This is a genomic window from Lacibacter luteus (assembly GCF_004118265.1).
GTDB lineage: Bacteria > Bacteroidota > Bacteroidia > Chitinophagales > Chitinophagaceae > Lacibacter > Lacibacter luteus.
Genome location: NZ_SDHW01000001.1, coordinates 1,326,098 through 1,441,440, shown reverse-complemented (window position 1 = coordinate 1,441,440; position 115,343 = coordinate 1,326,098). Strand labels below are relative to the sequence as shown.

At 40.1% G+C, this 115,343-nt stretch carries 92 protein-coding genes and 7 tRNA genes (2 of these 99 running past the window's edge); 70 read left to right on the top strand and 29 right to left on the bottom strand.

Going from position 1 to position 115,343, the window contains the following annotated elements; genetic code table 11:
- From ESA94_RS05650 to ESA94_RS05635, 4 genes are all read left to right on the top strand, one after another.
- Nucleotides 1-151, top strand: partial view of a SusD/RagB family nutrient-binding outer membrane lipoprotein gene (locus tag ESA94_RS05650; RefSeq protein ID WP_129129858.1) — the end only. 1,286 nt of this gene lie to the left of the window's left edge; the window shows 151 of its 1,437 coding nt (coding positions 1,287-1,437); its start codon lies off the left edge, out of view; its stop codon occupies nucleotides 149-151.
- A gap of 111 nt (nucleotides 152-262) precedes the next feature.
- Entirely contained in the window at nucleotides 263-1,237 is a 975-nt protein-coding gene (locus tag ESA94_RS05645; RefSeq protein ID WP_129129857.1) for an acetyl-CoA carboxylase carboxyltransferase subunit alpha, read from the top strand.
- A 44-nt stretch (nucleotides 1,238-1,281) separates the two neighbouring features.
- Nucleotides 1,282-2,169 (top strand): 4-hydroxy-tetrahydrodipicolinate synthase, encoded by an 888-nt coding sequence (gene dapA / locus ESA94_RS05640; protein WP_129129856.1) that lies wholly within the window; start codon nucleotides 1,282-1,284, stop codon nucleotides 2,167-2,169.
- A 19-nt stretch (nucleotides 2,170-2,188) separates the two neighbouring features.
- Nucleotides 2,189-3,331: an alpha/beta hydrolase gene (locus ESA94_RS05635; RefSeq protein ID WP_129129855.1), complete on the top strand. Its 1,143-nt coding sequence runs from the start codon at nucleotides 2,189-2,191 to the stop codon at nucleotides 3,329-3,331.
- 5 nt (nucleotides 3,332-3,336) lie between these two features.
- Here ESA94_RS05635 and ESA94_RS05630 read toward each other — a convergent pair whose 3' ends face one another.
- The gene (locus ESA94_RS05630; protein WP_129129854.1) at nucleotides 3,337-4,239 is read right to left on the bottom strand and encodes a ribonuclease Z; all 903 of its coding nucleotides are present in this window, start codon (nucleotides 4,237-4,239) and stop codon (nucleotides 3,337-3,339) included.
- 39 nt (nucleotides 4,240-4,278) lie between these two features.
- Nucleotides 4,279-4,653 (bottom strand): STAS domain-containing protein, encoded by a 375-nt coding sequence (locus ESA94_RS05625; RefSeq protein WP_129129853.1) that lies wholly within the window; start codon nucleotides 4,651-4,653, stop codon nucleotides 4,279-4,281.
- Nucleotides 4,654-4,736: 83 nt separating this feature from the next.
- Between ESA94_RS05625 and ESA94_RS05620 the strand changes: the two genes are divergently transcribed.
- The 6 genes from ESA94_RS05620 (at nucleotide 4,737) to ESA94_RS05595 (ending at nucleotide 19,790) form a co-directional block, all read left to right on the top strand.
- Nucleotides 4,737-7,277: an ATP-dependent Clp protease ATP-binding subunit gene (locus ESA94_RS05620; RefSeq protein ID WP_129129852.1), complete on the top strand. Its 2,541-nt coding sequence runs from the start codon at nucleotides 4,737-4,739 to the stop codon at nucleotides 7,275-7,277.
- A 506-nt stretch (nucleotides 7,278-7,783) separates the two neighbouring features.
- On the top strand, nucleotides 7,784-14,140 hold the full coding sequence (locus tag ESA94_RS05615) for an SdrD B-like domain-containing protein (protein ID WP_129129851.1): 6,357 nt from the start codon (nucleotides 7,784-7,786) through the stop codon (nucleotides 14,138-14,140).
- A 50-nt stretch (nucleotides 14,141-14,190) separates the two neighbouring features.
- Nucleotides 14,191-15,669 carry a T9SS type A sorting domain-containing protein gene (locus ESA94_RS05610; protein WP_129129850.1) on the top strand — a complete coding sequence of 493 codons (1,479 nt, stop codon included), beginning with the start codon at nucleotides 14,191-14,193 and terminating at the stop codon, nucleotides 15,667-15,669.
- A gap of 72 nt (nucleotides 15,670-15,741) precedes the next feature.
- Entirely contained in the window at nucleotides 15,742-16,434 is a 693-nt protein-coding gene (cmk, locus tag ESA94_RS05605; RefSeq protein ID WP_129129849.1) for a (d)CMP kinase, read from the top strand.
- 293 nt (nucleotides 16,435-16,727) lie between these two features.
- Nucleotides 16,728-17,858, top strand: a complete 1,131-nt coding sequence (locus tag ESA94_RS05600) for a T9SS type A sorting domain-containing protein (protein WP_129129848.1) — start codon at nucleotides 16,728-16,730, stop codon at nucleotides 17,856-17,858.
- A gap of 342 nt (nucleotides 17,859-18,200) precedes the next feature.
- Entirely contained in the window at nucleotides 18,201-19,790 is a 1,590-nt protein-coding gene (locus ESA94_RS05595) for a T9SS type A sorting domain-containing protein (protein WP_129129847.1), read from the top strand.
- Nucleotides 19,791-20,105: 315 nt separating this feature from the next.
- Here the strand turns inward: ESA94_RS05595 and ESA94_RS05590 are convergent, their stop codons facing one another.
- Nucleotides 20,106-21,353, bottom strand: a complete 1,248-nt coding sequence (locus ESA94_RS05590; RefSeq protein ID WP_240670993.1) for a 4-hydroxy-3-methylbut-2-enyl diphosphate reductase — start codon at nucleotides 21,351-21,353, stop codon at nucleotides 20,106-20,108.
- A 106-nt stretch (nucleotides 21,354-21,459) separates the two neighbouring features.
- Here ESA94_RS05590 and ESA94_RS05585 point away from each other — a divergent pair, with 106 nt between their 5' ends.
- Nucleotides 21,460-22,743: an alpha-amylase family glycosyl hydrolase gene (locus ESA94_RS05585; protein ID WP_129129846.1), complete on the top strand. Its 1,284-nt coding sequence runs from the start codon at nucleotides 21,460-21,462 to the stop codon at nucleotides 22,741-22,743.
- A gap of 50 nt (nucleotides 22,744-22,793) precedes the next feature.
- Here ESA94_RS05585 and ESA94_RS05580 read toward each other — a convergent pair whose 3' ends face one another.
- The 6 genes from ESA94_RS05580 to ESA94_RS05555 all read right to left on the bottom strand — a co-directional run bounded on the left by ESA94_RS05580 (nucleotide 22,794) and on the right by ESA94_RS05555 (nucleotide 28,280).
- The gene (locus ESA94_RS05580; protein WP_129129845.1) at nucleotides 22,794-24,299 is read right to left on the bottom strand and encodes a trypsin-like peptidase domain-containing protein; all 1,506 of its coding nucleotides are present in this window, start codon (nucleotides 24,297-24,299) and stop codon (nucleotides 22,794-22,796) included.
- 273 nt (nucleotides 24,300-24,572) lie between these two features.
- A complete protein-coding gene (locus ESA94_RS05575; RefSeq protein ID WP_129129844.1) occupies nucleotides 24,573-25,991 on the bottom strand; it encodes a Glu/Leu/Phe/Val family dehydrogenase in 1,419 nt (472 codons plus the stop codon).
- A gap of 32 nt (nucleotides 25,992-26,023) precedes the next feature.
- Complete coding sequence (locus tag ESA94_RS05570) at nucleotides 26,024-26,251, bottom strand: CcmD family protein (RefSeq protein WP_129129843.1); 228 nt, start codon at nucleotides 26,249-26,251, stop codon at nucleotides 26,024-26,026.
- Nucleotides 26,251-26,943, bottom strand: coding sequence for a cytochrome c biogenesis protein CcsA (gene ccsA / locus ESA94_RS05565; protein WP_129129842.1), 693 nt, complete (start codon nucleotides 26,941-26,943; stop codon nucleotides 26,251-26,253). Before ccsA ends, ESA94_RS05570 begins: the two co-directional genes overlap by 1 nt.
- Before the next feature lie 74 nt (nucleotides 26,944-27,017).
- Nucleotides 27,018-27,680 (bottom strand): heme exporter protein CcmB, encoded by a 663-nt coding sequence (locus ESA94_RS05560; protein WP_129129841.1) that lies wholly within the window; start codon nucleotides 27,678-27,680, stop codon nucleotides 27,018-27,020.
- Between the two features lie 30 nt (nucleotides 27,681-27,710).
- On the bottom strand, nucleotides 27,711-28,280 hold the full coding sequence (locus ESA94_RS05555) for a thymidine kinase (RefSeq protein WP_129129840.1): 570 nt from the start codon (nucleotides 28,278-28,280) through the stop codon (nucleotides 27,711-27,713).
- 72 nt (nucleotides 28,281-28,352) lie between these two features.
- On the opposite strand from ESA94_RS05555, the gene ESA94_RS05550 reads away from it, so the two are divergent.
- Nucleotides 28,353-29,183, top strand: coding sequence for a hypothetical protein (locus tag ESA94_RS05550; RefSeq protein WP_129129839.1), 831 nt, complete (start codon nucleotides 28,353-28,355; stop codon nucleotides 29,181-29,183).
- Here ESA94_RS05550 and ESA94_RS05545 read toward each other — a convergent pair.
- Both ESA94_RS05545 and ESA94_RS05540 read right to left on the bottom strand, forming a co-directional pair.
- Complete coding sequence (locus ESA94_RS05545) at nucleotides 29,153-30,400, bottom strand: 3-deoxy-D-manno-octulosonic acid transferase (RefSeq protein WP_129129838.1); 1,248 nt, start codon at nucleotides 30,398-30,400, stop codon at nucleotides 29,153-29,155. The two genes, ESA94_RS05550 and ESA94_RS05545, sit on opposite strands and share 31 nt — an antisense overlap.
- 85 nt (nucleotides 30,401-30,485) lie before the next feature.
- Nucleotides 30,486-32,117, bottom strand: a complete 1,632-nt coding sequence (locus ESA94_RS05540) for an SBBP repeat-containing protein (protein ID WP_164972658.1) — start codon at nucleotides 32,115-32,117, stop codon at nucleotides 30,486-30,488.
- A gap of 262 nt (nucleotides 32,118-32,379) precedes the next feature.
- On the opposite strand from ESA94_RS05540, the gene ESA94_RS05535 reads away from it, so the two are divergent.
- The 7 genes from ESA94_RS05535 to rfbD all read left to right on the top strand — a co-directional run bounded on the left by ESA94_RS05535 (nucleotide 32,380) and on the right by rfbD (nucleotide 39,807).
- Nucleotides 32,380-33,531 (top strand): DegT/DnrJ/EryC1/StrS family aminotransferase, encoded by a 1,152-nt coding sequence (locus ESA94_RS05535; protein ID WP_129129836.1) that lies wholly within the window; start codon nucleotides 32,380-32,382, stop codon nucleotides 33,529-33,531.
- Nucleotides 33,532-33,543: 12 nt separating this feature from the next.
- Entirely contained in the window at nucleotides 33,544-34,854 is a 1,311-nt protein-coding gene (locus ESA94_RS05530; protein WP_129129835.1) for a UDP-glucose dehydrogenase family protein, read from the top strand.
- A gap of 31 nt (nucleotides 34,855-34,885) precedes the next feature.
- Complete coding sequence (locus ESA94_RS05525; RefSeq protein ID WP_129129834.1) at nucleotides 34,886-35,869, top strand: UDP-glucuronic acid decarboxylase family protein; 984 nt, start codon at nucleotides 34,886-34,888, stop codon at nucleotides 35,867-35,869.
- A gap of 67 nt (nucleotides 35,870-35,936) precedes the next feature.
- On the top strand, nucleotides 35,937-37,226 hold the full coding sequence (locus ESA94_RS05520) for a nucleotide sugar dehydrogenase (RefSeq protein ID WP_129129833.1): 1,290 nt from the start codon (nucleotides 35,937-35,939) through the stop codon (nucleotides 37,224-37,226).
- Nucleotides 37,226-38,290, top strand: coding sequence for a dTDP-glucose 4,6-dehydratase (gene rfbB, locus ESA94_RS05515; RefSeq protein WP_129129832.1), 1,065 nt, complete (start codon nucleotides 37,226-37,228; stop codon nucleotides 38,288-38,290). The genes ESA94_RS05520 and rfbB overlap by 1 nt, the downstream gene beginning before the upstream one ends.
- Nucleotides 38,291-38,373: 83 nt before the next feature.
- On the top strand, nucleotides 38,374-38,928 hold the full coding sequence (rfbC, locus tag ESA94_RS05510) for a dTDP-4-dehydrorhamnose 3,5-epimerase (RefSeq protein WP_129129831.1): 555 nt from the start codon (nucleotides 38,374-38,376) through the stop codon (nucleotides 38,926-38,928).
- A 9-nt stretch (nucleotides 38,929-38,937) separates the two neighbouring features.
- Nucleotides 38,938-39,807, top strand: a complete 870-nt coding sequence (gene rfbD, locus ESA94_RS05505) for a dTDP-4-dehydrorhamnose reductase (RefSeq protein WP_129129830.1) — start codon at nucleotides 38,938-38,940, stop codon at nucleotides 39,805-39,807.
- A 56-nt stretch (nucleotides 39,808-39,863) separates the two neighbouring features.
- On the opposite strand, the gene ESA94_RS05500 is transcribed toward rfbD, so the two are convergent.
- Nucleotides 39,864-39,934, bottom strand: a tRNA-Gln gene (locus tag ESA94_RS05500).
- A 157-nt stretch (nucleotides 39,935-40,091) separates the two neighbouring features.
- Here ESA94_RS05500 and ESA94_RS05495 point away from each other — a divergent pair.
- Nucleotides 40,092-40,754, top strand: coding sequence for an SGNH/GDSL hydrolase family protein (locus ESA94_RS05495; RefSeq protein WP_129129829.1), 663 nt, complete (start codon nucleotides 40,092-40,094; stop codon nucleotides 40,752-40,754).
- On the opposite strand, the gene tyrS is transcribed toward ESA94_RS05495, so the two are convergent.
- Nucleotides 40,751-42,028 carry a tyrosine--tRNA ligase gene (tyrS, locus tag ESA94_RS05490; RefSeq protein ID WP_129129828.1) on the bottom strand — a complete coding sequence of 426 codons (1,278 nt, stop codon included), beginning with the start codon at nucleotides 42,026-42,028 and terminating at the stop codon, nucleotides 40,751-40,753. The genes ESA94_RS05495 and tyrS overlap by 4 nt on opposite strands.
- Nucleotides 42,029-42,250: 222 nt before the next feature.
- Between tyrS and ESA94_RS05485 the strand changes: the two genes are divergently transcribed.
- From ESA94_RS05485 to ESA94_RS05470, 4 genes are all read left to right on the top strand, one after another.
- A complete protein-coding gene (locus tag ESA94_RS05485; RefSeq protein WP_129129827.1) occupies nucleotides 42,251-43,375 on the top strand; it encodes a putative type IX sorting system protein PorV2 in 1,125 nt (374 codons plus the stop codon).
- The gene (porU2, locus tag ESA94_RS05480) at nucleotides 43,375-48,441 is read left to right on the top strand and encodes a putative type IX secretion system sortase PorU2 (protein WP_129129826.1); all 5,067 of its coding nucleotides are present in this window, start codon (nucleotides 43,375-43,377) and stop codon (nucleotides 48,439-48,441) included. Before ESA94_RS05485 ends, porU2 begins: the two co-directional genes overlap by 1 nt.
- 156 nt (nucleotides 48,442-48,597) lie before the next feature.
- Nucleotides 48,598-50,028, top strand: a complete 1,431-nt coding sequence (locus ESA94_RS05475; RefSeq protein WP_129129825.1) for a hypothetical protein — start codon at nucleotides 48,598-48,600, stop codon at nucleotides 50,026-50,028.
- A gap of 194 nt (nucleotides 50,029-50,222) precedes the next feature.
- The gene (locus tag ESA94_RS05470) at nucleotides 50,223-51,377 is read left to right on the top strand and encodes a hypothetical protein (RefSeq protein ID WP_129129824.1); all 1,155 of its coding nucleotides are present in this window, start codon (nucleotides 50,223-50,225) and stop codon (nucleotides 51,375-51,377) included.
- On the opposite strand, the gene ESA94_RS05465 is transcribed toward ESA94_RS05470, so the two are convergent.
- Nucleotides 51,374-52,495: a hypothetical protein gene (locus ESA94_RS05465; protein ID WP_129129823.1), complete on the bottom strand. Its 1,122-nt coding sequence runs from the start codon at nucleotides 52,493-52,495 to the stop codon at nucleotides 51,374-51,376. The two genes, ESA94_RS05470 and ESA94_RS05465, sit on opposite strands and share 4 nt — an antisense overlap.
- 10 nt (nucleotides 52,496-52,505) lie before the next feature.
- Nucleotides 52,506-54,392 (bottom strand): YfhO family protein, encoded by a 1,887-nt coding sequence (locus ESA94_RS05460; RefSeq protein ID WP_129129822.1) that lies wholly within the window; start codon nucleotides 54,390-54,392, stop codon nucleotides 52,506-52,508.
- Between the two features lie 321 nt (nucleotides 54,393-54,713).
- On the opposite strand from ESA94_RS05460, the gene ESA94_RS05455 reads away from it, so the two are divergent.
- Together ESA94_RS05455 and ESA94_RS05450 are read left to right on the top strand one after the other, a co-directional pair.
- On the top strand, nucleotides 54,714-55,598 hold the full coding sequence (locus ESA94_RS05455) for a ChbG/HpnK family deacetylase (RefSeq protein WP_129129821.1): 885 nt from the start codon (nucleotides 54,714-54,716) through the stop codon (nucleotides 55,596-55,598).
- A complete protein-coding gene (locus ESA94_RS05450) occupies nucleotides 55,573-56,532 on the top strand; it encodes a GNAT family N-acetyltransferase (RefSeq protein WP_129129820.1) in 960 nt (319 codons plus the stop codon). The genes ESA94_RS05455 and ESA94_RS05450 overlap by 26 nt, the downstream gene beginning before the upstream one ends.
- On the opposite strand, the gene ESA94_RS05445 is transcribed toward ESA94_RS05450, so the two are convergent.
- Both ESA94_RS05445 and ESA94_RS05440 read right to left on the bottom strand, forming a co-directional pair.
- Nucleotides 56,529-57,446 (bottom strand): glycosyltransferase family 2 protein, encoded by a 918-nt coding sequence (locus tag ESA94_RS05445; protein WP_129129819.1) that lies wholly within the window; start codon nucleotides 57,444-57,446, stop codon nucleotides 56,529-56,531. The genes ESA94_RS05450 and ESA94_RS05445 overlap by 4 nt on opposite strands.
- 89 nt (nucleotides 57,447-57,535) lie before the next feature.
- Nucleotides 57,536-58,171 carry a riboflavin synthase gene (locus ESA94_RS05440; RefSeq protein ID WP_240670992.1) on the bottom strand — a complete coding sequence of 212 codons (636 nt, stop codon included), beginning with the start codon at nucleotides 58,169-58,171 and terminating at the stop codon, nucleotides 57,536-57,538.
- Between the two features lie 145 nt (nucleotides 58,172-58,316).
- Here ESA94_RS05440 and rpsU point away from each other — a divergent pair, with 145 nt between their 5' ends.
- The 25 genes from rpsU to ESA94_RS05315 all read left to right on the top strand — a co-directional run bounded on the left by rpsU (nucleotide 58,317) and on the right by ESA94_RS05315 (nucleotide 83,275).
- Nucleotides 58,317-58,514, top strand: coding sequence for a 30S ribosomal protein S21 (gene rpsU, locus ESA94_RS05435; protein ID WP_129129818.1), 198 nt, complete (start codon nucleotides 58,317-58,319; stop codon nucleotides 58,512-58,514).
- Nucleotides 58,515-58,581: 67 nt separating this feature from the next.
- Nucleotides 58,582-59,487, top strand: a complete 906-nt coding sequence (locus tag ESA94_RS05430; RefSeq protein WP_129129817.1) for a tyrosine-type recombinase/integrase — start codon at nucleotides 58,582-58,584, stop codon at nucleotides 59,485-59,487.
- 198 nt (nucleotides 59,488-59,685) lie between these two features.
- Nucleotides 59,686-59,988, top strand: coding sequence for an HPF/RaiA family ribosome-associated protein (locus ESA94_RS05425; RefSeq protein ID WP_129129816.1), 303 nt, complete (start codon nucleotides 59,686-59,688; stop codon nucleotides 59,986-59,988).
- Between the two features lie 272 nt (nucleotides 59,989-60,260).
- Nucleotides 60,261-60,333, top strand: a tRNA-Thr gene (locus ESA94_RS05420).
- Between the two features lie 9 nt (nucleotides 60,334-60,342).
- A tRNA-Tyr gene (locus tag ESA94_RS05415) sits at nucleotides 60,343-60,425 on the top strand.
- Between the two features lie 125 nt (nucleotides 60,426-60,550).
- Nucleotides 60,551-60,626, top strand: a tRNA-Gly gene (locus ESA94_RS05410).
- A 51-nt stretch (nucleotides 60,627-60,677) separates the two neighbouring features.
- Nucleotides 60,678-60,749 (top strand) — tRNA-Thr (locus ESA94_RS05405).
- Nucleotides 60,750-60,896: 147 nt separating this feature from the next.
- Nucleotides 60,897-62,084, top strand: coding sequence for an elongation factor Tu (gene tuf, locus ESA94_RS05400; RefSeq protein ID WP_129129815.1), 1,188 nt, complete (start codon nucleotides 60,897-60,899; stop codon nucleotides 62,082-62,084).
- 92 nt (nucleotides 62,085-62,176) lie between these two features.
- Nucleotides 62,177-62,247 (top strand) — tRNA-Trp (locus ESA94_RS05395).
- Nucleotides 62,248-62,342: 95 nt separating this feature from the next.
- Nucleotides 62,343-62,540: a preprotein translocase subunit SecE gene (gene secE, locus ESA94_RS05390; protein ID WP_129129814.1), complete on the top strand. Its 198-nt coding sequence runs from the start codon at nucleotides 62,343-62,345 to the stop codon at nucleotides 62,538-62,540.
- A gap of 3 nt (nucleotides 62,541-62,543) precedes the next feature.
- The gene (nusG, locus tag ESA94_RS05385; RefSeq protein ID WP_129129813.1) at nucleotides 62,544-63,110 is read left to right on the top strand and encodes a transcription termination/antitermination protein NusG; all 567 of its coding nucleotides are present in this window, start codon (nucleotides 62,544-62,546) and stop codon (nucleotides 63,108-63,110) included.
- Nucleotides 63,111-63,275: 165 nt separating this feature from the next.
- Nucleotides 63,276-63,728 carry a hypothetical protein gene (locus ESA94_RS21580; protein ID WP_205755909.1) on the top strand — a complete coding sequence of 151 codons (453 nt, stop codon included), beginning with the start codon at nucleotides 63,276-63,278 and terminating at the stop codon, nucleotides 63,726-63,728.
- 241 nt (nucleotides 63,729-63,969) lie between these two features.
- A complete protein-coding gene (rplK, locus tag ESA94_RS05375) occupies nucleotides 63,970-64,413 on the top strand; it encodes a 50S ribosomal protein L11 (protein ID WP_129129812.1) in 444 nt (147 codons plus the stop codon).
- A 25-nt stretch (nucleotides 64,414-64,438) separates the two neighbouring features.
- On the top strand, nucleotides 64,439-65,131 hold the full coding sequence (gene rplA / locus ESA94_RS05370; RefSeq protein WP_129129811.1) for a 50S ribosomal protein L1: 693 nt from the start codon (nucleotides 64,439-64,441) through the stop codon (nucleotides 65,129-65,131).
- A 28-nt stretch (nucleotides 65,132-65,159) separates the two neighbouring features.
- Complete coding sequence (rplJ, locus tag ESA94_RS05365; RefSeq protein ID WP_129129810.1) at nucleotides 65,160-65,687, top strand: 50S ribosomal protein L10; 528 nt, start codon at nucleotides 65,160-65,162, stop codon at nucleotides 65,685-65,687.
- Between the two features lie 146 nt (nucleotides 65,688-65,833).
- The gene (gene rplL / locus ESA94_RS05360; RefSeq protein WP_129129809.1) at nucleotides 65,834-66,208 is read left to right on the top strand and encodes a 50S ribosomal protein L7/L12; all 375 of its coding nucleotides are present in this window, start codon (nucleotides 65,834-65,836) and stop codon (nucleotides 66,206-66,208) included.
- A gap of 119 nt (nucleotides 66,209-66,327) precedes the next feature.
- Nucleotides 66,328-68,370 carry a T9SS type B sorting domain-containing protein gene (locus ESA94_RS05355; protein WP_129129808.1) on the top strand — a complete coding sequence of 681 codons (2,043 nt, stop codon included), beginning with the start codon at nucleotides 66,328-66,330 and terminating at the stop codon, nucleotides 68,368-68,370.
- Nucleotides 68,371-68,493: 123 nt separating this feature from the next.
- On the top strand, nucleotides 68,494-70,002 hold the full coding sequence (locus ESA94_RS05350) for a sulfatase family protein (protein WP_129129807.1): 1,509 nt from the start codon (nucleotides 68,494-68,496) through the stop codon (nucleotides 70,000-70,002).
- Nucleotides 70,003-70,230: 228 nt separating this feature from the next.
- Nucleotides 70,231-74,043, top strand: a complete 3,813-nt coding sequence (gene rpoB, locus ESA94_RS05345; RefSeq protein ID WP_129129806.1) for a DNA-directed RNA polymerase subunit beta — start codon at nucleotides 70,231-70,233, stop codon at nucleotides 74,041-74,043.
- Nucleotides 74,044-74,186: 143 nt separating this feature from the next.
- The gene (gene rpoC, locus ESA94_RS05340; protein ID WP_129129805.1) at nucleotides 74,187-78,473 is read left to right on the top strand and encodes a DNA-directed RNA polymerase subunit beta'; all 4,287 of its coding nucleotides are present in this window, start codon (nucleotides 74,187-74,189) and stop codon (nucleotides 78,471-78,473) included.
- A gap of 184 nt (nucleotides 78,474-78,657) precedes the next feature.
- The gene (locus ESA94_RS05335; RefSeq protein WP_129129804.1) at nucleotides 78,658-79,275 is read left to right on the top strand and encodes an OmpH family outer membrane protein; all 618 of its coding nucleotides are present in this window, start codon (nucleotides 78,658-78,660) and stop codon (nucleotides 79,273-79,275) included.
- 59 nt (nucleotides 79,276-79,334) lie between these two features.
- Nucleotides 79,335-80,768: an APC family permease gene (locus ESA94_RS05330; RefSeq protein ID WP_129129803.1), complete on the top strand. Its 1,434-nt coding sequence runs from the start codon at nucleotides 79,335-79,337 to the stop codon at nucleotides 80,766-80,768.
- 1 nt (nucleotide 80,769) lies between these two features.
- The gene (locus ESA94_RS05325; protein WP_129129802.1) at nucleotides 80,770-81,765 is read left to right on the top strand and encodes a bifunctional heptose 7-phosphate kinase/heptose 1-phosphate adenyltransferase; all 996 of its coding nucleotides are present in this window, start codon (nucleotides 80,770-80,772) and stop codon (nucleotides 81,763-81,765) included.
- A gap of 46 nt (nucleotides 81,766-81,811) precedes the next feature.
- Nucleotides 81,812-82,477, top strand: coding sequence for a 2-C-methyl-D-erythritol 4-phosphate cytidylyltransferase (locus tag ESA94_RS05320; protein ID WP_129129801.1), 666 nt, complete (start codon nucleotides 81,812-81,814; stop codon nucleotides 82,475-82,477).
- Nucleotides 82,478-82,498: 21 nt separating this feature from the next.
- Nucleotides 82,499-83,275: a hypothetical protein gene (locus ESA94_RS05315; RefSeq protein WP_129129800.1), complete on the top strand. Its 777-nt coding sequence runs from the start codon at nucleotides 82,499-82,501 to the stop codon at nucleotides 83,273-83,275.
- A 19-nt stretch (nucleotides 83,276-83,294) separates the two neighbouring features.
- Here the strand turns inward: ESA94_RS05315 and ESA94_RS05310 are convergent, their stop codons facing one another.
- From ESA94_RS05310 to ESA94_RS05290, 5 genes are read right to left on the bottom strand one after another with little or no spacing between them, the layout of a single operon-like run.
- Entirely contained in the window at nucleotides 83,295-84,212 is a 918-nt protein-coding gene (locus ESA94_RS05310; protein ID WP_129129799.1) for a GNAT family N-acetyltransferase, read from the bottom strand.
- Complete coding sequence (locus ESA94_RS05305; RefSeq protein WP_129129798.1) at nucleotides 84,212-87,064, bottom strand: M1 family metallopeptidase; 2,853 nt, start codon at nucleotides 87,062-87,064, stop codon at nucleotides 84,212-84,214. Before ESA94_RS05305 ends, ESA94_RS05310 begins: the two co-directional genes overlap by 1 nt.
- A 42-nt stretch (nucleotides 87,065-87,106) precedes the next feature.
- Complete coding sequence (locus tag ESA94_RS05300; protein ID WP_129129797.1) at nucleotides 87,107-88,681, bottom strand: M1 family metallopeptidase; 1,575 nt, start codon at nucleotides 88,679-88,681, stop codon at nucleotides 87,107-87,109.
- 12 nt (nucleotides 88,682-88,693) lie between these two features.
- A complete protein-coding gene (locus ESA94_RS05295) occupies nucleotides 88,694-90,109 on the bottom strand; it encodes a sugar transferase (RefSeq protein ID WP_129129796.1) in 1,416 nt (471 codons plus the stop codon).
- 5 nt (nucleotides 90,110-90,114) lie between these two features.
- Nucleotides 90,115-91,083, bottom strand: a complete 969-nt coding sequence (locus tag ESA94_RS05290; RefSeq protein WP_129129795.1) for a Gfo/Idh/MocA family protein — start codon at nucleotides 91,081-91,083, stop codon at nucleotides 90,115-90,117.
- A 173-nt stretch (nucleotides 91,084-91,256) separates the two neighbouring features.
- On the opposite strand from ESA94_RS05290, the gene ESA94_RS05285 reads away from it, so the two are divergent.
- From ESA94_RS05285 to ESA94_RS05215, 15 genes are all read left to right on the top strand, one after another.
- Nucleotides 91,257-91,330 (top strand) — tRNA-Asp (locus tag ESA94_RS05285).
- 107 nt (nucleotides 91,331-91,437) lie between these two features.
- Complete coding sequence (locus tag ESA94_RS05280; protein ID WP_129129794.1) at nucleotides 91,438-91,752, top strand: DUF3467 domain-containing protein; 315 nt, start codon at nucleotides 91,438-91,440, stop codon at nucleotides 91,750-91,752.
- A 98-nt stretch (nucleotides 91,753-91,850) separates the two neighbouring features.
- Nucleotides 91,851-92,945 carry an Ldh family oxidoreductase gene (locus ESA94_RS05275; protein WP_129129793.1) on the top strand — a complete coding sequence of 365 codons (1,095 nt, stop codon included), beginning with the start codon at nucleotides 91,851-91,853 and terminating at the stop codon, nucleotides 92,943-92,945.
- Between the two features lie 205 nt (nucleotides 92,946-93,150).
- Nucleotides 93,151-94,473, top strand: coding sequence for an aspartate kinase (locus ESA94_RS05270; protein ID WP_129129792.1), 1,323 nt, complete (start codon nucleotides 93,151-93,153; stop codon nucleotides 94,471-94,473).
- 58 nt (nucleotides 94,474-94,531) lie between these two features.
- A complete protein-coding gene (locus ESA94_RS05265; RefSeq protein ID WP_129129791.1) occupies nucleotides 94,532-95,377 on the top strand; it encodes a hypothetical protein in 846 nt (281 codons plus the stop codon).
- Nucleotides 95,378-95,521: 144 nt separating this feature from the next.
- On the top strand, nucleotides 95,522-96,415 hold the full coding sequence (locus ESA94_RS05260; RefSeq protein ID WP_129129790.1) for a hypothetical protein: 894 nt from the start codon (nucleotides 95,522-95,524) through the stop codon (nucleotides 96,413-96,415).
- Between the two features lie 81 nt (nucleotides 96,416-96,496).
- A complete protein-coding gene (locus tag ESA94_RS05255) occupies nucleotides 96,497-97,360 on the top strand; it encodes a hypothetical protein (protein WP_129129789.1) in 864 nt (287 codons plus the stop codon).
- 132 nt (nucleotides 97,361-97,492) lie between these two features.
- Entirely contained in the window at nucleotides 97,493-98,314 is an 822-nt protein-coding gene (locus ESA94_RS05250; protein ID WP_129129788.1) for a hypothetical protein, read from the top strand.
- 44 nt (nucleotides 98,315-98,358) lie between these two features.
- Nucleotides 98,359-99,588: a proline dehydrogenase family protein gene (locus tag ESA94_RS05245; RefSeq protein ID WP_129129787.1), complete on the top strand. Its 1,230-nt coding sequence runs from the start codon at nucleotides 98,359-98,361 to the stop codon at nucleotides 99,586-99,588.
- Nucleotides 99,589-99,660: 72 nt separating this feature from the next.
- A complete protein-coding gene (locus ESA94_RS05240; RefSeq protein WP_129129786.1) occupies nucleotides 99,661-100,455 on the top strand; it encodes a thymidylate synthase in 795 nt (264 codons plus the stop codon).
- Nucleotides 100,456-100,613: 158 nt separating this feature from the next.
- Nucleotides 100,614-101,132 carry a dihydrofolate reductase gene (locus ESA94_RS05235; protein ID WP_129129785.1) on the top strand — a complete coding sequence of 173 codons (519 nt, stop codon included), beginning with the start codon at nucleotides 100,614-100,616 and terminating at the stop codon, nucleotides 101,130-101,132.
- A gap of 4 nt (nucleotides 101,133-101,136) precedes the next feature.
- A complete protein-coding gene (locus tag ESA94_RS05230) occupies nucleotides 101,137-102,042 on the top strand; it encodes a hypothetical protein (protein WP_129129784.1) in 906 nt (301 codons plus the stop codon).
- A gap of 7 nt (nucleotides 102,043-102,049) precedes the next feature.
- Nucleotides 102,050-102,850 (top strand): O-methyltransferase, encoded by an 801-nt coding sequence (locus ESA94_RS05225; protein WP_129129783.1) that lies wholly within the window; start codon nucleotides 102,050-102,052, stop codon nucleotides 102,848-102,850.
- A gap of 4 nt (nucleotides 102,851-102,854) precedes the next feature.
- Nucleotides 102,855-103,376, top strand: a complete 522-nt coding sequence (locus tag ESA94_RS05220) for a hypothetical protein (RefSeq protein ID WP_129129782.1) — start codon at nucleotides 102,855-102,857, stop codon at nucleotides 103,374-103,376.
- Nucleotides 103,339-104,739: a methyltransferase RsmF C-terminal domain-like protein gene (locus tag ESA94_RS05215; protein WP_129129781.1), complete on the top strand. Its 1,401-nt coding sequence runs from the start codon at nucleotides 103,339-103,341 to the stop codon at nucleotides 104,737-104,739. The genes ESA94_RS05220 and ESA94_RS05215 overlap by 38 nt, the downstream gene beginning before the upstream one ends.
- Nucleotides 104,740-104,824: 85 nt before the next feature.
- Here ESA94_RS05215 and ESA94_RS05210 read toward each other — a convergent pair whose 3' ends face one another.
- From ESA94_RS05210 to ESA94_RS05200, 3 genes are all read right to left on the bottom strand, one after another.
- Nucleotides 104,825-106,468, bottom strand: coding sequence for an ABC1 kinase family protein (locus ESA94_RS05210; RefSeq protein ID WP_129129780.1), 1,644 nt, complete (start codon nucleotides 106,466-106,468; stop codon nucleotides 104,825-104,827).
- Nucleotides 106,469-106,655: 187 nt separating this feature from the next.
- Complete coding sequence (locus ESA94_RS05205; protein WP_129129779.1) at nucleotides 106,656-106,943, bottom strand: YtxH domain-containing protein; 288 nt, start codon at nucleotides 106,941-106,943, stop codon at nucleotides 106,656-106,658.
- Nucleotides 106,944-107,157: 214 nt separating this feature from the next.
- The gene (locus ESA94_RS05200) at nucleotides 107,158-107,793 is read right to left on the bottom strand and encodes a ribonuclease H1 domain-containing protein (protein ID WP_129129778.1); all 636 of its coding nucleotides are present in this window, start codon (nucleotides 107,791-107,793) and stop codon (nucleotides 107,158-107,160) included.
- A 172-nt stretch (nucleotides 107,794-107,965) separates the two neighbouring features.
- On the opposite strand from ESA94_RS05200, the gene ESA94_RS05195 reads away from it, so the two are divergent.
- Together ESA94_RS05195 and ESA94_RS05190 are read left to right on the top strand one after the other, a co-directional pair.
- A complete protein-coding gene (locus tag ESA94_RS05195) occupies nucleotides 107,966-108,964 on the top strand; it encodes a LysM peptidoglycan-binding domain-containing protein (RefSeq protein WP_129129777.1) in 999 nt (332 codons plus the stop codon).
- Nucleotides 108,965-109,209: 245 nt separating this feature from the next.
- The gene (locus ESA94_RS05190; RefSeq protein WP_129129776.1) at nucleotides 109,210-109,650 is read left to right on the top strand and encodes a hypothetical protein; all 441 of its coding nucleotides are present in this window, start codon (nucleotides 109,210-109,212) and stop codon (nucleotides 109,648-109,650) included.
- A gap of 63 nt (nucleotides 109,651-109,713) precedes the next feature.
- Here the strand turns inward: ESA94_RS05190 and ESA94_RS05185 are convergent, their stop codons facing one another.
- The 4 genes from ESA94_RS05185 to ESA94_RS05170 form a co-directional block, all read right to left on the bottom strand.
- Nucleotides 109,714-110,724, bottom strand: a complete 1,011-nt coding sequence (locus ESA94_RS05185; protein WP_240670991.1) for a methionyl-tRNA formyltransferase — start codon at nucleotides 110,722-110,724, stop codon at nucleotides 109,714-109,716.
- Between the two features lie 82 nt (nucleotides 110,725-110,806).
- Nucleotides 110,807-111,298: a hypothetical protein gene (locus tag ESA94_RS05180; protein ID WP_129129775.1), complete on the bottom strand. Its 492-nt coding sequence runs from the start codon at nucleotides 111,296-111,298 to the stop codon at nucleotides 110,807-110,809.
- 107 nt (nucleotides 111,299-111,405) lie between these two features.
- A complete protein-coding gene (locus tag ESA94_RS05175; protein ID WP_129129774.1) occupies nucleotides 111,406-112,236 on the bottom strand; it encodes a ParA family protein in 831 nt (276 codons plus the stop codon).
- Nucleotides 112,237-112,261: 25 nt separating this feature from the next.
- A complete protein-coding gene (locus tag ESA94_RS05170; RefSeq protein WP_129129773.1) occupies nucleotides 112,262-112,939 on the bottom strand; it encodes a metal-dependent hydrolase in 678 nt (225 codons plus the stop codon).
- A 185-nt stretch (nucleotides 112,940-113,124) separates the two neighbouring features.
- Here ESA94_RS05170 and ESA94_RS05165 point away from each other — a divergent pair, with 185 nt between their 5' ends.
- Complete coding sequence (locus ESA94_RS05165; RefSeq protein ID WP_129129772.1) at nucleotides 113,125-114,381, top strand: metallophosphoesterase; 1,257 nt, start codon at nucleotides 113,125-113,127, stop codon at nucleotides 114,379-114,381.
- Nucleotides 114,382-114,441: 60 nt separating this feature from the next.
- On the top strand, nucleotides 114,442-115,343 hold the 5' portion of the coding sequence (locus ESA94_RS05160; protein WP_129129771.1) for a hypothetical protein. It continues 127 nt past the right edge of the window; only the first 902 of its 1,029 coding nucleotides appear in the window; it begins with the start codon at nucleotides 114,442-114,444; its stop codon lies beyond the right edge, outside the window.

Sequence of the window (115,343 nt, the reverse complement as noted above, 5' to 3'; positions counted from 1 at the left end):
ATTAACTCCTGCTCCGGGTTCTGGCAAGCAGGTTCCACGCCGTATTCCTTACGGTCCAAACGAACCTTTGTATAATCCAACTAACTATGCTGCTGCTGCTGCGGGTTATTCAAATAACTCTCAGGACGCTAAAGTTTGGTGGGATAAATAATCTATTTAAACCAGATATTTTTATAGAAAGGTCGCCTCTGCTCAGGGGCGACCTTTTTTCATTAATATTGCAGCCCGAACTTGTAATTTAGCAATCTAACTTTTCATACATATGCCATCACTAGAAAACCGTCAGTTTATAGAATTGGAAAAGCCGATCAAGGAATTGGTGGATGAATTGAAAGATTTCCGTCAACGTGCAGAAAAGAATTCGAAAGTTGATTATACAGTAACAATCGATCAGCTTGAAAAAAGTATAGTTGAGAAAAGAGAAGATATTACAAAAGAGCTTACCAGTTGGCAAAAAGTACAATTAAGCCGCCATCCAGATCGTCCATACACACTAAAGTACATCGATAAAATGTGTACGAACTTCGTTGAAATTTTTGGCGATAGAGGAGTGAAAGACGACAAGGCAATGGTTGGTGGGTTTGCCCAACTCGAAGGCGAAACAGTAATGCTTATTGGTCAGCAAAAAGGGATCAACACAAAAATGCGTCAGCTGCGTAATTTTGGTATGGCCAATCCCGAGGGTTACCGCAAAGCACTTCGTTTAATGAAGCTGGCAGAGAAATTCAATAAGCCTGTTATTACATTAATTGATACGCCCGGTGCATATCCCGGTCTCGAAGCAGAAGAAAGAGGACAGGGTGAAGCTATTGCAAGAAATATTTACGAAATGATGCGCCTGAAAGTGCCTGTGATTTGTGTGGTTATAGGGGAAGGTGCAAGTGGTGGGGCTTTAGGTATTGGTGTAGGTGATAAAGTATTGATGCTGGAAAATACCTGGTATACGGTTATTTCTCCCGAAAGCTGCAGCTCTATTTTGTGGCGTAGTTGGGAAAAAAAGGAAATTGCAGCAGAACAATTAAAGTTAACTCCTGATCATATGCATAAGTTTGGGCTGGTGGATGGTATTGTACCTGAACCTGCCGGCGGTGCACATTGGGATTATGATTTGGCTGCGCAATTACTGAAGAAAGAACTGGTGCCCTTATTGCAGGAGTTAAAAGCAATCGATCCGGAAACACGCATTAAAAACCGTATTGAACGATACAGTAAAATGGGCTTCTGGGACGAGATCTAAATTTCGAATTCAACTTAAAACTATAACTACTTTTTTTCCGGTTTATGAACTATAGAGAATTGCTGAGAGGTACAGGTGTAGCATTGGTAACTCCATTTAAGCAAAACATGGAAATTGATTTTCCTGCGCTTGAACGTGTAATAAATTATGTAATTGAAAACAGTGCAGAGTATGTAGTAACATTGGGTACTACCGGCGAAACGCCAACCTTGAGCAAGGACGAGAAGATAGAACTGATCCTTTTTACTTACAGCATTGTTGCAGACAGAGTGCCTGTAGTTGTAGGCATTGGCGGCAACAATACTTTGTCCCTTATAAAAGATCTGGAGACTTTTCCTTTACATAAGGCAGCAGCTGTGCTGAGTGCGAGCCCTTACTACAATAAGCCATCACAGGAAGGTATTTACCAGCATTATAAAGCATTGGCAGAAGTATCTCCAAAGCCAATCATTCTCTATAATGTTCCCGGTCGTACCGGCCGTAATATGTCGGCGCAAACAACATTGCGTTTAGCCCGTGATTTTAAAAACATCATTGGCATTAAAGAAGCCAGTGGCGATTTAACACAGGCAATGCAGATCTTAAAAGATAAGCCTGCCGACTTCCTCGTGCTTAGTGGCGATGACAACCTGGCCTTACCACAAATGGCTTGCGGTATGGATGGCATTATTAGTGTAATTGCCAACTGTATGCCGAAGCAGTTTGCCGAAATGGTACGTCTTTCTTTACAAAACAATTTTGCAGCTGCTAAACTGTTGAACGATCAGATGCTGGAAGCATATGATCTGTTGTTTGCAGAAAATAACCCCGCTGGTGTTAAAGCATTTTTGGCTGAAATGGGCTTGATTGAAAATCATCTCCGTTTGCCTGTTGTGCCCTTAAGCGAAGGACTGCATAAGGCTGTTACAGATTATTTGCAGCGTCTTAAGTAAGAATCGTATCTTCTGAAGTATGAAACATTGGCTTCAGAAAATTTTCCTGTTTATTTATTTTTCCACGGCAGTAATATGCGTTGGTAAAGCCCAGTACATTGTAAATTTTGAAATTGATAATGTGCCGGCTAAACATGTGCACGACACTTTGTACCTCGCTGGTAATTTCAACGATTGGAATCCCGGTTCCATTCACTTTCAGCTTACAAAAACTTCCGATGGAAAATTTGTAAAGCAGATCAAAATTCCATCTGCAGGTTTTCTTGAATATAAAATTACCCGTGGTGCATGGAGCAGGGTAGAATGTGCTGCTGACGGAGCCTCTATCGGTAACCGGATCATCAAAATATCTTCCGATACAACTATCTACATAAATGTTGCTGCCTGGGCCGATGATATGCCGCAGCGGCCGCCGGTATCAACCAGAACAAAAAATGTATTTGTGCTGGACACGGCTTTTTATATTCCGCAGCTTAACAAAAAACGCAGAGTTTGGATCTATCTGCCCGAAGAATACGCCTTGTCTAAAAAAGTATATCCTGTTTTGTATATGCAGGATGGGCAAAATTTATTTGATGCACTTACTTCCGCATATGGAGAATGGGGGGTGGATGAGTTACTCGATACTGTCCCCGATCGCAGACAATGGATCATCGTAGGTATTGATCATGGCAACGATAAACGTTTAACAGAGTATAATCCTTTCGATTCGAAGTATGGAAAAGGAGAAGGCGATGCTTATGCCGATTTTCTTGCATTAACGCTTAAGCCTTACATTGATAAACGTTTCAGAACTAAAACTGATGCTGCAAATACTGCTGTTGCCGGAAGTTCAATGGGTGGATTGATTTCCTTTTATACGGCGTATAAATATCCTTCTGTATTTGCAAAAGCAGGCGTATTTTCTCCCGCTTTTTGGTTGGCACCTGAACTGTTTTCAAAGGTTGAAACAAAGCCTGCGGCAAGTAGCTTCTTTTACTTTGTTAGCGGGGATATGGAAGGAGGTGAAATGGTGAAAGATATGCAGCGGATGCATAACCTGTTACTGCAGAAAGGAGGCAGTAAATTAAAGCTGACGGTAATTAAGAACGGCAGGCATAACGAAGCGTTCTGGCAGGCACAAATGCCCGATTTTATCCGTTGGCTAAATCAGGTTAAATAACGGGCTTAAACCAAGTAGGTGGTTCCTTCTCTTGCAATTTCAGTAGCAGCGAAAACCTCCTGTGCTTCTCTTTCAAACTGACCGATATCTTCAAACTTAGCAGAGAAATGACCGATTAGCAATCGACTGTTATTTGCCAGTAATGCGATGGTTGCAGCCTGTTTGCTGGTAGAGTGATGGCGTTCAGTTGCTTTTTCAGCAAGCACAGCCGGGTAAGTTGTTTCATGATAAATCATGTCAACATCTTTTATTATTGGCACCAGCTCTTCATCATAGACTGTATCTGCGCAAAATGCATAGCTTTTAGCTTTTGTATTGGCATCTGTAAGTAAATCATTTTTTATAACTGTACCATCTGCTGCAACATAATCTTCTCCTTTTTGTAAAGATGGAAACAAAGCTGTATCGATATCGTATGGAGCAAGCTTGTCCATATTTATTTTCCGTGGTTGTTTTTTCTCCCGAACAAGAAAGCCCCAACATTCAATACGATGTTTGGTTGGAAAACATTCAACGGTATAATTCTTTGCATCTAAGAGCAAACCTGCTTCTTCAATTGCATGAAACGTAAATTGAAAGGGAAGGCTTGTGTTGGATATCTGAAACTGCAGCTCAATAATTTCTTTTAAAGGAGCTGGTCCGTAAACGCTTAGCGGCTGAATTCTTCCTAACAATGCAAGACTGCTTAACAAACCAATTAAGCCAAAATAATGATCGCCATGCAAGTGCGAAATAAAGATGTGGTTAATGCGGCTGCGTTTTATTTTGAAGTTCATGATCTGTATTTGGCTGCCTTCGCCGCAGTCGAACATAATCAGATCGTCGCTGGTAGTAACAATTTGCGAGGTAGGATGTCTTCCGTATGCAGGTATAGCCGAGTTATTGCCAAGTATGGTTACAGCGAGCATGAATTCAGTTGGTTTAGGTTACTTAAACAATGATACAGTTTATTCTTCTTCAAAAAGGTCTCTCTCAATTTCCTCCATTTGCACAATGTCCCATGCTTCACTTTCAGTTGGGGTAAAATTCAACAGATCAAGCAATTCGGCCGCTTCAAAAAACGACTCAACATCGGGTGTCATTTCACAAACAACAAATGAAGTTTCATTGTCGTAAAAATCCTGCTGACAGTTTACAATTGCCTGCGCAACTGAACTGTCAATACTTGTAACTTCTTTCAGGCTTAGTACAACATTCTTTATATCCTTTTCACGACAGGAAAGCAACAATTGGCTGAATTCTTCTGTCATATTTTCCGAAAGGGTCGGTTCACCCGGTGTAATGACGTGGAATTTTTCCTTGGTATCAATTTTGACAATCATAGTATTATTAACAGATAGTGTGTAACTTATCGTAAACTTCAGTCAAAATTATTCGTTATAATTGTAAAAACCGAATATCCGCTATGGATCATAATTTTTCAACACAGGTAAAGGAAATCATTTCGTTCAGCAGGGAAGAAGCGTTACGGCTTGGAAATGATTTTATAGGTACCGAGCATCTCGTTTTAGGGATGATACGGGAAGGAGAAAACACTGCCATCAAAGTATTAAAAAATCTACAGGTCGATCTATATGAATTGCGAAAGGAAATTGAGCTTGCAGTAAAGGATAAAACCGGCAAGAACATCGCAAACATCAACAGTCTTCCTTTAACAAAGCAGGCCGAGAAAGTAATACGTGTTACTGTACTCGAAGCAAAAGCATTAAAGAGTCCGCAGGTTGAAACAGAACACCTGATGCTCTCCATTTTAAAAAACAAAGAAAACATCGCAACGCAGATTTTGAACCAGTTCGAAATTGATTACGATATTTTCAGAAACGAATTAGGTATGGTAAAATCAAACGATCCAAGAGCAGAATACGATGATCCGGGAGAAGAAGATTTTGACGATGAAAAATCGAAGTACTCTCAATCTCGTTCAAAACAACCGGCAGGTGCAAAAAGTAAAACGCCTGTACTTGACAATTTCGGCAGAGATATTACACGTTTGGCAGAGAATGGTGCATTAGATCCTATCGTTGGTCGTGAAGATGAAATTGAACGTGTATCGCAGATCTTATCACGCCGTAAAAAGAACAATCCTATTTTAATTGGCGAACCTGGTGTTGGTAAAACCGCCATTGTTGAAGGGTTGGCATTACGCATTGTGCAACGCAAAGTTTCACGTGTGTTATACGATAAGCGTGTTGTGTCGCTTGATCTTGCAGCTTTAGTGGCTGGCACAAAATATCGTGGTCAGTTTGAAGAACGTATGAAAGCAATCATGAATGAACTCGAGAAGAACAGAGATGTAATTCTTTTCATCGATGAAATTCATACAATTGTTGGGGCTGGCGGCGCAAGCGGTTCGCTTGATGCTTCCAATATTTTCAAACCGGCTTTATCAAGAGGAGAGTTGCAATGTATTGGCGCCTCAACACTTGATGAATACAGAATGTACATTGAAAAGGATGGTGCATTAGACCGTCGTTTCCAGAAAGTAATTGTTGATCCGCCAAGTATTGATGAAACAATTCAGATACTTCACAACATCAAACCGAAGTATGAAGAGTTTCACAATGTTGCATACAATGATGAAGCCATCAATGCATGTGTGAAGCTTAGCGATCGTTATATGACCGATCGTTTATTGCCCGACAAAGCAATTGATGTGTTGGATGAAGTGGGTGCACGTGTTCATCTGAAAAATATTAATGTACCACAGGAAATACTTGACCTGGAGAAAAAGATTGAAGACATTAAGCAGGAAAAGAACAAAGTGGTAAAAAGCCAGCGTTTTGAAGAAGCCGCTTCGTTACGAGATACAGAAAAGCGTTTGGGTGAAGAATTGGAAAAAGCAAAGGCGAAATGGGAAGAAGAGAGCAAGCATAAGCGTTATCCTATAGACGAAGAAGCTATTGCTGAGGTGGTGAGTATGATGACGGGAATTCCTGTTAAGCGCATGGTGCAGGCCGAAACAGAGAAGCTGCGTAAAATGGCAGATGATCTGCAAGGTGCAGTTATTGGTCAGGATGAAGCCATTAGCAAAGTGGTAAAAGCTATACAGCGTAATCGTGTTGGTTTAAAAGATCCGAAGAAGCCGATTGGCACATTCATCTTCCTTGGACCTACCGGTGTTGGTAAAACAGAATTGGCAAGAGCTTTAGCCCGCTATATGTTCGATAGTGAAGATGCATTGATCCGCATTGACATGAGTGAGTATATGGAGAAATTTACAGTGAGCCGTTTAATTGGTGCACCTCCCGGCTATGTTGGTTACGAAGAAGGCGGCCAGTTAACAGAACGTGTTCGTCGTAAGCCATACTCTGTAGTATTGCTCGATGAAATTGAAAAAGCACATCCGGATATTTATAATATTCTGTTGCAGGTTTTAGACGACGGACAACTTACCGACGGTCTTGGTCGTAAAGTAGATTTCAAGAATACACTCATCATCATGACCTCAAATATTGGTGTTCGCCAGTTGAAAGATTTTGGCGAAGGTGTAGGTTTTGCAACTGCAACACGTATTCAGAATGCAGAAGAGAACAGCAAAGCGGTTATTGAAAAGGCGTTGAAGAAAACATTCTCTCCTGAGTTTCTCAATCGTATAGATGATGTGATGATCTTTAATTCACTTACAAAAGAAAATATCTTCCGCATTATCGACATTCTGATGAAAGGAGTAAGTGTACGGTTGAAAAATCTTGGATTCTCACTTGAACTTACAACCGAAGCAAAAGAATTTGTTGCAGACAAAGGATATGATTCGCAGTTTGGTGCACGCCCGTTGCATAGAGCTATTCAAAAATATCTCGAAGATCCTTTAGCAGAAGAAATTCTTAACATGAATATTAAAGAAGGAGATGTTGTTATTGCCGATCTGGATAAGGAGAAACAATTGATCAAGTTTTCCTTCAAAGAGAAGAGTAAAAAATCGGTAAAGTCCTCAGACAATAACTAAAAAATAGAGGTTCATTTTCAAAGCCTGAATGCATTATGCATTCAGGCTTTTTTTTTGTTTAAGAAAAACAGAACGCTGCTCTTTCGTATTTAAACAAGAAGTGTGAACCGAAATAATTGCGGTTAACATGTAGTAAATCAACGACATATGTTAGCGTAGTTTTACCCGATTTTTTAAAAAAATAAGTGTTTTTGCTAGTATTATTTACAAGTTTAAATAGCTTCGTGTTCTAAATAATCAGATCCGTATTTATCCTTCGAATATCCACCCTATGCTTTCATAATAGCACTTATCGTAAAAAAAGCAAGTATATCTTCTGTTACGCAGAAGTGATTATCCTTTCTTTTTAACCGTAGTAAACACAGGTGATTTTGCCGGCAAATTTTGTAATGAGAATTGCCGTAAGGATTCCTTTGTGATTATTAAAATCAGAGTTGTTTCTATTAAACAGCCCAGGTATCCTATTGTAAATCCGTAAACTCTATTAGTAATCAAATTACGAAAACATGAAGCAATTTTTACCCTACAAACGGAACTGCATGGGTGCCGCTATTAAGAATTTGCATCTGCTTTTTACACTTTCCATTGCTTTGTTTGTAAGTACAAATGTTGCGAATGCACAATGTACCTGCACAGGCAATATTGTTGTTAATCCAAGTTTTGAAAGTGGAACAACAGGATGGAGCTGGTCTGGCGGAAGTTTTAACGCCGGTACCGGAGCAATTGCATGCGGATCAAAATCTGGCGACTTTCAAATCTCAAATACATCCAGCAATTGGGTGTCTCAAACAATTGGTACAGATTTGGCTCCCGGAACAAAAATTAATGCAAGTGTGTATGCAGGTACACACAACAATTCCTACTATCATCAAGTGGCTATCGACTTCTTTGATGCTAACTGGAATTGGATTTCAAATTCAAAAGTGGAAGTAAATAAAGTGCTTTCTACAAGCCCGGTTGGCCCTCAATTATATACCTGGAGCGGAACTGTTCCGGTTGGTACAAAATACACGAATGTAAGTTTTAGTGGTAATGGCGATTGGATCAAGACCGATCAGTGGTGTGTTACTTTAACTCCTCCTGCAGGTGGTTCTATTGGTGATCGTGTTTGGCTTGATGCTGATGGTGATGGTTTACAGGATGCAAGTGAAACAAGTGGTATTGCCGGTGTAACTGTTCAATTAAAAAATTCTTTAGGATCAGTAATTGCAACCACTACTACAAACGCAAGTGGTAATTACTTATTTACCGGCTTAGCTGCTGGTAACTATACAGTAGTATTTCCAACTTCAATCAGTGGTGCGGTAGTTACTCCTCAAAATGTTGGTCTTGATGACAATGTTGATAGTGATGCAAGCCAAACAACCGGAGCAACTTCAACTATAACACTTGCAACTAATCAAAATATCACAAACGTAGATGCAGGTTATTGCCCTACAACGCTTTCTTTAGGTAACCGTGTTTGGTACGATACCAATAACGATGGAATTAATTCCAACGAAAACGGTATTCCTAATTTAACGGTGTATTTATATAAGGATGATAACAATGACAATGTAGCCGATGCTGCTGCAATTGCAACAGCAGTTACAGATGCAAACGGTTATTACATGTTCTCAAATCTTGCACCTGGTAATTACATTGTGGGTGCTGTTACACCTGCCGGTTATATGAGCAGTTTAGTAAACGGCGGCGATCCTGATGATAATAACAATTCGGATGATAATGGTGAAGTTACAGTTGGTGCAGAAACGAGAGGTTTGGCTATTACACTTGTAGCAGGTACAGAACCTTTGGTAGATGGTAACACAAACAGCAACAGTAATATCACTTACGATTTTGGGTTCCTTCCCGATTGTAATTGCACAAGCAGTAGTTCTAATCTGTTAATTAACGGAAGCTTTGAAAATGGTACAACAGGTTGGTCTGCATCCGGCGGTTCTGTATCGAGCGGTACAGGTTATGTTGCCTGTGGAGCTGCTAACGGATTTAATTCATGGAGTAGCGGCACATCACGTGTTTGGCAAGATGTTGCTGTAGCTGCAGGTTCTACAGTTGTTTTCAAAGGTTTTGCAGGAGTTCATACTGCCGGTTTAACCTGCAGTCCTAAACTGAGTTTAATTTTCTATAACTCTTCTAACACAGTTATTTCTCAAAACGATGTAGTTGTTACAAGAGACGTTGATAAATATTTCGGTCAGTTAGAGCAGTACAGCATTACAGCTGTTGCTCCTGCCGGTACAGTAAAGGTTAGAGTACAAAGTGCTATTACCTGTAACTATATGAAGCTCGATGCATTGTGCTTAACTGCTACTGCTCCGCTTGCTTTGGGTGATCGTGTTTTCTTTGATTTAAATGATAATGGTACCCGTGATGGAAGTGAAACAGGTTTAGCTGGCGTAACTGTTAAGTTATATGCAGATAACAATAACGACAACATTGCAGACGGTGCAGCATTGCAAACTACAACAACAGATGCAAACGGGTTTTACCGTTTTAGTAATCTTACAGCCGGTAATTACATTGTAGGTGTAGTGGTACCTGCAGGTTACAGAAGCAGCACTCTTACCGGTGTTGATCCTGATAACAACGTAGATCTTGATGATAATGGAAACAATACATTGATCAGTGGTGAAATACGTGGTAATGCTGTTACATTATCTGCAGGAAGCGAACCACAAGAGTCTGGTAATTTCAATAACACTTACGATTTTGGGTTTACCGGTACTGGTTCAATTGGTGATTTTGTTTGGAACGATTTAAATGCAAACGGTATTCAGGATGCAGGCGAGCCGGGCTTAAGCGGTGTAACTGTTACATTAACTTACCCGGGTGGTACAACTGTAACTGCAACTACCGATGCAAACGGTGCATACCAGTTTAACAATCTTCCTCCCGGTACTTACAGCATAAGCTTCAGCACACCTTCAGGCTATATTGCCGGTTCTGCAAATCAAGGTGCAGATGATGCTAAAGACAGCGATCCTGTTAGCGGAACTGTTAGCGGTATTGTATTAACTGCCGGTCAGAATAATACAACTATCGATGCCGGATTTGTAAATAATCAATTGGTACTCGGAAATTTTGTTTGGTACGATAAAGATAATGATGGTGTACAGGATGCAGGTGAACCTGGTATTGCTGGCGTAACCGTAAATCTGTACAAAGATGCTAATGGCGATAATATTGCTGATGGTGCTGCAGTTGCTACAACAACAACGAATGCAAGCGGCCTGTATAGCTTTACAGGTTTAACAGCGGGCAATTATATTGTTGGCGTTGTATTGCCTTCGGGTTATGCGGCTTCGGCTGTTTCGTCAGCAACTCCTAACAACGATGTAAATACAGATAACAATGGTGTAACCACAGCTTCTGGCGAAGTAAGAAGTAACTATATTACTTTAAGTACTGCGGGTGAACCAACTACTGATGGTGATGATGCAAATGGTAACCTTACTTTGGATTTTGGTTTAAGAGGTACTGCATCAATAGGTGATTATGTTTGGAACGATTTAAATGGTAATGGTATTCAAAATACAGGCGAACCTGGTTTAAGTGGTGTAACGGTTACATTAACTTATCCTGATGGAACTACTGTAACTACAACAACAGATGGTTCAGGTGCGTACTTGTTTGCAAATCTTGCTCCGGGTACTTATTCTGTAGCTTTTGCAACACCAAATGGTTCAATTGCATCGCCATCTAATGCAGGTGCTGATGATACAAAAGACAGCGATCCGGTAAGTGGTGTAGTTAGCGGTATTACTTTAACCGCCGGACAAACAAATACTACAATTGATGCCGGTTTCCAATCGAATGGATTAAACCTTGGAAACTTTGTTTGGTACGATAGAAATAATAATGGTGTGCAGGATGCAGGTGAACCTGGTATTGCAGGTGCTACTGTTAAACTGTATGCTGATGCAAATCTCGATAACATTGCAGATGGTGCTGCTTTGCAAACAACAACAACTGATGCAAATGGTATCTATAGCTTTACAGGTTTAACACCGGGCAACTATATTGCAGGTGTGGTGTTGCCTGCTGGCTACGCAGCATCAAGTGTATCTTCATCAACTCCTAATAACGATGTTAATACCGATAATAACGGTGTTACAACAACTTCAGGTGAAGTAAGAAGTAACTACATCACATTAATCACTGCGTCAGAGCCTACTACAGATGGTGATGGCTCAAACGGTAACCTTACTTTAGATTTTGGTTTAAAAGGTACTGGTTCAATTGGTGATTTTGTTTGGAATGATTTGAATGGCGATGGTATCCAAAATGCAGGCGAACCTGGTTTAAGTGCTGTAACGGTTACATTAACTTATCCCGGTGGTGCAACTGCAACAACAACTACCGATGCTAATGGTGCGTACCAATTTACAAACCTGGCACCTGGTACATACAGTGTAAGCTTCACTACACCTTCCGGTTATATTGCAGCTCCTGCAAACCAAGGCGCAGATGATGCTAAAGACAGCGATCCTGTTAGTGGAACTGTTGCAGGCATCGTATTAACAGCAGGTCAAACAAATACCACTATTGATGCGGGTTTTGTAAGCAATCAATTGACACTTGGAAATTTTGTTTGGTACGATAAGGATAATGATGGTGTACAGGATGCAGGCGAGCTTGGTATTGCAGCTGTAACCGTAAATCTTTACAAAGATGCTAATGGCGATAATGTAGCTGATGGTGCAGCAGTTGCAACTACAACTACAAATGCAAGTGGTATTTACAACTTCAGTGGTTTAACTCCGGGTAATTACATTGCCGGTGTAGTATTACCTGCAGGTTATGCTCCTTCAAGCGTATCGTCTACAACTCCTAACAACGATATCAATACAGATAACAACGGCGTTACAACAGCTGCCGGTGAAGTAAGAAGCAATTACATTACTTTAACAACAGCAGGTGAACCAACAACAGATGGTGATGGTTCAAATGGTAACTTAACCTTAGACTTTGGTTTAAGAGGTACAGCTTCAATTGGTGATTTTGTATGGAACGACTTAAATGGCGATGGTATTCAAACTGCAGGCGAACCTGGCATTGCAGGTGTAACGGTTACACTTACTACAGCTGGCGGAACTGTGCTTGAAACAACAACTACCAATGCAAGCGGCTTCTATCAATTCAGCAACTTGTTACCCGGTACTTATAACGTAGTGTTTGCAACACCAACTGGCTTTGTTGCCTCGGCTGCAAATGCAGGTGCAGATGATACAAAAGACAGCGATCCGGTTAGCGGCACTGTAACAGGTGTGGTGTTGAATGCAGATGAAAATGATAATACTGTTGATGCCGGTTTCCAGTCGAACCAATTGAAAGTAGGTAACTACGTTTGGTACGATAAAAATAACAATGGCTTCCAGGATGCAGATGAAACAGGTATTGCAGGTGTAAGCGTTAAATTATACGTTGATGCTGATGCAAACAATATACCTGATGCAGCTGCAATTGCATCAACAACAACAGATGCAAATGGATTGTACAGTTTCTCAGGGTTAACACCTGGCAACTATATCGTTGGTATTACAGCTCCATCTGGTTATGCAATGGCATTTACTACTTTAAGTAGCTTGTTACCAAATAACGATAACAATACAGATAACAACGGTATCACCATTATCGGAACCGAAATTACCAGCAACTACATCACCTTAATTACAAACAGCGAACCTGTTACAGACGGTGATGGAAACAATGGTAACCTTACTTTAGACTTTGGTCTTAAAGGCACAGGCTCAATTGGAGATTTAGTTTGGGACGATCTTAATGCAAATGGTAAACAAGACGCAGGCGAACCTGGTATTGCAGGTGTAACGGTTACATTAACTTACCCTGGTGGTTCTACAACTTCTGTTATAACAGATGCAACAGGTACGTACCTCTTCAGCAATCTTGCTCCCGGTTCTTACAGTGTAAGTTTCGATAAGCCACTTGGTTATATTGAAACTACAGCAAACCAAGTTGCAGATGATACAAAAGACAGCGATGTAATTAGCGGTTCTGTTTCTAATGTAACGCTTACAGCAGGTCAAACAAACTTTACTGTAGATGCAGGTTATTACAAACCGGCAAGTATTGGAGATTTTGTTTGGAACGATTTAAATGCAAACGGTATTCAGGATGCAGGTGAGCCTGGTATTGCAGGCGCAACTGTAAACCTTACAGGTACAGATGCAACAGGTGCAGCAGTAAATCTTACTGTTAGTACAGAAGCAGACGGCTCTTATAGCTTCAGCAGCTTGTTACCAGGTACATATAATGTATCGTTTGTTACACCTGCCGGTTATGTAACTGCAACTTCAAATGCAGGTGCAGATGATACAAAAGACAGCGATCCTGTTAGTGGGGCAGTTAATGGAATTACACTCATCTCCGGACAAAATAACGCAACTGTAGATGCTGGTTTCATTCAACAAACACCAATCGTACTCAGCGGCCATGTATTTTACGATGACAATGGTATGAGTGATGGATTTGTAAACGGAACATCAGTTATCCCTTCAGGAATAAATGCAGTGTTATATGATCCGCTTACAAATACTGTTGTTGCTGTACAACCGGTTCCCGGTTACGGACAACCTGGCGCAGGAACGTTCAGCTTTAATGTGTTAACGTACAGTACGTATCGTGTGCTTATTACAACTGCTAATCCTGCCGTAGGATCACAAGCTCCTGTAACATCAGTATTGCCGGCTTCTTTCCGCTCAACAGGCGAAACAATAGGAACAGCAGCAGGTAATGACGGTACGATCGATGGCAAATCAAGCATCATTAATACAACCAATCAAAATATTATCGAGGTAAACTTCGCTATCAAGCGTGTTGTACTTATCGTAGTTGATTAAAAATATCCAGCGAGAAACCAGAATCAACATTAACAACTAAAACAAAAAAGATGAAACCACTTTTAAAAATTTTCACGCTGGCATTATTAATTTCAAGTGCCACTTTCGTTAAAGCGCAACAATTCGTAGGCTTTTACAATACGGCATTTTCAGGCAGCCCGGCCGTACCTGCTTACACTGTTGGCCCTTTTGCAATGAAAACTTCAACTGGCGCCAACCCTAATACAGGTGCATTATCTGTAACTGCTGCATATAGCGATCAACAGTTTGGTAACAATGCTGGCGGTCTTACAGGTTTTGATGATAAAGGTTTGATGTTCGGCATCAGCAATAACAATAGTGATAAAATTCCAACTCCAGCATCAGTATTTGTGCAAATGGCAAATGTTGGTTCTCCCGTTGGCTCGTATTATTCTGCACTCGAAACAACTATTGGCACAGGCTTAAGTACATTTAATAACTATGCTTTCAATATGTTCGCCAGCGCAGAGGGCATTAGCGGTACTACAAATGGCCGTTACTATATGGGTAAAGTAACATTTACATTTTCTCGTCCTGTAGCTAATCCTATCATTCATGTAACAGGTTTAGGTGGATTTTTAAGTATCAATGAGCCACCATACCCAACACTTCCTTTTGCTGTTGATATGGAACTTGAAAATGCTGATTATACATTGCAACGTTTGTCGGGTACCAGCCGCACACAACTTGATGCGGCTACTAAGAAAATTTATAACAGCTTCGATTATCAAACCGACTATGTGCAGAACGGACGTACTCCTGAAGGCGGTAACTACGCAGGTACAGGTAGCTTTAAAATTAACGGTGTGAATGTTTTTAGCGTAACCTTCCGTCTCTATCTAAGAGGTATGGTAGCTGGCCAGGTTTGGACTTCAAATTCATCTTACGCAAATAGCGTTTATAATGGCGATCGTTTTAATGTAAGCTTTACATTGCCAACACAACCAGAAAGTCCATTGCCTGTTTCAGGTGTTAATCTGAAGGCTGCTTTAAGCGGGAATGATGTGGCATTAACATGGAAAACATACACTGAAGCAGATTCAAAAGAGTTTGAAATTGAAAGAAGTACTGATGGTGCAAACTTTACAAAGATTGCAACAAAGGCTGCAGCCGGTAACAGCGCTTCAGAATTAAGCTATGCACATACTGATGCAGCAATGACACAGCGTGTTTATTTCTATCGTTTAAAAATGATTGATGTTGATGGTTCTTATAAATACAGTAATGTAGCAGTAGTACGTAAGGCTGCCGGTAATATTTCTATTAAAGCTTTCCCGAATCCATTTACATCTCAGTTAAATATCGAGTTTAGCAAAGCAAAAGGTTCGTATGTGGTAAGTTTAATTAACCAGGCTGGTCAGGAAGTACGTTCTGTACGTTCTGTAGTTGAAAACGATGTACAATATGTTACAATTGCAAGAGGTGCATTAACTGCAGGTTCTTATGCAGTACGAATTACAAATATTGCAACTGGTGAAGTGAAAGTTGAAAAAGTAATGATTCAGTAAGAAAGGTTCTATTAGTGGTAAAATACAGAAAGTCTTCCCCTAAAAAGGAAGACTTTCTTATTTTGCAGCTTCATGGGAACTGAAAAAATAAATATTGCAATAGACGGATTTTCATCGTGTGGCAAAAGCACTCTGGCTAAACAGTTGGCCAAAAAGCTTAATTATACATACATCGATAGCGGAGCCATGTATCGGGCTATTACGCTTTATTTTTTACGGAACCATATTGATTGGACCGATGAAGATGAAATAGGAGATGCTCTGAAAAATATTAATCTCAGTTTTCAGCCAAACTCCAAAACAGGAGATTCTGAAATATACCTTAACGATGAGAATATAGAATACGTTATTCGTGATCTTGTAATTGCTGAAAAAGTAAGCGAAGTAGCAGCAATTAGACCAGTACGTGAATTTGCTGTAAAGCAACAGCAGGAAATGGGAAAATTAAAAGGAGTGGTAATGGATGGAAGAGATATTGGAACAACCGTTTTTCCTGATGCTGAATTGAAAATTTTTATGACGGCAGATATTACTGTAAGAGTTGAACGAAGGTTTCAAGAACTATATGCCAAAAATCCAAACATCACTATTGAAGAGGTAAAAGCAAATCTTGAAATGCGTGATTATATTGATTCTCACCGGGAGCACAGTCCATTACGAAAAGCCGCAGATGCACTGGTTATTGATAACACAAATCTAACCCCTAGCGAACAGTTAATCAAGGTATTAGAAGAGTGCAAAATGGCGGTCAAAAAAAGTGTTTAGCGACCCCGGAACAAATTATTTTTAAAAAAAATTTGTTTTTTCAAATCTGAAATATACTTTTACAGCGTAATCCATCCCCACGGAAAACCCCTTAAATCCCTTCATCCTGCTAACCCTATCCAATTTTCCCAATTACCGTTATTAAATTTTCTGGTTATACTGTCCATCTTCCTGTGATGAGCTTTTCAGCATTGCTGAACAGTAATCACTATATCCTCTATTGAATTGCTTTTTCAAAAGGTTTCCTTGTCCTTTGAACCGCCGATCTATTTTTTTACCTCTAAACCTTTTTTATGAAAAAGTTTTTACTCATTGCTCTTGTATCTGCATTTGCTTTTGTATCAAATGCTCAAATTATTGAAAGTTTTAATGGCGGCACTTTGCCTGCAGGATGGGATGTAGCTCAAGGTATGAGCACAAGCCCTTACAACAATCCTGATAGTGCTTGTAAAGCTGATTATGGTTTGTTAACTCCGGGTGTAGGTGGTAACAACCCTGCTAAAGTATTAACTGCTCCTGTTTTATATGGAGCTGCATCCTCTTTCATTAACGCAGGATTTACCATTTATATTTTTGATTCAAACCTTAAGTGTGAATCAAAAAAGGATCTTCCTTGCGTAACTTACGTACAGGTGTATCTTGTAAAAGAATCATGGACTAGTGCGTCTATTCCACCTGCAAGTGAAATTTACAGTCAAAGTCAGGTGCAAATTGTACAAGCTAATACAGCTAATATTCTCGTTGTACCATCAGGTAATGTTCCAGTTGGACAAAAATATCGTGTGTTATATGATTTCAGCGTGGCTGCAAACTGTAATCAAAATGGCACAAAATATATCCTTGATTTGTTTAAAGTAATTACGACAATAGGTGGTCCTCTTCCTGTAACACTTACAGGTTTCGAAGCTGCTCAAAAAAGCGGTAAAGTAACACTTACTTGGAATACGCTTATGGAGCTTAACAACGATGGTTTCGAAATTGAGCGTCGTATTGGAACTGGCTCATATCAAAAAATTGCGTTTGTTGATTCGAAAGCTCCTGGTGGTAATGGCGCTGCTTATTCTTATTCATTTGATGATAATACAGCTTTACCTAAAGGTGTTACTTATTATCGCTTAAAGCAAATTGATTTGGATGGCAATGCATCATACAGCGAAATTAGAGCTGTAAGATCTGCGAACGGAACGCTCTTACTTTCTGTTTATCCAAACCCAAGCCGTGGTACAACAAATGTTGCAATACCGGCTGGTACAGGAATGGTTGATGTTACATTAACCGACTTTACAGGTAAATCATTACAGCAATGGACTGGTGTTAATACATCTAATTTGCAATTAACAAATCTTAAGCCTGGTATGTATACACTTCGTGTAAGTGTTCGTGCAACCGGCGAAACAATCACAGAAAGAATTGCTGTGCAATAAAATCGGGACAGGAAAAACCAGATAAGATCAAAACAAAGAGAGCCTCACGAAAGTGGGGCTCTCTGTTTTGTAAAAAATAATATCGATTGCTTGCATTTGTAAAATATCATTTTTAGTTTTACTCTATCATTCGCTATTCTCCATCCTAAGAACACCGAAGTCCTTTACCACTGATTTTGCCAATTACATTTTGGAAATGCTTATCAGAAGCATAATTGACTTGCCAGAACCTTTGAATAGTCTGAGCTATTCAGACTTGTATTACACCTATATCCATTGAATAACTTTTTCTACAAGTGTCCTGCGAAACACCTCTGTTTTTTTAACCTCAAAAATATTTGTATGAAAAAGTTTTTACAATGCATTACAGTTTTACTAATTGTATTAAATGAAAACAGCTTCGCACAATGCGATGTTCAAAACCCAACGACTTCAGATCTGCGTACAACACAAAATGGAGCAAATTGCGAAGTATTAGTTGACGTAATATTTGATTTGCAAACGAATTCAGGAAACAAGTTTACGTTCTTTCATGTTTGGGCTGAAGGACAGTTTCCGCAGACAATTGTGAATAACGTTTACGGCATTACATGTGGTGTTACTAACACGCAAACTCCTGCAAAAGACCCTCCAACAAAAACCGGAGGAAATGCAGCTACAATGTTGACGAATGCCTTCATAAACTTCGGGTTTAATATCGATCTCGTTTCAAGTACTCCGGCAACTACAGGTATTTTCACTAGCTATGGTCCAGACAATACCGTTGTTCTAAATTATACTTCAGGCGATCCATCGAATCCAACGTTAATTTCTAAGACAACTTCTCCTTTAGGCGGAGGGTATGTTCGTGTAACTATTCAGAATTTGAAATTTACTATTCCCAATTATCTGTGCGGAAGTAATTTGTTGGCAGTAAAGTCATTTGTTTGGGCAAGTAATAGCAATGCATCAAATTCAAAAGCACAATGTTATTTCTGCGGTAACAGACAAGTGTATAATGATCCTGCAATTTCAGGTACTGTAAATTGTACTAATCCCAGAACATACAATGTGTTCATCGATTCTAAATATGAAGATCCGATTGGAACTGCAGCGCCAATTACAGGTACTTATAAAGTATTCATTGATGATAACAGAAATGGCTTAGTTGATCCTATCGAAGAGTCGACTTTGATGGTGACTAATACAACAAGTTTCACAACTTCTACAGCAGGAGCTCCTTCAGGGTTTACAAGCAGATATGCAGCGTTTAATCAATCATATGGAGTTGTATTAGCACCCGGTGATGAAAAAACTACAGATCCGCTTATAGTACGTGTAACTGTAACAACAGCCGGATATTCCGGAAGTATAGAAGGCTCATTGTTTAATGCTTGCGCTACCTTACCTGTTTCTTTAAAAGCATTTAATGCAACACAACGAAATGGTAAAGCTTCATTAACATGGGAAACAGACATGGAAAATAACAATGATGGTTTTGAAATTGAAAAACGTTCTGCAGGCAATAGCCAGTTTGTGAAAATTGGTTTTGTTGATTCGAAAGCTGCTTCCGGAACAGGTGGTGCATTTAGTTACAGCTTTGATGACCTTACAGTCTTGGCAAAAGGTGTAACCTATTACAGACTTAAACAGATAGACTTGGATGGTCGTGCGACTTACAGCGACGTAAAAGCCGTAAGAACCGGCAATGGAATATTAACGATCTCAGTCTATCCAAACCCAAGCAGAGGCATGGTTAATGTAACAATACCTGAAAGTAATAACTTAATGGATGTTTCTGTTGACGATTATACTGGTAAGTCAATTCAACGCTGGTCGGGTATTAAAGTACAGAATATGCAAATTAATAACCTCAAGCCTGGTGTTTATATGCTTCGTTTTAATTTCCGTGAATCCGGAGAAACAATTACACAGCGTATAGTTGTGCAATAAACTGTTTGGACAGAAAAACCAGATAGAACCGAAGAGAAAGCGTGCCTCCATTGGAGGCACGCTTGTTTTATGAAGAAAGTCGTTGTATAAGCATATTCCGATAACAGCCATGTTTTATAAAGAATGTACCCCTTATGTTTAATGTTTAATGAAAATGAAATACATCAAAAGGGTTCTATTTGTTTCTACAGTTTGCACCGGTAATTTGTTTAGTTAGGTGTTAGTTTAAAGAGCTTGGTTTAAGTATGGCAAAGATTGTGGTTGAATAAACAGCCAGAAGTAAAAAGCGAAAGGAGCCAATCGGCTCCTTTCGCTTTATGCGTATTTTTTTTTCATATTATCAAATTCTTCACGTGCATTCAGTATTTCTGCAAGTTTATCCATTACATCTTCAACAAGTGAATCGGGACAGGACGCTCCGCTGCTTACCATGATCTTTACCGGACGTTTTGCCGGTAGGAAATCTTTTGTAACATATTCCTGCTTGTTATGAAAATTGAAATGCATGATTTCTGTTGCAGACAAAATTTTGTCGGTGCTGTTAATAAAGTACACAGGAAGTTTTTCTTCGCATAACTCAACAAGATGAGTTGTGTTAGAGCTGTTGTAACCGCCAACAATAATTGCAAGATCGGCTTCAGTTTCCAACATGCCTGATACTGCTGTCTGGTTATCGTTTGTTGCATAACAAAGCGTATCTCTTGTGTCGGCAAAACGTTCGCCGATTGTTTCAGCAGTAAGATTGTAGTAATTGGTAATTAAATCTTTGAAATATTCTGCAATAGCCTGGGTATCGCTTGCGAGTTGTGTTGTTTGGTTTACCACGCCGAAACGTTGCAGGTCTTTTGCAATATCAAAGCCTTCAGAATAATGTCCTTTAAATTCATCGTAAAACAAATGCGCATCTTTTTCCCCCGTAATATATTTTCCGAGCGCAATTGTTTCCTGCATATCGTTTACAATTACAGTTGGGGTGTGCGAACTTGCATGTGAAAAAGTTGCTCTTGTTTCTTCGTGTTTTGGTTTACCGTGTATAACAATGGAGTAACCTTTTGCAGCGATCTGTTCACTACGGTTCCATACTTTTTCTACAAACGGGCAGGTCGTGTTATACTTCTCCGTTTTAATTCCTTTGTTGTTCAGCATAGCTTCAATGTCGAGTGTGGTGCCAAATGCAGGAATAATCACTACATCATCACTTGTAATACTATCAAAAGGAATCAGCTGTTTACCATAAGTATCCTGAAGAAACTGCACGCCTCTTTCAATTAGTGTTGCATTTACCTGCGGGTTGTGAATCATTTCACTCAATAAAAAAATACGTTTGCCGGGATTTTCATCAATCGTTTTAAATGCAATCTCAATTGCGTTTTCAACACCATAACAAAAACCAAAATGACGGGCCAGGTAAAACTGCACATCTCCAAGATCGAGCAGTGTAGGCGTAAAATCCTTCTTCAGTTTGTCATCCTGTTTACGTTTATTTTTTATTGCTGTGATAAATGAACTGCGGTAAATATTCGGTACTTCAAACTTCTTCATGGTAGTGTATAACTGTTGCAAAGGTACAAGGTTTACTGCCATGGAAACACCGCCGAAAAGAAGCCAATACGCCTGCTGCCGCCATTTGCAGATTGGTTCGTATTATTGGGGTTGAATTATGACCACTATGGCTGCTGAATTTAAACCTGCGGAATGGGTTCATTCATCGAATATTTATGAGGTGAACCTGCGGCAATATACCAAGGAAGGAACCTTTGCTTCGTTTGCAAAACATTTAACACGTTTGAAAGATATGGGTGTGGAGATTATCTGGTTTATGCCGGTAACGCCCATCTCCGTGAAGAACCGTAAAGGAACATTGGGCAGTTACTACGCCTGTTCCAGTTACGTAGATACCAATCCGGAGTTTGGAACTGTTGCAGAATTTAAAGCACTTGTTCAGCAAATCCATTCATTGGGTATGAAAGTGATCATCGATTGGGTAGCGAACCATACCGGTTGGGATCATGAATGGACGATCAGTAACCCAGACTATTATACACAGGATCACCAGGGAAATTTTAAACCTCCTGTTGAAAATTGGGAAGATGTTATTCATCTCAATTTTTACAATCCTGCTTTACGCAAAGCAATGATTGATGCCATGAAGTTTTGGGTCAGCGAATGCGGCATTGATGGTTTCCGTTGCGATATGGCCATGCTTGTGCCGGTTGATTTCTGGGCTGAATCAAGAAGAGCCCTGGATAAGCTACGTCCTTTGTTTTGGCTGGGCGAATTTGATCAATGGAACGATGAGCCTTTTGCACATGTGTTTGATGTAAGTTATACCTGGCATTGGATGCACATCAGCGAAGAATTTTATAAGCACAGGAAAAAAGTTGTTGAGCTAGATAAAGCGTTAGAAGGATACAGGCATCGAAATCCTTCAACACACCTGCAATCGTTCTTTACGAGTAATCATGATGAAAACAGCTGGAACGGAAGTGAATATGAAAAATATGGTAAGATGGCATTACCATTAGCTGTATTCAGTTGTACATGGAGTGGGGTGCCGTTAATTTATAGCGGACAGGAATTGCCAAACAACAAGCGCCTGCAGTTTTTTGATAAGGATGAAATAGAATGGACAGACAAACCAAAGCTGCATACGTTTTATCAGAAGCTGTTACACCTGCGTAAAGAATATGCTGTGTTTGCCGGGAAGAATAATGCTGCCATTACATGGCGGATTGCAACAACAGAACCCGACTATGTGTTTTGTTTTGTTCGGAAAAATGGTGAAGCAGAGTTGTTAGTGTTGCTTAATTTTTCGGACAAGCCCGTACAGCTTGTTTTACATGATATGCGTGTACGTGGAAACTTTACCGAACTGTTTTCGGAGAAAACTTACAATAGCGCCGATGAATTTACGCTTGACAAATGGGGTTATCTTGTTTTACAAAAAGCATAAAAAAAAGTCCCCGTTTTTAACGGGGACTTTTTAGTTGATAATTATCTCTTTCAGGGTTCGTTTCTTAAATCGTTAATTGCATATTGGTAAACACCTTCGTAGCCGGGATAGATCCCTTCTACGATAACACTGTTGCCTGCACTTTCAATAATTCTTGTAAGTTCATCAACCGACTTCACGGTTTTGCCACCTGCACGAACAATGATAAAGCCTTTTTTAATTGTTGTTTGTTCGGCTATTAAACCATCGCTTAATGTTTTTACAACAACACCACCTTCAACACCATATTCTTTTGCTTTTTTAGCATCGAGTGTTTCCAGCTCAACACCTAATTTATCTAATGCAGAAGTTTTTACGATCTCTGTATTACCACTGCTGTTTTTAAGTGTAAGGGCTGCTGTTTGTTCTTTGCCGTTGCGGATAAACGTAACATTTAATTTTTGTCCGGGGCGGTAGCTTGCAACTGTACCTGTTAATTCGTACCAGGTTGATACCGCTTTGTTATCGAGCTTAATAATTTTATCACCTTTCTTTAAACCTGCATCAGCAGCTGCGCTGTTACTCATTACTTCGCCAATAACAACACCATCGCCCTCTTTAATTTGCGAATCAGTGTCTTCATCTGCATTTGCTTCCGGACGAATACCAAGGAATGCACGTTGTACTGTTCCGAACTTAATCAAATCATCCACTACTTTCTTTACAATGTTTACAGGAATAGCGTATGAATAACCGGCGTATGTTCCGGTAGGAGATGCAATTGCAGCGTTAATACCAATCAGCTGCCCACTTGTATTAACCAATGCCCCACCACTGTTACCCTGGTTAACCGCAGCATCAGTTTGAATAAAGCTTTCAACCACGTTTGCGTTACGGCCGGCATTACGTTGGTTAATACCAAGGAAACGATACTTGGCACTCACAATACCCGCAGTAACGGTAGTTTCAAGTGTTAACGGATAACCAACTGCCAATACCCATTGGCCAAGCTTTACTTCATCAGAATTACCATACAACAGGTAAGGGAATCCTGATCCATCAATTTTAATAACAGCCAGATCGGTATTTGCATCCGTAGCAACTACTTTGGCCTTGTATTGTTTTTTTGTATTGAGTGTAACGGTTACTTCATCTGCACCATCAACCACGTGGTTGTTGGTAACAATGTAACCATCGGCCGAAATAAATACACCACTGCCACTCGCCATTTGCGGACGTGTGTTTTGAGGACTGCCAAAAAACTGATCGAACAGATCATCGCCAAACATATCGCCAAAAGGATTGCTGCGGCGACGTTGTGTATTGTTTGTTTGTGTAGGATTTGTTTTGGTTTTAATGTGCACTACGGCTGCTACTGTGGAATTAGCTGCTGCTTCAAAATCTACCGGGCCGGGTGTTCCGCCACCATCAAACAAGCCTGCGTAGTTTGCAGGAATTTCGCCCTGGCTTTTGCTTACAGAACCGTTTCTGCTGCTCAGTTTTGCATAGAGGAAAACACTTGAGAGCGCAGTAACTGCACTAACAAGTACGGTTACGAGAATGTGTTTTGCTTTCATCTTTATCTTCTTTTTTTAATGTTCAAAATATCAAAGGCTGTGCCTTTCTGTTTGTAAAATAACGAAGCTGCCATCATTTCAGACCTACCATGAAGCCACATTTAACAAACAGTTATGAAGACCTTCGTAGTTCTCCTAAAGTTACAGTTTCTCTTAAAAATAACTGTCATAGAAATAACAGCAGCTCTGTTCTTTGGACTTATTCATTACGTGGTGAATAAAAAAATCCCGCCATTGTATTGGCGGGATTTGTATTGCGAAAGATTGATTCTGTTATGGGAAAATACCCAGCTCTGCGTAGCTGATAGCTACTTTGTTAATTGCAACAACATAAGCTGCAGTGCGCATATCAGGAATAGCAGGATTTTGTTTCCAGCAATCCATTACTTCGTTTACTGCAGTAATCATTGTTTCTTCCAAACCACTGTACACTAAGTCAACTTCGTCTGGTCCGTGTGTAATAGCATCACGGTGTTCTTTCTTTACTTTTTTACCGCTCAGGAATTCCATCTGGCCAAGAATGTTTGTGTTCATATTCTCGGTAAAACGTTTTTCCAAACGACCGTAACGAACGTGACTGAGGTTTTTTAACCATTCGAAATAAGAAACAGTTACACCACCGGCATTTAAAAACATATCGGGTACAACCAACACGCCATTTGCAACAAAAATTTCATCGGCTTCAGGAGTTAACGGACCGTTTGCAGCTTCTCCAATGATTTTTGTTTTTACACGTGGTGCATTATCTGCATTAATTACGTTTTCCAATGCTGCAGGAATTAAAATGTCGCATTCCAATTCCAATGCATCTGTATTTTTTTCGCAGTTGGTAGCTCCGGGGAAGTTGAGGATAGATTTTGTTTCTACACGATGTTTAAACACAGCGTCAACATCCAAACCATCATAATTGTAAATGCTTCCTTCATATTCTGCAAGCGCAACAATTTTAGCACCTGCCTGTTGGAAGAATTTTGCGGAATGGAAACCTACGTTACCCAAACCTTGTACAATTACACGCTTGCCTTCCAAACCTGTTGTAAGTCCAAGCTTGCTCATCACATCTTCCATGTTACATACTTCACGTATGCCATAGAAAACACCAAGACCTGTAGCTTCACGACGGCCTCTTACACCACCTTGCGAAACAGGCTTACCTGTAACACAACCTGCAGCATCAATTTCGCCGGGGCGTAATGAACTGTAGGTATCAACGATCCACGCCATTTCACGTTCGCCTGTTCCGTAATCAGGAGCAGGAACATCAATGCCGGGTCCGATGAAGTTTTTCTTCACTAATTCTGCTGTGTAGCGGCGTGTAATTTTTTCAAGTTCGTAAGCCGAGCGTTTGCGTGGACTTATTTTGATACCACCTTTCGCACCACCAAACGGAACGTTTACAATTGCACACTTATAGGTCATAAGTGCTGCAAGTGCCATTACTTCGTCCTGGTTTACTTCCATAGAAAAGCGGATACCGCCTTTACAAGGTGTTTTGTGTTGAGAGTGTTGTACACGGTAAGCTTCCACTACTTCAATGGAACCATCGTCCATTTTAACAGGGAAACGCATTTGATACACACTGTTACATTGTTTGATCTGTTCAAGGATACCCTTATCCCATTTTGTAAAAGCTGCGGCTTTATCGAAGCTCTGTTCTACTGCACCGAAAAAGCTGTAATTCGTAGTTGACATACAATCGTTTTTAAAATGAATATAGCAATCGTTTAGTCTCTTGATTGTTTTTCGAGTTTCGACAGTTTGCGGTCGATACGGATAACATAACCAATAAGACCAAATAAGATAATTAAACACACTGCAACCACAACATATATCTTTCCATTGCTACGCATAGCATCTGCCATTTCGGGCTGCTCCGCCTGAGCAGCAGCAGAAGATGCAAAAAGCAAAATGTTTGTTGCTAAAAGCAGGAAAGCGAGGAATAGTTTCTTCATTATAAGAGTGATTTATCGGACAAAAGTTTTATTCTGATTTTGATCGTAGAAATCCAAACAGCTAATAAAGTCCAGCCAAGTACTGCAGGGTAAAAAACCATACGCAAACGGCTGTCGATATCATTAAAATTTAAAGCAGGATTTCCACTTTCGCTGCCGGGTGCACCTGGGTGCAAACTGCCTACCAAACGGGGAATGATCCATATGGTTGGAAACAACATGGCAAATGCAAAAATGTTGTACACTGCTGTTACTCGTGCACGTTTATCGATATCGGTAAAACTTCCACGTAAAACAAAATAGGCACAGTAGATAAGGATGGCAATACCGGCACCTAAAAGTTTCGGCTCTTTTAAAATGTTACTGAGCGATTGTCCCTGATCGGTGACCCATGTATAATTAGCCCATACCGCACCGGTAGCATAACCAAGCAACCCCATAAAAGTGCCGGTGCCAGCAAATGCAGATGCGAAAACATCGTTCCGGTATTTTTGCGTACGCAGGTATTTAATACTGTACACAAGGCTTACGCAAAACAGAATCATCATGGTAAACCACATGCTTACATGAAAATAAAGATTGCGTATAGATTCGTTGAGAATGAAGAGCCGTGGTACATCCATTAAAAAGCCACCAACAATGGTGTAAACAAGTAAAACAACGGCAGTTATCTTCCACCAGGATTTATGCATATAATCAGCTTTAAAAAACAAACACAAACATTTGTTTTGCCTGCTTAAAGTGCGGCAAAGTTAGTGGTTGACCTCTAATCTTTCCATAAAAACGGAAACAAAATCATACACAAAGCCAGCACAAGAACATCGAGACCGCCTAATAAAAGCACCATTTGCAATACGGCTCCGTCTTTAAACATTTCGCCAAAAGCGGCCTTTGAAATACGTATCAGCAGCAATAATTGAGGAATGATGATGGGGAAACCCATGATGACCATAATGGCTGCATTCTGATTTGCTCTTGAGGCGATAGCAGCCAGTAAAGTAAATACCAGGCTCATACTTACACCACCTAAAATGGTAATGCCGGTAAACTGAAGCGCATGTAAAAAAGGGGCACCAAGAAAAAAGCCAAACGTAAGCAGGCTCAGCAAACTCATTACAAGCATCAGCAAAACATTGTAAAAAAGTTTTGCAAGAATAAACTCCTGCGGGCTTGCAATGGAATAATAGTACAGCATGCGGCCACGGCTTTCCTGCAAAAAACTTTTAGCTACTGCATTAATGCTGATGAAGAGCATGTTTACCCAAAACAAGGCATTCCACACCGATGCATCGGGTTCGTTTACTGCAAGAAAAAGAATATATACGGTACAGGCTATGTAAAGAAGAATGCCGTAAAATGTGTACTGCTGTCTTATTTCGAGCAGCAGATCTTTTTTGAACAGGGTTGCTATTTTTTGTGCTGATATCAATACGTAAGCTTAAAACAGTAGATAATAATTTTAGTTGTGCTGATGATAGCAATGCCTGCAGCGGGGTTCGTACTTATCTTTTTCACCCAACACTACCTGTGCTCCTTCGCTTGAAGTGCGGTACGAGTAGTTGGCAATATTACCACACACTACACAAATGGCGTGCAGCTTGGTAATATAATCAGCAACAGCAAGGAGGTTGGGCATTTGTCCGAAAGGTTGTGCTTTATAATCCATATCAAGTCCGGCAACAATAACCCTTGCTCCACGTAAAGCCAACTGTTCGCATACATTGGTGATTTCTGCATCAAAAAACTGGGCTTCATCAATACCCACTACTTCCACATCCTGCGCCAGCAACAATATCTTTTGTGAATTATCGATAGGAGTGGATTGAATAGCATTTTCATCGTGCGATACAATCTTCACATCATCATAACGTACATCCACAGCCGGTTTAAAAATCTCCACTTTTAAATTGGCAATGCGTGCACGCTTTAAACGGCGGATAAGCTCTTCTGTTTTTCCACTGAACATGGAGCCGCAGATCACTTCAATCCAGCCACGACGATCGCCTTTTATATTTGGTTCAATAAACATTATCAATATTTTATGCTAAACTGTTGTAACTTAACAGCAAATTTCCAATACCGCCAAAAGTAAGCACTATTCATGGAACGTATTGTTTCTCTCGTTGAACAATTACAGCAAGCACTCCAGCGTAATGCGGATGCAGCCCAGATGTTGGTACTCACAAACATGTTGAGGGCCGAGTTAGAACAATCTTTGCAACAAACAAAACAATCAGCCGGGTCGAACCGTGTTGCAGTGGTATTACCTGCTGCAAGAATATCGACTGCAGTTGCTGAAACAAAAGTTGAAGCAGCCCCAGCTACAGCAACGAAACTGGTACCACCCGCAATAGTGAAGATTGAAGAAAAACCTGCCGAAAAAATTGTAGAAGTGCTGCAGATAGATGAAGAGGAAATTGAGGCCGAACTGGAAGAGATTCGCCAGAAAGCCGAATTTGCTAAAAAGGTGGAAGCTCAACAACACCAGCAGAAACCTGTTTTACTGTTTGATGAAGAGCCTGAGGTTCCAACACTTATTCATCAGCCCAATTACGAAGAGCCCAAACCGGCTCCTGCACCCACACCTGCTGCTGGTAAAGATTTAAATGAAGTAATGAACGGGAAACAGCTCTCGTTGAATGATCAGCTGGGAAATAATCAAGCAGAAATTGTACATAAGCTAAGTGAATCGAATGCGATAAAAGATCTTAAAAAAGCGATAGGCATTAATGATCGCTTTGTGTTTATTAATGAACTCTTCCGTGGCGATGAAGCCATGTACGAACGCAGCATAAAAACCATCAATAATTTTTCCATCTATCCTGAAGCACAGTACTGGATGGAACGTGAACTGAAAATTAAACTGGGTTGGGATGATACCCGTCCGGCTGTTCAGGAATTTTATGCATTGGTGAAAAGACGTTTCTCCTGAAGCCATTTAAGTATGGCCGCCGTTGCTCCTGCATTTTCCTTTACATAGTTTTCTGCAATTGTTGAAGCTGCTGAAATATCCATTTGTCCCATTACGTCTATTAACTCTTTTGTATTGCTGATGGTAGAACTTCCACCAAGCTTTTTCAGATCAACACTTTCTTGAAACTTTTCGAAGTTGGGTCCGGTGATGACGGGCTTGCCATACACGGCAGCTTCTAAGATATTATGATGGCCGCTTTTATTGAAGCCTCCGCCAACATAACAAACAGTTGCGTATTTGTAGAGGCGAGAGAGGTAGCCGATGTTGTCAATTATAAGACAGTTATGAGTCATGGGTTGAGGGTTATGAGTAGATAGTTCTGAGAATGTAATTGAGTTTGTGAAGAGTGTTTTTAGTCGACTGATATTTTCGGCCTTTATCTCGTGTGGTGCAATGATGAGTTTGTACCGATTGTTACTCTTCATCCATTCAGCAAGGATAGTTTCATCTTCTGCCCATGTACTGCCTGCAACGATTATGGGATCAGTTCCGCAAAATGCATCGGCAATTTCAACGGGTTGCCATTGTTCAGCCAAAGCAATTACCCGATCGAAACGTGTATCTCCCGCAACAGTTGTTTTACCAGCTAAACCAATACCATCTAATAATTCTTTTGAAGCAGCATTTTGTACAAACAGGTGAGAAAAATTTTGCAGCATGTTTCGATGGAAACTTCCCCACCATTGAAAGAAAGGCTGCGACGGACGAAATATCCCTGAAACTAATATTGTTTCGATGTTTCTGCTTTTCAGCTCTGCCAGGTAATAATGCCAGAACTCATACTTTACAAAAACGGCTAAGTCTGGCTGAATAAGATCAAGAAATTGTTTTGCGTTTGAAGCTCCATCCATCGGCAGGTACATTACATGATCGGCACCGTTATAATTCTTTCGTATTTCGTAACCCGAAGGAGAAAAGAAGGTGAGCAGGATTTTGGAATTTGGATTTTGGGTTTTGATTTCTTCCAGTATTGGTCTTCCTTGTTCAAATTCCCCCAGGGAGGCACAATGCATCCAAACAATAGAGTTGCCGGGTTCTGTTTTCCAGTTTGAACTCAGTTGTTGTTGCCAGTTTTTCCTGCCTTCTACCCATTTTTTGGCTTTGCTGTTACGGGTGGCGGCAATGCTAATGAATGCTCGATATAGAAAAAGAAAAAGTTGATAATAAGCGATCACGCTAAAACTTGATTTGTGTGTTATTACACAAAGGTCTTAGTTTCTTTTAATTAAAGTGAGGATTTTATCTGAAAGCTTTTTTGTTTTAATTCTTAATTATTTTAATACGTGCTTTGTATTTTTTTTCGGCTACAACTTCTACAATATATAAACCTGCCGGGGCATCAATATTTAACTCTAATAAATTGGTTGATCCATATTTCTTTGTAGCTATTGTTTGTCCGTTTAGATTATTAATGCGAACCGATACATCATTATATCTTTTACCCAAATTTATTTGCAGGTTGCCATAAGTTGGATTGGGTAGAATATTTATTTTACTATCGAAATTTGCTTCAATTATTCCTGTTGTGGTTTGTGTAAACTTGAGAATAAATCCATCAGCCAATCCATTTGAAACAAGATTTTGGGTTGTTCCTCCCCAATTGAAATTAGAGGTGGCGTCGAAATGGCCTGCAGTATAAAAGTTGCCTGATCCATCCAAAGTTATTGCCCATCCATAGTCGTTTCCAGCTCCGCCAATGTGCATTGCCCAAACAAACTCACCGTTGGTTGTAAGTTTACTGATAAAACCATCAATTGCTCCAGATGATTGAAGATTATATACTCCTGTTCCTGGATTGAAATCAGCTATATATTGAAATATGCCGGTTGTATAGACATTGCCCTGTGCATCTACTACAACGGATGTACCATAGTCTTCAATTTGACAGCCTCCTAGTTGTTTTGCCCAAACAAAATTGCCGTCGTTGTTTAGCTTAACCAAAAACCCATCATTTAATCCACCAGCCCTGATTGTTGTATTGCCAGCTCCCGGATCAAAGTCTGTAGCACCTTTAAATGTTCCGGTTATGTATGCATTTCCATTAGCGTCGGCCGCAATAGAATTTGCAACACTGTAATCAAATGCGCCTGTAGTAAATTGCTTCACCCAAACAAAATTTCCAGTAGAGCTAAGTTTTAAAATGAAACCTTCAGAATCGCCATAGGTATTTAAATAAGCAGTTCCTTCGCCCGGATCGTAATCACAATTTAAGCCACGGAAAGTACCTGTGGTGTAAACAAATCCAGAGGCATCTACCGTAATTGAATTACCCATATCAGTATAAATGCCCCCCATTTTTTTTGCCCAATCAAAACTTCCATCTGCCTTTAGTTTTAAAACAAAAGCATCGATATAGTCTGCGGTAAGATTAAACACAGAAGGACTTGGATTGAAATCAACAGTTCCCTTAAAGCTGCCAGTTACATAAACATCCCCGGACGAACTTGTAGCTATACCCAATCCACGATCTTCTTCAGTTGATCCGCCGTAAGAACTTGCCCAGACAAAATCACCATTGCTGCTTAGTTTAACGACAAATATATCCCAACTTCCTACGGGTGTAAGTAAATAATCATTTGGTCCGGGATCAAAATCGGCGGTTCCATTATATGCTCCTGTTATAACAACATTTCCTGAAGCGTCGATTGCGAGACTTCTGCCACCTTCACGTCCTGCGCCACCTAATTTCTTTGCCCATATCAGATTTCCTGCAGCATTTAGTTTCGTTACAAAAATCTCTTCTTGACCTGCAGAAGTTAAGTTAAATACTCCTGGTCCGGGATCGAAGTCTGCAGTACCATTAAAAGCACCACTACTGTAAATATTCCCTGAAGCATCTACAGCAATTGCATATACCGCATCGTTAGAAGTGCCACCAAATTGCTTTGCCATATCAAAGGTTTGTGTAAAACCAGGGTTGGAGTTCAACAAAAGGATGCTAATTGTCAATAGGATCTTATTCATGGTTTTGAAAAGTTTCATAGTTAATTTCATTGGTGAATAGCTTAATTAATTGCTAAGATAAAACCAAATGCTGTTTCAGTCAATTTGAAATGCTTTATTAGCAGCTACAATTGGTCAAATCTTACACGGAATTAGGAACGCCAAACGCCTTTTTTGCCGTACTTTCGCCACCGTTTAAACAAGCTTATTTATGCGACCTATACAGATGGTTGATCTCAAGCAGCAATACCTTGCAATTAAGCAGGAAGTGGATGTTGCTATTTTAGATGTTCTCGACAGTACAGCTTTTATCGGAGGCAAACCCATTCAGGATTTGGCGGCTGGTCTTAACGATTATCTGGGTGTAAAACATACCATTCCCTGTGCTAACGGAACCGATGCATTGCAGATTGCCATGATGGCTTTGGGATTGCAACCCGGCGATGAAGTGATCACGGCTTCCTTTACCTACATTGCTACGGTGGAAGTAGTGGCTTTGCTCCGTCTGAAACCGGTGTTTGTTGAAGTTGATCCGAAAACATTCTGTATCGATCCGGAAGCGATCCGTAAAGCAATCACCCCAAAAACAAAAGCAATCGTTCCGGTTCATCTTTATGGCCACACAGCCAATATGGATGAGATCATGAAAATTGCATCCGAACATAATCTTTATGTTATCGAAGACAATGCTCAGGCAATTGGTGCAGATTACACTTTTCCTGATGGTACTAAAAAGAAAACAGGTTCAATCGGTACAATTGGATGTACTTCTTTCTTCCCCTCGAAGAATTTAGGTTGCTATGGCGATGGCGGTGCAATGTTCACCAACGATGATGCATTGGCTGAACAATTGAAGATGGTGGCGAATCATGGACAAAAAGTGCGTTACTATCACGAAGTGGTTGGTTGCAACTCACGTTTAGATACAGTGCAAGCTGCGGTATTAAAGATCAAGCTTAAAAAGTTAGATGAATACATTGCTGCACGTCGCAAGGCTGCTGATTATTACGATGCTGCATTTGCAGGTCATGCAAATATTGCAACGCCTTATCGTGCGCCTTACAGTAATCATGTGTTTCACCAATACACATTAACGCTGGATGGTTTTGAAAACGTAGCCGAAATAAGAAATGGATTGAATGCTTATTTAGCTGAGCAAAAAATTCCATCTATGATCTATTACCCGGTGCCGGCTCACCGTCAACAAATGTTTGCATCTTTTGGTGGTGCAGATTTTAATTTGCCCATTACCGATTGGTTGACCGATCGTGTTATATCATTACCAATGCACACAGAACTGGAAGAAGAACAATTGCAGTTCATCAGCAGTCATGTTTTAACTTATCTCAACTCCAAAAAATAAAGAAAGCAACAAATGAAAATCGCAGTCGTAGGAACAGGTTATGTAGGTCTCGTAACAGGAACTTGTTTTGCAGAAACAGGCAACCAGGTAACATGTGTTGATATTGATAAAAGCAAAGTAGAAAAATTATCGAACGGGCAGATCACCATTTATGAACCCGGTTTGGAAAAAATATTTCTCCGCAACTTAAAAGAAGATCGTTTGCATTTTACAACCAACCTTGCGGAAGGTGTAAAAGATACAACTATCATATTTCTTGCGTTGCCAACACCTCCCGGTGAAGATGGCAGTGCTGATCTGAAATACATTTTAGGTGTAGCTGATGATCTTGGAAAAATTCTTACTGACTATAAAGTTATCGTTGATAAGAGTACAGTGCCTGTTGGTACTGCTGATAAAGTGCAGGCTGCCATTGCAAAAAACTTCAAAGGTGAATTTGCTGTGGTGAGTAACCCTGAGTTTTTGCGTGAAGGTGTAGCAGTAGACGATTTTATGAAACCTGATCGTGTGGTTGTTGGTACAAGCGATGATCGTGCAAAAAAGATCATGACCGATCTGTATGCACCCTTTGTGCGCAGTGGTAACCCGGTAATTTTTATGGATGAGAAAAGTGCTGAACTGACGAAATATGCAGCGAACTCTTTTTTAGCAGTGAAGATCTCTTTCATGAATGAAATTGCCCGTTTATGCGAACGCCTTGGTGCCGATGTGGATATGGTGCGTAAAGGAATTGGCAGTGATGAGCGTATTGGCAAGCGTTTTCTCTTCCCTGGTATTGGTTATGGCGGAAGTTGTTTCCCGAAAGATGTACAGGCATTGGTGAAGTCATCAAGCGAAGTGAGTTATGATTTTGAAATTTTGAATGCAGTGATGAAGGTGAATGAGGAACAGAAATTGTTCCTCATGCCAAAGATCAACGCATACTTTAATAATGATCTGAAAGGAAAACGTTTTGCATTATGGGGATTGGCATTCAAACCAAATACCGATGACATTCGTGAAGCACCGGCTTTATACATGATCGATGCATTAACAGAGGCTGGAGCAACGGTACATGCATACGATCCTGAAGCAATGCCGAATGTAAAACAACTTGTAGGCGATAAGATTGATTTTGCAGAAAGTCAGTACGATGCATTGGAAAATGCAGATGCATTGATCATTGCAACAGAGTGGAGTGAATTCCGTACACCGGAGTTTGAAAAGATCACCTCTATGCTTAAGAATAAAGTTGTGTTTGATGGACGCAATGTCTATGACAGAACACAAATGAAAGAACTTGGTTTCTTCTACGAAAGTGTAGGCCGTGAAGCAGTAAAATAATTTAACAACAACCAACGCATAACAAAATACAATGGATCGTAAACGGATTTTAATTACAGGTGCTGCAGGTTTTCTTGGCTCGCATTTATGCGACCGTGCAATTAAAGAAGGCTTTCATGTAATTGCAATGGATAATCTTATCACTGGTGATTTGAAGAATATTGAACACTTATTCAATCTCGAACAATTTGAGTTTTATCATCACGATATCACCAAGTTCATTCACATTTCCGGTAAGCTCGATTATATCCTGCACTTCGCATCACCTGCAAGTCCGATCGATTATTTAAAAATTCCGATCCAGACATTGAAAGTTGGTGCACATGGTACGCATAACTGTTTGGGTTTAGCGAAAGCAAAAGGTGCACGCATTCTTGTTGCGTCTACATCAGAAGTGTACGGTGACCCGTTGGTACATCCGCAAACAGAAGAATATTGGGGCAATGTAAATCCTGTTGGTCCACGTGGTGTGTACGATGAAGCAAAACGTTTCATGGAAAGCATTACGATGGCGTATAACCGCTTTCATGGTGTGCAGACAAGGATCATCCGCATCTTCAACACATACGGTCCACGTATGCGACTCAATGATGGTCGTGCATTGCCTGCATTCATCGGACAGGCGTTGCGTGGCGAAGACTTAACAGTGTTTGGTGATGGTAGCCAGACAAGAAGTTTCTGTTACGTAGATGACCTGGTTGAAGGTATTTACCGTTTGCTCATGAGCGAATATGATATGCCGGTGAATATTGGTAACCCTGCTGAAATTACATTGAAAGAGTTTGCAGAAGAAGTAATTAAACTTACGGGAACATCACAAAAGATCGTTTATAAGCCGTTGCCGGTTGATGATCCGAAACAACGTCAACCAGATATTACAAAAGCAAAAGAAATACTTGGCTGGGAACCGAAAGTGGCACGTGCTGAAGGATTAAAAATTACGTACGAGTATTTCAAAAATCTTCCGCAGGAAGAGTGGGTAAAACAACCGAAGGAATTTGTGAGTATGAAGTGATAAATAATGAGTAATCAGTGATGAGTTTAAATCAGAGATCCTAAATCAGAAATCATACATCAAGAGAATGTATCAATCATTAATCAATAAAGAAAAGAAAGTAGCGGTAGTTGGTTTGGGCTATGTGGGATTGCCGTTGGCATTGGAGTTAGCTGCACATATGGATGTGATCGGTTTCGACATCAACAGCAAACGTATTGCTATGATGCAACGCAAGGAAGACCCCAGCAAGGAAGTAGATGCTGATATGTTTGCAAACAGAAGCATTCTGTTTACTGATGATGTGAATGTATTGAAAGAAGCATCGTTCTTTATTGTAACAGTACCAACGCCTGTTGATGATCATAAAGTACCCGACTTAACGCCTTTGCAAAAAGCAAGTGAAACAGTAGGGAAGGTGTTGAAGAAAGGTGATTATGTTGTTTATGAAAGCACAACTTATCCGGGTTGTACCGAGGATGATTGTATGCCTATTCTTGAACAGTTCAGTGGATTGAAAGGTAAAGTTGATTTCAAGCTAGGCTATTCACCTGAACGTATCAATCCGGGTGATAAACATCATACACTAAGCAACACCGTAAAAATTGTTTCAGGTTGCAGCGATGAATCGTTACAGGAAATTGCAGCCGTGTACGAAAGTGTGGTAAAAGTTGGTGTGCACCGTGCTCCAAACATTAAAGTAGCCGAGGCAGGAAAGATCATTGAAAATGCACAGCGTGATCTCAATATTTCATTGATGAATGAACTGTCGATCATCTTTGATCGTATCGGCATCAACACCTTTGATGTGGTGGAAGCAGCAGGTACCAAATGGAACTTTCATAAATACACACCGGGCTTGGTTGGTGGGCATTGCATTGGCGTTGATCCTTACTACTTAACCTACAAAGCGCAACAGCTGGGATACAATTCAAAAGTAATTGCAAGCGGTCGTTTTGTAAATGATGAAATGCCCCGTTATGTTGCAAAGAAGATCATTCAACATATCATTAAGAATGCACCAAGTGCAGCAAATGCAAAAGTGCTGGTGCTGGGTGCAACGTTTAAGGAAAACGTGTCTGATATCCGCAATTCAAAAGTGGCGGATATGGTAAGAGAATTACTGGAGTACAATGTAGCTGTTGATTTTGTTGATCCGCATGCTGATGCCGAAGAGGTGAAGCATGAATATGGTTTAAACCTTGCGGCTGAAATTGGAAAAGGATATGATGCAATTGTATTAGCCGTAGCACACAATCCTTACAAAGACTTTTCGGAAGAGTATCTTTCTTCCATTGCTAATGAAAAAGCATTGTTTGCCGATTTGAAAGGCATTTACCGTAATAAAATTTCTAAACTGAAATACTGGAGTTTATAATGAGCAAGTTTGATAAAACGATTTTAGTAACAGGTGGCGCCGGATTTATCGGCAGTCATGTTGTGCGTTTGTTTGTAAATAAATACGCCAACTATAAAATTGTAAATGGCGATGCATTAACCTATGCAGGCAACCTGGAGAATCTGAAAGATGTGCAGGGAAAGCCGAATTATGCATTTGCTAAAATTGACATTACTGACGAAGCTGGTGTTGAAGAGTTATTCAATCAATATCATTTTGATGCTGTGATCCATCTGGCAGCAGAAAGTCATGTTGATCGTAGCATCCTTGACCCGTTAGCATTTGTAAAAACAAATGTGCTGGGGACAGCTATTTTGCTCAACGCATGTCGCAAGCATTGGAACGGCAACTACGATGGTAAACTTTTCTATCATGTATCAACCGATGAAGTATATGGTTCATTAGGCGAAACAGGTTTCTTCACCGAAGAAACCCCTTACGATCCGCATTCACCATACTCTGCATCAAAAGCAGCATCCGATCATTTTGTGATGGCTTATCATGATACGTATGGTATGCCTGTGGTAATGAGCAATTGCAGCAACAACTATGGTTCGCATCATTTTCCGGAGAAATTAATTCCGTTAATGATCAACAATATTAAAAACAACAAGCCATTGCCGGTATATGGTAAAGGTGAGAATGTGCGTGACTGGTTGTTTGTGGAAGATCATGCAAGAGCAATTGATACTATTTTCCATAATGGCAAACTTGGCGCAAGCTATAATGTAGGCGGTTTCAACGAATGGAAAAATATTGATCTTGTTCATTTGCTTTGCAGCATCATGGATAAAAAACTTGGCCGTGCAGAAGGAGATAGTGCAAAGCTCATCACTTACGTAAAAGACCGTGCAGGTCATGATCTGCGTTATGCAATTGATGCTACCAAACTCAATAAAGAATTAGGCTGGAGTCCATCATTGCAATTTGAAGAAGGTTTGGAAAAAACAGTAGAGTGGTATTTGAGCAATGAAGAATGGATCAACCATGTAACAAGTGGCGATTATCAGAAGTACTATGATGTGCAATATGAAAAAAGATAATAAGTAATGTCTGATGTCTGATGTGGGATTTATGATTTGAAGCCTTCTATCAGACATCATAAATCATACATCCTACATTTTTTATGGGCTTTTTACAAACAGGATTCCCCGGTTTAGTTGTGTTCGAACCAAATGTGTTTGGTGATGAACGGGGATATTTCTTTGAATCATTTAATCAACAGGCGTTCGAAAAAGAAGGGCTGTTCAATACATGGGTACAGGATAATCAGTCCAGCTCAACTTATGGTGTTATACGTGGACTGCATTTCCAGAAAGGCGAACATGCACAGGCAAAGCTGGTGCGTTGTTTGAGCGGTAAAATATTGGATGTTGTGGTTGATCTGCGTAAAGATTCACCAACATTCAAACAAGTGTATGCGGTTGAGTTGGCCTCTGAAAAGAAAAATGCATTGCTGGTGCCACGTGGTTTTGCGCATGGCTTCTCTGTGCTGAGTGAAACCGCTGAAGTGTTTTACAAATGCGACAATTTTTATAACAAACAAAGTGAAGGCGGATTGATCTATAACGACCCTACTTTGAACATTGATTGGCGAATTGAAGTAGGTAAAGAAATTGTATCAGGCAAAGATCAACTCAATTCATTGCTAACAGACCTCGGAGAAGATAGCTTCTTTTAATTTTAATATATGGATAAGCAGGTAATACTTGTTACAGGTAGTAACGGACAGGTAGGAAAAGAATTGCAGCAACTGGCAACTGCTTATCCGCAGTTTCGTTTTGTGTTTGCTTCACGTGAAGATATGAAGCTGCATCACTTCGGACTGGTAGAGAATTTCTTTGCAGCCACGAAGCCAGAATATTGCATTAACTGTGCTGCATACACAGCTGTAGATAAAGCAGAAAGCGAACAGGAGATGGCCATCCTTGTTAATGGAGAGGCAGTAGGTAATCTTGCAGCTGTCTGCAAAAAGTACAATACAAAGCTGATTCATATTTCCACCGATTATGTATTTGATGGCGAAAGTGAAACGCCGTATAAAGAAGAGGATGCAACCGGTCCTATCAATACGTATGGCCGTTCCAAATTATTGGGTGAGCAACTGTGCATGAAAGAAGATGAAGATGCCATCATCATCCGAACTGCATGGGTGTATTCATCATACGGGCACAACTTTGTAAAAACGATGATGCGTTTAATGAACGAACGCAATGAATTGAATGTGGTGGCTGATCAAATCGGTTCTCCAACTTATGCTGCTGATCTTGCAAAGGCAATGCTCGATATTATTTCTTCGGGCAAATGGGAGAGTGGTATTTATCATTACAGCAACGAAGGAAAGATCAGTTGGTTTGAATTTGCAGAAGCTATAAAAAAAATAACGGGCAGTAAAGCCATAGTTCATCCTATTGAAACTTCACAATACCCCACACCGGCAAAGCGTCCGCATTATTCGTTGTTGAATAAATCAAAAATAAAAAGCGTGTATAGCATTGCTGTTCCGGAATGGAAGCAAAGTCTTGCAGACTGTATAGCCCTTTTACAGGAAACGAAATAAATAAGAGTTGGAAAAACTATAAAATCAAAAACCCTCCACATTGTGGAGGGTTTTTGTTGGCCTACCTGGATTCGAACCAAGACAAACAGAACCAAAATCTGTCGTACTACCATTATACTATAGGCCAATCTTCCTTTCGGAGTACCAAACAGGCATTTCTGCGTTGTTGGGGTGCAAAAATAAGGTGCTGCAAATGATCAACCAAAAAATTTATCAAAATCAATGAACAGATTTTTAGAAAGCACGTATCTTTTGCAGGATATTACATCTAAATGTTTCTCTGAATGAAAAAAATACTCTTGTTTGCCGCTCCATTGCTTATGCTGGCCTTTACATTTCAAACTAAAACCAAAGTAATTTTCTTTGGCGACTCTATTACACAGGCAGGTGTAAATCCGGGTGGGTATGTAAAACGGATAGACAGTATGGCGCTGCAACAGGGGAAAGCGGGCTATGAATTTATTGGCGCAGGAATTGGCGGTAACAAAATTTATGATCTGTACCTGCGGATGGAAGATGATGTGCTGGCAAAAAATCCAAACGTTGTAGTGATTTACATTGGTGTGAACGATGTGTGGCACAAAACTTCGTCGGGTACAGGTACCGATGCTGATAAGTTTGCTAAGTTTTACCAGGCGATTATTGACAAGCTGAAAGCGAAGAATATCAAGATCATTTTATGTACACCCGCTGTTATTGGCGAAAAGGCTGATGGCAGTAATCCGCAGGATGGCGATTTAACAGAATACAGTAAAATTATTCGTGGTCTAGCACAAAAAAACACATTGCCGCTTGTTGATTTGCGGAAAGCATTTCTTGATTACAGCAGTAAAAATAATTCTGCAAATAAAGACCGTGGCATTTTAACTACAGACAGAGTTCATTTAAACGCAATCGGCAACCAATTGGTCGCCGATGAAATATGGAAAGTCCTTCAAACGCTTTAAACAGCTTTTACCAAATAATAATTTTTCTTTCCTTTCTGTACAAGAAGGTAAGTATTGTGTAGCAGCAACGATGTATCAATTTTCATATCAATACCTTCAACTTTTTTACGGTTGATGCTTACACCACCACCTTGTACTGTTTTGCGTGCTTCGCCTTTGCTGGGAAAAATTGTTGTTTCTGCTAAGAAGGAAACAACATCAATACCTTCAGCTAATTTATCTGCTGCAAAATCGAACTTAATAACACCATCCATTCCTTCAAGATCTTCAATGCTTAAACTTTCTGCAGGAGCAGTTTGATTGGCAAACAGTTTGGCAGTTGTTTCCAATGCTTCTTTAAGTGCATCTTCTCCATGTACAAATTTTGTTACTTCTTCTGCAAGTCGCTTTTGTAAAATGCGTTTGCCGGCATCAGCTGCGTGTGCGGCGATCAATCCGTCCACTTCTTCTTTTTCAAGGAAAGTGAAAATCTTGATCCATCCTTCTGCATCTGCATCGCTGGCGTTTAACCAGAACTGGTAGAATTGGTAGGGAGTGGTTTTAGATGCATCTAACCAAACATTACCCTGTTCTGTTTTACCAAACTTGGTACCGTCGGCTTTCTTAATTAAAGGGCAGGTAAACGCAAACGCTTCGCCCCCAATTTTACGACGGATCAGTTCTGTACCGGTGGTAATATTGCCCCACTGATCGCTGCCTCCCATTTGCAGTTTACAGTTTTTGTTTTCGTATAACCAATAGAAATCGTAGCCCTGCATCAGCTGGTAAGCAAACTCGGTATAACTAAGACCTACTTCACTTTCAATACGTTTTTTTACGCTGTCTTTCGCCATCATGTAATTGATGGTAATGTGTTTGCCGGTATCACGCAGGAAGTCGATAAAGGAAATGGTTTTGAACCAATCGTAATTGTTCGCCATTTCTGCAGCGTTTGCTTTTGCAGGATCAAAGTCGAGAAACTTCTCCAGCTGCGCTTTAACGCCAGCTACATTTTTGTTCAGTGTTTCTTCGTCGAGCAGGTTGCGTTCCTGGCTTTTACCACTAGGGTCGCCAATCATGCCGGTAGCGCCTCCAACCAGTGCAATGGGTTTATGACCAGCCTTTTGTAAATGAACCAGCAGTAGAATAGGAACAAGGCTGCCAATGTGGAGGCTATCGGCTGTTGGATCGAAACCGATATAGGCAGTAGTCATTTCTTTCTTCAACTGTTCTTCGGTGCCGGGCATGATGTCCTGGATCATCCCCCTCCATCTCAATTCATCTATCAAATGCATAGTTTTAATCCGATTTTCCGCAAAAGTAGGGCAGTAGAGGTCATTTTGTAGAATAATGAGCAATAAACATTGGAAATCAACGTTTGAATAACTTGGCACTTTCCTTAATCGGGGCCTTGCTTTGGCAGCTTTTATGCTTACTTTTGTATGTTACCTAAGCAGCTTTCAACTTAAAGAAAGTCTCTAATAAGAAACTAATTGTTTTACCAGAAAACTGACCGGATGATAACCCGAGCAACCCTGATCCTATCTGTATCCCTTTTGTGCTGCGTAAATTCCTTTGCGCAGATTCGCATTTATTCCAATGAATTCTTAAATATTGGTGCAGGTTCCCGTGCTTTTGGTATGGGTGGTGCACAGGTAGCCTCTGTAAACGATGCTACGGCGGGATATTGGAACCCTGCCGGTCTTACTGGAGTTAAGAATGATCCATCTCTTTCGTTGATGCATGCGGAATACTTTGCTGGTATAGGCAAATACGATTTTGGGGCCTTAGCTATTCCCGTAGCAAATAATAAGCGCACAGTTGGTCTATCCTTCCTGCGTTTTGCAGTTGACGATATTCCTAATACTCTTTATTTAATTGAGCCGGATGGTAGTGTAAACTATGCCAATATTCGCTCTTTTTCATCGGCCGATTATGCTGTGATTTTATCTGTTGCACAAAAGCTGAAAGAAACAGAAAATAAACAGATGAGTATTGGCGTAAATGCAAAAGTGATTCATCGCAACGTTGGCACATTTGCAAAAGCCTGGGGTTTTGGTCTTGATGTAGGTTTTCAAATGAAAGGAAAAAACTGGTCGTTTGGTGCTGCGGCAAGAGATATCACTACAACGTTCAATGCATGGTCGTTCAGTTTTACAGAGCGTGAAAAGGAAGTATTGTTTTTAACCAATAACGAAATACCGGTTAAGTCAACAGAATTAACAGCGCCCCGTTTGGTTGTAGGCGGTGCTTACGATTTTAAGTTTCGTAAAAATGTAACGCTTAAAGCAGAAGCTAATCTCGATCTAACATTCGATGGCCAACGTAATACTGTCATCAGCTCGGATGTTATTAATGCAGACCCCAGAATTGGTGTTGAGCTAAACTTAAAAGATGTGTTCTTCCTTCGTGGAGGTGTGTTTAATTTCCAGAAAACCTATGCTGATGGGGATACGCTAAATCAAAAGAAAGTGTGGATCTATCAACCCGGTGCAGGAGCCGGCTTTAAATTAGGTTCTGCATTTTATGTTGATTATGCTTTTACAAATCTGGCTAACCAATCAAATCCGTTATATACACATATCGTGTCTCTTCGTCTCGACCTTTTGAAATCTAAAAACCCAAAGAAAAATAGTAAGTAATGAAACGCATCCTGCTTTACATCGCCTTCCTGTTTTGTGCATACACAAACTTATCCGCTCAAACTTATATGAATGAGTGGATAGACTTTAATAAAACTTATTACAAGTTTAAAGTTAGAGAAACAGGCTTATACCGGATTTCTCAAGCTCAGTTGGCAGCATTAGGCATTGCAACTGCTGATGCAGCGCATTTTCAGCTTTGGCGTCATGGCCAACAGGTACCTATTTTTACCTCCAGCACAACAGGAACCCTGCCAACAAATGGGTTTATTGAATTTTATGGTATGGCGAACGATGGGAAATGGGAAAAACGCATGTATCTCGATCCATCTTACCAAATAAACGATAAATGGAGCTTGTTTACAGATACAGCTGCTTACTTTCTAACTGTAAATACCAACGCAGGCCAAAACAAACGATTTGTAACAACTAATAATGATCTTAGTTCAGGGCTTGCTCCTGAATCTTATTTTATTCATACAGCAGCCACCTATTTTAAAAACGTAATTAACCAGGGATTTGCTGCTGTTGTAGGTAGTTATGTTTATTCGTCTGCTTTCGACAGAGGAGAGGGCTATACGAGCGGTGAATTTAGACCGGGTAGTGCTTTAGTGAATGCACAGAGTAATTTGTATGTAGCTGCAGGTGGGCCGGCCGCTAAACTAAAGTTCTCTGCAGCCGGACGTGCATTAAATACAAGATCTGTACGGGTTTCAATTAATGGTACCGTTGTTGCCGACAGGGAAATGAATTATTTTAATTCTATTATTGATGAAAGCGCAGACAATATCCCTCTTTCATTGCTTGCATCTAACAGTGCAAGTGTACAATTTGATGATGTTTCTGCTGAAGTATCCGATCGGATAGTGGTAGGGATGTACGAGTTGCGTTATCCCCGTCAATTCAATTTCGCAGGCCAAACATCTTTTGAATTTGAAATGCCTGCAAGTGCAACAGGAAATAACCTGGTTATCGACAATTTCAACTTCTCTGGTGTTGCACCTGTTTTGTACGATTTAACAAATGGATTGCGGATTACAGCAAGTATTGTGTCACCAACACAAGTGCGTATAGTGTTGCCTGCGTCTGCAACAGATCGAAAATTGGTTTTAGTAAGTCAGGAAGCAAGTACAATCAGATCTGGTACAGGATTTACTGCTAGAAATTTTGTAAACTATGCACTTCCGGCAAATCAGGCCGATTACATCATGATCTCTAACCCTATTTTGTATTCGGATGCAAATGGTATTAACCAGGTTGAACAATATCGTTTGTACAGAAGCAGTACTGTAGGCGGCGGATTTAATGCCAAAATTTACAATGTACAGGACATTATTGACCAATTTGGATATGGCATAAAAAATAACGCTTACGCAATCAAGAATTTCCTGCGTTTTGCATATGCAGGTTTCGCCGTGAGGCCACAGTATTGTTTCATAGTAGGAAAAGGAGTTGTTTATCCAAGTCATAGAAGTGGTGAAGCTTCGGTGAATATGGAGAAGTTGAACCTGGTGCCAACATTAGGCAACCCTGCTTCGGACATGATGATGGCTTCTGCCGAAATGAACATTGTGCCTCAAATTCCTATCGGACGATTAACGGCTGTAAATGGAAACGAAGTAAAAGCATACCTGGATAAAGTAAAGCAGTACGAAACATATTACAATACAACTTCCTGTAATATTGAGGATGAACAATGGAAAAAGAACGTTATTCATGTTGCAGGTGCTAACGATTTTCTCGGAGAACAGATACGTTTTTATCTGAATCAATATGGTACTGTTTTAAAAGATACCTTGTTTGGGGCTAATATTTACTCATTACAAAAAACCGGCGTTGCTGCTATACAAACAATCGCCAGCCAGAATATTACTCGTTTATTTTCGGAAGGGTTTTCGCTTTTAACTTATTTCGGACACTCATCACCGTCAACGTTAGAATATAATTTATCTGATCCGAGCAGTTATCCTTCTATTGGAAAATATCCAATAATGATGGTCAACGGTTGTCAGGCTGGAAATATGTTTTTGCCAACAGCATCCAGACTTACTGGCAGCTATATTATTACCGAAAGCTGGGTACTTACCCCGCAGCGAGGATCGGTGGCTTTTATTGCATCAACACATTTGGGAATAGTTAATTATCTGCATATTTATACAGAAGAGTTTTATAACCAGTTATCCAAAGAAGGGGAGGGGTATGGGAAGTCAATTGGTCGTATTATGGCTAATACAATTGATACGTTAATGAAAACGTACTCATACGATGATTTTTATGTGAGAATGCATGCGGAAGAAGTAACCCTTCATGGCGATCCTGCAATTAAGTTTTATAGCCATGTAAAACCTGATTTTGCAATTGAAGATGCTATGGTAAAAGTTTCGCCTGAGTTTATTTCTATTGCAGAAACGGAATTTGATGCTTCGGTGAAGATTGTAAATACAGGTCGTTCTGTGAAAGATTCTGTACACGTAAGAATTACACGTATTGCGCCTGACGGAACAACCTCGATTGCTTATGACCAAAAGGTGGGGCATATTCCCAATGCTGATTCGATAAAGTTAAAACTTCCAATAGATCCGTTTAAGCATAAGGGAACAAACAAACTAAAAATTGAAATTGATCCTGAGAATAACATAGATGAAAGTTGTGAAATCAATAATACGGTTACAAAAGAGTTTTTCATTTTTGAAGATGAAATACGACCAATATATCCATACAACTATTCTATCATTAATAAACAAAATGTAACTTACTATTCATCTACTGCTAATCCATTGGGAACTCTCAGGAAATATTATTTTCAGCTGGATACAACAGCGACCTTTAATTCGCCATTCAGGAAATTCGATTCTACCAATTCGGTTGGAGGCTTAATTGGCTTTACTCCTGCTGGAGTGAATTTTGTTAACAACAATGTTTATTATTGGCGTGTTGGTATGCAGCCGGATGCGAATTCTCCTGTGTTATGGAATGGGTTTAGTTTTCAATATAAGCAAGGTGCAGAATCTGGTTATAACCAATCGCACTTTTACCAGCATAAAGAAAGCGATTTTGAACATATTAAGCTGGTCGAGAACAACCGTCGTTTCATTTTCGATTCAGCTTTCAGGCGTGTACAGATTCGCACAGGTATAAATCCTTATCATAATGAAGCAAGCCTTGATGTGGCGATCGACTTTGAAAATATTGAACGTTATGGTTGTAATGGAGGATCGATACAATTTTATGTGTTTGATGCAAAAACTTTAAAACCTTGGGAAAACTGGAATGTGTCGGGAGGTGTAGGTCGTTATTTGAGTGGTGATGTTTGTGGTGGGTATAATCGTAAGTTTTTTGAGTATAACTATTATACCCAAACGGGCAGAAAAAATGCTATGGATTTTGTAGATAGTATCCCTGTAGGGTCATACGTTGCGATTACAAATTTTGGGTCTGTAAGTTTCCCTTATTTCGATACTGCCAACATGAAAGCCGACCAGGCAACATTTGGTCCGGGAAAATCTTTGTATCATAAAATCAGGTCAATGGGCATTACCTCCATCGACTCATTTAAGAATAGCCTGCCTGTAGTTTATATTTTCCGTAAAGGCGATCCAACATTCACGCCGATACAAGCAGTAGGAGAACCAACACTACAATTAGTACAGGTTTTTGAAGCGCCTGAAACATTTACAGAAGGAGTGATAGAATCACCCTGGTTCGGTCCTGCAAAAGAATGGAAAAATTTATTATGGGATGGGGCCCATCTGGAACCAAGTAACCCGGATGTTACATCGATTGATGTAATTGGTAAAACAAGCACCGGTTCAGAAATTCTTATTGCCAAAATTGCAAATGCAAAGGATACAACATTAGATTTTATTTCTGCTCAGAATTTTCCTTACCTAAAGTTAAGGATGAAAAATGCGGATATCGTAAACGTTACACCTCATCAACTTCAGTACTGGAAATTAACGGCTTCGTATGTTCCCGAAGGAGCCATTGCGCCAAATGTAACGTTACGTTTTAAGGATACACTTGAGTTAGGGGAGCCTTTTAACTTTGCAGTGGCATTTAAAAATGTAAGTGAAACAGCTTTCGATAGTTTGAGTTTGCGGCTTATTATAACAGATAGAAATAATGTTCCAAAGGAAATATCATTACCTAAATCTAAACCGTTGGTTGCAGGCGATTCAATTGTCGTATCGCATGTATTTGAATCAAAAGATTTTGTAGGAGCAAACACATTGTATTTGATGGTGAATCCCGATGGGCTTCAGCCTGAACAATTTTTATTTAATAACTTTTTATACAAAAACTTTTACGTAAAACCGGATAATTACAAACCTTGGCTAGATGTAACTTTTGATGGCGCACACATTCTTAATCGTGATGTTGTTTCGTCTCGTCCGCATATACATGTTAAATTGAAGGACGATAATCGATTCGTTGCATTGAAGGATACCTCAAATATGACCATCAAAATTCAGTATCCATCTGTAAATGGAGCCCCCGGTCCTTTGGTTGAGTATAAGCCGCAATCTGACAGTGTTCGTTTTACAGCGGCAGATTTAACAAACAATGCTGAGAATGCAGCTACCATTGACCTCTTTCCGAAATTTATGCAGGATGGTGAATATGAGCTAATTGTAACCGGAACAGATCAAAGCGGTAATAAAGCAGGAGAACTTGAATATAAAGTAGGTTTTCAGGTGATTAATAAACCAATGATCTCAAACATGCTTAATTATCCAAACCCTTTTACAACTTCTACCTCATTTGTATTTACGATTACAGGTTCCGAAGTGCCGCAGAATATCAGGATACAGATATTAACAATTACAGGAAAAGTGGTGCGAGAGGTTACTAAAGCCGAATTAGGGCCATTACGTATAGGTAGAAATATAACCGAATTCAAATGGGATGGTACCGATCAATTTGGGAATAAGCTGGGTAATGGAGTTTACCTGTACCGTGTTATTACCAACCACAACGGCAAGGGGCTGGAGAAATATAAGACTGAAGATGATAATACCGATCAATACTTTAATCGAGGGTATGGTAAAATGTACCTGATGCGGTAAAAACTAAAATAAATTTATCATAAGCCCGGCCATTCTTAATTTTGGCCGGGCTTATGATTTAATAAACCAGCTATGCAATTTTTTCTTATTCTACGCAAAAAAGGTACCCTTATTAAATGCGTTCTTCTAATTCTCTTACTTCCATTGTATTTTATTATGGAAGGAAATAATGAATATTGGCAATTGATACCGGCAGAGAGTAACTTTAAAATTTTCTCCGGAATTGTGGCTGTCCTTCTTATTGTTTTTTTTGTATTACAACTTTTTCTCCATAAAGAACGGGCGATGTTAATACTTGGATGGGTTGCCATTCATTATTTATACTTTTTGTTTATTTACAAATTCGTAGCAAGCATACCTTATGTAACAACATTGAAACAGTATAAATATTATTTGCCATTTCTGATTATTTGCTCGCTTGCTTTTTTCTTTGTTGTCGTTCGGGCCAAAATAGAGCATATCGCAAAATTCAACTTATACATTACTGCACTGTTTATAACGATGCTTATGTATGAAGCGGTGATTGCAATCAAAAATATTAGTTCAAAAAGTAAGACAACCGTTCAATTGCTTGATGCTGTTAAAATAAAGCCGATTGACTATGCTGCTTCTTCTGACGTGTTTTTGATTATCCTTGATGAATATGCCGGAAGCAACACTTTGCAATCGGAGTATCATTATTCAAATGATGGTTTTATTACAGAGTTGGAGAATCTTGGTTTTTTTGTAGCGAAAGCGGCAAGATCGAATTACAACGGCACCATGTTTTCTACTTTATCAATGTTGAGTATGAGTTACCTCGATTCTGTTTCAATTGGCGATCTGAAATCTGCAAAGAGCTTTGCAAAAGCAGCAAAGACAATTGAAGAAAACAGGATTTTTTCTTTTTTTGAATCTGCTGGCTTTAAACTTGTGAATAACAGTTTTCTTCGCGTGAAAGGCACTGATAATGATCCTTTTCTTTTTTTACCAGTTGAGGATCGCTTGCTAATGGATAAAACGTTTGGGAGTGTAGCACAAAATGACTTGTTATTGAATGTTTCTTCGAACAAAGTACAAATAGCCTTTAAGTCATTTTATGCAAGAGTCGATAAATATAATCAGGATCGGATTGAAAACATCAAGCATTCAGTTTCTGATACTGCAAGTAAGCTATTTGTGTACACCCATTTAATGATGCCTCATAGCCCTTACCTGCGAAACGAAAAAGGAGAGCTGCGTCAAATGTCAGTCGCTCATAAAGAACTTTTACAAAAGAGGTACAACGAACCGTATCTTGCATACCTGAAATTTAGTAATAAAGTAGTACTGGATCTTATTAAGCAAATCCTTGCTGCCAGAAAGAGGCCAACTGTTATTGTTGTCAGTGATCATGGTAACAGATTTTACAATGGTAAAAGGAACGAGCGTGACGATTTTTCAAATTTTATTTCTGTGTATTCACCTAATAGAAAATACAATGGATTTACAGATTCTGTATCGTTGGTGAATGTTTTCAGGCTTTTGCTTAATAATCAATTTAATCAGAACTTAGAAATATTGGAGAATCGGGAAGTGAATGTTACAAAAGGGGTTCTTCATCACTAAACATTATGACTTTAAATATTGATTTTATCTTGGCTATACCGGTTGTGCGTAAATGCCTTCTTTTACTGAATAGATTCACAGGTTGGCCTTTGTTTTTCACATTTTCAATCATCGGCATTGTATTTTCATTTGCATTTAGATCTCGTTTAGCAGAATTGCCTTATCAATTTGGGATAGAGGCAATTGCTCTTTTTATGCCACCTTTTCTCGCAACAGTATTTGCTGCAATAATGGGCTTGAAAAATGGATTCACAGGCAAGTTGTTAGCTTTTACAATTGTATTATTCTTTATTCAATTACTACCTGTTACTGATCTTTTATTTCGTGTAATTGCACCCAACCCAGGCGAGGACTTTGCAAGAAATCTTGCTTATGCACAAAATATGATAGAGCAAAAGACATTATGGGGGGGCGATCAAATTGCATATCCCGAAGAAGGAAAGGAGTTTGTTACACAGCCGGGGTATCGTTATTATTTGGCGTTTCAACTGTTTTGTTTTAAACATTTATATCGTTTTATAGGTGTATTGAATAGCTTATTATTTGTAATAGCATTGTTCTGGTTTATGAAAGCAATTGTAGTTACGGTTGAACAGAAATTGTTTCGCATACTACTTGTTTGCTTAGTGGCTTCAACAGTTCTTTATGCAACAAAAAATATTCTGATGGGACTTAACGAATGGTTGATGATTTTGTGCCTGCTGCTGAGTGTTTATTACTATAAAGTAAAATCAAATGAAATACTTGCTGTTGTTTTTCTTGCCTTGGTTGTTTTTGTTCGGCAGAATGCATTGCTTTCGGTAATGCTGATGTTTTTCTGGATGTTTTATAACAGTAAAAACAAAATTCTTTCATTGACTTTCTTTTCCCTCACACTTCTTTTACCGGTGTATCATAATTTGTATTACGCAGGTAAACTGCAGTTTTTCGTGAGTATTCACCAATGGCCTTTTCTAAAATATGTTTCTACTTCAAAACTTACACCTGCACATGCTGTGAATTATATGAATGTATTGAATAATGTATTTCATTACTTAGGATTCCATGTACGCAATACTGGTGTTATTGATTTTATCGAAGAGGGATTTTTTTTCTTACTTGCGTTTCCTGTTATTGTTTTTTATATACAGAAAAAATTCTTTTTGGGGCTACATCGCTTCTATTACCTCGCAACTGTAGCCTTAATGGTTGGGCCTACTGTTTTCTTAGGCACGCATTTTTACCCCCGGTTTGAGTTTGTTTGTTTTTATTTTGGAATTGCAGCATTTGTATTATTCATTTCTACTTCAAAGGAAAGGTTTCCATTAACAGAATGGCGGCTCTTTAATAAGAGGGAAACAATACCCTAGCTATCTCGCTTCCATATTTGTTTTAAAAAAAAGATACTTCCGGCTCCTCCAATAAATAAAAAAGGGAATATTGGTATGGTAAATCGGTAGTGCCATTCATTATAGGTAATGCCTACGAGATGCATCAAACTAAAGATGCATATGACAAACAGCAGTACAGTTCCTTTTTTTTCGGTGTTTAAAAGATGAAACGAGCCAAACAGAAAAAGAAGGTATAATAAATAATGTAAGAAGGCGATAAGATTGTGCGTTTTTGAATAATAAGGGCGGGTAAGCGTAAAGAAAGAGATTGCTTTTTTTAAGTATAATTTAAGCAGCCCGGATATACCGTTCTTTTGAGATAAAAATTTGTAAGCGTTTTTTAAAGCGTTTTTTTCTGTTGCATTAAATCCTTCTACCGTATACGTAGAACTGTCTACAATAACTCTTCCTGCTGCAATAGGTGTTATATAGCCCTTCGATTCAACAGGAACAGTAAAGGTGAACAACATCAATACGCAAAATGCAAAAGCAAATAAAAGTGATGCAGTTTTCAACGAAATGCTTTTTGTAAAATGCAACTTATACAGAACAAATGGTACAGCCAGGAATACTCCTGGTGGGCGGGCGAAGATTAGAATAATAAGCAGCAAGGACCAGAGGATGTTCTCCTTCCAAGTTGTTCTTTTTATTGTATAGAAAAGAGTAAAGGTTGTAATGGAAACAAAAAAACTATCACTAAACAATGTGACCACCCAGCTCTGTACAGGAAAGCAAAGCAGGTACGCTAACATGGCAAAATAGGAAATAACTGATTTTTTATACAGGAGGTCGATAGTTTTCTTTATGCAAAGAGCAGCAAGAAAACTTAAAATCGCTTGTACAAAAACAACAGTTGTGGTATTACCAAGTAAAAAGATAGCCGTAAGGAAAACAATGTAGCTGCTGTAAAATATATAATCTTTAAGAATATTTTCAGTTGAGCCGTTGCTTATTTTTTCGGCGGCAGAAATGTATTTTTCAGCTTCGTTGATAGTAATAACGCCGGTAAGGGTGGTTATACCTACTAAAAAAAGTGTGTAAACAATTGCAAAAAAAAAGTAAATGAAATACTCTCTTTTTATTACCTGATTCAACATTGTTTGTGAGTTACTTTTTTTGAAAAAGAATTCGGTTTGCTATCGGAAAAAACAAAAGGGCTGCAAGAATAAATAAAAACATGAAGCTAAAAATCAGTAGTAACTTTAATGTTCTCCATGAAAAATAAAGATTTATGTTGTTATTTCCCTTCTGTACCGGAACCGCAATAAAACCAGTTCCTGCTTTTAATACTTTTCCTGTGCTATTGTTATTTTTATATTGCCAATGCGGATAGTAGTTCTGTAAATAAACAAGATATCCGTCTTCTTTCGCATTAAACGACAACTGTAAATTGTTCATGGTAAATGCCTGAATGTTTTCCTGCTTAAGGAACTCCGACGCATTGAGTTTGTCTTCTTTAATTGAGCTACTTAAAAATACAAAAGAAAAATTTGCAACTGAGATGTTGCTGTCTTTTTCCAACATTGCATAGTACTCATAGTTGTTTTTTAGTTTAACCGGGTATAACACCGGTTTAGCCTTACCTATTTGTTTATTGTAAAAACTCCAGTCGCCAACCAAGGCACTATCCGCATTGGGTATCGTATCATGTAACATAAGTGGCTGAAGTTTAGGAGTAGGAACACCATAAGGCGATTGTTTGTGTATTGCATTAATACGTGCAACCGGCACTTTTCCAACACCGGTAAACGGCATGTGCAGAAATGTTGCTATGATCACATCAAGAGCTGTAAGGAGTAATACTTTTGAGTAAAGCTCTTGCGTAAGAGCTTTTTTTAGGAACAACAAAAGAATGATTTGTATAAGCGAATGCAGAAACAAGGTGTCAAAAAACTGAATTTGATCGATAAAAAGTTTTAAAATATCTCTCCAGTTTGTTGTAGCGGTTGTATCGATAGATGTTAACACGGAGTTACCCTGTACGAGCTTAATGAAGGAAAATGTAAGCAGACAAGCAAGACTCACTAACAATACATTTATTAACTGGGCTATCGTCTTTCTAAATTCAGGATGGGTAGTGTAATAAGTAAATGTATCAATAGCTGTAAGAATAAAGCATATAATAGTAAAGATGCGAAACTCAGCATTTACACGTACATAGCCGATCAGCGGAAGATAGTTGTGTGCAAACAATTTTATAGCACCCCCTAATGAAATAAGGAAAAAGAATATCCCTGTGAAGAAAAAAAAGTAGTGACGTTTTGTTTTTAGACTAAAAAACGAAGCAATAAAAAACACAGCAAGCGTAAGGCTAAAATAAATATTTCTTAATGCAATATCGTTTCCGAAAAATGATTGTCCTTTTACTGTGCCGAACGGCACAAATAGACTTATCCAACTCTGGAAATTAGTGTTTTCTGAAAGCGAAAGAGAGAGAGAAACTTTTGCGTTTCGCACAAAAAAAGGGAGGATGTCTGCATAGCTGACAATAATGCCAATACAGCTGATGAAAACCAAAACAAATAGAAAAGAAAAGCGCTGCAGACCGCTTATCAATGCTGGCCTTTGTTGTTCTTTATATCTATTATAAAGGAGAAAGAATACAAGTGGAATAAAAAAGTAAATAGCTCCGATGGTCATGCCTGGGTGAGCGGAACTGATGAATAAAAGAAAGGCAATTGTAGTAATACAGTAATACTTCAGTCGTCCGGATTTGTTAATAGCAAGTATGCCCCAAATGCACCAAGGAAGAAAAGCTGAACTACTGATCCAATTTAAGTGCTGAAGGTGACCAATAACAAAACCATTACACATATATGCAATTGCGGCAATTAAACGTATCGAATAGTTTTCTGTGAAATGTTTAGATAATTTGTACAGACCGATGCCTCCGGCCAGTACATAAAACAGTTGTTCAATAGTAATACTATATGCATTGTAGCCAGTTGTTAACGCAATAATCCAAGTAATGGGGTTCCAATAGGCGCCGTTCATATCTGCATAAAAAGGTAGGCCAAATGCGATATAAGGATTCCAAAGTGGAAACTGTCCGTTTTTTAATGCTTCGCTTAGTAGAAACTTCGGTGGAAAATAACCTAGAAAAAAATCATTCTTTAAAGCAAAAACAAAACTGACGACCGGGAGAAAGGCTATCAGAAATACTATTAATATAAACAGGTAAGGCCTTCTTTTTTTCACTTGCAGGTTGTGGTAGTTTTGCTCAAATATACAATTGCAGCGTTTAATTTTTCGGCATCTTTATATGCCGCAGCAGTTGTAGAGAAACAGGTATATTTATCGAAATTTGAACAATACATGAAACTTCATTTACAAGCCGACGATGCCGGAATAGGCAAGCAGGCTACCGAAATGATACTCGATGCATGGGAGCAAGACATGATAAATGGGTTTGGTATTGTATCGAATAAGAATTGCGGGGAGCTTATAAAGGCAACACTTACAAAAAACAAGGAACGGGTTTGTATAATTTCTGCTCACTTGAATTTAACCGATGGTGCGGCATTATCAACATGTAATAAAACAACAATTACATCAGCCGAAGGTCGGTTAAACACAGGGTTTGTAAAAGCTTTTTTTTATTTACTTATAAACGGCAAAAGAAAGAAGCAGTTTCTAAATGATGTATACAAAGAGTGGAACTGTCAACTTAGTTACATTAAGGAGATAACTGCCAATCGGGAAGTGTTAGTTATTAATGGTCACAATCATATACACATGCTTCCTTCACTCTTTGGTATTACGAACCAGCTGGCACAAAAGTATAATATTCCGTACGTACGAGTAATACAAGAACGTGTAATGACGCCGGGAAAGTTACAGATACACAGATTGTTCTTTTGGAAAAATTTCTGCAAATTAATTGCACTTCGTATTTGCAGGGTAATTATTCAAATTAGGAAAATGAAATACCAGCCTTTTACTCAGGAAAATTTTGGTGTTTTGTATAGTGGCCATATTACAGGGATGCATCTGCAAAATGCAATAAGGAGTGCGGAAAAAAGAAGGGTTCGTTCACTTGAAGTAATTCTTCATCCAGGGCAATCACAGGAAGATGAAATGCAACAATGGGCTTCGTTTAAGTCTGGAAAAGATTTTTTTACTCATACTCGGCGTAGAAAGGAATGGGAAGCATTAAAACAATTGAAAGAAGCGAATGGCGTTACAGATTTACATTACTGATTCAAAGCAGTTGGATATTGAAAAGTATTGCCAGTTACAAAGGGCTGCATTTGCTGATGTGTTTGCAAAGTCGGGTATTGATACGTCGTATCTCGATACTGCTTTTTTCACATGGAAGTATAATCCCCCTGCGGGGCCTGCCCGCATTGCAGTTGCTGAAGAAAACGGAAAATTACTTGCCTCTGTAGCCATGTATCCGGTAGAATTGTTGCACAATAAAAAAATTAAACAAGGGTGGCATTTTGTTGAGGCAGCTGTACTGCCTGAAGCAAGAGGCCGCAGGTTATTTCCTGCTTGTATGAGCATTTTAATGGAAAGCTTAATGAATGATGAGTTGATTTATGTTTTTCCAAACAGGAACAGTTTTGCAGCTACTGAAAAAATAGGATTCAGACAATTAGAAGAGGTGCCTTTCCGTACAGGTATTTGCCGGAGGAAAGAAAAGGGATTAAATTTTGAAGCTTCGGCATTATTTCTTGGTGAACAAGATGAATATGCACAAAAAATTAATGCAGAAAAAAGGCTGAGTATTTATCGTAGTGCCGATTATATGAACTGGCGATATATACAACATCCTCATGCAGAGTATTATTGTTACTCAGCTGTTGATGCAGGAATCGTTGGAGGAAATATTGTTATACGGCCGATTTGCGTAAAAGGTATAAGAATGTTGTTGCTGATGGAGGCGCATGCAGTGGATAATGGGTCTGCAAAAAAAATAAATCTTTTCCTTCGGCAAGTGGCAGCAACCGAACGTTGTTCATTGATAGGGATGTTTTCAAATAACCCAATGAAGTTTGGGGGAGCAACTGGCAATTTAATTCGTGTTCCATCTTTTCTGTTGCCGAAAAAGCAAGTGTTAATGCAATATGAAAAACAATCGGTTAGCAATGCAGAGTGGCTTATACAAACAGGCGATTGGGATGCATTTTAATCAACATTAATCATTTCATCAATTATATATAAAGGGCGTTTTTTGCTTTCTCTAAACAGGCTGGCAACATACTCACCCATTAACCCTACAACAAGAAGCTGTATTCCTCCCATAAATGTAACAACGGTCATAAGCGACGCCCATCCTGGTACAGTTTTCCCTTGGAAATAGTTTATGATTGTAATTGTTAATAGAATAAATGAAAAGAAAGATACAATTGAACCTATAAGCAATGAAATACGAAGAGGTTTAAAACTAAAAGAAGTAGTTCCTTTAAGTCCTAATCGAACCATTGTTGAAAAATTGTACTTACTTTTTCCATGTAACCTGGAAGGAGCATCGAAAGGAATTACTGTTCTTCTGTAACCAACCCAACTGAAAATTCCTCTCAGAAAAAGATCTCGCTCTTCAAATTTCCGGATGGTGTGCATTACTTTACTAGAAAAGCCTCTAAAATCAGAAACATTCTCTTCAATTGGAACATCAGAAAGAAAGTTGATGAGTTTATAAAAAAGCTTAGTAAAAATCTTTTTTGAAAAGCCTTGATTCTCTGTCTTTCTGCGACGAGTTAATACAATATCGAAACCATTATTGAGCTTCTCAAGTATTTGAGGTAAGAAGGCTGGAGGATGTTGTAAATCCCCATCCATTGTAATTATATATTTACCATCTGCATAATCAATACCGGCCATTAACGCATTTTGATGACCAAAGTTTCTTGAGAAAGAAATACATTTCACACGATTATCTGCGTAGGAAAGCTGTTTTATTTCCAGAATTGTATCATCTGTACTGCCATCGTTAATAAATATTATTTCAAAATCCTCCGGCGTAAATTTCTTTAGCTCATGATAAAGCGGAACAATATTTTCCGCTTCATTCATTACTGGTATTACAATTGAAATTTGTGGCATTTTAAGGCAGAGGTTTTGATTTAGAATAAATATCAGCAGTTTTTTTCAAACAAACGAAAAGGTTCAACCAGCTTATTAAGAAGAGGAGCTTACTGCAACTGTGTATTTCGTAAAACGTACTTACCAATAATATCAAACTCAAGGTTTACGGGCGAGCCTGGTTGTAATTGATGAATATTTGTGTATTGGTAGGTGTAAGGAATGATTGCAACACTGAAGCTGTTTTGCTGCACATTAAAAACAGTAAGGCTTGTTCCATTGATTGAAGCTGAGCCTTTTTCTACTAAAAGATTGGCAAACTCCTGGGGAAAAGAAAATGTGTACAGCCAGCTTCCTGCTTCTTCTTTTACAATTTCGCAAATGCCGGTCGTATCTACATGGCCCTGAACCAGGTGTCCATCAAGTCTGCCGTTCATTAACATACTCCTTTCAAGATTTATTAAGCGGGAGGGAGCCCAGGTTGAAAGATTGGTTTTACTTAAAGTTTCTTTTACAGCCGTAACACGGTGCTCATCTTCTTTTAACGCATCAACCGTAAGGCAAACGCCGTCGTGTGCCAGGCTTTGATCGATCTTTAATTCGTTCGAAATAGAAGATCTGATCCAAAAACTCCGGTTGCTACCGGTTTCAAGCACTTCTGTTATTGTGCCTGTAGCTTCAATAATTCCAGTGAACATAGTGCAAAATACCAGTTTTTCGCTGTGATAATCAACGGCTATTTTCATGGAGCCTTCAATTAATGTGTATTTATGCGCATTTTGACAGCAAAGAAAATAGGCTGAAATTGAAAAATTATTCGCCTTAAACAGATTTTGTTTGCTGATTCCCTTATCTTTGCGCCTCAAAATTCCTTAAAGGAGGTATCTAATTATGCTGATTATCGATTCTAAAGATTGCGAAAACATTGACAAGGCGCTGAAGAAGTACAAGAAGAAATTTGAAAAAAGTAAAGTGTTGCTTCAGTTGCGTGAGCGTCAATCGTACACAAAACCTTCTGTTCAACGCAGAGGTCAGGTGTTAAAGGCAATCTACAAACAGCAGATCGCCAGCGGTAAGATCGAATTATAAGATTCCCATCTTATCAAATAATAGCAAATAGCCGTAGAGTTGTATAACTTTACGGCTATTCGTGTTTATGGAATTTAATGCTGATCCACATATCCAGGCTTTTATTGATTACCTGAAATTTGAAAAAAGGTATTCTATACATACAATCCGTTCTTACCAGGACGATCTCCATTTTTTCTACGAATATCTTGCCGCAACTTTTGGCAATCTTCCGTTACCTGAAATTAAACCAACATTTATCCGTAGTTGGCTGGCAAAGCAAAAGGAAGAAGGGCTTTCCTCAAAATCGCTCAATCGGCGCATTTCATCGTTACGTTCCTATTTTAAATATCATTTACGGCAGGAGAGTATTGCTATTTCTCCAATGACAACGATTGTAACTCCTAAAGTAAGTAAGCGACTGCCTTCCTTTGTTGAACAAAAAGATACCGAACTGCTTTTTACACATATAGAGTTCCCGGATAATTGGGAAGGTGTTTTGGAGCGGATGATTCTTCAGTTGCTCTATGCATCCGGTATGCGTTTGAGTGAATTGCTTGGATTGAAACAAACTCAGGTGAATCTGGCTAAGGGGCAGCTTAAGATATTAGGAAAGGGCAATAAAGAAAGATTGATCCCCCTTTCGGAACAAATGCAACAGGAGATAAAAAACTATCTTCTGAAAAGGAAAGAACGGTTTGGTGAACGTGATGGACAGGAATTGTTGTTGCTTAATGAAAAAGGGAAAAAACTATATCCTAAGTATGTGCAGTTGGTTGTAAAAAAATACTTGTCGCTTGTAACCACAATAGAAAAGCGAAGCCCCCATGTGCTGCGGCATACGTTTGCCACACATTTAATGAATAATGGGGCAGAGCTGAATGCTGTAAAAGAATTGCTTGGTCATAGTAGTTTAGCTGCTACACAGATTTATACGCACAATACAATCGAAAAGCTAAAGGATATTCATAAAAAGGCCCATCCAAAAGCCTGATTAAAGCACGTAGCACCGATGTTTTCTGTTAATGAAATGACAGTAAACGCATGTGTTAAAAATGCCTGTAATAAATAAAAAATATTTTGAGAAATGCGCCTGCTGCCGTAACTTGTTATCACTGGAAAATGCTGTACCCAAAACCAGAAAAACCAGTTCTTTCACATTATTTATTCACTAGCTAAAATTTGGAACGCTATGACCGTTAAGATCCAAACCGTACGTTTTGACGCAGACGCAAAACTGATCGAGTATGTTAAACAGAGAGTGCAGAAACTTTACAACTTTCACGACAGGATCACGAAAGTTGATGTGTTTTTAAAACTCGACAACGTAGTTCACAACATTAAAGACAAAGTAGCAGAAATTAAAGTACACGTCCCAAAACAGCATCTATTCGTTAAGCAAACATCCAAATCATTCGAGCAGTCTTTTGATGAAGCATTAGATTCGCTCATCACCCAATTAAAAAGAAGAAAAGAAAAGCAATACGATCTCTAAAAAAACATTTCAAAAGCCCTCCGCAAACGGAGGGCTTTTTTTTGCCTTCAACTTTCTTATAAAAATCCTGATATTTTTTTTGTAAAAATTTTTCGGTTTGCTGTTTTCCATTACCTTTGCCTTCCCAAAAAACGGGGTGCATGCTTCAAAGCAGCAAAAAGTTCTTTACAGTATTGACTTTTAATTGATAAGGTTTGATTGAATTACTTATCTTGCCGGCCTTTCCGGTATATCAATCACTCCGGTTTTATAGAAAAAGTAAAAGTAAAATTGCCACTTTAGCTCAGTTGGTAGAGCAGCTGATTTGTAATCAGCAGGTCGTTGGTTCGAGTCCGACAAGTGGCTCTCGGTTTAGGGCAGGTTCCAGAGCGGCCAAATGGGGCGGACTGTAAATCCGCTGTCTTTCGACTTCAGAGGTTCGAATCCTCTCCTGCCCACAAACAATTTGAATATGTGCCAATTTGAAAGTTCGATAATTGGTCATGGTTAAGTTCTTTTGCGGCTGAAAATTTGGAAACGATAATTTTTAAATTATCTCATTTTCAAATTTTCAAATTGCATTGCGGGAGTAGCTCATTTGGTAGAGCGATAGCCTTCCAAGCTATAGGTGGCGAGTTCGAGCCTCGTCTCCCGCTCCAGGAAAGTTCTTTTAGAAGTTAGATGTGAGAATATTTCACTAAACTCTACCAGCCGTTGTAGCTCAGTGGTAGAGCACTTCCTTGGTAGGGAAGAGGTCGTGAGTTCGATTCTCACTAACGGCTCAGTTTGTTTGAAGCCTGGCCTTAAACAGTTGAGTGAATAGAAAAACGATGAAGTGTGCGACGCAACGATGTTCCGCAAAGAACTGTTGCCGATAACATAAAAGAGTTTAACAGTTTTTGTAAACACAAATTTTAAAACAAAATAAGATGTCTAAAGAGACCTTTAAGCGGGAAAAACCCCACGTAAACGTTGGTACCATTGGTCACGTAGATCATGGTAAAACCACTTTGACTGCAGCTATCACAGACATCCTTTCTAAGAAAGGTCTGGCTCAGGCAAAAAAATATGATGAAATTGATGGTGCGCCTGAAGAAAAAGAGCGTGGTATCACTATCAATACTGCACACGTAGAATATCAAACAGCTAACCGTCACTACGCACACGTAGATTGTCCTGGTCACGCTGACTACGTAAAAAACATGATCACTGGTGCTGCTCAGATGGATGGTGCTATCCTCGTAGTAGCTGCAACTGATGGTCCTATGCCTCAAACTAAAGAACACATCCTTTTGGCTCGCCAGGTAGGTGTACCTAAGATTGTTGTGTTTATGAATAAAGTTGACTTGGTTGAAGATGCTGAGTTATTGGAACTGGTTGAAATGGAAATCCGTGACCTGTTAAGCTCTTATGGCTTTGATGGTGACAACACTCCAATCATCCAAGGTTCTGCTACCGGCGCTTTAGCTGGCGAAGCTAAATGGGTTGCTAAAGTAGAAGAGCTGATGGAAGCTGTAGATACTTACATTCCTCTACCTCCCCGTCCGGTTGATATGCCATTCCTGATGAGTGTTGAAGACGTATTCTCAATCACAGGTCGTGGTACTGTTGCTACTGGTCGTATCGAGCGTGGTATCATTAAAGTAGGTGAAGCCGTTGAGATCGTAGGTTTGATGGAAGCTCCAATGACTTCTACTGTAACTGGTGTTGAAATGTTCAAGAAACTTCTTGATCAAGGTCAGGCTGGTGATAACGCAGGTTTACTCCTCCGTGGTATTGAGAAGAAAGATATCCGTCGTGGTATGGTTATCTGTGCTCCTAAATCAATCACTCCTCACACTGAATTCAAAGGTGAAGTTTACGTATTGAGCAAAGAAGAAGGTGGTCGTCACACTCCATTCTTCCAAAAATACCGTCCTCAGTTCTACTTCCGTACTACAGACGTTACAGGTGAAGTAGAATTACCAGCAGGTACTGAAATGGTTATGCCTGGCGATAACACAAACCTCACTGTAAAACTTATCCAGCCAATTGCGATGGAAAAAGGTTTGAAGTTTGCGATTCGTGAAGGTGGCCGTACTGTAGGTGCAGGTCAGGTAACTGAAATCTTAAAATAAGCTAAGGCAAGGCTTTTAGCTTTAGCAAATGGTGTACATTTGCAACATATAACTAAAAGCTGTTCCGGTAAAGGAATAGCTTTTAGTTTTCTACGGGCATGGTGCAACGGTAGCATACGGGTCTCCAAAACCTTTGATCTGGGTTCGAATCCTAGTGCCCGTGCGAAGTAAATCTGAAAATTCATCAATAAGCCGGTTATAATGATCGGTTTATTGGTGAATTTGGTTTTCAACTTCAAAAAATTTCAAATTACTCTGATGAACAAAGTATCCGCTTATTTCAGAGACTCTTACAGAGAGTTGCTCGAAAAAGTAACCTGGCCTACCTGGCAGCAATTGCAGCAATCAACAATGATTGTGCTTATTGCTACGCTTATCATTACTGCTATTGTGTGGGTAATGGATCTGGGTATTGCCAGTGCGCTTCAATTCTTTTATTCATTCTTCAAATCTTAATCTATGTCAGAAACCGCCAATGTGGAAACCAGTAAGTGGTATGTGCTTCGTGTCGTGAGCGGCAAAGAGAAGAAGGTGAAAGAATATCTTGATAAAGAAATTTCACGAAATGGCTGGAGCCACATCGTTAAACAAGTATTTCTTCCCGTTGAAAAAGTATACAAAGTAGCAAATGGTAAAAAAGTTGTTCGTGAACGTAACTTTTATCCCGGCTATGTAATGATTGAGGTTGAAAATGGTAAAATGGGTGATGATATTCGTGAAACCATCAGCAACACCAGCAATGTTATTCACTTCCTCGGTAAAGAAAACCCGATTGCTTTACGTAAAGCAGAGGTAAATAAAATGCTGGGTAAGGTAGATGAAATGGCAGATGCTACAGGCATGACCATGAGCGAACCATTCATTGTTGGAGAAACAATCAAAATCATCGATGGACCTTTCAACGACTTTAATGGTGTAATTGAAGAGGTGAACGATGAAAAGAAAAAACTGAAAGTAGCTGTAAAAGTATTTGGTCGTGCTACACCGGTTGAGCTCAACTACATGCAGGTTGAGAAACTAGCGTAAGAAAAAAGAACTTACTTAAAATAAAAATCCCCACTCAATTGAGTGGGGATTTTTTTATGTATCGGCAAATAGATTAATTACTATGCCTGATCTTCTGAACTTGATGTTTCTGTTGCAGGTGCTTCAGCTAATGGAAGTTCTGCCTGTACAGGTTCCGGAGCTGGTGTGGGAGCAGGAGCTTCAACAGCTGGTGCTGCTGCAACTTTTGCTTTAGCCGCTTTTTTCTTTGGAGCTACTTTTTTTGCTGCCGGTTTTTTTGCTACAGCTTTTTTAGGAGTTGCTTTTTTTACAGCCTTTTTAGGGGCTGCTTTTTTTGCTGCCTTTTTAGGAGCAGCTTTTTTAGCCGTTTTTTTCTTTGCGGCTTTTTTTACAACTTTCTTAATTGCTTTTTTAGGAGCAGCCTTTTTAGCTACTTTCTTTTTTGGGGCTGCCGCTTTTTTTGCTTTTTTAGCAGCTTTTTTAGGGGCTGCTTTTTTTGCTGCTTTTTTAGGAGCAGCTTTTTTAGCCACCTTCTTTACTGCTTTTTTAATGGCTTTTTTTGCAGCTTTTTTCTTTGCTTTTGCCATGTGTGTTACGTTTTTAGAGTTGTTTTTTGGGAGTAATTGTGAATTGAATTGAAAAATTAAAGCAAAATAATCAGCCAATAAAAAAAACACCTTCTTTTTTTATAACTAATTCTACAAAAGAACACGTGACCACAATGTAATTTGTAGTTGAAATGCAGTAAAAATCTTTCTCAAACCCTTTGCTGGTAAGGAAATGAGCCTTACCTTTGCCGTCCCAAAAAGTTCTTTAGAAGAATTATTTGTTTGGGAGTTCCGATCGGTTTCGGAACGTTATCACCAAAAAAACTTTTACAATGGCAAAAGAAATCACAGGATTTGTGAAGCTGCAGGTAAAAGGTGGTCAGGCAAACCCTGCACCTCCTGTAGGTCCGGCCCTTGGTTCGAAGGGTCTTAACATCATGGAGTTCTGCAAGCAGTTTAATGCAAGAACTCAAGACAAAATGGGTAAAGTACTTCCTGTTTTGATCACAGTTTACTCCGACAAGTCTTTCGACTTCGTTATCAAAACTGCTCCTGCTTCAATTCAATTAATGGAAGCGGCGAAAATTCAAAAAGGTTCAAAAGAATCAAATCGTGCTAAGGTGGGTAAAGTAACCTGGTCTCAGATCGAAGCAATTGCGAAGGATAAAATGCCTGACCTGAACTGCTTCACACTGGAAAGTGCAATGAGCATGGTTGCTGGTACTGCACGCAGCATGGGTTTAACTGTTGACGGTAAAGCCCCTTGGGAAAACTAATTTATTCACCTCTAATTTTTGAAACATGTCTTTGACTAAGAAAAGAAAAGTAGCAGAAGCAAAGGTGGATAACAATAAAGTTTATTCCCTGAAAGATGCTTCAACTCTCGTAAAAGAAATTAACTGCACTAAGTTCGATAGTTCTGTTGACGTTCACGTTCGCTTAGGTGTTGATCCTAAGAAAGCTGACCAGGCTATCCGTGGTACAGTAACTCTTCCACACGGTACAGGTAAAACTAAACGTGTACTCGTTCTTTGTACTCCTGATAAAGAAGCTGATGCAAAAGCAGCAGGTGCTGATCATGTAGGTTTGGATGAGTTCATTACTAAAATCGAAGGTGGCTGGACGGATATCGATGTGATTATCGCTACTCCTGCTGTAATGCCTAAGATTGGTAAGCTTGGTAAAGTATTAGGTCCTCGTAACCTGATGCCAAACCCTAAAACAGGTACTGTTACAAACGATGTAGCTGCAGCTGTTAATGAAGTAAAGGGCGGTAAAATTGCATTTAAGGTTGATAAAGCGGGTATCGTTCACGCTTCTATTGGTCGTGTAAGTTTTGCTCCTGAAAAAATTGCTGAAAACACGCAAGAGTTCCTTAATGCGTTGGTTAAAGCAAAACCTTCTACTGCAAAAGGTACTTACCTGAAAAGCGTTTACATGGCAAGCACAATGAGCCCTGCCATTAGTGTTGACACAAAATCATTCATGAACTAATCCTTTCCGGGTTATTAAAACTAAAATCATGACAAAAGATCAAAAAAATGAAGTGATTGAAGTGCTGAAAGGCAAGTTCAGTCAATACAATAACTTCTACATTACCGATACTGAATCGTTAACTGTAGAACAAGTGAGCAAACTGCGCCGTGCTTGTTTCGACAAAAATGTTGAAATGAAAGTGGCTAAGAACACACTCATTAAGAAAGCTCTGGAATCAATTGATGCTGAACGTTACAATGGCGTGTTTGATGCATTGAACAATGTAACTGCACTGTTGTTCTCAGAAAATCCAAAAGAACCGGCTTTGATCATCAGCTCTTTCCGTAAAGAAAGCAATGGTGAGAAACCAGTTTTGAAAGCTGCTTTCATCAATGGTGATGTTTACGCCGGCGATAATCAATTGAAAGCGCTTACGCAAATCAAAACAAAGAACGAGCTTATCGGCGAAGTTATCGGCTTGCTCCAATCTCCTGCAAAACGTGTTATTGCTGCATTGCTGCATAACGCTGAAACAAAAGGAGAAGCAACTGCTGAAGCAGCTCCTGCTGAATAAGTACGATCTACGAAGTTGGGAGTACACACTGTACATCTGACTTCAACTTAAACTAATAACCAATGCCTCTGAGGTTCAAATGAGGCACTATTTATAACCATCCGCCGGACTCCTGAAGAGAATGAAGGCGGTTAAAAAGTAAAAAAATGGCAGACATTAAAGCATTAGCTGAATCATTAGTAGGCTTAACAGTTAAAGAAGTTCAAGAATTAGCAGACGTTCTGAAAGCAGATTACGGTATTGAACCAGCTGCTGCAGCTGTAGTAGTTGCTGCAGGTGATGGTGGTGGCGCTGCTGCTGCTGAAGAAAAAACTTCATTCAACGTAGTTCTGAAAAGCGGTGGTGCTTCTAAACTGAACGTAGTTAAGATCGTTAAAGACTTAACTGGTCTCGGTTTGAAAGAAGCAAAAGACCTCGTTGATGGTGCACCTAAACCAGTTAAAGAAGGTGTTTCTAAAGCAGAAGCTGAAGAAATCGCTAACAAACTGAAAGAAGCAGGTGCTGATGTTGAGATTGCTTAATGCATTCTTTATACAACATTAACCCCGACGCTTAGTCGGGGTTTTTTTATGCGCAACGTTTTATAAGCGGCGGCTGTCTAGAAACAAACACTGTTAATTTTACAACAGCAAGCGAGTACATGAAGTTTATTAAACACTTACCTCTATTTATCTTTCTATTCCTGTTTTGTTCAAGTATTGGGTTTGAAAGCAAACTGCAGGCACAATGCACAACGCTTGGGCAAACACCGGCAACTGCATTTCCGGTATGCGGTACTGCTGTGTTTTCGCAAAGCAATGTTCCGAGTTGCCAGAACAGGGAGGTAATTGTTCCGGGTTGTGATATAAATCAAAACAGGTATTACGATGTAAATCCTTTCTGGTATAAGTTTACCTGCTTCACTTCCGGATCGCTTGGATTCCTTATTGATCCAATCAGCTCAAGTGATGATTACGACTGGCAGCTGTGGGATATAACAGGTATTGACCCCAATACCGTTTATAATAACACTTCCCGTGTAATAGCTGCTAACTGGTCGGGACTTACCGGCCAAACGGGAACAAATGGCTCCGCCAGTTCGCTTATACAATGTGGTTCGTTTAACAATACACATCCACCAAAGTACAGTCGAATGCCTAATCTGGTTGCAGGAAGAACGTATCTTTTGATGATCAGTAATTTTTCTAATTCGCAAAAAGGGTATAATCTTTCATTTGGAGGTGGTACGGCAGTGATTACAGATCCAAAAAATCCGTTGATGCAGGAAGTGCGTACCAATTGTGCAGCGAATGAATTAAGGTTGAAACTGAATAAAAAAATGAAGTGCTCAACCATTGCTGCAAATGGAAGTGATGTGGTTGCATTTCCCGGTAACATAACGGCAACGAATATGCGCCCGATTGGTTGTAACAGCAGTTTTGAAACAGACTCAGTTGTCATAACATTATCTCAATCATTACCCCCCGGAAATTATTCATTGCAATTAAAGAATGGATCTGACGGAAATACAATACTTGACCTGTGCGATCGTGCTATACCTACAACAGATGCCGTTCCGTTTACTGTTCTTGCGTTGCAACCGACTCCATTCGATAGTATTGTTCCGGTTACCTGTGCACCGAATAGTGTTCGCTTTGTATTTAAAAAACTCATTCGTTGTAACTCTATTGAACCAGGAGGTTCAGATTTCAGCATTAATGGAACATACCCTGTTATCATCACAGGAGCAAAAGGAAACTGTAATGCAGATGGACTTACTTCAGAAATCATTCTCAGTTTTTCACAACCCTTACAGCAAGCAGGAACATTTGTTGTAAGCATAAAACAAGGAAACGATGGTAACACCGTGATGGATGAATGTAATATCGAGACTTTACCTGCACAGTTGTCGTTTTCTGTAAAAGACACCGTGAATGCAGATTTCATTTTCAATATCAACTACGGCTGTACTGCTGATACAGTAACCTACGTTCATGCAGGTGGAAATGCTGTAAGCAGCTGGCTTTGGAATTTTGGAACAAACGGCACAGGAACAAATCAACAGGAAGAAGTGATCTATAACAGTTTTGGAACAAAGAAAACTACACTGATTGTTTCAAATGGTTTTTGCAGCGATACCAGTTCGCAGGATGTACATCTTAATAATTTCCTGAAAGCTGATTTTAATGTAAATCCTTTTTTGTGTCCTGATAGTTTATTGTTTGTACAGCCGGTACCTGTTACTGAGCGACCGTTGCAGTTCTTATGGGAATTTGGAGATGGTAATACAAGTACCGATTCTTTACCAGCCCCTCATTTATATTCTTCTTCAACAACGGAAAGGAAATATACAGTGAGGTATACCATCACCAATGATCTTGGTTGCAGCGACAGCATGGAGAAGATCGTTACACAACTCAGCACCTGCCGCATCGATATTCCCACAGCATTTACACCTAATGGTGATGGGTTAAATGATTTCTTTGGCCCGTTGAATGCATTGGTAGCTGAAAATTTTCTGTTCAGAATTTATAATAGATGGGGTGGACTTGTTTTTGAATCGAAGGACTGGACCAAGCCTTGGGATGGAACAATAAAAGGCGCACCACAACCTGCTGCAAATTATGTCTGGACTTTGACTTATCGTGATTTGGTAACTGGCAGAGAGGTAAGCAGGAAAGGAAGTTTTATCCTGATCCGTTAACATGCGTGCTTCTAACAAATTCTGCACAACCGTTTGCAGAAAGCCTCAATATTTGTAATGGTTAACTTTAAGCATTGTTGCGTGAGAATATTCTCATGCAAACAGATTGCTTAAATACATTGCATGAAACATCTTTTTTCATTCCCGTTTTTTTTCTTCTTGTGCTTCATTTCAAATGCTGATGCGCAACAAAAGCCCAACGTTATTTACATCTATGCAGATGACCTGGGTTATGGCGATGTGAGTTGTTATGGTGCAACAAAAATTCATACACCAAATATTGACAAGCTTGCAGCATCAGGTATTCGTTTCACCAATGCGCATACTACTTCGGCTACGTGTACGCCTTCCCGTTATGGATTGATGACGGGGCGCTATCCCTGGCGGCAACAGGGTACAGGAGTTTTACCCGGCGATGCAGCATTGATTATACCAACCGATAAAACAACATTACCTAAAGTATTTCAACAGGCAGGTTATAAAACTGCACTTGTGGGTAAATGGCATTTAGGTTTGGGTACTGCTGTTGAAAAAAACTGGAATGGAGAAGTAAAGCCCGGCCCTAATGAAGTAGGATTTGATTACTCATTCATATTTCCTGCAACAGCCGATCGTGTACCAACAGTATTTTTAGAAAATCATTTTGTGGTGGGGTTAAATCCAAACGATCCTATTGAAGTAAACTATAAAACAAAAGTCGGCACTGAACCAACAGGAAAAGAAAATCCTGAACTGTTGAAGATGAAAGCAACACCGGGACATGGGCACGATCAAACCATTGTAAACGGTATTGGCCGCATTGGTTATATGACTGGTGGTAAAGAAGCTCGCTGGACAGATGAAGAGCTTACGTTTACCTTTCTTGATAAAGCAAAGAATTTCATTACAGCTAATAAACAACAGCCTTTCTTTTTGTATTTCGGTGCAACAGAACCGCATGTTCCCCGCATGCCGGCCACCATGTTTAAAGGCAAAAGTGGCTTAGGTTACCGAGGCGATGCTATTCTGCAATTTGATTGGCTGGTAGGAGAGATCATGCAGCAGGTAAAAGCAGCAGGTATCGAAAAGAATACGATCATCATTGTTACCAGCGATAACGGGCCTGTTTTGGATGATGGCTATTTGGATGGAGCAGTTACAGAGTTAAATGGTCATACGCCGCTTGGCTTACTACGTGGTGGCAAGTATAGTGCGTTTGAAGGTGGCACTCGTGTGCCTTTTATTATCAACTGGCCAAATCAAATTAAATCCGCTGTCTCTCCGGCATTAGTAAGCCAGATTGATCTCTTAGCTTCATTTGCTTCAATGTTTAACTTGAAAATTCCGGTGGGCGACGCTATTGACAGCGAAAACTATCTGAACGCATTCCTGGGAAAAACAAAAGATGGTCGTTCTGTTTATGTGGAACAGGGTGGTGCATTATCAATCATCGTTGGCGATTGGAAATACATTAGCCCGGCAAAAGGACCGGCTGTTTATAAGCTTACCGAAATAGAATCGGGCAATTTGGAAACGGCTCAGCTGTATAACCTGAAAAATGATTTAGGTGAAAAGCTCAACCTTGCCCGGCAATATCCGGAAAAGGTAAAAGAAATGGAGGCATTGTTACAAAGCATCAGGGAGAGGAAATAATCCGCTCAGTTCTGCCAACTTTTCCCAATCCTGACAAAACGTGGACAAAACGGCCTAATCAAATTTTGTTCCAACGCACAATATACTTAACTTTGCCTCCCTAAATTTAGGCTGAATAGCAAGTTGGCGCCCATTTACAGTCATAAATAACTGAAAATCAATTTACTTGTCTTTGCAAAAAGACGGTGAGCTATTCGTGTGCACAAACTTAAAAACCGGTAAGAACATATGTCTTCATCAAGAGTTGCAGCAAACAAGAGAATCAATTTCGGAAAAGTTAAGCACCTTGCAGAAATTCCCGACCTGCTCGGCATTCAGATTCAATCTTTCAAGGAGTATTTTCAATTAGAAACTACACCCGACAAACGTAACATTGAAGGGTTGTTCCGTGTATTCAAGGAAAACTTTCCGATCACTGATACTCGTAATATTTTCGTTCTCGAATTCTTAGATTATTTCATTGATCCTCCCCGTTATTCCATTGAGGAATGTATGGAGCGTGGATTAACATATGCGGTTCCCCTCAAGGCCAAACTCCGTTTGAGCTGTAATGATGAGGAACACGTGGATTTCCAGACCATCGTTCAGGATGTGTTTCTTGGAAACATCCCTTACATGACTCCCCGTGGTACGTTCGTTATCAACGGTGCTGAGCGTGTAGTGGTATCTCAGTTACACCGTTCACCTGGTGTATTCTTCGGTCAATCTATTCACCCCAACGGAACCAAGATCTACTCGGCTCGTGTAATTCCGTTTAAAGGTGCGTGGATGGAGTTTGCAACAGACATCAACAATGTGATGTATGCTTACATCGACCGTAAGAAAAAATTCCCTGTAACAACACTCTTACGTTCTATTGGCTTCGAAACAGATAAGGATATCCTTGAACTGTTTGGTATGGCTGATGAAGTAAAAGCAGATAAAAAAGCACTGGAGCAATACGAAGGCAAGCGTTTAGCTGCACGTGTACTCCGTAGCTGGGTTGAAGACTTCGTTGATGAAGATACTGGTGAAGTTGTGAGCATCGAACGTAACGAAGTGGTATTAGAGCGTGATTCAATTCTTGACGCTGAAGCGATCGAAATGATCAGTGAAATGGAAGTGAAAAGCGTATTCGTACAGAAAGAAGAAGTGAGTGGTGATTTTGCGATCATCTACAACACATTGAATAAAGATACTTCGAACAGTGAGTTGGAAGCGGTACAGCATATCTATCGCCAATTGCGTGGTGCTGATGCTCCTGATAACGAAACTGCACGTGGTATCATCGATAAATTGTTCTTCAGCGATAAGCGTTACGATCTCGGTGAAGTTGGTCGTTACAAGATCAACCGTAAACTGAATCTGAACTTCCCTATCGAGAAGAAGGTATTAACGAAAGATGATATCATCTCTATCATCAAATACCTGGTGAAATTGACGAATGCGAAAGCAGAGATCGATGATATCGATCACCTGAGCAACCGTCGTGTACGTACAGTGGGTGAGCAGTTATATGCTCAGTTCGGTGTAGGTCTTGCACGTATGGCTCGTACCATCCGTGAGCGTATGAACGTACGTGACAACGAGGTATTTACTCCGGTTGATCTGATCAATGCAAGAACATTGTCTTCTGTGATCAACTCATTCTTTGGTACATCACAGTTATCACAGTTCCTTGATCAAACAAACCCGCTTTCTGAGATCACACACAAGCGTCGTATCTCAGCGCTCGGGCCCGGTGGTTTGAGTCGTGAAAGAGCAGGTTTCGAGGTGCGTGACGTACACTATAGCCACTACGGTCGTTTGTGTACTATTGAAACTCCGGAAGGTCCGAACATCGGTTTGATTTCTACACTTTGCGTACACGCTACTGTAAACGATATGGGCTTTATTGAAACGCCTTATCGTAAGGTAGAAAACGGTAAAGCAGATGTGAAGAATCTTACTTACCTGAGTGCAGAAGAAGAAGATACAGCGAAGATTGCACAGGTAAACATCGATATCGACGATAAAGGAAACATCATTGAAGATAAAGTTCGCTCACGTGAAAGTGGCGACTTCCCGATCCTCGAAAGAGCAGAGGTGGAATACATGGACGTTGCGCCTAACCAGATCGTTGGTTTGAGTGCGTCGCTGATTCCGTTCCTTGAACATGATGATGCCAACCGTGCCTTGATGGGATCGAACATGCAACGTCAGGCAGTTCCGCTTGTACGTCCGCAAGCCCCAATCGTTGGTACTGGTTTGGAAGCAATGGCAGCACGTGACAGCCGTATTCAATTGAATGCAGAAGGCAAAGGTGTGGTTGAATATGTTGATGCAATTGAAATTCACGTTCGCTACGAAAGAAGTGAAGAACAACGTTTGGTAAGCTTTGAAGACGATCTGAAAGTGTACAAGCTTACTAAGTTCATCAAAACAAACCAAAGCACTTGTATTAACCTGAAACCTTGCGTTAAGAAAGGCCAGGCAGTAAAAGAAGGCGACTTCCTTACTGAAGGTTATGCGGTGAAAGATGGTGAATTGGCATTGGGCCGTAACCTGAAAGTGGCGTTCATGCCTTGGAAAGGTTACAACTTCGAGGATGCGATCGTTATCAACGAAAAAGTAGTAAAAGAAGATCTCTTTACTTCTGTACACGTTGAAGAATACGAACTGGAAGTGCGTGATACCAAACTGGGTGAAGAAGAATTAACACCGGATATTCCAAACGTAAGTGAAGAAGCAACAAAAGATCTCGATCAAAACGGTATCATTCGTATTGGTGCAGCTATCAAAGAAGGAGATATCCTTATTGGTAAGATTACACCAAAAGGTGAAAGCGATCCTACTCCTGAAGAGAAACTGTTGCGTGCCATCTTTGGTGATAAAGCAGGTGATGCAAAAGATGCGTCACTGAAAGCTCCAAGTGGTACTGAAGGTGTGGTAATTGATAAGAAACTCTTCCAACGTGCTAAGAAAGATAAGAATGGTAAGATCCGTGAAAAAGCATTGCTGGAGAAAGTTGAAAAGATCCACGAAAAGAATACAACCGATTTACTGGATGTATTGCTGAGCAAATTGTTATCGCTCCTGCAAACCAAAACATCTGCAGGTGTTAATAACAACTTCGGCGAATCATTGATCGGTAAAGGCGCTAAGTTTAACCAGAAGAACCTTGCAGGTATTGATTATGCAAACGTTAATCCTTTAGGTTGGACAGGTGATGCTGTAACTGACGAATGGATCAACCAGTTGTTACATAACTACAACATCAAGTATAACGAAGAACTTGGCCGTTACAAGCGTGAGAAATTCAACATCTCTATTGGTGATGAATTACCAGCCGGTGTATTGAAACTTGCTAAAGTTTACTTAGCTGTTAAGCGTAAACTGAAAGTGGGTGATAAGATGGCGGGTCGTCACGGTAACAAAGGTATCGTTGCCAAAATCGTTCGCCAGGAAGATATGCCGTTCCTCGAAGATGGTACTCCTGTTGACATTGTATTGAACCCGCTTGGTGTACCGAGCCGTATGAACCTTGGACAGATCTACGAAACTGTACTTGGCTGGGCTGGTGAAAAATTAGGCGTGAAGTTCGCTACTCCGATCTTCGATGGTGCTACTGTTGAAGAAATTGCAGGACACATTTCAGAAGCTGGTTTACCAACCTTCGGTCATACATTCCTTTACGATGGTGAAACAGGTGAGCGCTTCCACCAAAAAGCAACAGTTGGTATCATTTACATGATCAAACTGCACCACATGGTGGATGATAAGATGCACGCCCGTTCTATCGGACCATACAGCTTAATTACACAACAACCGTTGGGTGGTAAGGCACAGTTTGGTGGTCAGCGTTTTGGTGAAATGGAGGTGTGGGCATTGGAAGCTTATGGTGCTTCTAACATCCTTCAGGAATTACTTACAATCAAATCGGATGACATCATGGGTCGTGCAAAAACCTATGAGGCCATCGTTAAAGGTGATAACGTTCCAAGACCAGGTGTTCCTGAATCATTCAATGTATTGGTTCATGAATTAAGAGGCTTGGGCTTAGACCTTAAGTTTGAAGAATAAGTAAGGTGAGTAGTGAATGGTCAATTGTGAATTGACTCTTGCTCCTCCAGGTTCAGAACGATGAAGTGAGTGACACAACAGAAACTGAAATTTCTTCCTGTCGCTGGTAACAAAAAACAAAAAACTACAAACAAGAAATAGATATGGCATTCAGAAAAGATAATCGTCAGAGGCCAACGTTTTCTAAAATCACCATCGGACTTGCATCTCCGGATACAATCCTGGAACGCAGTTTTGGTGAAGTATTAAAGCCCGAAACAATCAACTATCGTACGTACAAACCTGAGCGTGATGGTTTGTTCTGCGAACGTATTTTCGGACCGGTAAAAGATTTTGAATGTGCTTGTGGTAAGTACAAGCGTATCCGTTACAAGGGTATTGTGTGCGATCGTTGCGGTGTGGAAGTAACAGAAAAGAAAGTACGTCGTGAACGTATGGGCCACATTAAACTGGTGGTACCTGTTGTACACATCTGGTACTTCAAATCATTACCAAACAAGATCGGTTACTTACTTGGTGTAAGCTCTAAAAAATTAGAGACCATCGTTTACTACGAACGCTATGTGGTAATTCAAGCCGGTGTTAAAGAAAATCTCAACACAGGTGATCTGTTGACAGAAGAGGAATACCTCGATTTGTTAGACACATTGCCAAAAGATAACCAGTACCTGCCTGATGAAGATCCTCAGAAATTCATTGCGAAGATGGGTGCTGAAGCTGTACACGATCTGTTACAACGTATCGATCTCGATCAGTTGAGCTACGATCTGCGTAATGCAGCTGCAACTGAAACTTCACAACAACGTCGTGCAGACGCATTGAAACGTTTGAGCGTTGTAGAAGCTTTCCGTGATGCAAATCAACGTATCACCAACCGTCCTGAATGGATGGTAATGCAATACATTCCTGTTATTCCACCGGAACTGCGTCCCCTCGTTCCTTTGGATGGTGGTCGTTTTGCATCATCTGATCTGAATGATCTTTACCGTCGTGTAATTATCCGTAACAATCGTTTGAAGCGTCTTTTGGAAATTAAAGCTCCTGAAGTAATCCTTCGTAACGAAAAACGTATGTTACAGGAAGCAATCGATTCATTGTTCGACAACAGCCGTAAATCAAATGCGGTGAAAGCTGAAGGTGGTCGTGCATTGAAATCGTTGAGTGATGTACTTAAAGGTAAACAAGGTCGTTTCCGTCAGAACTTGCTTGGTAAACGTGTTGACTATTCTGGTCGTTCGGTTATCGTTGTAGGTCCTGAAATGAAACTGCACGAGTGCGGTCTTCCAAAAGATATGGCTGCTGAATTGTTTAAACCATTCATCATCCGCAAACTGATTGAAAGAGGTATCGTAAAAACAGTGAAGTCTGCACGTAAACTGGTAGACAAGAAGGAAGCTGTAGTTTGGGATATCCTTGAAAATATCTTGAAAGGTCACCCGATCATGTTGAACCGTGCCCCCACGCTTCACCGTTTGTCGATCCAGGCCTTCCAACCTAAATTGATTGAAGGTAAAGCCATTCAATTGCACCCGCTCGTGTGTTCTGCGTTCAACGCCGATTTCGATGGTGATCAGATGGCGGTACACGTTCCGTTAAGCAATGCTGCTGTATTGGAAGCTCAATTGTTGATGCTTGCTTCACACAACATCCTTAACCCGCAGAACGGTCAGCCGATCACACTTCCTTCACAGGACATGGTACTCGGTCTGTACTACATTTCAAAAGGAAAGAAAACAACTGATACAGAAATTGTAAAAGGTCAGGGTAAAGCTTTCTATTCTGCAGAAGAAGTGATCATTGCTTACAACGAAAAGCAGGTTGATCTTCATGCATGGATTAAAGTGAAGACCAATGTTCGTAATGAAAATGGCGAATTGGAATTCAAACTCCTTGAAACAACTGTAGGTCGTGTAATTTTTAACCAGTTTGTACCAAAAGAAGTTGGTTTCGTAAACGCTTTATTAACGAAGAAAAACCTTCGTGAAATCATTGGCGACATCATCGAGATCACCAACGTTCCAAAAACTGCGAAGTTCCTTGATGATATTAAAACACTCGGTTTCCGTACAGCGTTCCAAGGTGGTCTGTCGTTCAACATTAACGATTTGATCATTCCTGAAATTAAAGCGGAACTGGTTGAAAATGCACAAGGTGAAGTTGATGAAGTTTGGGACAGCTATAACATGGGTCTTATCACCAACAACGAACGTTACAACCAGATCATCGATATCTGGAGCCGTGTGGATACACGTGTAACTGAAACGTTGATCCGTGAAATGGCTTCTGATAAGCAAGGTTTCAACTCTGTGTATATGATGCTTGACTCAGGTGCCCGTGGTAGTAAGCAACAGGTAAAACAGTTGGCTGGTATCCGTGGTCTGATGGCGAAACCTCGTAAGAGTGGTTCTACAGGAAGCGAGATCATCGAAAATCCTGTATTGAGCAACTTTAAAGATGGCTTGAGCGTATTGGATTACTTTATCTCTACGCACGGTGCTCGTAAAGGTCTTGCCGATACTGCCTTGAAAACAGCCGATGCCGGTTACTTAACCCGTCGTCTCGTAGACGTTGCGCAAGACGTTGTTATTAACGATGAGGATTGCGGAACACTGCGTGGTATTGCTACAAGTGCATTAAAAGATAACGAAGATATTATTGAACCATTGAGTGATCGTATTGAAGGACGTACATCATTACACGATGTGTACGATCCGCAATCTGAACAACTCATTGTTGGTGCCGGCGAACAGATTTCTGCAGCTATTGCAAGAAAGATCGAAGAAGCAGGTATTGAAACAGTTGAGATCCGTTCTGTATTGACTTGCGAAAGCAAACGTGGTGTGTGTGTAAGATGTTATGGCCGTAACCTTGCAACCGGTGCAACTGCACAGAAAGGTGATGCGGTAGGTATCATCGCTGCACAGTCAATTGGTGAGCCTGGTACACAGCTTACGCTCCGTACCTTCCACGTGGGTGGTGTTGCGGGTTCTGCATCAGTAGAATCTTCATTGCCTGCTAAGTTTGATGGTACAATCCAGTTCGATGGTTTACGTACTGTAACTGCTACCAACAACGAAGGTGAGAAAGTACAGATGGTAATCGGTCGTACAGGTGAGGTGCGTATTATGGATGTGAAGAATGATCGTCTCCTAATCACAAACAACATTCCTTACGGTGCTACACTTACAGTAAAAGATGGTCAGCAAATCAAGAAAGGCGAACCGATCTGTACATGGGATCCGTTCAACAACGTTGTAATTGCTGAGATCGCCGGTACAATCAAATTCGAAAACATTATCGACGGTATCACATTCCGTGAAGAAGCGGATGAACAAACAGGTCACCGTGAGAAAGTGGTTATCGAAACAAAAGATAAAACGAAGATCCCTGCATTGCTTGTTGAAGGCAAAGAGATCAAATCGTACAACTTGCCTGTAGGTTCACACATTGTGATCGAAGAAGGTGAAGAAGTAGTTGCCGGTCAGGTGTTGGTGAAAATCCCACGTGTACTTGGTAAGCTCCGTGATATCACCGGTGGTCTTCCACGTGTAACTGAATTGTTTGAAGCACGTAACCCGGGTAACCCTGCTATCGTTTCTGAAATTGATGGTGTGGTTGCGTTCGGTAACATCAAACGTGGTAACCGTGAGATCATCGTAACAAGTAAAGATGATGTAACTAAGAAATATCTTGTTCCACTTACTCGTCAGATCCTTGCTCAGGAAGGTGACTTCATTAAAGCAGGTGCTCCGTTGAGTGATGGTCAGATCGCTCCTGGTGATATCCTCACAATCAAAGGTCCATTCGCAGTACAAGAGTACGTAGTGAATGAGATCCAGGAGGTTTATCGTTTACAGGGTGTGAAGATCAACGACAAGCATATTGAAACCATCGTTCGTCAGATGATGAAGAAGGTTGAGATCATTGATGCTGGTGACACGAAGTTCCTTGAAGAAGACCTGGTTGATCGTTTCGAATTCAACGAAGAGAACGATCGCATCTTCGATAAGAAAGTTGTTACAGAACCTGGCGACAGTCATAAGTTCCGTCCCGGACAGATCGTTACATTGCGTGAACTCCGTGAAGAGAACAGTATCCTCCGCCGTGCAGATAAAACATTGGTAGAAGTTAGAGATGCACATCCTGCAACAGCACAACCGGTATTGCTTGGTATTACCAAAGCATCATTGGGTGTACAAAGCTGGATCTCTGCTGCATCGTTCCAGGAAACTACGAAGGTGTTGAGCACAGCTGCAATTGAAGGTAAGACCGATGATTTATTAGGCTTGAAAGAGAACGTAATCACAGGTCACCCGATCCCTGCAGGTACAGGTTTGCGTGAATTTGAAAACATGATCGTTGGTAGCAAAGAAGAGTATGAATTACTCCTCACTACCAAAGAAGCCATGAGTTTCGACGAAGAAGAGTAAGCAATAGCTGAATGATAAAACGAAAGTCCTCCGGTAACGGAGGACTTTTTTTTTGATGTATGTTGATAAGTACGGAAAGAAAATTTGAATATTGTGCCTTATAGCTTCATCTTGTTAACGCTTTCTTAAAAACAACTTCGTTTTTTTACACTCAACCGAAATCCTTTACTTTGCCCACCTAGTTATGAAAAGTTTACAAAGTATTTTATTGTGGGTGTTATTAGCGGCAGTAGCTGTATTGTATGTGTTGCATTTCAGTGCCGGTAAAAAAGCAACTGAACCAAAAGCAAGTACTGTTGTAAAAGACAGTGCAGGAGCCGAACTTCCCCAGCATATTAAAGTAGCATACATCGATCTGGATACTGTGCAGAAGTATTACGAATTCTTTAAGTTGAAGAATGAAGAACTGGAACGTGAGAAGAACCGTTACGATAACCAGATACAAGGCGACTTAAATAAGCTCGAACGTGACCGTGTTGAGTTTTTGAAAAAGGGCCAGGCTATTACACAGGTTGAAGCTGAACGTTTTCAACAGGAATATCAAACACGTTATCAGCAAATAGGTCAGCGTCAACAATCAATGCAAGGACAACACCTCGAAAATCAGTCGAGAGCGATTGAAGAAATTCAAAAGAAGATCAACGAATACCTAAAGGATTATAACAAAGCAGGTAAGTATAATTTTATTTTCTCTACACAGGAAGGTAATCCTACACTGTATTATAAAGACACAGCGTTTAACATTACAACAGAAGTTGTAAAGGGCTTAAACGACGCCTACAAGCTCAGCAAGAAGCAATAAGCAGTTACAAATTAATCCTTATCTTCCGTTTCATATTTTTTTGAAACGAAACCTCTGCTATGTCTGCAACACAACAGGAATTTAAACCAACCTTAAGTTTACTCGATGCCACAATGATCGTGGCAGGTTCAATGATCGGCTCCGGTATTTTTATTGTAAGCGCCGATATTACACGTAACGTAGGCAGTGCCGGATGGCTTTTATTTGTTTGGTTGATTACCGGCTTTATGACCTTAACTGCAGCATTGAGTTATGGTGAGCTGAGTGCTATGTTTCCTAAAGCAGGCGGTCAGTATGTTTATTTGAAAGAAGCTTTTAATAAACTTGCAGGTTTTCTTTATGGCTGGAGTTTCTTTACCGTTATTCAAACTGCAACTATTGCAGCAGTAGGTGTAGCCTTCTCAAAATTTACCGGATATTTCATTCCTGCACTTGACATAAAGGATGAGAATATTCTTTTTCAGTTAGGCATATTCAAACTCTATCCTGCACAACTTGTATCCATTGCTGTTATTGCATTGCTTACATACATCAACACAAGAGGTATACAGGGCGGCAAGATCATTCAAACCATTTTTACTATTACCAAACTTGTTTCGCTGTTTGGCTTGATTGTGTTTGGCTTATTATTAGCTGCTAAAGCAGATGTATGGAATGCCAATTGGGAAAACGCCTGGCAGATGAGTAAGATACAGGAAGGTGGTATGATTGCCGGTATTGCAGGTAGTGCGGTACTTGGTGCTATTGCAGCATCCATGACAGGTTCTATCTTCAGCAGCGATGCATGGAACAACGTAACGTTTATTGCAGGTGAAATTAAAAACCCAAAACGTAATATCGGCTTAAGTCTTTTTCTCGGCACATTGATCGTTACCATCATTTACATTGCAGCAAACATTATGTACATCAGCGTACTGCCGTTGAATGGGGGCGAACAAAGTATTGCGTTTGCAAAACAGGATCGTGTAGCGGTAGCAGCTGCTAATGAAATATTCGGCAGCATCGGTATGTATGTAATTGCTGTAATGATCATGATCTCAACATTCGGTTGTATCAACGGGCTTGTGTTATCAGGAGCACGTGTGTATTATACCATGGCACAGGATGGATTGTTTTTTAAACAAGCCGGTACATTAAATGAAAATGCAGTACCGCAATGGGCATTGTGGGCACAATGCGTGTGGGCCTCTTTACTTTGTTTAAGCGGGCAGTATGGCGATCTGCTCGATATGATCTCTTTTGTGGTAGTATTGTTTTATGTGCTTACCATCATCGGCATATTTGTATTGCGTGCCAAACGCCCGGATATTGAACGTCCGTATAAAGCATTTGCATATCCTGTTCTTCCCATCATTTATATTATTTTAGGATTAACGTTTTGTTTCTTCCTCATTATCATGAAGCCTGTTTATGCAGGAATAGGTTTAGGAATTGTAGTATTGGGTATTCCTGTTTATTATATTGCAGTCGCAAATCAAAAGAAGACGGTTTAGTATGAGCGGGGTAAATTTCGATCAGTTATTTCAGCAATTCACACAATTAAAAGCAGGTGTTATTGGCGATGTAATGCTGGATACCTATATGTGGGGACATGTAGATCGTATTTCACCCGAAGCTCCTGTTCCCATTGTATCGCTCGATAAAAAAGAGTACCGTATTGGTGGTGCAGCAAACGTGGCGTTGAATCTTGCATCGCTTGGTGCAAATGTTTCAATGCTGAGTGTAATTGGTACAGATGAGGATGGCAAACAATTGCAGCAGTTATTGCAGCAGCAGCATATCAAAACAGATTTTTTACTTGCAAGTGCTAAACGCATTACTACCAGTAAAACACGCATCATCAGCCGTAACCAGCAAATGATGCGTTTGGACAATGAAATTACCAACGATCTTGGTTACGAAGATGAACAACGGATGATCCTCGCCATACAAATGTTTATTGCGCAGGAAAAACCTGATGTCATCATCTTCGAAGATTACAATAAAGGGGTGCTTACTGAAACAGTTATTCAGAAAGCAATTGATTTGTGCAGGCACAACGGTATTATAACAACAGTGGATCCCAAGCGTAAAAACTTTTTTGCGTACAAAGCTGTTGATGTATTTAAACCAAACCTGAAAGAAGTAAAAGACGGGTTGAACCTGTTGATTGAAAATGTGAATGAAGAGACGCTTCGTATCATTCATACACAGTTGCAGGAAAAGCTCAGTCATGCAATTTCGTTTATTACACTTTCAGAAAAAGGAGTATTCTATCAGAAAGAAGAAAACGCAGCTGTCATTCCTTCGCATCTGCGTCATATAGCCGATGTAAGCGGTGCAGGCGATACGGTTATTGCCGTTGCATCACTTGTTTATGCTGCAACCAACAATGTTCATCTGATGGCCGAAATGGCCAACATTGCCGGCGGACTTGTTTGTGAAGAAGTAGGCACCGCTGCTATTAAGAAAGACCGGCTTTTGCAGGAGTGTAAACAATTGCTCGCTTAAAGCTGTTATCATTTACTAATCATTTCTCTCTCTTATCTTTGACTTTATGCAAACGTATGTAGTTATTGTGGCCGGTGGATCCGGTAAGCGAATGGGCTCTGTACTTCCGAAACAGTTTCTCTTGTTGAAAAATAAACCGGTGCTGTATTATACCATCAATGCGTTTTTAAAAGCATTACCGGAATGTAAAGTGATTGTTGTGTTACCCGAAGATCACCTGGAGTTGGGTAAAGAAATTATTGATGGTTATTTTGATGAACAACGTATTCAATTAACGGTTGGTGGTGAAACACGTTTTCATTCAGTACAAAACGGATTGAAGCTGGTAGAAGAAGAAGCGATCATTTTTGTACATGATGGTGTACGTTGTCTGGTAAGCGATGAATTGATTAGACGTTGTTACGAAACAGCAATGGAAACAGGCAGTGCTGTACCGGCTGTTGAATGCCGGGATAGTGTGCGGATAATTACAGAAGACGGAAACGATCCTGTTGACAGAAGCAAGCTGCGGTTGGTACAAACCCCGCAAACTTTCCACAGTAAAATTTTATTGCCTGCTTTTGCTATTGATTACAAAGCCTGGTTTACCGATGAAGCAACAGTGGTTGAAGCGTTTGGTTTGAAAGTAACGTTAGTGCCAGGCGAAGAAAGGAATATTAAAATAACCAACCCGATTGATCTGGTTATTGCAGAGAAGATATTAGAAGAGTAGGGATAATCTTATTATAAAGTCATGCATTGCTTTTGTTTATTTTTATTGGTTGTTTTTTTTCTTTCAGGCTGCAATACTAATATTGATGAAAAGTCTGCAGCTGGGAAAAGTAACATTGTCATTACAAAGTCTTCTAAAGTTGATACGTCCGGACTTTATGCGAAATCGGATTCTGTAATTATATCTTCAATACATTTTGATACGATTCGATATACAAAAGATGAGTTCAATCTCATTGTAGATAATTTCCCTTCATTGCATTCTCATATACCAGTTCATCCGGATATAGCCTATGCCCAGAGTGGATATTTTAAAGATATTGTTAACTCTGATGGAGATGCCATGCACTTAACGTTTGGCAGTGAACAAGGACAGGATCGATTTTATATTCTGTATGCGTATTTTCTAAAGAACAGAAATCCAGAAAAGGAGTTAGAAGCTGTTCGGGAGAATCTAATTAGTATATATCAAAATGTTAATGACATTTTTGGATACCTCAATTCCGGCGGTACATATTTCGGGCATCAGAGCAATAGGTTGATTGGCTGTGCTGAGTATGATGTATATCAATACAAACAATCTTTAAAGTATGCAACACCTCAAAGTGATATTCATAAACTGAAGATGCTTTATTTTTCAACGTTAAGAGAGTTGATATATCAACAAAGCAAGAATAATCCTGAGTTTGAAGAGAGTAGACGTAGACAGATATTCCTTTGTTTGAAAAAACTTGAAATGATTATTTCTAACGAGTTCTATTTAAAGAAGGCTCAGCAATTTCAATACTGGTATTATTAGTCAGAGCGATCTCTCAAATCTATTCTTTCAACCAGCGTAGCAATTTCGGCAACCTGTTCATGCGCAAAGCTGCATAGCGTTCTTCCTCTGCGCCATAGCTGCTGTAAAAGAAAGCAAGATTACGAATGTCACTTCCTTCAAAATCGAGCAAGGAATCTGTATCTGCATGCAAAGCAATAAATCTGTCGATGAGATAATGCGAAGCGCCTAATGTTTTTCCATTCGGGTGATTGCCTACAAGAATATAATACCAGCGGTTGTGTGAGTATAAAAAAACAGCAGACGCCAAAAGATCGCCATTGGCTGTGTATATGCCCATTGTTTCTGCCTGTTGAAATTTCTTTGCTTCTTCGAAAACTTTTTTAAAACGATTGAGCTGTTCATCGGTAATTGCAGAAACACGCTGCATGGTTTCTTTTGCCAGTGCAAGTATTGCATCAAGCTCAACAGTTTGACTAGCCAGCAGCTTGCTTTGTTCTGCTTTTTTAATATTGCGCTTCAGGTTGCTGCGATAACTTTCTGCAAGAACACTATACGGCTTATTTAACGGCAGTACAAAATTCATCCGCTCTGTTAATGGGAAATCATTAACCGGAAACAGGTTGTCTTTGTTCAGGTAAATATCAATGTAACGGAAACGTGAAGGAATACTTTTCAGAAAACTTTCTGTAACAGCACCGGTTAACGGTTGTACAGAAAAAATACCGAGCGATGCACAGAAATACGGTTGATACAAATAGCTGATGCCATACTTCTTATTTGAAGCGATCGGCATTACAGCTTCATAGTCGTTCAACACAAGTGCATCCCATTGCTCAGCCATTGCATCAAGATACCAAGCGTAACCATAAATCAAACCATTTACTGCACGATCGATACAGTCATTCCATTTTTGTTTGTTAATGGATGCATACGGTATGTAATTGATTCCCTCCATTAAAATGGTAAACGCCGATCAAACTTTTTTAAACTTAAATTCTGAATATCGATGGTGAAGGCAATGTTTTTAAGGAAACGTTTTTCAGGGATGGTAGAGAGGAAATAATCTTTATAAGGTTTGCTGTAAAGCAGGGGTGCATAAATGTTGATCGTGTTTTTAAATAACGATAGCTGCAAACCTGCATTGTACAATACACGGCTTCCTTCTGCATCGGGTTGCCATGCATTTGCATAAGTGCCCATATCAACATAGATTTTCAACGGAACAGTAAATGGCAAAATACGCAGGATGTTGATCTGGTCGGGAATATCGGTTGAAAAGTTTAGAGCCATCAACCAGTTATCTGTTTTACCGATCTTGTTGGCAAGAAAATCGGTACGCACTTTAAAGCCGCCATCACGCATCATCATCTGCTGTGCAGCAAATCCATCCTGTTCGCTTCGGCCAAAGAAATAATTACTGTACGTGTAATCTTCCGAACCTTTAGGTGCTGATAAGTTTAAATGAAATGCATCGGTTGCAAACGCTTTACTTATAGTACGTTCTCCCAGGTAAATAAACTTACCTGCAAAGAAGCGGATGTTTGCACCAAGACGCTCATTGTAGTTAAAATAATAATTCCCGGTAAACGCAAGACGAACAAAATCTTTTGCCTGTTCTGCCATTAATTCACCACGATAAGGATAAAGCGCACGGCTGTCCTGTATCACAAAACGAAGTTGATTTAAATATCGTGTACCTGTTTCTTTATTGATAATGGTATAACGGTTTCCGTTGGGGAATGTATCCGACTTAAAACGAAGATTATCTTCCGAAATAAAAAATGTTTTCCATTGTATAAAACGTTCTCTTGTGCTGCGTGGATTGGTTTCGGCAAAAACAAATTTGAGCGATGGTGAAAGTTTGCGAAAGCCTGTTACATAGGTTTGATTGGCTGTGTCGGTAAAATTATCTGTATTGAACTTTAATGCATTTACTGCAACTGTAATGCGTTGAAATTTTTTGTTGGGATAGAACGTATAACTCGCTCTTGCAATACCATTCAGTTCTTTGCTTTTGGTTGCATACATGGGCGCTGCAATAAACTGGAATGCTCTTGGCTCAAGTGTATAGTTTGTTAGTGCGCCACCAATCATAAACCCATCGTATTTATTGATGCCCATTATCGGAGCAACAATGAGTGTGTTGGTTGCGGAATTGTTTGTGCCTGCAAAAGGTTTAATGCTGAGCTTTCTTTTCGGCGTAGGTTGCAAAGCTCCTTTTTTATTTAACAATGCAAACTCATTGTCTAAGTTTTGTCCGCTGCTTTGTTCGAGTGAATATTTTAAATCTGCAGGAGAAGGATGCTTTCCTTGCCATTGCTGAAAATAGGCTTGCATGGCAGCATCAAATGCAGTACGGCCAAGCTTTTGTTCCAGCATCTGCATAAAGTCGGCTCCTTTTTCATAAGCTATCAATCCGTAATTGGCTTCACCTAAACTATCTGCAGGAGTGTTTAATGGTTGGTCAACATGCCATTGTTCAAAACTGTGCAGGAATAGATTTTCATCCGGATTAAAGTTGAGCAGTTTTTTCTTCTTTACAGGATTGCTGCTGCGGTAACGGCTCAACTCTTTATCAAAACGTTCGTCGTAATAACTGTTGATGCCTTCATCGAACCAGGGATATTGTCGCTCATTACTTGCAAGCATTGCCTGGAACCAGTTGTGCCCCACTTCGTGTTCAATTACACTTTCAAGATCTGCTGCTGACGACATGGGCGTAATAGAAGTAATGCAGGGATATTCCATACCGCCGGGAAAACCCATTGGTGCTTCAACCGCAGTAACAACGGCGTAAGGATATTCGCCAATTGCATTGCTTCTGAAAGTAACAGCATCTTTCATCATTTGAATACTGTTCTTCCATACAGCTTTATTGTTTTCTGTAAAAGCAGTGAAGATGTTGACAACATGACCGCTTTTTAATTGCAGTGTATCGAAATGAACAATGTATTTCCTGTCGGCAAACCATGCAAAATCATGAACATTGATTTGTTTAAAAACCAATGTTTTTGTTTCTTCCTGCGTCGGCACAATCGCAGGCGTTGTTTTTTTGTTGACGGATTTCTTTACTGTTGTTTTTTTAAAAGCAGGTTTTTGTACAGCAGCTACAGAAGTAATTGTGTTGCGTTGTTTCAGCCATTCGAGTTCTTCCTTATTCTGCAATTCGCCGGTGCTTAATACAACATAACTTTTCGGCACAGTTACTTTCACTTCATAATTACCGAACTCGCTGTAAAATTCTCCCTGGTCTAAATAAGGCATCGGGTGCCATCCGTTACGATCGTACACTGCGGGTTTGGGGTACCATTGTGTTATTTGATACGATTTACCAACATGACCACCACGTGAAAAATTCTTAGGCAGCTGTACATGAAATGGAGTTGTAATAACAATGGATGCGCCCGGTGCTAATGGCTGTGGCAGCAATACTTTTATAATATCAATATGTTGCGGATGGTCTTCTGTTTTTGCAAGCACATTGTTTACACGAAAGTCGAGGCGGTTAATGTAACCTCGGTCTTTTGCATTGGAAAAATAAAAATCGGTGCGGCCATTTTCCAGCAACTGATCGCTGAAAGCAGTTCTGTCGGTACGATACGCATTTGGCCATACATGAAACCAGATATAACGTAAAGTATCGGGCGAATGGTTGATATATTCAATTTTTGCAAAACCATCCAGCGTATGATCGCTATCGTTCAGTTTTACATCAATAGAAAAATTTACCTGTTGTTGCCAGTATTGTTGCTGCGCAAACGAAGCAGATGTAACAGTGAGAAAAAGGAAAGCAAATAAATACTTCACTCAATGGGTTTTCTCAAAAATAACATCTTCTTTCCGATAGACCTACAGTAGTTTGCCTTTCTCTTTTAAACGGAGAAAAAGATCATCTAAGCTGCGGTTGCTTACACTTTCCAACACCAGTTTAAAATCTTCAGGATAGGGGTGACGAAACTTCCATTGATCGTAATAGCTGTGTATTGCTTTGTCGAATACAGGACGACCAAGTTCCTGTTCGAGCAGAAAAGCCCAGATGGCTGTTTTTAAATAAATGACAATGCCATACTCGTCTTTATTTTTAAATTCTTCCGAAGGCGTTTCAATTGCATCCTTCATGGGAATTTCGTTCATGGCATTATAGATGATGGCAAGAAATTCTGACGGGCCACGCTGTTTTAATTCAGCAGGCAAGGCGCTGCCGAAAATAGAATTGCTTCTGTATTTTTCTGCTTCGTAACGAAACTGGAAAAAGCTGTTGAGTCCTTCATCCATCCATGCATGTTCACGCTCATTGCTGCCGAGTATACCATAGAACCAGTTATGCCCAACCTCGTGTGTTATAACTGCATCCAGAGTTTCGGTATTGGCTTCGGGACTTGTAATGAGTGTAACCATTGGATACTCCATACCACCGCTCGATACATTGCCCGGTCCTTCCACTGCATTTACAACAGGGTAAGGGTATTCGCCGATCCAGTTGGAATAATGCCTTACAGCATCTTCCACATGATTTACACTTTTGCTCCACTCGCTGTTTGCTTTGTTGGAAAAGAATGTAAACGCATCAATTACTTTTCCCGATGGCAGTGCAAGTGTGTCGTACTGTACAACAAAATCATTATCGGTAAACCATGCAAAGTCGTGTACGTTTTCAGCTTTGTATTGTAATGTTTTAAAAGCAGTGTTTGATAGTGGGGTATATGCTGTAAAGTTTTCTGTTTTTGTTTTGTTGATGGAGCTTGAAGCTTTTAATGCCTGCAGCTCATCTGCATTTTGCAAGGCACCCGTTGATGCAACTACATAGTTTGAAGGAACAGTGATGTTAACTGTAAAGCTGCCAAACTCACTGTAATACTCGCCCATGTTTAAATAAGGCATCGGGTGCCATCCTTTACGATCGTAAACTGCCGGCTTCGGATACCATTGGCAAACTGCAAATGCATCATCAATAAACCCGCTTCTCGAAAAGTAAGTAGGAAATTTTACATAGAACGGTGTGCTGATGTTGATCTTTCCGCCCGGCAGTAATGGTTGCGGCAAAATGATCTTTACAATGTCGATGTTCTTTTTATCTGCTTCAACAGTTACAGCAATGTTGTTTACTTTAAAATCGAGACTGTCGATATAACCTTTGTCTGACTGTTTAAATTTTTTCGCACCTTCTTTATCGCCTTCTTTGTATTGTGCATACAAAGCTGTTTTTTCGTTTTTATACGCATTGGGCCAAAGATGAAACCAGATAAAGGTTAATGTATCGGGAGATTGATTGATGTATTCAATCTGCTCAAAAGCTTTAATGGATTTATCATTTACATTCAGCTTTACATCTATACTGTAGTTTACCTGCTGCTGCCAGTATTGTTGTTGGGCCGTTACCTGTAGCGATGCAAAAACTGCAAAAAGCAAAACAATCTTTTTCATATTATCGGTTTGTTAGCGACCCTTTCCCATAAAGATCAAGCGTATGGTGTGGATCATGATTTTAATATCGAGTGCCAGCGAAATATTTTCAATGTAAATAAGATCGTACTTACTGCGTTCAACCATTTCATCCACATTTTCTGCATAACCAAACTTTACCATTCCCCACGATGTTAGCCCGGGTTTAACACGCAACAGGTAACGGTAGTATGGAGCTTTTGCAACTACCTGTTCAATATAATATTTTCGTTCGGGGCGTGGACCAACCAAACTCATTTCGCCTTTAAGAATATTCCAAAGCTGCGGCAATTCATCTAAACGCCATTTACGCATTACTTTTCCCCATGCTGTAATACGTTTATCTGTTTCCGACGATAATGCAGGCCCGTTCTTTTCTGCATCAATAAACATCGAACGGAATTTATGAATAGAGAATGGCTTGCCTTTTAATCCGATCCGTTCCTGCGAATAAAAAACCGGTCCCGGTGAAGAAAGTTTAACACGAATGGCAACGAATATATACAAGGGTAAAAGCAATGTAATGGCAACAAGTGCTGCTGTAACATCAATAAGACGCTTAATGTTTTGCTGCCATTCACTCATCATGCCCGTATGCAAATCAATGAGCATTGCACCAAGTACATTGCTTGTGCGTACAGAACCGGAAAGAATGTCGATTGTATTGGGTAATAGTTTTATAGATACATCCAGCTCACTTAAAACACTCAACGCCGTTTCCATTGCGGGGCGCTCTTTTTCTTCTGTAGCAATAATTACCTGCTCGATATTTTTTTCACGAACAACAGTTGCCAACGAATCAATAGTACCGAGCGATGGTAAATAATTACTTAACCCGTTTGAAGTGTGTTGTGTAGGGTATATGAAACCTGAGAAATGAAAACCTTGTGTTTCGTTCGACTGACGAATGTCTTTATACAATTTGATAGCACTTTGTTGTGCGCCAATAATAAGCGTATTGATCTTTACTTTACCTGCAAGGAACTGTCGCTTAATGCTGGAAAGAATTAACCAGCGGAAAAACCAGGTAATGCTGAAATGAAGAGCAAGTAGCAAAGCCGACTCTTTATAGTAATAAGTATACGTATAAATCCGGTCGTCGAGTAACAATGCAAAAAACAAAATTAAACAACCAAGCAACGAACAGAAAAAAGTAGAAGTTAATTCCTGCAATCTCGATTTGCTGTAAAGATTTTTATAGGCACCAAAAAGGTGATAGAGAACTATCCAGCAAACAGGAATAAACAGAATGCCGATAAAAAAAGAATTGTCTACGGGTTGATTAAAAACAGTAGGCGCTTCGCCTAATAACACCCGGCGCAAAAAATAAAATATGCCCCAGGCAATAGTTGCCGAAAACCAATCGGCAACCACATACCAACTTATATGTAAACGGGTGTTTTCTTTCATGAAGTTTAGACAGTTGAGCGTTGAATTTTCTGCAGAATCTGGTGTGCAACATCCATTGCCCGTAAACCATCCACTTCGCTTACGGGTACATGTTGGTTATGCACAATTGCATCTCTGAACTGTTCAAGCTCCATCTTAATGGCGTTTACTTCTTTAACAGCAGGGTTTGAAATGGCAATTGTTTTCTTGCCCTTATTGGTTTCTATATCGAACGTAAATGCATCGTTGTCTTCATTGTTTTTCATGCGGATGATCTCCGATTTCTTTTCAAGAAAATCAATTCCGATATACGCATCACGTTGAAACAAACGGATCTTCCGCATCTTCTTCATACTAATGCGACTGCTCGTAAGATTGGCTACACAGCCATTATCAAATTCAATACGTACGTTGGCAATATCAGGAGTGTCGGTCATTACAGCCACACCATTGGCATATACATTCTTTACATCGCTTTTAACCAGGCTCATGATAATATCAATATCATGGATCATCAGATCAAGAATCACGCTTACTTCTGTACCACGTGGATTAAACTGTGCCAAACGATGCACTTCAATAAACATCGGGTTCAGCTGCAGATCTTTTACAGCAAGAAAAGCCGGATTAAAACGCTCCACATGGCCAACCTGTAATTTTACATTCGCTTCACGAACAAGCTTTACCAGTTCGTTAGCTTCTTCCATCGTATTACACATCGGCTTTTCAACAAACACATGCTTGCCTTTACGCACAGCCATTTCGCATAAGTCAAAATGATAATTGGTAGGAGCAACAATATCGGCCGCATCGCAAAGACTCATTAATTCTTCTGCATCGCTGTAGCGTTGCAGCTGGTACTTCTCGGCTACAGCTTTTGCAGCTTTATCGTTCGGGTCGTAAAAGCCAATCAGCTCAACACCTTCTATTTCCTTCCAGTTGTTTAAATGAAACTTTCCAAGATGTCCTGTACCAAATACGGCTACTTTAAGCATTGATATTGTTTAAGTAGCAGCAAATATAAATGATGGAAAGCCAGCAGGTAAGGAGTATCTTTTTTTAGAAAAAAACAGAAAAAACTTTTTTGTGAAATAGTGAAACCCCTATCTTTGCACTCCCGAAAACGAAAGGCGTCTTGCAAAAGAATCCAATCAAACAAAGGGAAGTTGGATCGGTAGTTCAGTTGGTTAGAATGCCGCCCTGTCACGGCGGAGGTCGCGGGTTCGAGTCCCGTCCGGTCCGCAAAAGTCCTCTCAAATTTTGAGAGGACTTTTTGTTTTGCTACCTCTTTCCTTTCTTTCAAAGCCAACACCATTTTTGCATTGTATATTTGAAACTCAATTTTTATTATGGATCAACAACAGCAAAATCCCAATCAACTCAATATTGAAATTACCGAAGAAGTGGCCGAAGGCGAATATGCAAACCTTGTGATTATTACACACAGCCATGCAGAGTTTGTGGTTGACTTTGTGAACGTAATGCCAGGTACCCCAAAAAGCAAAGTAAAATCAAGGATCATCCTTACACCGCAACATGCGAAACGCTTTATGAAAGCTCTTACTGAAAACGTACAACGTTTTGAAGCTGCAAATGGCCCAATCAGAGACCTGGAAGAAATTCAGGTGCCGATGAATTTTGGTGGTCCCACGGCGCAGGCATAAGGATGAATAATGAGTGATGAATAATGAGTGTACTTCATCAGACTCCATCGTCGGACGGAAATAGCCAGAGCGTCTGTATTAACAATGAACCATGAACTATGAACCATGAACGACAAGCTGAGGAGATATTTTCTTATCAGCATTTATTTTCTTTTACAAAAAATGTTTTCCTGGCAATAGGTTGCAGCGAAGAGCATGCAACCACTGCAACAACAACTTTGCTTTCGGCCGATGTACGTGGTATCGACAGTCATGGTGTGGCGAGGCTCAGTGGCTATGTACGCTTATGGGAAGCAAAACGCATCAATGCTACACCCGATATAAAGATCATTCACGAATCGCCATCAACAGCAGTAGTAGATGGCGACAGCGGACTTGGTTTAGTAGTAGCACCATTTGCCATGCAGGTAGCCATCAACAAAGCAAAGCAGGCCGGCACAGGCTGGGTAAGCGTACAAAACAGTAATCATTTTGGTATTGCCGGTTATCATGCCATGATGGCTTTGCAGCACGATATGATCGGTATGGCAATGACCAATGCCTCTGCACTGGTAGCACCAACCTTTTCGAAGGAACGGATGTTGGGCACAAACCCCATCGCAGTTGCCATTCCTGCAGGAACGGAGCCGCCATTCGTGGCCGATCTTGCAACAACTACTGCTGCCAATGGTAAACTCGAAATATTACAACGTAAAGGACAGGAAGCGCCCACAGGCTGGATACAGGATGCAGAAGGTAATTCCACAACAGATGCGCATGCATTGAAGAATGCGGGTGCTTTAATTCCATTGGGCAGCGACAGAGAACATGGCAGTCATAAAGGATATGCCCTGGGCTCTATTGTAGATATATTTTCTGCAGTGCTAAGCGGAGCCAACTATGGTCCGTGGGTGCCGCCTTTTCCTGCATATGTACCCATGCCCGAAAATCAACCTGGTAAAGGATTGGGCCATTTTCTCGGAGCCATGCGCATTGATGCGTTCCGTACAGCAGAGGCATTTAAAAAAGATATGGACAACTGGATACAACGTTTCCGGTCGGCCAAGCCAATCGAGGGATACGAGCAGGTTTTAATACCGGGAGATCCCGAACGTTTGTTCGAGGAGCAGCGTATGAAAGAAGGAATTCCATTACTGGGAACGGTTGCGGAAGATTTGGCGAAAGTTGGGCAGAAATTCAATCTCTCTCTTTAATTTCGCATCCGCTTTTCTGCATTACAACATGCAACTTAACTTCGGCTGTTAACGCATAGTTCAACTGTACAAACACGGAAGAAGGAATGATGAAGCAATTCATCTGCAGTTGTCTGCCAAATGCAAAACGGCAAACAGCAAACATGATGTTGTGGTTCGTACACAATCATCATCGATACAACCCATATAACTTAAAACAAGAACAATGAAAGTGATGAAGTTTGGCGGTACCTCTGTAGGTAAGCCGGAAAGAATGCATGACGTAGCAACACTGATTACCCGTGATGCTGAAGAAAAAATTGTGGTATTAAGTGCTTTAAGCGGCACTACCAATTCGCTGGTTGAAATTGGTAACGCAATGGCAAACGGCGACCGCACTGTAGCCAAACAGGTAATTGATAAGCTGGATGCACATTATCAAAACTTCATCAGCAATCTGCTTGTAACAGAAGCAGCACAGCAGAAGTGCCGTGCCATCATTGCTGAGCATTTCGAGTTTTTAAATATCATTCTTAAAATATCATTCAACGATGCGTTGAATAAAGATATTCTTGCACAAGGTGAGTTGATGAGCACCAAAATGTTCAGCTGCTATCTCGAAGAAAAAGGTATTGATCATATGTTGTTGCCTGCACTTGATTTTATGAGCATTGATGCATACGATGAACCACAGGTTGGTGCCATTAAAGCAAAACTCAGTGCCATCCTTGCACAAAACAGTGGTAAGAAGTTATTCATTACCCAAGGTTATATCTGCCGCAATGCAAAAGGCGAAGTAGATAATCTCAAACGTGGCGGAAGTGATTACTCAGCATCGCTTATTGCTGCAGCCGGGCAGGCAAGCGTGTGTGAAATATGGACAGATATTGATGGCATGCATAACAACGATCCACGTATTGTTAAGAAAACAGTTGCTATTGAGCAGTTGAGCTTTGATGAAGCTGCAGAGCTTGCATACTTCGGAGCAAAAATTCTGCATCCTGCATCTATCTGGCCAGCACAACACTACAATGTGCCTGTTAAGTTATTGAACACAATGGAGCCTGATGCAAAGGGAACGTTGATAGTTGAAAACGCAGGAAGCGTTGGTGTAAAAGCGGTAGCTGCGAAAGATGGCATCACTGCAATTAAAATAAAGAGCAGCCGTATGTTACTGGCTTATGGTTTCTTGCGCAAAGTGTTTGAAGTATTTGAGAAATACCGCACTTCAATTGACATGATCACTACTTCTGAAGTAGCAGTATCTCTTACGATCGACAGCAGTACTTATCTCGATGATATCATTCGTGAACTGGAACCATTTGGAACTGTAGAGATTGACAAAGACCAGGCAATTGTAAGTATTGTTGGTAACGAAATCGGACAAACAGAACATATTCTTGCAAAACTGTTCGAAAGCATTGCTGATATTCCTGTACGTATGGTAAGTTATGGTGGTAGTCCGCATAACGTAACATTGCTTGTACCGGGTTCGTTTAAAACACAAACCCTGCAGGTATTAAACAAAGGAATTTTCGGATTGGATTAACAGAACATTAGTCAATCAACCTATTCGGTTTAAAGTCCGTAATTGTATTTTAGCAACAATGCAGTTACGGGCTTTTTTATTTCTTCTTTTTTTCGGGGTTACATTTTCTTTACCTGCACAGGATTATGCAGGCGTATGGGAAGGGCATTTCTTTCTTCGTGGCAAAAAGAACAGGGTTAATGTGCGAATTGAATTAGTCCAAAAGGATAAAGACTTTGTTGGATTTGTTAGTACACGTGGATTTGAAAAGAATACGACTTATGGTTGTGACTATATTGTGCATGGCCGTATAAATAAAAATACACTACGGCTTACTAAGATAAATGTGCGAAGAGGGGTAGCAATGAAGATTACCGACTGCGGTTCATTTAGCTGGGCCGAATTGTCGTTTGAAAAAAACGATTCTGTTAATGTAAAAAGCCGATGGTTTTGGATGGATAGCAGCAAAAATGTTTTTACTGCTACAAAAACGGCAACAGAAGTTTCTGATTTTGCCAGGGAGGAAATGAACAACCTTAAACACCGTTCCGATCTTCGTAACGACTTTGTGCGTAAAGAAAGCGAATTACATGCCCGTTTTGCCGGAAGCTTAGGTACACGATTGGTAGAAAATAAAGAGACCTCGATAACAATAACCTCCGTTGAAAAAAATACAAAGCCCCGAATGACTGTAACAATGAATGAAGGAATTGTTGCAGACTATTTTGACCTGTCTGAAAAAGTTTTAGTTATCAAACTGAAGGATCTGCCTAAGATCAGTAACATTGAATTCATTAATGATTCAGATAAAAGGTATAACCTGGAGTTTAAAATTCTGCTCGAGCAAGAGGGCATGAAAGAAGAATGGAACGTATTTCTTTATCCGGGCGGAAGAGCATGGCTGCGGCTCGATATAAAGGAGTAGCAGGAAAGTTAGAAAGAGTGTATTGATTTAAATGTTGAGAACATGCCGTTTTATCAGGCAGGCAAAAAGCTTTAGCAGATTATTAGCTTTTTTCAACTGTTCAGTTTATTATTTCATTCGCCCGTAATTGTATCTTAACTAAGTATGCAGTTACGGGCTTTTTTCTTTTTGTTTTTTATAGCGTTTGTGCTTTCCGCTATTGCCGGAGATTACACCGGTGTGTGGGAAGGCTATTTTTACCTGCGAAGTAAAAAACATAAAATCAATGTACGTATTGAAGTAATACAGAAAGAAAATTGGGTGCGAGCTGTCATAGCCACACGTGGATATGAAAATAATACCACTTATGGTTGTGAATATAGTGTTCATGGATGGTTTGAAAACAACAACCTCACTCTTGCAAAGGAGAATGTAAAGGATGCGTTTGCTATAACAAGCAACGATTGTGGTTCATTTAAACACATAAAATTGTCGCTCAATTTAAAAGACAGCACAAACACGGCAAAAGGACGTTGGGTTTGGGCAGACGACAGCGAGGAGGTATTTGTGATTAAAAGGATGAATACAGCAGTTTCGGAATCTGCTAAAGAAGAAATTAACGAAGTTAGCCGCACTAAATATATTACTATCGGAAATCAAAAGCCGATCAAACAAAGCTATGTACCTGACACGAAAAAGATCGGTCAACTGAAAGTGGATTACAGAAAAATAGTGATCACCGTAAGCTCCGTAATAAAAGATACGACAGCGTCTTTATCTGCATGGGTAAATGGCAAAGCTCTGGTAAAAGATTTTAATTTGGCAAGTAGTGATTTGATAATTAAGCTGGAGGAAATCACTCCGGTCAATCGGCTTATTTTCTTAAACAGTTCTGATACTGGAAAGCAACTGGATGTAAAGATTTCGTTTCAACAAGGGATGAAAAGAAAAGTTTGGGTTACTGCTATTGAAGCATTGGGTGATGTGTTGTTGGAGTTGATTTATAACGATGATTTGTACCGGGATGAGTTTTCCGGATTCGGACAAGACCAATTATAGCGAAGTACAAAAGAATAGTTTTAACACTCCGTTATTTTATTTCTTTCAGCTCATTTATTTCGTAATTATATTTTAGCAACAATGCAGTTACGGCTTTTTTTATTTCTTCTTAGTTTGAGCTTTGCCTGTTCTGTACCTGCTCAAAATTTTTCCGGTGTATGGGAAGGAAGTTTTTTCATGAACGGAAAGAAGAAACAGAAAATGAACCTGCTGATAGAGCTTGTTCAACAAGGCAATGCTTTCATGGGCGTTGTTAACGTACGTGGACTTGAAAAAGGTACAATATATGGGTGCGATTATGTAGTTGCAGGAAAAGTAACAGATAATGTGTTGGTACTTACCCGGCGAAAAGTACAGCGTGCCATTGCAATTGATTACAACGATTGTGTTCTGCTGAAACATATTGAACTGTATTTCGACAGGAAAGATTCATCAAATGTTGTTAGAGGAAACTGGGTATGGAGTGAAGAAGAGGCCGAAGAATTTGTTGCTCAAAGAACGGGAGCAGAAATTTCCGAATCGGCAAAAGACGAATTAAACAAAGGACTACAGGGCAGAGGCGATGCTTATGAAGAAAAGCTTCGGAAAGAGAGAACCGAAAGGGAAAGAATGAATAAGAAGATTGATGAGCTGACGGTTGACAGTCTGCCAATTATTTTGACCGTAAGCTTGCTGCAAAAAACACCAAAGGCATCGATTGCCGTTTTACTCAACAGCAGGCAGATTGCAGAAGATTTCAACTTATCTGCAAATGTGTTCGATATGCGTTTCCGCTTCGTCAATCAAAAAAGTTTCTATATAGACATCATCAATACATCAAACGACAAACAAAAACTCCCGGTAAAAATTGTACTGCAACAAGGTAGCTTCAGCAAAGAATGGAATATAGAAATAGAAGCGGATGGCGGTAATGTATGGTTGCTGTTAAAACGCAGGCAGGAGTAAATAATACTTCAGCACATTTTTAAAAACGGTTAACAGTTTTTTAAATTTTCAATGGTTGCATTTTCGCTCATAATTGTATCTTGAGAGCGTATGCAAGTAAAGGCTTTCCTTGTTCTCCTTTTTTTCTGCTGTATGGCAACTGTTGTTGCATTTGCACAAAATCCAGTTGGTGTTTGGGAAGGAAGTTTTTTTCTGCAAGGCGATAAGAAAAATAAAATGAATGTGCGGCTGGAGCTGATGGAGACAGATACAGAATTGGTAGGCATTATTTCAACACGTGGTTACAATAAAGGCACAGTGTATGGTTGCGACTATCTTGTTTCGGGCAGAATGAATCAGAAAGGAGTACGCCTTATTCGGAAAAATGTACGGAGAGGTGTCGCCATGACAACGCAGGACTGCAGTTTTTTTCAACGACTTGAATTGAATTTTTCCAATGCCGGCAACGATACTTTAGTAAACTGCAAATGGATATGGGCAAATGAAGAAGGCGATCTCTTTACAGCAAAGAAAACAGACTCGGCGGTATCCGAATCTGCAAAAGAAGAAGTGGAAACTTATTTAGAGGAAGTATATACAAGTATTGAATTGGCCGGAATTATGTTACAGCCGGAAGAAAGGCTTTATCAAAAAATAGCTGAAATAGAGGTAGACAGCAGCGAACTGGTGATCGATATCAGCTCTGTTGAAAAAAATATAAACGATTCGGTAACTATACTGCTTAACGATGAACCGGTTGCCGAGGCTTTCAGCCTGTATAAAAAGCCTTTGCGCATACGAGTGCATAAAGTACAACCGGGAAGAAGTGATATTATTGTAATTAATCAATCGCAGAGTAAGAGCAAGCTTAGCTTACAGATAACTGTTAAACAGAAAGAACTCGTAAAAGAATATAAAATTGAACCGGGTTTTGTGCGAAATATCATGTTGGTGCTGGTGCAAAAACAGGAGTAGCGGCTTCAAATTCTGCTATATTTGCCACCTCAAATCGTAAAAGCATGCAGAACAATTCGAAGGTATCTTTCGAGAATACCGCTAATGCGTTCGCCTATAAGAATGATACGCAGTTAAAAAAAGCACATTTCCTTTTTTCTTCCATGGGTTACCAGTGGCTGGTAAACATTGGCACCCGTATTACTCCCTGGGCCATTAAAGTCAAATTACCAATTAAAGGTATTATCCGTAAAACAATATTCGAACAGTTTGTAGGTGGCGAAACATTGGAGCAAACAGCCAAAGTTGCCGATAAACTGGAAGAGTTTCATGTACAGGTAATTCTCGATTACGGCGTGGAAGGAGGCGATTATGGCGAAGAAGAAAAAGATCATTCCTGCAGCCAGTTTATTAGTGTAATTAATTACGCAGCTACACAGGCCAATATTCCGTTTATGAGTGTGAAGGTAACCGGCATTGCACGTTTTGCTTTACTCGAAAAAATGGATGGACTGATGGCAAATGCATCCGGTACGTTGGTGCGTCGTTATGAAGCTGCATTGGAACAACTGGGTGCCGATGAAAAAGCAGAATGGCAACGGGTGTGCAACCGCATGGAAAAAATCTGTTCTGCTGCAGCTGCCAAAAAAGTAGGTGTATTGATCGATGCAGAAGAAACATGGATACAGGATCCGGTAGATGCATTAACCATGCTGATGATGGATCAATACAACAAAACAACAGCAGTACTGTACAATACAGCACAGCTGTATCGCCACGATCGTTACCAGTTTTTATGCGATTGTTATGAAGCTGCTGAACAACGCAATTTTATTCTTGGTATCAAGATTGTTCGTGGGGCTTATATGGAAAAAGAACGGGAGCGTGCAGCCGCTATGAATTATCCTTCACCTATTCAGCCAGATAAAGAAACCTGCGACCGTGACTATAACCGTGCGGTAGAATTTTGTTTAGCACATGTTGAGCGTATTGCAACCATTGTAGCATCGCATAACGAACAAAGCAATCTGCTTGCGGCCGGTTTGTTGCACGAAAAAGGTTTGCCGCACAATCATCCGCATGTGCATTTCAGTCAGCTGTACGGCATGAGCGATCATATTACATTCAATCTTGCCAAAGAAGGTTATTCGGTAAGCAAGTACCTGCCTTTTGGGCCCATTGAAGATGTAGTGCCCTACCTGATGCGTCGTGCACAGGAAAACAGTTCGGTAAGCGGACAAACAGGCAGAGAGCTGGCGCTGATCAAGAAAGAATTGAAGCGGAGAGGAGTGTAATTTTCATCCACACATTCCCCACAACTATTGGCTATGGGCTAAAGACTATCGGCTTTTCTTTACCTTGCACCCATGCAACAATACCTCTCTTTACTGCAGCATATATTGGATAATGGAACCGAAAAAACCGATCGTACCGGTACAGGTACAAAAAGCGTATTCGGTTACCAGATGCGTTTCGATCTGAGCGAAGGTTTTCCGTTGGTAACAACGAAGAAAGTGCACCTGCGCAGCATCATTCATGAATTATTGTGGTTCCTCAAAGGCGAAACCAATACTGCTTACCTCAAAGAAAACGGTGTAAGCATTTGGGATGAATGGGCCGATGAAAATGGTGAGCTTGGTCCGGTGTACGGTAAACAGTGGCGAAGCTGGGAAGGAGCAAACGGTGTGGTGATCGACCAGGTAACCGATCTCATCAACCAGATCAAAAAGAATCCCGACAGTCGCCGTCTCATCATCAGTGCATGGAATGTGGCCGATCTGCCAAAGATGGCATTGATGCCTTGTCATACTATTTTTCAATTCTACGTAGCTGATGGAAAATTAAGCTGCCAGTTATACCAACGCAGTGCCGATGTGTTTTTAGGTGTGCCGTTCAACATTGCATCGTATGCATTGCTTACATTGATGATAGCACAGGTATGCGATCTGCAGCCCGGCGACTTTGTGCATACGTTTGGTGATGTGCATATTTACAGCAACCATATGGAGCAGGTGAAAACGCAATTAAGCCGCACGCCATTTGCATTACCAACCATGAAGCTGAATGCTGCAGTGAAAGATATTTTTGAATTTAAGTTCGAAGATTTTACACTGGAGAATTACCAAAGCCATCCGGCAATAAAAGCACCGGTTGCGGTGTAACGCAAATGAAATAGTAGAAAAAGCTTTTATTGAAAGTAACGGGTTGATGGCGATCTTTCTGAAGAGTATTGAAACAGCTCAGCGTAACGACGAAAGACGAAAGAAGCAGTAGGCTGGGCGTTTTTCATTTTCAATTTTTCATTATTTATTTTTCATTCATGCTTATTTCTTTAATTGTAGCTGCTTCTTCCAATAACGCCATCGGCAAAGACAATCAGTTGCTCTGGCATTTACCAACCGATCTGAAGTTTTTCAAGAATACCACATGGGCATTGCCCGTGATCATGGGAAGAAAAACATTTGATTCGGTAGGAGGTAAGCCATTGCAGGGACGAACCAATATTATTATTTCAAGACAGCAGGGCTTGACCTCTGCTTATGAAAATGTATGGTTTGCTTCTTCGCTTGAAGAGGCCATTGCACAGGCAAAGAAACTGGCGACAAAAGAAATTATCATCGCTGGTGGTGCAAACATTTATGAGCAGGCGCTGCCAATTGCCAACCGCATTTATCTTACAAGAGTGCATGCAAACATTGAAGCAGCTGATGCTTTCTTTCCATCGTTTGATGTAAACGAATGGAACCTGAGCAAGACCAGTGATTTTAATGCTGATGAAAAGCATGCGTATTCGTTTTCAATACAAGTTTGGGATAGAATAAATTCTGAAATAGTATAGTAACATGATTGACAGCGAACTTGTAAAGCAGCATTATCTCTCTTTGTCTGATGAAGAGTTGACAAGCTTTGCATTAAAGGAAAAGAAGAATATCACCGCAGAAGCATTGACAATTTTAAAAAAGGTATTCGAAGAGCGTAAGTTAAATTTTCCTGATTTACCTGGTAGAAATGCAGCTTCCGATCAATATGAAATTCAAAAAAGAGAGCAGTGGAAACTTAAAAATGATTTATGGATAGAGGCTCTTCGTTTAAGAAAGAATGGTAAATCTGATGAGGAAGTAATGTCGTTTTTGTTGAGTAAGGGTTTAACGAACTATGAGATTGAAAAATTAATGGAACATTTACCTGTTGCAGATTATAACGACGAAGAGTTTAATAAATTTATTGTAAGCTCTTCAGAAAAAGCATCTTTATCAACGCTGTTTGCGTTGCTGGTTCTTGCGGTACTGCTTTTTTTTATCATTAATTCTGCATTGAAGTTTCCTGTTTTTTTTATACCGGCTGGAGTAATTCTTATAGCAATCATTTATTTTTTGAGAAAGTTTAAGGGCGATTTAAAAGGTGGTTATTACTGGCAAACTGTGTTGCATGAAGAGCCTGAACGAATTGTATGGATTAAACCGATTATAGAGAAGCACACATTGGTTCTTGTAATAACGCTTTTCAAAGTTGGTAAATTTCAATTTCTTACATCTGACGGTTTGCAGAAAACCATTACATGTGATAGTGATGAAAATCGTTCCGTTTTTTTCAGAGGGATAAGGTATTATGTACCGCATGCTCATATTGGCTATAATGAACAGGTAGATCAAATTTATCAGGACGATCCTGCTTCGTTTTTAAAATCGTTGCAACAAAAAGGCTTATATCAGTCAGTTTCCGAACTCATTAAAAAATCATCGGTTTAATATTCGAATGTATTCAGCTTTTAAAATTGGAAAGAAATTCCTTCATTATTATTTCACGGCAGCTAATGGCAAAGGGCATGGTGTGCATTCGCCTTTTGTTTTCGATCTTATTACCAAGGTGTTGAATGATACCACTAACCATCCTGCATATACAGAAGTGGAAGAACAGCGAAGGCTGTTGTTGCAAAATGAAACAGTGCTTACAGTTGAAGATTTTGGTGCAGGTTCAACCAAGGGATTAACAAAGCAGCGTGTGGTAAAACAGATCGCTGCAACATCGTTGAAGCCGAAGAAATATGCACAGTTGCTGTTTCGCCTGGTGAATTATTTTCAGCCAAAACAAATACTGGAGTTAGGTACATCGCTGGGAATTACTACTGCTTATCTGGCAAAAGCAAATACAAATGCTGTTGTAACAACCATGGAAGGTTCTGCTGCTATTGCAGCTGTGGCGCAAGAACAGTTTGATGCATTGCAGTTGAAAAATGTAAATGCTGATACTGGCAACTTCGATGAAACGTTGCCGGAGCTGATCAGTAAACCTGAATCGGCTTTTGATTTTGTGTTCATAGATGGCAATCACCGTAAAGAACCAACACTTCGTTATTTTGAACAGCTGCTGGCAAAAGCAATTAATGATACGGTGTTTGTGTTTGATGATATTCACTGGAGTGCAGAAATGGAAGAAGCATGGGAAGAGTTGAAACAACATCCACAGGTTACACTTACAATTGATTTGTTTTTTATCGGACTTGTGTTTTTAAGGAAGGAGCAGAAGGAGAGAGAGCATTTTGTAATAAGATTCTAATTATATGAAACATCGGCGTATCAAATTTATTTCAGCTTTTGTAACACTCTTGTTGTCGTCTTTTTTTCGGGTGTTTCTTTTGCTGTTTTCATATATTACCATCGTGTCGCTTAATGAAAGTTCGTCTGCAGCAAAACAGGTTCCCGTATCTACAGTAATTAATTTTATTCAAATAATGCCGCCAGTAGTGTTGCTAGTAGAAGCACTATGTTATATTTTTTTCAGGAAACGATATTTTGTGCGTAAGCTTGTTCGCTGGCATTTATGGATGACAATCATCTCTTCAGTGTTGCTACCGATTGTAGAGTTCGCTGTACTTATGTTCATTCTTCCCTCTGCGTATGATTCTAGGGAGTTAAGTAGTGTAGTAACGGACTACGAAGCTCAGTTTATATTTATTGGGTGGACACTTTTTACAATTGCCCGACTGTTTTTTATTGTTGCAATGGTAAAATCTGTTACTTCGCTCAACGAACAAAAACCCGAAGATGAATCTACCGGCTTCCTTGATGACTTCGCTCAGTAAGATCAACAGTTTTGATCGGGATGCTTTTGTGCAGGTGCATGAAAGTGGAGAGCAGGTGGTGTCGGTGCGGATGAATCCATTGAAGAGGTCAATGGTGAATGGTCAATGGTCAATAAACAACCAGGAGCCAGGTACTCACCACTCATCACTCACCATTCACGCTCCCGTTCCCTGGTCATCTAACGGTTATTACCTCAGCGAACGTCCTTTGTTTACACTCGATCCGTTATTGCACGCCGGTGCTTATTATGTACAGGAAGCAAGCAGCATATTTGTTGAAGAAGCGATGAAGCAAACAGTTGATCTTTCGCAACCATTGCTGGTACTCGATCTGTGTGCAGCACCAGGTGGCAAATCAACTTTGTTGCAATCGGTCATCAGTAAGGAAAGTTTGCTGCTGAGTAATGAAGTCATTCAATCAAGAGTAAATATTCTCAAAGAAAATATCATTAAGTGGGGAGCAGATAATGTAGTGGTGACGAATAATGATCCATCAGCCTTTTCAAAACTCAGCGGTTTGTTTGATGTGTTGGTGATCGATGCGCCTTGCAGTGGCAGTGGTTTGTTTCGTCGTGATCCCGAAGCCATCAACGAATGGAGCGAAGCGAATGTGGAACTGTGTAGTCAGCGGCAGCAACGTATATTAGCTGATGCATGGCCTTGTTTAAAAGAAGATGGCGTAATCATCTATTCAACCTGTTCTTATTCTGCAGAAGAAGATGAAGCGATATTGGATTGGATGAGTGAAAGGTTTGAGGTGGAAGGTTTAAGGTTGAAGGTGGAAGAAGAATGGAGTATTGATGAAGTGCAATCAAATTCAGGTGCATACGGTTATCGTTTCTGGCCCAACAAAGTAAAGGGCGAAGGATTTTTTATTGCAGCATTTCGAAAAAGTGAAACACCTGCTCCGTTACGCATCAAAATAAAAAGGAACCAGGAGCCTGCGAAGAAAGATGCAGCTATTGCTGCGCAATGGATGCAAACAACAGATGTGTACAGTTTTGTATTGCAGGGCCAGGTAATTGCAGCTGTGCCAACAGCATGGAACGAAACCATTCAATACCTGATGCAGGAATTGAAAGTGCGTTATGCCGGAATTGAGTTGGGGAGTATTGCCAAGAACGATCTCTTACCCGAACATGCATTAGCAGTAAGTACAAACGTTAACAGCAATATTGTACGTGTTGAATTAACCAAGGAACAGGCATTGGATTATCTGCGTAAGAACGATCTGCAAATCGATCATCCGCACAAAGGTTGGGCATTGGCAACGTATAACGGGTTTGGTTTAGGCTGGATGAAATTATTAGGCAACCGCATGAACAATTACTATCCCAAAGAGTGGAGAATATTGATGCGGTAAAACTTGTTTCTTCGCATCTCGACTTCGCTCGATGCTCAACAGCAACGTCCTTCGACTTCGCTCAGGACTCATTACTCATCATTCATCACTTGAATTTTGTATTAAACAACAGTTTAAAACCTGTCCATATCAAAATGGCTGCTGTAGAGTAGAAAAGTATTTTTATACCGTCGCTTGCAGGTTGATAGATCATGAGCAGTGTTGCACAAATCATCAGCAAACCAAGAATAAATACATATGCAAGACGATTGAAATTCTGTCGCAATGCCTTGTTGGTAAAACTATCTTCCCTGAAATTAATTTCATGTTTTAATACACCTGTACGCAAGTTGTTTACGATCTCTTTGATATCGGTAGGTAAGCGGTCAACGATGTAGAGATAATCTTCTGCAGAGTTGATTACTTTATTAATAATGGCATCGAAACTGAATTTTTCTTTCACCTTACTGATGGCATAAGGTTCAATCATATCAATAATTGAAATCTCCGCTTCCAGCGCTTCTGCAAATTTCTGAATAGTGCCCAATGCTTTCAGTAACATGTACAAGTTGGTTGGCACTTTTAGTCCATGGCGAAGTATCACTTTAAACGTGTCGGCCAGCAGGTTCGAAATATCAACTTTGTCGTAAGGAATATAACTGTACTTCTGTATCAGTTCGCCAATCTCAAATTCAAGATCGGCCTGCTCTTTATAAAAATTAACGTTGAGCAATGCCAGTAATGCTTTGGTAATACGATGCGTATCCTGTCTTGCAAAGCCCAGCATGAAGTTGATGAGTGCCTGTATCTGCGCTGGTTTTAAACTCGCCGTCATGCCATGATCGAGCAATACAACCTGGTTGTTTTCACGAATCAACAAATTACCTGCATGCGGATCGGCATGAAAAAATCCGTGTTGCAGAATCATTTTTAAAATAATGTTGGTGCCGTTAACAGCGATCTGTTGTATATCGTATCCGTTTGTTTGTAATTGCTCTTTTGCATCCGGCTCAATACCGGTAACAAATTCCATTACCAGTATTTTTTGTGTGGTGTAATTGCTGTACACTTTCGGAATGTAACAGTAATCGTCATGTTTAAACATTTCGGAGAAACGCATCATGTTCGATGCTTCATTGGTAAAATCAAGTTCTTTCTTCATGATTTCTCCAAAATCTTCTACAAACTCAATTACATTAAAACTGGCAAGCTCCGGATATGTTTTTACCACCTGCTCTGCAAGTATCTTTATCAATACAAGATCGATGGATATTTTTTGTTTGATGTGTGGACGTTGAACTTTTACTGCAACAGTTTCGCCGTTGCGTAAAACGCCTCTGTACACCTGCGCAATAGATGCAGATGCAATAGGTGTATGATCGAGATGTTGAAATACTTCGTGTAAAGGATCGCCCAGCTCTTCTTCAATGATGCGGTAAGCAATATCGTTATCAAATGGCCTTGCAGATGATTGCAGTTTTTTTAATTCGTTGCGTAACTGTTCTGAAACAAGATCGGGACGATCGGCAATAATCTGTCCGAACTTTATGAAAGTTGGTCCAAGGTCTTCGATCATAAAACGGATACGCTCCGAGCGGGAAGTGAGATTTTTTCTTTTCGGGTCAATTATTCTGCGCAAAAAACGATTGCTGTAAACGCTGTTCTTCAGCAAATGTTTAATGATGATAAACAAGATGCTGATTAAACGAAAACTGTTTCTGAACAGGCGGTTAACCCGGAATATCCACATACGATAGCTGTTTACAGTGATTTAATGGGTTGGGAGTTGACCTACTAACAAAAAGGCCGCCCCATTGTTGTACACACAAAGTAATCATTCTGCGTTATCAACAAAATGGTTGATTGCAAACAGTTCACTGCTCCTTTTTACTTTGTACCAACACGAAGGGAGCGGGCCTTAGCGTCTTTTGTTTTCATCAGGAAAGAACTTGCGCTTTCAGGTGGTTGCCTGTTATTCTTGTAGACTCAAGAATTTCCAGAACACGTTTGCGTGTATCTTCTTTTAAACCGGCAATTTCAGTTTTAAATACTTCTTTCAGCTCTTCCAGTTCCGAACTGCTGTTTTTTACTTTATACCAACGTTCTTTTACATCTTCCAGTTTTTCGCTGATCTTACTGCGCATAGATGCACCCTTTTCAGGAGCCAACAACAAACCTGCAACTGCACCTGCGGCAGCGCATGCTAACATTAATCGTAAACTCATATTGCTGTGTTTTTAAAAGGTGAATAATGTTGAAATTTTCAAGAACCTTGCCAAAAAAAGTACGAAGTAAGAAGTACGAGGAACGAAATCCAAAAGAAGAAAGCGACAAGGCACAGGAAAGAATGAAGGCACAAGAAAAACCAAAATCAAAAACAGTAGCCCGGAACCGGCAACACCTAATTACAAACAAGAAACCAGAAACAAGAAACCGAATCTATTTTCTTCCAAAATCTGCCGGGTTTTCGCCCCATGCTTCTGTTTCCCATTTCAATACTTTGTTGCGATAGCTGTTTTCAGTAAGCCATTTTTCCGCACGGTAAATAAGATCGAAGATGTGTTGTGTTTTTGCAGATTGCTCAAGATTAGTTTTGCACTTCTTTGCTTTTACCCAACCAATGGCATTGCGGCTGTCGCTGTAAATAGGTATGGTGAGCATATTGTGTTTTTTACAATAACCCAATGCATGCACAATGGCTAAAAATTCTCCAATATTGTTTGTGCCGTTTGCAAGCGGCCCCATATGAAAAATGCGGGTATTGGTTTTGTAAAGAATACCCTGGTACTCCATATCTTTTCCCACACTGTTCCATGCAGCATCAACAATGATGCTGTCGTGAATAGGTGTGCCAACTGCAGAAAGATCTTTCGGCGTATTGTCTTTATCTTTTTTGTAAATGTGTTTGGCAAAGTTTTCTTTGTAGGCCTGCTCTGCTTCTGTTTTAGAAGTAAAGGATTTGTAGGCAGCTCCGGTAAAACCTTCTACCTGCGTTTTGCAATCGTTCCAGTTGGTATAAATGCCGGGCTCTTTTCCTTTCCAGACAACGTAGTATTTCTGCGTTACTTTGCTCATAAAGCTGCAATGTTAGCAAAAGAAACGTTAAGCCCCGACGAAACTATGTTTGTCGGAACTTAACTCAAGCGCTAATCATATCCGTTCAATTGCAAAAGTTGGGTTAAGCTTTTCTTTGGCACAATACTTTCACTAAATTCTGCATCTTTGCAAGGAAAATAATGTTGATCCCATGAAGAGAGCCCTCTCGTTTTTTTTGTTTCTGTTTGTTTCAGTTATTGCAATGGCCCAAACAACGCCTTTGCAGGTGCAGTTAGATAGCCAGGGTAAACCTTACCTCGTGCACAGCATCGGACCAAAAGAAAACTTTTACAGCATTGGCCGTATTTACAATATCAGTCCACGTGTGTTTGCACCTTATAACGGACTCGAACTGACTTCTCCTTTAAGTATCGGTCAGCAAATTCGTATTCCGTTAAACGAAGTGAATTTCTGGCAAACAGGAACACGTAAAGAAAATGAAACGGTTGTTCCGGTTTATCATACAGCAAAGGCAGGTGAAACTGTAACCAAACTCAGCCAGTTGTTTGGTACCGATAATGCTTCTATTCAATCGTGGAATAATCTTTCCGGCAATGCAGTAAATGCAGGCAGTAAAGTGATCGTTGGGTTTTTAAAAGTAGATAAAACCTTATCGCCGTTGGCAGCACAGGGTATGAATGTTCGCAGCGAACCAACTGTTGTAAAACAACAACCCAAGCCCGAAGTAAAACCGGAAGAACCGAAGAAGCAGGATGTGGTGGTAAAGAAAGAAGAGCCAAAGCAGGAACCCAAAGTGGAAGCGCCAAAGCCTGAGCCAAAGAAAGAAGAACCGAAAGTTGTTGCTGATCCTGTAAGCTATGCAGGCAATGGGTATTTTAAAGATGAGTTTAATCGCCAGACAAATAACGGCCGCCGTACAGATAGTAATAACGGTCCGGGTTCTGTGTTTAAAAGCACAAGCGGCTGGAGCGATGGAAAATATTATGTGCTGATGGATAACATTGAAAAGGGAACGATCGTAATGGTAAAGAACCCATCGAACGGAAAAGCAGTGTATGCAAAAGTGCTGGGTAGTGTAGAAGAAACAAGTCCGGGTAGCGGTTTGATGTTTCGCTTAAGCAATGCAGCAGCAGCACAGCTTGGCATCAGTGCAGAAAAATTTAATGCAGAATTGGTGTGGGGGAAATAGAGAGGTACGAGGTAAGAAGTACGGGGTACGAAGTAAGAACCTCAGCAGCAGTTGTAAATGTTGACAGCGGTTTAAGAGAATAATAGGTAATTAATTTTAATGACAAAGAGGTTGTTATATTCAACAACCTCTTTTTTAATTCTGATGCCTTCATTGATAAAGCAAAAAAAATGCGCCAGACAATATTACTGCTGATTGCGATTTGCTTTTTGTCTTTCCAACAAAAAGGAAATCCATTTCTAAACTTGCGATTTGATAAAGTTGTAATATATGATTTTGAAGGAGGTAAGGACATCGGGCTTACTATTATTGATGACAACGGGAGGCTTGCAAAAACTGTAAAAAAGCAGTTTGTACTTGATAAAGGAGTTATTGAAAAACTAAGTAAGCGTTTGGGTGAGAAAACTTCGTATGGAGGAGCAACAGCATTTTGTTTCGATCCGCACGTTGGGTTGGTATATTACCTAAACGGGAAAGTAGTTGCGCATGTATCTATTTGTCTGGATTGTAATCGTCTTAAATCGAGCATTGTTATACCAGCCCAAAAGCAGGGTAAAGTAGGAGAAGGAGATGAGGTTTATTATATTGCCGATGGACTCAGTAAATCATTCAGGAAGTTTATTAATACATTGTTGATAAAACATCAGTTCTCGCATCAAATAAAGCCGGGTTCTTCATTCGATTAAAGGAAAGTCGAATAACGATAAAGCCTATAAACTAACTCTTTCCCTCCTTCAAACTCTTAGCCCTTAGCTTCTGTACCCTCTCAAAAAATCTTCAATCAACATTCTCTTCTTTCCTTCCAGTTGTAATTCCAGCACATGAACAAAACCGTTGCTGCAGGCAAATTTGAAATAGGTTTTGCCATCTGTAGTAAAGCTGTTGTCGGTCAGGCCGCTTTCAGCGGGCCGACCTGCAGTTACTTCTTTCTTCGACTTATAGATCTTCATCAGCTTTCCGTTAAACGTTGTAAACGCACCGGGAAAAGGAGAGAGGCCACGAATAAGATCATGCACTTCTTCAACTGTTTTTGTAAAATCTATTTTGCAGGTTTCGGTGAATATTTTGGAAGCATGCTGGAGTGGTGAGTGGTGAGTGGTGAGTGGTGAGTGGGTGCCTGATGTTTCGGGGTTTCCCATTGACCATTCACCGTTCACCATTGACGATTGCGGTTTCTCCTGCAGCGTTCCGTTCTCCAATCCTTCAACAGTTTTTACCAGCAGCTGTGCACCTATTTCTTTCATACGATCGTGAACTTCGCCTGCAGTTTCATCTTCACCAATCGGAAATGATTCCTGCAACAGAATATCGCCGGTATCAATTTCATGTTTCAGTTTAAATGTGGTTACGCCTGTTTCTTTTTCGCCGTTGATCACAGCCCAGTTAATGGGTGCTGCACCACGGTATTGCGGCAACAAACTTCCGTGCACGTTTACTGTTCCCATCTTTGGCATATTCCAGACAGCTTCGGGTAACATACGAAACGCCACCACTATCTGCAGATCAGCACGCAACGCAATTAATTCTTTCAGGAAAACAGGGTTCTTCAGTTTCTCCGGTTGCAATACATGTAAGCCATGTTGCACGGCATATTTCTTCACTGCACTTTCTGTAAGCTTCATACCACGACCTGCAGGTTTATCAGGCGCTGTAATTACACCCACAACATTATAACCTGCCTGCACCAATGCATCAAGCGATGCAACTGCAAACTCAGGTGTACCCATAAACACAATACGTAACGAAGATTTTTCAGCCATACGGCAAAAATAAGTGAAGAGGAAGGAAATGGGTAGCTGTTAATAAGAAATCAAAGAGATCGTTTTAAGTTGTTGTGAATTATTAACTAAAGACTATTCCAATAATAGCATCTTTCTTTATTGATTCTTCGATTAGTGATTTTAACTCTACAAAAAAATCGACCTCCTTACTTTGTTCAATATCTTGTATCAAAAATTCTTTATACGTTCCTCTGAAAGAGTTAATAATGCTGTCTTTTTCTGCAATAAAACGATCTATAGGCTTAAGCAACATGGAAGGGTCAAACATTAAACACGTAGTTTCTTCTTGATATTTCCCCAGACTTTGGCCGCTCCAGTAGTTGGTTGCTAAAGTGTAAAATAGTAAGTCTTGTTCGAATAATCCTAAGTCACGCCAATCATTCTTACTTTCTGATATCAGGTATAAATCTCCATAATGTGAAATAGAGTTCTCTCGGATTTTAAACTTTTGGATAGAGTCTGTTTTTACTTCATAAAGTCCTAAAAAACTAATGTGACCTACAATACAAGTTGAATTCTTTTGGTATCCGTTAATACTAAGATATACTCCCATAAGTCAATTATGTTTCTAATTAAACGAAATACAATGTCTTGTAAATATTGGCTGTTAAAACGTAGCGCAAACCTCTGAAGGTTTGGCTTATGTCTGGCAGCTATCGGCTAAAGGCTATCGGCTTCTTCTTCCTCATCAACCTCAATGATCTTATCTTCCTGTTTAATTTTTGTGAGGTTGTTGCGTTGCAGAATTTCTTTTGCAAGGTTGAGATAGTTAACAGCGCCTTTACTTTCGCTGTCGTATAAAATAACCGGCTTACCAAAGCTGGGCGCTTCGCTTAAGCGTGTGTTACGGTGTATGATGCTGTCGAATACAATGCCTTCAAAATGTCTTCTTACTTCGCTTACCACCTGGTTACATAAACGCAAACGGCCATCGTACATCGTCATCAAAATCCCTTCAATCACTAACTGCGGATTCAAACGGCTTTGTACAATCTTGATGGTGTTGAGTAATTTACCCAAACCTTCCAATGCAAAAAATTCTGTTTGTACAGGAACCACAACCGAATCGGCAGCTGTTAATGCATTCACCGTAATTAAACCAAGCGATGGAGAGCAATCGATAATGATGAAATCGTATTCAGGTTTTATCTGTTCAAGCAACTGCTTCAACACCGATTCACGGTTAGGCTGATTGATCATTTCAATTTCAGCACCAACTAAATCAATATGCGAAGGAATCAAATCGAGGTTGGGAATTTCACTCTTCAGCACCACATCTTTTGCATTGGCACCATTTACAAAACAGTCGTACAAACTCTGCTGAATATTGTGCAGATCGAAACCAACACCCGTTGTACTGTTTGCCTGCGGATCGGCATCGATCAGCAATGTTTTGTATTCGAGCACGGCAAAACTTGCAGCCAGGTTAATGGCTGTTGTGGTTTTACCTACACCGCCTTTTTGATTCGCTATTCCTATAATTCGACCCATAATATTCAGCTATGATAGTTTATGTTCAAAGGGTAATTGTTTCGCCAATGGCAGGCAGTTGCAGATCGAGTCCGTTGCGTTGAAAATGATCCTTCACCTGTGCCTCATCAATTACAATGTACGGAAAGGTATTGTAATGCACGCCTATTACTGTGTGGCAGTTCATCATATGCGCTGCTCTTGCTGCATCTTCGTAACCCATGGTAAAGTTGTCGCCAATAGGTAAAATCGAAAACGATAAAGGTGCGCCTTGCGGTACCAGCTGCATATCCATTGTAAGTGCAGTATCGCCGCTGTAATAAAAATTCTTATTGGCACAAATCACAAAGCCCATCGGGTTGCCGGCATAACTGCCATCGGGAAATGAGGAAGAATGTTGTGCAGTAACACATTTTACCGTTCCAAATTCAAAGGCTTTTTTACCACCGGTGTTCATCGGGTGAATATTCTCTACACCCTGCTTTTGCAACCACACATAAATTTCCCAGTTGCAGATAACCAATGCTCCCGTACGTTTGGCAATGGAAACAAGATCGGCCACATGATCGGCATGACCATGACTTACCAGGATATAATCGGCCTCAACAGTATCGGCACTGATGTTTTTCGCCAGTTCGTTGGGCGAAATAAACGGATCGAAAAGTAATTTCTTTCCTTTTACGTCTATGCTGAAACAGGAATGGCCGTAGTAAGTAAATGTCATCTTCGATTGGAAGTTTTTTGAAGCTGATAAACAGAAGCTTGTGTGTTAGAACACAGCCAATGCCATCCTGACAAAAATAAGGGTTCGGCCTAATATTCGGGAACAATACTTATCCCCGTGTATTCTGCCGAAACAGGAAATTTTAACAACGGAATAGTACAGTTATTCCTCAATTTTGACAATATATGCGACGTTTAGCCGGTTCCTGGATTTTTTTACTTGTTCTGCTGGTAATTGATATTTATGTATTTCAGGCTTTAAAAGCCGTGGCCGATACATGGACTCCCAGAACAAAACTGATCGTGTTTGGTTTGTATTGGGGTGTGAGCGTTCTTTCAATTGCATTGATGCTCGGCATTACGTTTACCAATTACGAATCGTGGCACAGGCTGTTACGAACTTATGCTTTTGCAATTGTGATTGGCCTCTTCCTTGCAAAACTGCTGGCCAGTATGTTCTTTTTAATTGATGATGTACGTCGTGTTGTGCAATGGGTTGGCAGTTTATTTGTGCCATCGTGGAATCCGAAAAATACAGCAGAGGGAACAGGCATTACCCGTTCGATGTTTTTAAGCTGGGCAGGATTGGCTGTTGGCGGCGGTTTGTTTACATCGCTTTTGTATGGCTTCGGAAACAAGTACAAATACAATCTGCAGAAGATAGCTTTAACCTTTGCACATTTACCCGAAGCCTTCAAAGGGTTTAAAATAATTCATGTAAGCGATATACACAGTGGCAGTTTTACCGATAAAGAAGCGGTAATGAAAGGCATTGAAAAGATCAATGCACAAAAAGCAGATGTGGTGCTGTTTACCGGCGATCTTGTAAACTATCATGCCGATGAGATGAAGGATTATATGGATGTGTTTTCGAAGTTGGAAGCAAAGCATGGCGTATATGCCACATTGGGCAATCATGATTATGGATTTCCTACAGGTGCTACCAAAGAAGAAGTAAAACAGAAGCAACTGGCGAATGCTGCTGGTGTAGTAGAAGTGCATCGCAAGCTTGGCTGGAAAACCCTCAGTAACGAACATGTGGAGCTGGAACGCAATGGCGAAAAGATTGCCATTCTGGGTGTTGATAATACAAGTGGTAAAATGAATTTTCCTTCCTTCGGACGTTTACCCGATACACATGCTGCTGCAAAAGATATTCCGTTTAAAATTTTAATGAGTCACGATCCATCGCATTGGAATCATGAAATTACTCCCAACTTCAAGGATATTGCGTTAACGCTTTCGGGCCACACACACGGTATGCAGTTTGGCGTGGAGCTTCCCGGTTTTCGCTGGAGCCCGGTTAAATATGTGTATAAGCAATGGGCGGGTTTATACGAGGAGGCACAGCAGAAATTATATGTAAACAGAGGCTTTGGCTTTATCGGTTACCCCGGAAGGGTGGGCATTTTGCCGGAAATTACATTGATTGAACTGACTTAATTTTACGTGTCTTTAAACTATATTGCAAGAGTTAAGTCTATCCAATAACCTTAACCACGCATGTTTAAACCACTTATTCTATCTGCACTCTTTGCTTGCTGTTTTCTGTGTGTATCTGCGCAGGAAACAAAGAAGGATACTATTCCGGTTACAACAACCGATACCCTGCGTATTAACGAAGATTCACTTGAAAAAGAGATCGATGCTTTTTTAGCGTACTACGATTCGTTGAAGGCGCCACGTAGTTATTGGTTGGTTTCTATTGGCGGCGGTAATACGCAGTTCAGCGTTAAAAACGTTGCATTGAATGCGCAACAGTCTACTGCCAATTTAAGTATTACGCCTACGGTAGGTTATTATGCAAAATCGGGTTTTGGAATTACGTACAACAATTACCTTTTAACCGAAGATGGCAAAACACAGTTGCTGCAACATGCACTTACGCTCTCGTACGATTATTTAAAAGAAGCCAATACCACATTTGGTTTTTCGTACACACGCTTTTTTGGAAAGAAAGAATTTGTAAACCAGGTATCGCCTTACGATAACGACTTTCTTGCGTACATACAATATGGGAAAAAGAAATTTACTCCGGGTGTAATGCTTGGGTTTTCGAGTGGTCGTTACCGTGAAACAATTGAATATCTCGATTCTTCACAAACAAGAATGCCTTTAACCAATCAGCTGGTTACATACTACTATTATGTAAACGATACATCCGATATACGTATCCGTGATCTCTCACTCATTCCTTATCTGCGTTACCAATGGCAGTTCAATGGATTTGGCAAGAAAGATTATTTTACGTTGCAGCCATCTTTGTTAATGCTTGGTTCGGCAAGCGATGTAAGGATCGCTTCGAAGGGTTCGTATAAGCAAACAGGCAGGTTAAGCCGCAGCCGTTCTTACGAAGAAACCTATTCTCAAAAAACAAATTTTCAATTTCAATCGCTGGGCCTGCA

Bases quoted from the DNA above. Each gene is read 5' to 3' on its own strand.
- ESA94_RS05645 (WP_129129857.1), top strand. From the start codon at position 263: ATGCCATCACTAGAAAACCGTCAGTTTATAGAATTGGAAAAGCCGATC.
- dapA (WP_129129856.1), top strand. From the start codon at position 1,282: ATGAACTATAGAGAATTGCTGAGAGGTACAGGTGTAGCATTGGTAACT.
- ESA94_RS05635 (WP_129129855.1), top strand. From the start codon at position 2,189: ATGAAACATTGGCTTCAGAAAATTTTCCTGTTTATTTATTTTTCCACG.
- ESA94_RS05630 (WP_129129854.1), bottom strand. From the start codon at position 4,239: ATGCTCGCTGTAACCATACTTGGCAATAACTCGGCTATACCTGCATAC.
- ESA94_RS05625 (WP_129129853.1), bottom strand. From the start codon at position 4,653: ATGATTGTCAAAATTGATACCAAGGAAAAATTCCACGTCATTACACCG.
- ESA94_RS05620 (WP_129129852.1), top strand. From the start codon at position 4,737: ATGGATCATAATTTTTCAACACAGGTAAAGGAAATCATTTCGTTCAGC.
- ESA94_RS05615 (WP_129129851.1), top strand. From the start codon at position 7,784: ATGAAGCAATTTTTACCCTACAAACGGAACTGCATGGGTGCCGCTATT.
- ESA94_RS05610 (WP_129129850.1), top strand. From the start codon at position 14,191: ATGAAACCACTTTTAAAAATTTTCACGCTGGCATTATTAATTTCAAGT.
- cmk (WP_129129849.1), top strand. From the start codon at position 15,742: ATGGGAACTGAAAAAATAAATATTGCAATAGACGGATTTTCATCGTGT.
- ESA94_RS05600 (WP_129129848.1), top strand. From the start codon at position 16,728: ATGAAAAAGTTTTTACTCATTGCTCTTGTATCTGCATTTGCTTTTGTA.
- ESA94_RS05595 (WP_129129847.1), top strand. From the start codon at position 18,201: ATGAAAAAGTTTTTACAATGCATTACAGTTTTACTAATTGTATTAAAT.
- ESA94_RS05585 (WP_129129846.1), top strand. From the start codon at position 21,460: ATGGCTGCTGAATTTAAACCTGCGGAATGGGTTCATTCATCGAATATT.
- ESA94_RS05580 (WP_129129845.1), bottom strand. From the start codon at position 24,299: ATGAAAGCAAAACACATTCTCGTAACCGTACTTGTTAGTGCAGTTACT.
- ESA94_RS05575 (WP_129129844.1), bottom strand. From the start codon at position 25,991: ATGTCAACTACGAATTACAGCTTTTTCGGTGCAGTAGAACAGAGCTTC.
- ESA94_RS05570 (WP_129129843.1), bottom strand. From the start codon at position 26,251: ATGAAGAAACTATTCCTCGCTTTCCTGCTTTTAGCAACAAACATTTTG.
- ccsA (WP_129129842.1), bottom strand. From the start codon at position 26,943: ATGCATAAATCCTGGTGGAAGATAACTGCCGTTGTTTTACTTGTTTAC.
- ESA94_RS05555 (WP_129129840.1), bottom strand. From the start codon at position 28,280: ATGTTTATTGAACCAAATATAAAAGGCGATCGTCGTGGCTGGATTGAA.
- ESA94_RS05550 (WP_129129839.1), top strand. From the start codon at position 28,353: ATGGAACGTATTGTTTCTCTCGTTGAACAATTACAGCAAGCACTCCAG.
- ESA94_RS05540 (WP_164972658.1), bottom strand. From the start codon at position 32,117: ATGGCAAAGCAATTTGGTGGCACTTCTAACGATGCGGTATATGCAATT.
- ESA94_RS05535 (WP_129129836.1), top strand. From the start codon at position 32,380: ATGCGACCTATACAGATGGTTGATCTCAAGCAGCAATACCTTGCAATT.
- ESA94_RS05530 (WP_129129835.1), top strand. From the start codon at position 33,544: ATGAAAATCGCAGTCGTAGGAACAGGTTATGTAGGTCTCGTAACAGGA.
- ESA94_RS05525 (WP_129129834.1), top strand. From the start codon at position 34,886: ATGGATCGTAAACGGATTTTAATTACAGGTGCTGCAGGTTTTCTTGGC.
- ESA94_RS05520 (WP_129129833.1), top strand. From the start codon at position 35,937: ATGTATCAATCATTAATCAATAAAGAAAAGAAAGTAGCGGTAGTTGGT.
- rfbB (WP_129129832.1), top strand. From the start codon at position 37,226: ATGAGCAAGTTTGATAAAACGATTTTAGTAACAGGTGGCGCCGGATTT.
- rfbC (WP_129129831.1), top strand. From the start codon at position 38,374: ATGGGCTTTTTACAAACAGGATTCCCCGGTTTAGTTGTGTTCGAACCA.
- rfbD (WP_129129830.1), top strand. From the start codon at position 38,938: ATGGATAAGCAGGTAATACTTGTTACAGGTAGTAACGGACAGGTAGGA.
- ESA94_RS05495 (WP_129129829.1), top strand. From the start codon at position 40,092: ATGAAAAAAATACTCTTGTTTGCCGCTCCATTGCTTATGCTGGCCTTT.
- tyrS (WP_129129828.1), bottom strand. From the start codon at position 42,028: ATGCATTTGATAGATGAATTGAGATGGAGGGGGATGATCCAGGACATC.
- ESA94_RS05485 (WP_129129827.1), top strand. From the start codon at position 42,251: ATGATAACCCGAGCAACCCTGATCCTATCTGTATCCCTTTTGTGCTGC.
- porU2 (WP_129129826.1), top strand. From the start codon at position 43,375: ATGAAACGCATCCTGCTTTACATCGCCTTCCTGTTTTGTGCATACACA.
- ESA94_RS05475 (WP_129129825.1), top strand. From the start codon at position 48,598: ATGGAAGGAAATAATGAATATTGGCAATTGATACCGGCAGAGAGTAAC.
- ESA94_RS05470 (WP_129129824.1), top strand. From the start codon at position 50,223: ATGCCACCTTTTCTCGCAACAGTATTTGCTGCAATAATGGGCTTGAAA.
- ESA94_RS05465 (WP_129129823.1), bottom strand. From the start codon at position 52,495: ATGTTGAATCAGGTAATAAAAAGAGAGTATTTCATTTACTTTTTTTTT.
- ESA94_RS05460 (WP_129129822.1), bottom strand. From the start codon at position 54,392: ATGAACGGCGCCTATTGGAACCCCATTACTTGGATTATTGCGTTAACA.
- ESA94_RS05455 (WP_129129821.1), top strand. From the start codon at position 54,714: ATGAAACTTCATTTACAAGCCGACGATGCCGGAATAGGCAAGCAGGCT.
- ESA94_RS05450 (WP_129129820.1), top strand. From the start codon at position 55,573: ATGGCGTTACAGATTTACATTACTGATTCAAAGCAGTTGGATATTGAA.
- ESA94_RS05445 (WP_129129819.1), bottom strand. From the start codon at position 57,446: ATGCCACAAATTTCAATTGTAATACCAGTAATGAATGAAGCGGAAAAT.
- ESA94_RS05440 (WP_240670992.1), bottom strand. From the start codon at position 58,171: ATGAAAATAGCCGTTGATTATCACAGCGAAAAACTGGTATTTTGCACT.
- rpsU (WP_129129818.1), top strand. From the start codon at position 58,317: ATGCTGATTATCGATTCTAAAGATTGCGAAAACATTGACAAGGCGCTG.
- ESA94_RS05430 (WP_129129817.1), top strand. From the start codon at position 58,582: ATGGAATTTAATGCTGATCCACATATCCAGGCTTTTATTGATTACCTG.
- ESA94_RS05425 (WP_129129816.1), top strand. From the start codon at position 59,686: ATGACCGTTAAGATCCAAACCGTACGTTTTGACGCAGACGCAAAACTG.
- tuf (WP_129129815.1), top strand. From the start codon at position 60,897: ATGTCTAAAGAGACCTTTAAGCGGGAAAAACCCCACGTAAACGTTGGT.
- secE (WP_129129814.1), top strand. From the start codon at position 62,343: ATGAACAAAGTATCCGCTTATTTCAGAGACTCTTACAGAGAGTTGCTC.
- nusG (WP_129129813.1), top strand. From the start codon at position 62,544: ATGTCAGAAACCGCCAATGTGGAAACCAGTAAGTGGTATGTGCTTCGT.
- rplK (WP_129129812.1), top strand. From the start codon at position 63,970: ATGGCAAAAGAAATCACAGGATTTGTGAAGCTGCAGGTAAAAGGTGGT.
- rplA (WP_129129811.1), top strand. From the start codon at position 64,439: ATGTCTTTGACTAAGAAAAGAAAAGTAGCAGAAGCAAAGGTGGATAAC.
- rplJ (WP_129129810.1), top strand. From the start codon at position 65,160: ATGACAAAAGATCAAAAAAATGAAGTGATTGAAGTGCTGAAAGGCAAG.
- rplL (WP_129129809.1), top strand. From the start codon at position 65,834: ATGGCAGACATTAAAGCATTAGCTGAATCATTAGTAGGCTTAACAGTT.
- ESA94_RS05355 (WP_129129808.1), top strand. From the start codon at position 66,328: ATGAAGTTTATTAAACACTTACCTCTATTTATCTTTCTATTCCTGTTT.
- ESA94_RS05350 (WP_129129807.1), top strand. From the start codon at position 68,494: ATGAAACATCTTTTTTCATTCCCGTTTTTTTTCTTCTTGTGCTTCATT.
- rpoB (WP_129129806.1), top strand. From the start codon at position 70,231: ATGTCTTCATCAAGAGTTGCAGCAAACAAGAGAATCAATTTCGGAAAA.
- rpoC (WP_129129805.1), top strand. From the start codon at position 74,187: ATGGCATTCAGAAAAGATAATCGTCAGAGGCCAACGTTTTCTAAAATC.
- ESA94_RS05335 (WP_129129804.1), top strand. From the start codon at position 78,658: ATGAAAAGTTTACAAAGTATTTTATTGTGGGTGTTATTAGCGGCAGTA.
- ESA94_RS05330 (WP_129129803.1), top strand. From the start codon at position 79,335: ATGTCTGCAACACAACAGGAATTTAAACCAACCTTAAGTTTACTCGAT.
- ESA94_RS05325 (WP_129129802.1), top strand. From the start codon at position 80,770: ATGAGCGGGGTAAATTTCGATCAGTTATTTCAGCAATTCACACAATTA.
- ESA94_RS05320 (WP_129129801.1), top strand. From the start codon at position 81,812: ATGCAAACGTATGTAGTTATTGTGGCCGGTGGATCCGGTAAGCGAATG.
- ESA94_RS05315 (WP_129129800.1), top strand. From the start codon at position 82,499: ATGCATTGCTTTTGTTTATTTTTATTGGTTGTTTTTTTTCTTTCAGGC.
- ESA94_RS05310 (WP_129129799.1), bottom strand. From the start codon at position 84,212: ATGGAGGGAATCAATTACATACCGTATGCATCCATTAACAAACAAAAA.
- ESA94_RS05300 (WP_129129797.1), bottom strand. From the start codon at position 88,681: ATGAAAAAGATTGTTTTGCTTTTTGCAGTTTTTGCATCGCTACAGGTA.
- ESA94_RS05295 (WP_129129796.1), bottom strand. From the start codon at position 90,109: ATGAAAGAAAACACCCGTTTACATATAAGTTGGTATGTGGTTGCCGAT.
- ESA94_RS05290 (WP_129129795.1), bottom strand. From the start codon at position 91,083: ATGCTTAAAGTAGCCGTATTTGGTACAGGACATCTTGGAAAGTTTCAT.
- ESA94_RS05280 (WP_129129794.1), top strand. From the start codon at position 91,438: ATGGATCAACAACAGCAAAATCCCAATCAACTCAATATTGAAATTACC.
- ESA94_RS05275 (WP_129129793.1), top strand. From the start codon at position 91,851: ATGAACCATGAACGACAAGCTGAGGAGATATTTTCTTATCAGCATTTA.
- ESA94_RS05270 (WP_129129792.1), top strand. From the start codon at position 93,151: ATGAAAGTGATGAAGTTTGGCGGTACCTCTGTAGGTAAGCCGGAAAGA.
- ESA94_RS05265 (WP_129129791.1), top strand. From the start codon at position 94,532: ATGCAGTTACGGGCTTTTTTATTTCTTCTTTTTTTCGGGGTTACATTT.
- ESA94_RS05260 (WP_129129790.1), top strand. From the start codon at position 95,522: ATGCAGTTACGGGCTTTTTTCTTTTTGTTTTTTATAGCGTTTGTGCTT.
- ESA94_RS05255 (WP_129129789.1), top strand. From the start codon at position 96,497: ATGCAGTTACGGCTTTTTTTATTTCTTCTTAGTTTGAGCTTTGCCTGT.
- ESA94_RS05250 (WP_129129788.1), top strand. From the start codon at position 97,493: ATGGCAACTGTTGTTGCATTTGCACAAAATCCAGTTGGTGTTTGGGAA.
- ESA94_RS05245 (WP_129129787.1), top strand. From the start codon at position 98,359: ATGCAGAACAATTCGAAGGTATCTTTCGAGAATACCGCTAATGCGTTC.
- ESA94_RS05240 (WP_129129786.1), top strand. From the start codon at position 99,661: ATGCAACAATACCTCTCTTTACTGCAGCATATATTGGATAATGGAACC.
- ESA94_RS05235 (WP_129129785.1), top strand. From the start codon at position 100,614: ATGCTTATTTCTTTAATTGTAGCTGCTTCTTCCAATAACGCCATCGGC.
- ESA94_RS05230 (WP_129129784.1), top strand. From the start codon at position 101,137: ATGATTGACAGCGAACTTGTAAAGCAGCATTATCTCTCTTTGTCTGAT.
- ESA94_RS05225 (WP_129129783.1), top strand. From the start codon at position 102,050: ATGTATTCAGCTTTTAAAATTGGAAAGAAATTCCTTCATTATTATTTC.
- ESA94_RS05220 (WP_129129782.1), top strand. From the start codon at position 102,855: ATGAAACATCGGCGTATCAAATTTATTTCAGCTTTTGTAACACTCTTG.
- ESA94_RS05215 (WP_129129781.1), top strand. From the start codon at position 103,339: ATGAATCTACCGGCTTCCTTGATGACTTCGCTCAGTAAGATCAACAGT.
- ESA94_RS05210 (WP_129129780.1), bottom strand. From the start codon at position 106,468: ATGTGGATATTCCGGGTTAACCGCCTGTTCAGAAACAGTTTTCGTTTA.
- ESA94_RS05205 (WP_129129779.1), bottom strand. From the start codon at position 106,943: ATGAGTTTACGATTAATGTTAGCATGCGCTGCCGCAGGTGCAGTTGCA.
- ESA94_RS05200 (WP_129129778.1), bottom strand. From the start codon at position 107,793: ATGAGCAAAGTAACGCAGAAATACTACGTTGTCTGGAAAGGAAAAGAG.
- ESA94_RS05195 (WP_129129777.1), top strand. From the start codon at position 107,966: ATGAAGAGAGCCCTCTCGTTTTTTTTGTTTCTGTTTGTTTCAGTTATT.
- ESA94_RS05185 (WP_240670991.1), bottom strand. From the start codon at position 110,724: ATGGCTGAAAAATCTTCGTTACGTATTGTGTTTATGGGTACACCTGAG.
- ESA94_RS05180 (WP_129129775.1), bottom strand. From the start codon at position 111,298: ATGGGAGTATATCTTAGTATTAACGGATACCAAAAGAATTCAACTTGT.
- ESA94_RS05175 (WP_129129774.1), bottom strand. From the start codon at position 112,236: ATGGGTCGAATTATAGGAATAGCGAATCAAAAAGGCGGTGTAGGTAAA.
- ESA94_RS05170 (WP_129129773.1), bottom strand. From the start codon at position 112,939: ATGACATTTACTTACTACGGCCATTCCTGTTTCAGCATAGACGTAAAA.
- ESA94_RS05165 (WP_129129772.1), top strand. From the start codon at position 113,125: ATGCGACGTTTAGCCGGTTCCTGGATTTTTTTACTTGTTCTGCTGGTA.